The sequence below is a fragment of the Priestia sp. J2 genome (assembly GCF_020790095.1).
Taxonomy (GTDB): domain Bacteria; phylum Bacillota; class Bacilli; order Bacillales; family Bacillaceae_H; genus Priestia; species Priestia zanthoxyli.
Genome location: NZ_CP086208.1, coordinates 2,008,032 through 2,123,374, shown reverse-complemented (window position 1 = coordinate 2,123,374; position 115,343 = coordinate 2,008,032). Strand labels below are relative to the sequence as shown.

The window sequence follows — 115,343 nt, the reverse complement described above, 5'->3', positions numbered from 1 at the left end:
GTTCTCTAACACTTGTAACTGTGCCCTTCCGACTCCTGCGAGAATATTACTCATTCGATAATTATACCCAAGCTGACTATGCTGATAGTGAGGAGCAGAGTCACGTGCTTGCGTTGCTAAAAAGCGCGCTTTTTGTAACGCGTCTATATCATTAGAAACAAGCATTCCTCCGCCAGATGTCGTAATAATTTTATTTCCGTTAAAAGAGTATACGCCGAACTTACCAAAACTACCGCTTGCTTTTCCTTTATAAGTAGACCCTAGTGATTCAGCCGCGTCTTCGATGACAGGAACGTTATATTGATTACACAGTGAAAGAATTTGATCCATTTTTGCGCTTTGACCATATAAATTTACAACAATCACTGCTTTGGGAAGCTTTCCTTGTATAAAAGCATCTTGTAACGCTCTTTTTAATGCCTCAGGTGACATATTCCATGTCTCTGGCTCTGAATCAATGAATACAGGCTCCGCTCCTTGATAAATAATGGGATTTGCACTTGCTACAAAAGTAAGAGTCGAACAAAACACGATATCTCCTTTTGTCACTTCCAATAAAGAAAGAGCCAAATGAATCGCTGCAGTTCCTGAACTTACTGCAACCGCTTCACTGACCCCTACACAAGAAGCAAGTTCTTTCTCAAAAGCATCTACATTTGGCCCTAGCGGCGCAATCCAATTAGTTTCGAATGCTTCATCTATATATCTTTTCTCATCTCCGCTCATATGAGGAGGAGAAAGATATATTTTGGAGTTAGTCATTAAAAGTCATCACCTTTTCTACTTATTCTGTTTAATCACTATAAATAACTCTGGCTGGAGATCCTACCGCTTTGCAACTAGAAGAAATATGATGAATGACAGTCGAGCCGGCTCCAATCACCGACCACTGACCAATTTCTATTCCTGGAATAATAGTAGCGGACGCTCCTATATGTACACCTTCACCTAGTGAAACATTTCCTGTTAAGGTAGCGTTAGGCGAGATGTGGACATAATTTGCAAGTTTATTTTCATGTTCAACGATGGCTCCGGTGTTAATAATAGAATGCTCTCCAATTTCTGCATCTGCATTAATCACCGCATTCGGCATCACAACAGTTCCATTTCCAATCATAGCTGTTGAACTTACAACTGCCGTTGGATGGATAACCGATAAATACTGGTCTGTTCGTAAATTTAATGTTTCCACTAGCTTTTTTCTTACTGCATTGCTGCCGATTGCAATCACAACTTTTACATCTATATCAAGTAGCTTATTTAGAAACGAAAAAGGCGCATACGTAATTCCATTTCTTTCTTTTTTTTCTTTATATTTATCATCTAAGATAGCGATAATTTCGTAATTGCGTAAAGAAGAGATCACTTCTTGAATGACCTTACTATGTCCGCCGTTACCTATTACGATAACTTTCAAGTTATATCACGTCTTTCGTTCCTTTGAATTTTTCTATTGTTACATGCCCTTGCTGAGTAATACCTTCTTTTTTCACTACTTTAAGAACCGTTAGAATTAAGATCTCAAAATCGAGAAAGATGCTTTGGTTCCTTACGTACCAAGTATCCATATTGAATTTTTCTTCCCAAGTAATCGCATTTCTGCCATTTACTTGAGCCCAACCGGTAATTCCTGGTCTCACATTATGTCTAAGCATTTGTTCTTCTGTATAAAGAGGCAAATATTCCATCAACAATGGTCTTGGCCCGACTAAACTCATGTCTCCTTTTACTACATTAATAAGCTGTGGAAGTTCGTCTAAGCTATACTTTCTCAGAAACTGTCCTGCTGCTGTTAAACGTGCTTGATCAGATAGCAGGTTTCCTTTCTTGTCTTTTAAATTAGCCATTGTACGAAATTTATAAAGGTGAAATGGATTACTATCTTTTCCAGGACGCTGTTGTTTAAACAAAACAGGCGCACCCATCTTTAATCTGACCAATATGGCAGTGAACAATACAACAGGAGACAATAACATTAATAGAGTCAATGAAATGACTAAATCCATTATTCGTTTCATCATGCATACCCTCTATTTCTTTTTTTACTTTTTATTTCTTGCTTTGGTTATTTAGCTAATCAGAAGAATCAGCAGTTAAAATCGTTTGTTTAATCTCATTTACAATATCGGTTGGTTTAATATCAAGAGATTGATTGCCTTTTTCATAAAAACTAACTAGAATTTCCTGCAACTTTTTTTCAGTAAGGATATTTGATATATTCATCGGGATTTCTCCTTAATTAGACACTAAAAAACCCGCTGCGGAAGTACGCACCGGAAAATTATGTTCAATTAAGTTGTCATGATCTTCAACATATCCACCTAGATTATTTTTCTGCCATCTCCAGGTATCCTGGCACATTTCATTAATTCCTTTAGCGGCAACCCAGCCAAGCTCATTTTTTGCTTTTGAAACATCTGCAAAACAAATGGCTGCATCTCCTGAGCGTCGGTCCGTAAAGGTATAAGAAACTTTCTTCCCAGAAGCCGCTTCAAATGCTTTAACCATTTCTAATACACTATAGCCTTTACCTGTTCCAAGGTTGTAAGTATTCACACCTTTTGATGATCGCACTTTCTCTAAAGCTTTTAAGTGCCCTTTTGCTAAATCAACCACGTGAATGTAGTCTCTAACTCCTGTCCCATCTTTTGTTGAATAATCACTTCCAAATATATTAAGGCTCTGTAGTTTACCGACTGCCACTTGCGAAATATATGGCATTAAGTTATTTGGAATGCCATTTGGATCTTCTCCAATCAACCCGCTTTCATGAGCCCCAATGGGATTAAAATATCGTAAAAGAGTAATACTCCATGCTTCATCGGATATATATAAATCTCTTAATATCTCTTCTATTATCTGCTTCGTTTTTCCGTATGGATTCATAGCTCCTATTGGAGCGTCTTCAGATATAGGAACTTGATCCGTTGATCCGTATACGGTTGCTGAAGAACTAAATACTAGTTTTTTCACTCCGTATTTTTTCATCAGTTCACACAGTACAAACGTACCCGTAAGGTTATTATGATAGTACCAAAGAGGAAAAGATACAGATTCACCTACAGCCTTAAGCCCTGCAAAGTGAATAACTGACTCAATCTTATTTTCAGAAAATACTCTTTCAAGCTCTTCTTGATTGAGTAAATCCACGTTATACGTTTTAAATGTTTTTCCCGTTATATCAGATACACGTTTTAATGATTCAAGTTTGCTGTTGAAAAAGTTATCTACAACCACGACTTCATGACCTGCATTTAATAGCTCTACGCACGTATGACTTCCAATATAACCTGCTCCTCCTGTAACAAGAACCGCCATTCATTCATTCCTCCAATTTTTAGGGAATTAAATTCAAATAATCACTTTTATAAAATATTCCTAAGCTAATTACATTTTCGTAATAGTAATAGATAAAGTAAAGAACCAAGATGGCATAGTAGATAAGTTTTTCATCTTTTTCTCGAAATAGCTTTACAATCCATGAAATCACAATTAATTGATATAAATTAAAATAAATCCAAAACCTTGCGAAAATCCAATTTTGAGTAGAAATTAACATAAACACGCAGCCAATCAAAGCCATATTTATAATAGGATCGCTGTTAGGAAATATCCTTCTTAATTTATCTCGTCCTAAAAAAGCAATGAGTAAGGGCCCAGCGTTCACTGCTACTCTCAGAATATTAGCTCCACCTTCGTTAACATTTTGATAATCACTGTACTGCGTATCTTGAATAGCCGAAAACAAAAGTGTTGAAAATTGATTAAATCCTAAAACAATTATAATGGCTAAAGCTATGAGAGCAGCTGTAGCTTTAGACCATGCCTTACTTCTAACAATAAAGTAAATTGGAATTAATATAAGGGCACTTTGATGAAAAAAGGATGCTAAAATAACAAGTAAGAAATACCTTTTCCAACTTCCTTCTATCAAAAATTTTGTTGCTGTAAATATAATCGCCGCCGCTAAAGTTTGTCTAATTCCGTTCATTGTAACTAAAAACAATCCACCAGTTATATAAACATAAACACTTAACTCAAACATCCTTGAATACTTATACAAAACCAAAATAATAAATATGTTTGTAATCAAAGCAGTAGTAAATATCAGTATCTGAGGATCTTCTGATACTTTTTTTAATTGCCTTTGAAGAATTCCAAAGCCAATATCTTTGTTGTTTAGAATATACTCCCACGTAAAATCATTGGAAGTATAGATGTTTATATAGTTAAATGTATCACCTATATTGGATCTAAGACCTGCAACAGCTATCAACGTAGATGCTGCCCCAAACATCAAAATTTTATTAGGCCTTATTAAAATCGTAAAATCATGGCTAATGGAAGTAGTTGCAAAATATCTAGCAAAAAATGCAAAAATAAATGCTAAAAAAAGATTAATCCAAAGAAAAGTCATACGATAAATCCTTTCAAATCAAAAACAGGGATCATCATAGTATTTTAACTTTAAACAATCCTTGTTTTTGTTATAATGTAAAAATATAAAGCTATTCCTAGAGGCATTGCCAATAAGGTTAAACCTTTACTAGGTGTATCTTGTAAAAAACTCCTGTTTTTACCTATCAAACTACTTGATACATAGTGGATAGCTTGTCTGAACTTAAATGAACGACTGGCAAAAGGAAGTTTCATCATTTCTTTACGATAAAAAGCAAAACCTCTTGGATTTTTACGATACTGTTTTAACATGTTTCGCGACGATCCGTCTTCTAGGTATTCTACACAACATATTATTTCGTTCATTAGTAACATTTTGTATTGTTTATCAATCATATGATATTTATAAGCTAACCCAACATACCTTTCATTTTCAAATAACGGATATGGATACTTTTTTGTTAATGACGTTCGATAAACCAGCTTTTTATCCCCTGTTACACTGTACTTGTTATATAAATCGAACAATGTGGAACATGTAATATGTTCTGGCAATCGTGTACCAATAATGTCATTGTTATGGTTAGCATCAAGACCGATGATTCCACCAATTTCATTACTTCCATACTTCTTCCACACGTCTATAATTTTTCCCACTGCATCATCTGGCATATAGTCATCAGAATCGATGCACACGTTTAGCTCTGTATCAATAAGTTCATAAGCCGTGTTATGTGCACCATGCATTCCTTTGTTATTTTGCCAATGGTATTTTATTTTAATGATATTTTCATTAATCCAGCCATCAACAATCTCTTTTGTATTATCTGTTGAGCCGTCATCAATGATTAGCCATATAAAATCGTTGCAAGTTTGTCTTTTTAAGCTCTCGTAACATTGATGAATGCAGTATGCTCGATTATAGGTTGGAGTAAAAACTGTTAATGTTTTCAACTAACCGTTCCTCCCATCTCCATATACGATTTTTGAATAAATTCCGCTGTTTTACGTACGTTGTATCCTTTCTGACTTAAACGTTCCTCTGATACTTTCCTGGATGAACTGCTACTCGTTACCTTTAACATAGTTTTAACCCACTCATTTTTATCATTTAAAGGCAGATATTGAACTAGACCAACCCCCATATCTACTTCTTTTGTTATTACGTCAGAAATAATGCAAGGCAGCCCTGCTCCTTGAGCCTCTATCAAAGTTACCGGAAGCCCTTCATGGAAAGATGGGAAAACAAATGCATCAAAAGCTTGAAGCAGTAAATGAATGTCTTCTCTTACCCCTAAAATCTTTACTTTTTCTTCCAAATGCAACTCCTTTATTTTTTCTTCAATATTAGACTGTAATATACCGCCACCTGCTAGCAAAAGCTTAGCATCTGGAATAGTTTTCGTTAGTTGAGAAAATACCTCTAGTAAAAACAAATGATTTTTTTGATGGTTGAATCTTCCTACGTGGCCAATAATCAATGAATTTTTATCAAGTTTCAATTCTTCACGAATTTGGTTTCGAACATTTGATGAAAATTTAAATTTATTACATTCAATTCCATTTTTAAGAATGAATGTTTCATTAGATTGCTCTTTAAATAACCACTGGGCAGCAGCTTTTGAACAAGCAAACAGGTGAGTAGCAGAGCTTTTAATATTGGTACCTACATACCATTTATAAACTTTCGATGCCAATCCTCCTTCACTTTGAGTATTATGACTATGGGCAATTCTTACTGAAATGTTTGCTTTTTCTGCTGCACGAAGAACTAACCCACTCATTTTATCCATGTGAGAATGAACAATCGTATAGCCGGCATTTTCTTCAAAAAATTGATTCAGCTGTTTCAAGTAAGCAACGTGGCCTACTTCTGTTATATAAGGAATTCTATGAATTTGCCCTCCCATTTCCATTATTTCTGAGTCAAAAACTCCTTCTTTACATGTCAAAAAGTCAAATTGAATTTTAGAGCGATCCATATTCCGATATAGATTCATAATTAGTGTTTCAGCGCCGCCTCGATTCATATTGACTACAACATGTAATACCCTTAATGGACCTTCCACTTAATATCCTCCGTTTCTTGCATATAAGATCTATATATCTTCTTTTTTTCTATTAGCACTTTATTAATACTATATTTCTTCAAAATAATATCCCTTCCATTTTTGCCAAGTTTGCACTTTAAGTTTTTAATTCTAGCAAGCATCTCTATTTTATCTGCAAATACAGTAGTGTGATCACTATCGTCAATAATCCAACCATTTTTATTGTTCTGAATAAGCTCTCTATGACCTCTATTATCGAGAGCTACTATCGGTAGTTCACAAGCCATAGCTTCCATAATATTCACAGGTAGTCCTTCACGAAAGCTTGATGCCACTGCCACGTCACACATTGGAACAATTTGATGAAGATCGTTTCGATAACCTAAAAAGTCAACCATATGAGAAATTTCTAAGTCTGCAGCTAGTTTTCGGCATTTTTCAAGCAACGGTCCTTTACCTGCTAAAAGAAGTTTTGCCTGCGGAATTTTATCTTTTATAAGTGCTAGCGACTGAATAAGAAGCTGCTGGTTTTTATTTTTATTAAACTCCGCTGCGTAAAATAGTAAAAAGTCATTTGGCTGATACCCAAATGACTTTTTAAGCTGAATTTTTTCTTTTTCGTTTGCAGGCTTAAAATTGTCTGTGTTGATTCCCACTCCGTGCACATGCTCAATATGTTTAGTTTTAAAACGCTTAGTTGCCAATTGGTAATCTTCTTTATTGATTGTAATTAAGCAGTCTGTATAACGGGCGAGTATTTTTTCTATCGGATAATAAAGAAGCCAATTCACAAAAGATGCCCCTTTACAAAAGTGAAAACCGTGAGCAGTGTAAATAACGGCCGTTCCTTTTTTTCTTGCTTTCCGTGCTGCTAAACGCGCTATCACTCCCCCCATTGGAGTATGACAGTGAATAAGATTGTATTTATTATGATCTATAACTGCTTTTAATTCCTTATAAGCTTTCATATTTGCCGTGTGAAAGGGTGATCTTTGAATTGGAAGGTTATATTTTTTATCAACATAAGGAAGCTCCATATTCCCGCTTGCAGCTACATGAACCTCCCATCCTTGTTCTTTAAACCATTCCATATAAGGCAAATGAAACGCTTTAAAATGAAAGTCTACGGTTGCACAAAACAATACTTTTTTAGTCACCTATATCACCTATCTGCATAGTGTTTCAACTTCTTTAACTTGAAACAGAGACAATTTGTTTAGAAGTCGAAGTTAGATTATTATTTGCCAAGTTTAATAACGTTTCCCTTAAAGATTCTTTATCCATCGTCTCATATGTTGCAATGATTTCAGTAATTTCTTCTACATACAGTTTTGCTGTTTTTCCAACATAGATTTTTGGATATACTTGCTGTTCATGAATTTCCTCTTCTTTCAACAATTCTTCAAAAAGCTTTTCACCTGGCCTCATACCGGTAAACTTCAAGCCAATTTCGTCGATGGAATTTCCAGATAGCTTTATTAAATTTTTAGCAAGATCTACTATTTTTACTGGTTCTCCCATATCTAAAACAAAAATTTCTCCTCCGCCAGCTAACGCTCCAGCTTGAATAACAAGTCTTGATGCTTCTGGAATTGTCATAAAGTAGCGAACCATATCCGGGTGAGTTACGGTTACCGGTCCTCCTTTTTCAATTTGTTTTTTAAATAACGGAATGACACTTCCTCGACTTCCCAACACATTACCAAATCGGACTGCAACAAATTTTGTAGCGCTATGTGCATCCATTCCTTGAATAATCATTTCTGCCAGTCTTTTCGTTGCCCCCATCACACTTGTGGGATTCACTGCTTTATCACTAGAAATCATGACAAAAGTTCCTACACCGTGCCAGCTCGCTGCCTTTGCAACATTCATGGTTCCAATTATATTATTTTTAACAGCTTCTTCTGGATTACGCTCCATTAGCGGCACGTGCTTATGAGCTGCAGCGTGATATACAACGTCTGGACTATGTATATTCATTACCGACATCATTCTCTTAGCATCTTGTAGATCAGCAATCTCTGTTGTAAATTCAATACTTGTCTCTTTAAATATATTTTTTAGTTCCATTTCAATTGAATAAATACTGTTTTCACCGTGACCAAGTAGAATAAGCTTTTTGGGACTGAACTTTGAGATTTGTCTAGAAATTTCAGAGCCAATTGATCCGCCGGCACCCGTCACCAAAACTACTTTATTCGTAACATAACCAGAGATACTTTCAACATCCATTTCAACAGGGTCTCTTCCTAAAAGATCCTCTACTTGCACATCTCGAAACTGATTTACTGAAATTTTTCCTGTAACAAGATGCTCAAGCATGGGCAGTGTTTGCGTTCTCGCTTTTGTCTTCGCACATTCTTGAAAAATAGTATTTAATTCCTTTTTACTAAGAGAAGGAATTGCAATAATAATATTTTCAATGGTGAATCTTTTAACAGTCTCTTCTATTTTATTTGCTCCACCTAGTACAGGAAGACCTAAGATATCAAGATGATGCTTTTTTACGTTGTCATCGATAAAACCGATAGGAAGAAGATTGCTTTCATTTTTCTTTAAAAGTTGTCTGGCCACCATAGTGCCCGCAGATCCAGCGCCAATAATTAACGTTCTTTGTTTATTGCTTGATTTATTTATAATAGAATCCCGATACATTCTCCACATAAATCTTGACCCGCCCATTAGTAACATATGAAGCAACCATGTCACAGTTAGCAGTCTGAAAAATGTTTCTTTAAAAACCAGTTGCTGAATGATGGCAGCACAGAGAATAGAATAAGAAACAACTTTAAAAATAATGACTAGTTCTCCAATACTTGCATATTCCCAAGATTTTTTATAAAGTTTAAATCTAATGGAGAAAAAATGATGACTAAGCAAAAATGTAAGTGAACTTACAACAACAGGAAAAGTAATTACATAAATACTTGCGTCTACAAGAAAACGGCTCATAAAAATAGCCAGCATCACAATACAAGAATCGACTACAATAAATAAAGACAACCTTTGGCGATAAGTCATACACGTTCTCCTTTCTTTAACTGATAATTTTTTGGTTGTCTAATTCAAGAGCCTTTATCCTTTTTTGAATCGTATTATTCAACAACTTTCTAATTTCCATCAGCTGCTCTTTAGATGCGTCTTGTTTGATGTATCTAACAGCTTTTTTAATAGATTTTGGATGATTATCAAAACTCCCCATTTCATTTTACATCTCCTTCACTATAAAAATAATAAAGCTTTTATGTATACGTTTTTTTGTAAAACCGTATACATAAAAGCTTTATAAACATTAAAATGGGCATCTAACCCATCCTCACACCATACTTTCGACGACTTGCGTCTAAGGTTTCTTTCAACCCACAGCATGATCGAGTGCCTGCATTGATAACGGCAAGTAGGCATCACCAAACTATTTCATCAAATAACTTTTTAAAGAACAATTATGTTCTTAATTGAGAACTATTGTCCAAAAAAATTATATCTTTATTTTTCATGCATAACCACACCTACTAATTTAGCTTCTGCAATATCCAACACTCTTTTTGTTTCCTCTATCTTCTCTACCTTTGTTTTCTCTCTCTTCAAAATTAATATTACTCCGTCACAGTATGTTGATAATACTCGTGTTTCAGGAGATGTTAATAGAGAGGAAGAATCGATTAGTATAGTATCATAACAAGCAGACAATTTAGTCAGTAAATTTTGCATCGTGTTAGTACCTAATAATTCTACAAAATGAGACAAAGAAGAACCACTCGTTAAGACGTCTAAATTCTCTATCCTCGTTTGATGTACAACTTCTTCGAAAGATTCTTCAGTTTTTAGTATATCTATTAACCCTCTATTATTTGGAACGTTAAAAATATCTTGAATTGCTGGATTTCTTAAATTTGCATCAATTAATATAATTTTTCCTTCTTGCTGAGCCATGGAAACAGCTAGGTTAGCTGCCGTAGTTGATTTCCCTTCTCCCTTTTCAGGAGAAGTAATAAGAATAAGCTTGCACGTTTTTTCCTTTGTTAAAAAGTGAAGGTTTGCTTTAATCGCACGAAATTGATCAGAAATAATAGAATTAGGATGAAAGTGGGTAAAAAGGATTGGTGTTTTCAACATTTTTACTTGAGAATTTTTATTTGCTGCCAACGGTCTCACTCCTTAATTCTACGTCTGTTCCTGTTTTAGCAGATGATTTAAATTTTTGTTTGTTCATGTTTGAAATCGTTCCTATTACCGGTACACCTAATAATTGTTCCACTTCACTGTCTTTTTTTACTCTTCCATCTAAAGAATCTAGCAAAAAAGTAAGCCCAAGTCCTATTACAATACCTGCAATCAAAGCCAGCATGATGGTGCGGTTTTGATTTCCATCAATAGGAGAAGAATTCTTTGCTGGAGATAACAATTGGACTCCTTTAATACCTAGAATACTCCCTACTTCTTCTTTGAATACTTTGGCTGTTGTATTAGCGATTTTAACAGCAGTTGCGGGATCCGTACTTGTTGCAGAAAGGCTAATGATTTGTGATTCATTAAGGCTCGCCGCCTGAACTTGACCTGCTGTGGCTTCTGCAGGCTGCTCTAAATTCAACTGTTTTGTTACCTTTCCCATCACGATTGGATCTTTAACCATTACTAGAAGCGTACTCATTTTCTGGGTATCTACATCTACATCTACAACCACTCTGGTGGAGGCTTGATAATATACTGTAGTATTATTCTGATGACTATAAAAAAAGCCAGCCAGTGTAGTAAAGACAGTAACGATAATGATAATCCAAATACGTTTTTTAATGACTTCATAGTATTCTTTTAAATTAATGTCTTTACTTTTTTGTTGGTGGAGAAAATTCTTTTCTTGCAGTGTACTCATTAGAACCACCTTTGCCCCAATTATTTTTTAACGTTCTCAATATCAAAAATAAAATTCTTTATAACGAACAAAAAAACACCTTTACTTAACGCCTTATTTTCGTATGCGCTCCAAACTCTAGTTATTAGGTTCTACCTCATTTTAATTCTTTATAAAGAACAAGTCAATATTAATTTAAACTTCAAAGTTTAAATATGTACCCATAGTCCTTTTAAGTTTCTGATATAAAATATAAATCCTTAGTATTATCTCAAAAAAAATAGAATTACAGGATTTTATTGTTTTTTATAAAGAACAAATTCTGTTGAATTAATAACTAAGTCAACTCATAGAGTAATACCGTTAAAGAAGTTGAATTATCTCTTATCCCACCTCCTTTATAAGTTCCGAGTTCAGATAAGTGACTAGAAGTATTAATTATAGATATGAATAGCTTTATAGTAGGTAATTATGTATTTCAGATGTTTGATCTAGAAAGTCTCTTCCCTCTAATATTTTATAGCACTTTAAATACTTTTCTATAAATGCAATAAAAAAGTGAAGTTTATACAGCTACTGAAATAAAAGGAGAAGTTTGTAGCATACAGTTAGACTGAAAAGGAAGGAAAATCAATGAAGTTAAAAGGAGTTGTCTCTTATTATATTCGGCTAAACGAAGGAATTAATTTAAAATTTCTTACTTATAAATTTCTTTACTGACCATGCCGGAACCTTTAGGGGCAGTTGCAAGTAATCAGTTTCTACTGCCCTTTAAACCAAATGCTTTTGAATTTACTGATTTGAACGCTGCCACTTTTGGAATTCAAGAAACTGTTTGAACTGCTCTTTGCTGATACCAGATTCAGCCGCTTCTTTTGCTAAATCTAACCATTCACTGTCTATTGAGATTGAGCTATCACTCTCGGAAGAATCATGAATTAACTTATCTACACTAACATGTAAAGAAGTTGAAATCTTATTTAAAAATTGAATAGAGGGGTTTAATTGAATATCTCTTTCCACAGAGGAGATGTAAGACTTAGCTACTCCAGCACGGTTAGCAAGCTCAGTTAATGATATTCCTTGTTTCTTTCGAAGTTCTCGGATACGTTGACCAATTGTCATATTTATCACCCTTAATAAATGCTTATAAGGATAATTGTACCACAGTTCCATGCTAAATCCTATAACAAATTAAATTATCGTCGAGCTATGAAAAACTGCTTAAACGGATTGAAATAACCTTATGATGCATTCGAAATAAGATATTACTTACCTGTTTTGCACAATCAATCCGTTAAAGCTATTGTAATTATATAGTAGATTTTTTCACTCATTGTACTTTTCAGAAAAAAATAATCATTCATTACCTACGCTCAAATACCAAAAAAGGGAGCTGTATTGAATTACCTTTCTTATACCAGCTTTTTTATTCTTTCACAAAAGTTTCTCATTTATTATATTCTTTTTTATTAAATTGGTTTGGATTAGAGATAAATTCCTTAACGTCTTGTATGCTGATTCCTTGATCTTGGGCTTTTAGCATTAAATGAACCCACTCTAAATCAATAGTACTTTTATCATTCGCGCTCATCATTCCAGTCCCCTTCATCGTAAATTTGATAACGCTTTCTAAAAATGTGATTAAATAAAAATACCTATTTTTCCCTGTTTTTTTACAGTATAATGGATATTACAAGATCATTAGACATTTTTCATTACTAAAAGCACCAATTTTTTTGAAATTTTTGTCTATTCCTATCATAATGATTTTACCGTTACACAAACGCTACAGTTAGACACTAGGAGGATTGCTTTTATGCCTTTTCTGCATACGGCGACAGAAAAAATTTACTATGAAGTTCATTCGCCCGTGTTCACTGACAAGACAGAAACCGTTGTTATGGTTCATTCTTGTGTCACTGATCATACGCTTTTTGATTATATTACTGCGGAATTAACCCAACATTACCGTGTTATTCATTACGATTTGAGAGAGACAGGAAAGAGCGCCTCTGCTACAGGAGAATTATCGTTTGAGGCTCATATTGAAGATCTTTTTCTCTTATTACATACGTTACATATAAAGAAGTGTTACTTAGTTGGAGTGGGATTTGGAGGACAAATCGCTGTTAAATTTACCGCCCGCTATGAATTTCTTATTGAAGGACTGATACTACTGTCTCTTCCTTTTTATTCAGATAGCACCATTCAAAAGATTAAGAGATGTTACAACGAAGAAAGCAAAAATCAAATACCGGTAGATAAAATCCTTGAATTAGGCAAACTGGAAAGCCTGGAATGTACAAACATACAAGAGGTAATTGAAAGACTTAAACAAATGGATCCTAATGTATATTTCCGCTTCGTTAAACTTTCTATTAGAGCCAGTCTACTTCAAGATCTGAGCAGCATTTCACTTCCTGTACTCACTTTATCTGGCCAACATGATTTGCTGTTTTCATCTCAGTATCTGATTTCAAAAACGATGTTTTTAAAAAACTACAGTCATATGACCATACCTAACGCACATTCTCTATTTCTAGTAAAAGAAAAAACAGCTTTATTCAGAGAAATTGTCATAGATTTTATTAAAAGTAATACAGGCCAGCTGCCTTCTTTAAAGAATGATTCTATGAAAATACTTAAAAACTGGGAAAGTGATACGGCTATAGACATACAAAAAGATTTTCATGCCCATACACCCTCCCTTAAAGTAGATTTCTTATACTCTTTTTCCGTCTATGTAAATGGTCAGCTTATTACAGAAGGCTGGAATAAGCGCTTTGCTCAAGAAATTTTACTATATCTTATTTTTCATCATTCTATCAGCAGAGAACAGCTATGCGAAGCACTGTGGCCTGACATACCTTTAAGCAATGCTAAAAAGAATTTACGCGTCTACTTGTCTCATTTAAAAAAGTTATTGAACGCAGAAAATTCAGAGCCGGTTTTACTTGTTAACAGGCAGCTCATTTCTTTAAATGCCGATGTGTCAAGCGATGGATTAGATTTACTAACTGACCTTCAGTGGATAACCGAACAGTCTGACCCGTCGCTGAAATTCAAGGAAGCTGAACAGCGCCTACATCAATTAGTTCCTCATTATTTAACAACGATTTATGACGACTGGTTCCTTGATATCCGAGTGAAAATAGAGATTATTCTTCTTGATCTATTAATCTGGATGAAAGAATGGCTTTGTGAGAATGGAAAAGTTTCGAAAGCCGTATTTTTACTCGTTAAATTTATTGATTTAGTAGAAGAAAAAGAATTCATTTATGATGAAATTATCGATTGCTATATCAAGCTCGATAACAATGAAAAATCAGAGTACTGGCTGAATCAAAAAATGCAGTATTTAGTTGAATAAAAAGGATGTGAATACATGAATTCGTACTGTGAGATGGTGTTTAATCAAATACACGTCAACGTCCAGTCTCTCACCGCGATCATTGATGAGGTTACAGAAGAAGAGCTTGCTTATCGTCCCCTCCCTCACAAGCGGTCTATTCAAGAGCTGCTGCAGCATTTATGTCTCATTTGTAGTGCAGACTATTCTATTTCCTCAGGCTACTCTGCAGATAAAATGAACGACTTTTATCTGCAGCATCCAGCTTATACAAAGCTTGAACTCAAAACAGCTTTAATAGATGGCTTCAATCAGCTAAAAGCGGCCTACTCTTCTTTTGACGAACGAAAGCTTTTTTCATTGCAAACGTCCTATTGGGGATGCACGTATACATGTTTTGAGTGGCTGCTTGAAATTCAGTCTCATTTATACCATCACCGTGCAGAACTGTATACGCTTCTAACCTGTTACCGCAGAAAGGGATTGGATATAGTGCTTTTTGAGTGATATAGTTTTTCACTCTCTATATTTTCGTAGATTTTTAGAGGCTTAAAGGAAGCTTTTTTTATTTATTTACCATTTTCCATACATTATGAAATATAATAGGAGAAATAGTAATAGCTTTTGTATATAGAAAGCATTAAAAGAAAATGAGGTTGGGTTATGAGAGAAACAATTGTTGCAGCTTTAAAGAAAATTGAAGAAGATTACGACGTAAAGGTATTATACGCTTGTGAATCTGGAAGTAGAGCGTGGGACTTTCCATCTAAAGATAGCGATTATGATGTTAGATTTATTTATATTCATAAGAAAAATAAATATTTAAGCATTGACCCAATCGGTGTAGGTAAAAAGCGAGATGTAATAGAGCTACCTATTAATGACCTATTAGATGTTAGCGGCTGGGACTTAACCAAGACATTAAAACTTTTTAGAAAATCAAACCCACCTTTACTAGAATGGATGCAATCAAACATTGTATATTACAAGGCGTATTCAACATTTGATAAAATGAAAAAACTACATTCTAACATCTTTACTCCTACTTCTTGTATATACCACTATTTAAATATGGCTAGAAATAACTTTAGAGAGTATTTACAAGGTGACGAAGTAAAAATCAAAAAATATTTTTACGTTTTAAGACCCGTGTTAGCTGCTAAGTGGGTTGAACAATATAATGAATTTCCTCCACTAGAATTCCCTATTCTCTTAGAGAAACTGTTACCAGAAGGAGAATTAAAAGAAGAGGTTAGTAAGCTGTTAAAGCGTAAAATTAGTGGTGATGAGTTAGATTTAGAACCACGCATCAATGTTATTAATGAATTTTTAAACTTAGAAATTGGCCGTTTAGACAAATACGTCAGAACTTTATCTGTAGAATTAGATGACCCTACATATGAATTAGATCAATTGTTTAGAGATACTTTAGACGAAGTTTGGAACTAAGTATAAAACAAAAAGGCTTATCCCTAATGCAAGTAGCAGCGGATAAGCCTTTTATTTATAATTTCTATTAAAGCGGTATATTATTATTCGTATTTTTTGTTTCATTCAAATAGCTCTCCACATATATTTGTTCTGCATCTGTAGCATTTTTAATTCCATCCTCCGGACTAAATTCAATGTTTCTCCTTATTGCTACACGATCTGCAATGTAACCCATTGCTAACAAAAACACTATACATCCGCCTGCCCATAGCCACATTGTCATTTCAATATCCCCTCTTTCTTCTTTAGTTCACCTAGCGTCGCGTAATACAGCATATATCCTCCGCAGGATAAAAGCCCTCCAACAAGTAAAATGGCAAGTTTTTTAATAACTATCCCCTCCACATTCTTTTAAACAAAACAGAACTAACAGATGATTCGACTTTATGTTAAACGTTTTTCCGCAAAAAGGAATTTAAATTAACATTCCCTATACTTACTATACGTTATAGCACTAATAAAAGTTTCAGAAAATTACATCAATAATTCCCAAGTTGATTTTCAACAAATCTTATTATAATTTTTTATGTTTCATCCTAAATAATTTCAAAACCGCTGCCAATCTATCTATAAAGCATTCGAGGCTTTACGCCGCTTCAATCAGATTTACTATTATTGCCAGGTGTATTAATTATGATGCCGATTGTGACTGAATGCATCAACCAATTACCTCAACATTTAATTTCTCACGGTACAGCTTTAAATAATACAATTCGTCAAGTTGCAGGTTCAATTGGTACTGCTATACTTGTTACAATTATGACGCAACAAACTACGGAACACCTCGCTAAAGCAATAACAACTTCGACTATAGCTATGGCAGTAACGATGTATTCTTATTTGCGACGCTATTGACTCTAATTGCGTTATTACTCTCTCTCTTCTTACGTACACCAAAGATCAATAGAGAGAAATAATAAAAAGCCGTTTCTTTGGTTAAGAAACGGCTTTTTATTTTAATAAACAATTGTATTTAAAGCATATATTTTACATTTGGATATCATATTTAGATTCAAATGCAGACACTTTTTCTTTAGCATCTAAAAATTGTGTTTCAGCAGCTTTTGTGTTTTCTTCTAAAGTTGATTTATCCTTACCACTTTCTTTTTGTAGAACTTCTAGCATTTCAACTTGTTTATTTAATGACGAAGTTACGCTAGTGACTGCGGAATTCAATTGATTATATTCTTCAGTACTAAAGCTAGCTTTATATTTCTCCAACTCTTCCTTAATAAGCTTTATTCTTTTCATAGGCATTCCTTGTATAGACTTAATAGCCTCAGTTGCGTCTGCATCAATTTTTTCATAATCGTAGCTATCTGCATTAAAATCTTTGTCTAACTCAATAGTGTTCACCGCATTAAAGTGCTGAGTAATATCCGCTTTATTTAACACAATATGCATATGAGTACCAATTGCAGCCTCGTACACATCTACTGCCGAACCATAACGCTTCTGAGCTTTTATTGCTTGATCATTACTTAAATGGTCTATCTCAGTTTTTAAGTCTTTTACATGTTTGTCTAGTTCACCATCATCGCCCTGAAGAATATTCTTGCTTTCAATTGACTTTGCTAGTATGTTAAAGTCTGCTTCAAAAACAAGATAATCATCAGATTCCATATATCCTTTTTCTTTTGTATATTCTTCATACTCACTCTCTAATTTAGAGAGTTTTTGTTCGAGTTTTTTCTGCTCTTTCCCCATTTGTTTCTGCTCTTGCTTAGCAGATCCTTGTTTTTGTTCTTCTTTTGTTGATCCACAAGCTACTAAACTAATAGATAGCAAAGATGCTACAAGTCCTAGGCCGATTTTTCTTAAATTCTTCATTTTTTCTCCTTTTTTTGGTATGTAGTTTTTTCACCAAACAATGATAGCATATATTATGTACTCCAAAAGAACGATTTTAGAAAAATTATCAAGTTTTCTATAGATAAACCATTAAAAGCAACAGTATTTTATCTGTTAGTAGCAGCTTTAAAAAATCTCTTATCCTCAGTTTTACGAACAATTGCTTAATTATTAGACCTTTTATCTGACGCGCAACGAAACTAATTAGAAAAAAAGTAAAAACCGTTTCACTGTTTAGAAAACGGTTATTTACTTTAACATATAATTCTATACTTAGAGTTAATTTGATATTTCACCCCCTATTTCTGATTTAAAATAATAAATTTGTAATCTTTTTAGCGGGTTTACTTGTTTTTTAAAATATAAATTAACCATTTTCTTCATAAAAATAGTACTATTTTCAAAAGGAATCTTTTATTTCTCCTGAGAATAGTACTACACTATATTAAATAACCTTTATTTTTGTTTTAATTGTATAATATGTATCTGCTATGAGTCCTACTGCAAGTCCACTAATCATCCCGTACGGTAATACACCTGGTACATTTTGATAAAAAGTGCCGATTAACATTGCAGCTAGGATGCCGAAAAGTACGCCTATCACAATATGCGAACCAAACTTCACCTGTTTTGCGGTATACATTCTTCCTCCTCCTCACTTTTTTTCCATTATATCACAACAGTATCGTTTATTTAATGATAACTGAGCGAGGAATGCGAATGTAATAAAACTGTAACCTTATATAACTATTTTAGTATTACTCTTTTGGCGAATAAAATGTCATATGAGGCTTTTCTTCTTGGTAATACGCTAAACGGTCTTGGAGCGTACCAGTATGAAATTCAAATTTATGACCGTCAGGATCCGTAAAATAAATAGATTTTTTGTCTCTCTCGTCACGATTTCTTCCAGGTAAGATATTTACATTATGCTGTTTTAACAGCTCTTTTGCTTGGTCAAAGCTTTCAATGGAAATAGAAAATGCTAAATGAGTATACGAATACTGAATTTCTGATCTAGGAATATCTTTTTCTTCATTTAACGCGAGCCACAATCCATTTAGACTAAAGTAAGCGGTGGACTTTCCTTCTACTAAAAGTTCCGCCCCTAACACTTTTTGATAAAATGTGATGGACCGTTCTAAATTTGACACAGAAAAGCATATATGATTAATTCCTTGAATCATCTTTACCCCTCGCTTTCTAGAAAAAAGTACTTCTTTCTATTATATAACTTTTCTTTTAGCGTCTATTTTACTGAAAAAACATACTTTTTGCCATGTAAAGAGCTACTCCCCAAATCATACATGCAGAAAACTTATTGACCCAAATCATTATTTTCCCATTCGAATCCATTTTCCCTACCGCTTTTCCGGCAAAAGCTAAGGATAAAAACCATATCCATGAAACGCATATCGTAACGAGCGTAAAAATCCATTTTTCTTTTCCACTGTATAGCAGAGAATTTGTTCCGATTACGCCCATAATATCCATCAGCGCGTGAGGATTTAGCAGAGATACAGAAGCAGCAAATAAAATTTGTGCTTTCACCGTCATCCCTTCCTTTACTGACGTTTTTGAAGGTTCGCTCTTCCACGTCACAAAGCCCATATACGCTAAAAAAAGAAAACCTATTCCAAAAATAAGCGCTTGAAAAAATGAAAAAGCAGCGGCTACTGCTGAAACTCCCAGCACTGCTACTAGAATTAAAATCGTATCACAGACAGAAGCCGTTACGACTACGGGAAGCGCCTGTTTGATCGTTCGTTGATTTGCTCCTTGGTTAAAAACAAACACATTTTGTACTCCTAAAGGTAAAATCAAACCGAATGCTAACAATAAAGCATGCATAACCACTGTAAACATATTACTCTCTCCTTCCTCTTTCATCTTACAATTGACGTACCCTGTTGTCTCCATCCAAGTTTTGATTTATAATACCAACCAAATTACAAAAAGGTGGTATCACATGAATTGGATTCCAGATCCGGCTGATAAAAAGCCAATGCACAAACAAATTCAAGAGTATATGAAAGAGAAAATTACAAATGGAGAGTGGCCTATTGGAACGAAAATTCCTTCGCAGCGCCATTTAGCTGCTAGCTTTTCTGTAAATAGAAGCACGGTGGTGACGGCAACCGAAAACTTAATTGCTGAAGGACTTCTCAGTGGAAACAAAGGTGGTGGCACCAAGGTCATCAATAATACGTGGAGCTTACTCGCATCAGCTTCTCAGATGAACTGGAATTCGTATGTAGAAGCAGGAATCTACCAACCAAATTCTCCGATTATCCGCCGTATTAATGAAGCTGAATTTCAACCGGGCATTATTCGTTTAGGTACTGGAGAGTTAGCACCTGACCTGCTTCCTTCCCATCAGCTTTCGGAGCTATTTGGCGGAATGAAACATAGAAGCGTACACTTGGGCTACGAGCCTCCAAAAGGCAACTATGAACTGCGACAAGAGTTAGCCAAGAATTTAAAAGAACGGGGAATTGAAACGTCTCCGTCGTCCATTTTAATTGTATCTGGTTCACTTCAAGCGCTTCAATTAATTTCAATAGGCCTTCTGCCTCCAGGTGCCAATATTTTAGCTGAAAAGCCTTCTTATCTGTATTCTCTACCATTGTTTCAGTCCGCAAAAATGAAACTAATGGGCATTTCGTTAGACAAAGAAGGAATTCATTTATCTTCATTAAAAGACCAGCACGAAAAAGAAAAAGGCACAGTTTTATATACGATACCAAACTTTCATAACCCCACCAATGTGACGATGAGCGAACAAAGGCGTCAAGAGCTGCTTCACCAGTGTGAAAGAATGCATTTACCTATTATTGAAGATGATGCGTACGGAGAGCTTTGGTTTCATTCACCGCCTCCGCTTTCATTAAAAGCTCGAGATAAAAATGGAATGGTTCTTTATTTAGGAACGTTCTCTAAAACATTCAGTCCAGGATTTCGAATTGGATGGATCGTTGGGCCTGAACATGTAATTGAGCGATTGGCCGACCTTAAAATGCAAGTTGATTACGGAGCCAGTTCCTTATCTCAATGGGCAGCTGCTGAAGCTCTAAAAACCGGAATTTATGACAAGCACGTTGCCAGCGTACGCTATAAATTAAAAGAAAAATCTCAGCAAACGCAGGCTATTTTAGAGAAGCATTTAAAAAGGCTTGCTACGTGGAATACTCCGAGCGGAGGTTTTTATTTTTGGCTGACGCTGCATAAGCCTGTTTCGATGCGGAAATTATTTAAGCACTGTCTCCACGAAGGAGTTCTGTTAAATCCAGGCGCATTGTATGATCATGAAACGTCACAGCATATCAGAATATCCTTTTCTTATGCAACTCTTGCAGAATTTGAATACGGCATCAAAACAGTCGCAAAAAGCCTTAAGAATCTTTACAAGTGATTCTTAAGGCTTTCTTGTGTTAACGGCAGCTTTATCAAAAAAGTGAGCTTATTATGCTGACGCTCTGCTCGTATCTTCCCTTGATGCAGCTGAATGATTTGTTTTGCAATAGCCAGTCCTAAACCTGAACCATTTGCGTCCGTTCTTGATTCATCACCTCGATAAAATCGATCAAATAACTTTTCCACCTCAATTTTTTCACTGATGTTAATGCTGTTCCTAAAGGAAATTACCAACGAATCCTCATCAATTTCCTGATTCACCTCTAATATGGAAGGCTTTTTGCTGTACTTCTTGGCATTTTCGAGCAAGTTTTGAAAGACTCTTACCATTTTTTCTACATCAATAAATGCATGCCATTCACAAGAAAAGTTAGTCTGAACGTCAATGCCTTCTCTTTTTAACATCGGCTCGTACTCTCCTATTACCTGCTGAAGCAAACGTTTCATATCCACTTCATTTCGCTGAAGCTGAAAATCCGGACTCGTTAATTTTGTATAGTCAAACAACTCGTCTATTAAATCCGTTAAATAATTTGCTTTTGAATCAACAATATATAAATAGCTATCTAATGTTTCATCGTCCATATTTTCTCTTTTTTTGATTAAATCGAGGTATCCCACAATGGACGTTAAGGGCGTACGCAAATCGTGAGACACGCTGGATATTAGCTCATTTTTTGCTTGTTCGATTTCTCGTTCCCGATCAAACTTTGTACGAAGCTGTGCAGACATTTTGTTAATATTTTGACTCAATTCAGCCAGTTCATCTTTTCCTCGCACATGGATGGTTGCGCCTAAATCTCCATTTGATATTTTTTGAACCTGCTCGGAAATTTCTTTCAGGTAACGAATATGGGAACGAATAAGTACTAAAAAAACAAAAATAAAGACCACAACCGCCATAGAAATAAGCCCAAACGCCAATAGATTATATGCAGAAACATTCATTTTCTCTTCTTGTATATACCTGCTTAAAACAAGCCTAGCAATTAAAATAAAAGTTAAATTGGTGACCAAAAAGCTTATAATCACAGCGAAAAGAAGCTTTACACTTAATTTTCTCATATCCTGTATCCTACGCCCCATATGGTTTTAATATAAATAGGCTTTTTCGGATCATCCTCAATTTTTTCACGAATCTTTGTGATATGAACCATTACGGTACTATCCGATTTAAACGCGTCTGCTTGCCACACGGCTTCATATATTTTCCCCATGCTCATTACCGTTCCTTTGTTGCGTGCCAGCAGCTCTAAAATATCAAACTCTTTTGGTGTTAAACGAATCTCTTGACCGCGCACAAAGACAAGGCGAGTACTGCGGTTAATTTCCAAATCGCCAATTTGAATAACGTCACGCTCAGCGCGTTCATTGTATTTTTTATAGCGTCTAATTTGTGATTTCACTCGTGCGATGAGTTCGAGTGGGTTAAATGGTTTTGTTAAGTAATCATCTGCTCCTGCTGTTAGACCAGAAATTTTGTCCATATCTTCTGACTTAGCCGAAAGCATAATAATGGGCATATTTTTTTCTTCACGTATTTTAAAAGCAGCGTCGATTCCATTCATCTGCGGCATCATAATATCTAATATAATTAAATCTACTTCTTGTTCCTCTAAAAGCGCTAAGCCAGATACAGCATTAGAAACTTTCAGCGCTTCAAATCCTTCATTTTCTAAGTAAATAGCAATTAAATTACGAATTTGCTCATCATCATCTATAATTAAAATTCTGTCTTTCATTTACAAACTCCTTATATCCCATTCTTTTCGCATGTAAAAATGTATGCGGGAGGAACGTTTCTCCACTCTTTTTCGACTTTAATATGCGGAAAAAACGTGCGAATTAACTCTTTTTTTAAATTTGTATACTGAAACGTAATAAATTTCCCTTCATTAGCTAACACACTTCGCGTGTTTTGTAAAATACCGTCTGACACTTCAGACGCTAAAGAAGCAAAAGGAAGACCTGATAGTACGTAATCCACTTTTGAAATATCATACTGGATCAAGTACTTTTGAACATTTTCAGCCGAGCCGTGTATCACATACACATTTTTTTCATCTCTTACTTGTTCTTTTACTTTTTCGTAAAAATGCCGATTGTATTCGATAAGAAGCAAAGTTGTACAAGCGCTTCGTCTTCTTATCAATTCACGGGTAAAAATTCCGGTTCCTGGCCCGTACTCTACTATACAGGCTGCATGTTCAAAATCAATCCCTTTCACCATTTTTTTCGCTAAGTGCGTAGAGCTTGGCAAAAGCGCTCCTACCGTTCGCGGCTGGTGAAAATATTGATACATAAAAGCTAAATTCATTTTCTATTCCTTCTTTCTACTCTTTCTTTCTAGAATAGAAAAAAAATCTAAAGAAACGTTAAGTAAATTTCTTAAGAATTCTTAAGAAAACAAAAAGGAGGATGGGACATAACGGAATTAACCCAATCTAAAGACGAGCAAATTGGATTAATAAACTCATATGGATTGCTCTTGACACCTCTGTTGATTTCCGTGCAAGACTTCGCTTTCCGCGGCCGGCCGATGAGCCTCCTCGTCGCTTACGCGCCTGTGGGGTCTCATCTGTTCCACTTTTCCCGCAGGAGTCTTCTACCTTGCCCTCCAATCAACAGCTAGAAGCGGTGAAACCAACGTTTATAATAACAGTAAAAAATCCGAATGGTCAGTCAATAATACCGATTGATTATTCGAATTTATCCTTAACTAAAATATTTTTGTCCAGCCTCGATTACTCGTTTAAAAGATAATTTATCGTAAATAACATCCGCTATTTAAATCAAAGGTAGCTCCTGTATAATGTTTTGCTTGAGGACTCAGTAAAAAAAGAACGGTATCTGCCACGTCTTGAGTCGTAACAAAGCTTGGAATCAGCTGATGATCGATGTATTCATTTTTGCGCCACTCTGGAATATTTTTCATCATATCGGTATTTACCATTGTAGGTGCTACGGCATTCACACGGATATAAGGAGAAAAATTCATTGCACAGCTTTTGGTTAATCCTAATATCGCTGCTTTAGACATTCCATATATAGCATCGGAGCTTCCTTCCATTCCTGATACGGACGATATATTAATAATTGCTCCTTCTGTTTCCTTTTCCATTAATAATTCGCCAAAGTATTTGGAGAAATAAATATATCCTTTAATATTAATGTCCATCACAAAATCTATTTCCTTTTCTTCATAATCCAATAAATTTTTCCCTAAATACACGCCTGCATTATTAACTAATCCATATAAATTTTTATCTTTTATTTGATAGAAAAGATTTCTTACGCCCTTCCCTTCTTTAACATCTATTACATACGTTTCAATATGACCTTTCGTATCTTCAGCTAGCTGTTTCAAAGCTCCTTCATTACTATCACAAGCAATAACTGAATAGCACTTCAACACACACTCTTTTACAATTTCTTTGCCAATTCCAGCACCTGCACCCGTGACGATTACCCATTTTTCTTTCATCTCTACACCTCTTATCTACTTTCTGTTACACATACTTGTTATGTAAATATTCAAACATTCATTATACCATTATTTTCTATATAGACGTCCCTTTCTTACGCTCTTTTTTAGCTTACCTGACAAAGCGCGTATAGTTTTTTATGGGAGTGATAACGATAAGACAGTACATTATTTTAAACAAGAAAGAGATGATAAAACGTGGCAAAAGTACTTTATATTACAGCTCATCCTCACGATGAGTCTCAATCATTCAGTATGGCAACTGGAAAAGCATTTATCGATGCTTACAAAGAGCACAATTCAAGTGACGAAGTTGTACATATTGACCTTTATAAAGAAAATATCCCTCATATTGATGCAGATGTATTTAGCGGCTGGGGCAAACTTCAGTCTGGCTCGGAACTCTCTTCTCATGAACAGGAAAAGGTCAATCGCCTTGCAGAATTGAGCGAACAGTTTGTAGGAGCGGACAAATATGTTTTTGTAACGCCTATGTGGAACTTTTCGTTTCCACCGGTTATGAAAGCTTATTTAGACTCTGTAGCCGTAGCGGGTAAGTCATTTAAATACACGGCCGAAGGTCCGGTTGGACTATTAACAGATAAAAAAGCGCTTCATATTCAAGCACGCGGAGGCATTTATTCTGAAGGTCCTGCAGCTGATATGGAAATGGGGCATCGCTATATTGGAATTATGATGAATTTCTTCGGAGTACCTTCGTTAGACGGCATTTTTGTGGAAGGGCATAATGCAATGCCAGATAAAGCCCAAGAAATTAAAGAAAAAGGAATAGCTGAAGCAAAAAAACTTGCCCAAACTTTTTAATATAAAGAGGCTGTAACAAAAATATTTTGATTGAAGGAAGATCCGAACGAGGACTTGAGACTCTTAATGGAGCATCAACTTTGTTCGGATTTTTCTGTTGGTAAAGTGAACGTAGCTTTCATGCATGGTGGCTGCTTCCAGCAGTTAATTGGAGGGCAAGGCGAAGACTCCTGCGGGAAAAGCGGAACAGATGAGAACCCACAGGCGCGTAAGCGACGAGGAGGCTCATCGTCCGCCCGCGGAAAGCGAAGCCTTGCACGGAAATTAACTGCGATGTAACAAGCCATTCATACTAGATCATTTATCCCGTTTGTTCGTCTTTCGATGGAAGTGATTTCGTTATGTCTAAGTCTCTTTTCTACGCAAAAAAGCTTTCTCTTTCCCTTTCGATCCACCTGTCCATTTCTCGATCACTTTTTTCTACAAGTCTGTTAACGAGGATATCATGCCAAATATAGTTTTCAAGTAAATTAATGTTAACTCCGTTATTGGTATAGTAAGCCATTTCTTTATGACCATAAATCATTTCACTGCTGTCAACAGATATAATAAACCAGTTTTGATTCCCAATATTTTCGGTATAGCTTGTATGGCGGTGCCGGTCAAATTCCTCCATCGCTTCATCTTGTTCAAACACAATTCCTTTTAGTGTGACACTCTCCCTTAGCTGTAATAAAAGAGGCTTCAACTCATTATAAATATCAGGCCAAAGCGAGATGACAATTTTATTTTTTGCTTTTAACAATAGCGACTCACAAAAAGCAAGAATGGCTGTTTCTCCTCTCATCGTCATAACCCGGCTTTCTTCTATAGACTCTGCAGCTTCAAGACGTTTAAGCGTTTCGCTAACGTCTTCATACGTTTCGTTCCATTTTTTCTGCAGCGAATGCAAAAAAGCATCGACGGGCAGCGACGTGTACTGGGTGCCATCATTACTCTCTTCTTTTAACACCATGCCTTTTTCCTCTAGTGTTTGTAAAATATCGTATACACGCGCTCTTGGCACACCTGAATGTTTACTAATGCTATAAGCAGTGGAAGATCCTTTTTTGACAAGCGTCACGTATACTTTTGATTCATACTGATTAAATCCAAGCGACTGCAGCTGCTGAATAATATTTTCCATAAAGGAAACCTCCCTGTTTTTTAAGTTATTTGAAATTTTCATCATTTACATATTTACAACTGCTTTTTATATAGTTACTATTTAAGTAGTCACTATATATATATTATGACATGAGGAAGGTGCTTTATGGAAGAATTAAGTTTACAGATTGTTCTTTTGCTTTTACTCTTTGGTTTTTTAGCTGCATTCATTGACTCCGTAGTGGGCGGAGGCGGTTTAATTTCTACACCCGCTCTTTTATTTTTAGGCCTGCCGCCCGCTGCTGCCTTAGCTACAAATAAATTAGCTGGAACGATGGGCGTATTAACGAGTACCATTCGATTTGTCAAATCCGGAAAAGTCGATTTTCGCGTTGTGGGTAAATGGTTTCCTTTTGTATTTATTGGCTCTTTGGGAGGTTCAATCACCGTTCATTTTCTATCCTCTGCTTTTTTGAAACCTGTTATTTTGATTCTCCTTGTTTTAGTTGCTATTTATACAATCTTCAAAAAAAACTGGGGCACCACGTCCACGTATAAGCCGCTGTCTATTAAGAAACTTATTTTCTTTACTGCACTTATTTTTATTATTGGCTTTTACGATGGATTTTTAGGAGCAGGCACAGGTTCATTTATTTTATTTGCTTTTTTATTTATGGGATTTGATTTCCTGCAGTCAGCAGGCAGCGCAAAATTTTTAAATTTCGGCAGTAATTTAGGTGCTTTGCTTGTATTTCTGTATTTTGATTCTGTTGTATTTTCTTACGGATTAATTATGGGGTTTGCGATGATCGTGGGTTCTTTCGTTGGATCAAACGTCGCTTTATCAAAAGGCGTGACGTACGTCCGAACGCTTTTTATTCTTGTCACTTTAAGCCTTATTAGCAAAAACATATTCGACTATGTAAATCAGTACAAATAGATCAATGGTTTCTTTAGAACTATAACAATAAACCTATATATCTATTAGATTAATAAAACCACCTCTTACTATTTTCTTATTTTTGGGTAAATGTGTAAAAAGACACTAAAATTGTTGTATACTGATCGATGTTGTTTTACATAATTAGAAATATTATACAGAGGTGAACGTTTTGTTTAAGAAATTTAGGTTTTTATGGTTTATTTTGCTGATCTTTGCACTTATTTTTGTCAAAAATACGTTCTTTTCTTCTTCAGAGAACGCCGCTGAGACGCTAGCAACGTCAGATGTTCCACAAGCCGCAGCTACTTTCAAAGAGGGAAACAATCAGCAGGACGGAGTCATTATTCAAAAATATCGCAAACAGCTAGATGCAGCACAGAAAAAAAATGACGAAAAAGCTACTAAAGAAATACAAGAAAAAATTTATGAAGACGGAAGACAGACGGCACTAAACTTTTTACCGCGCAATAAATTTCAAAGAGCTTTTTCTCAGCCTTCGAAAAAATCGGCCGATGACATTTATAACTTTCTAATTGCCCAAGTAGGGTTTGGAGGATATGATTCTCTTTATCAAGAAGCAATAGCCGCAAAAAAAGAAGCAGCTTCTTCTACTGATGAATTAAATATGAGTGGCATTCAAGCTAAAACTGCTGCACTTACATACGGCACACTCGCACAAAGAGAGCAGCTGCTTGTTACAAGTCTTGCCTATGACTTAAGCAGCGTAGGCGTCATTTCTTCCGATACAGCTAAAGGTATTGATAAAAAAGCTACTCATATGCTAGAAGTTAGAAAAGAAGGAATAAATGCCGCGATGCAAGAATAAGCGAAACAGCTCTTTTCTTCTTCCTAATAAAAACGTGTCCGCCTGTTTGGCGAACACGTTTTTTTGTTTAATAAATAATAGCCTGTACGCTCATTATTGTAACGGTTAAAATAAGAATCACGTTTCCTATAATTAACCACGGCTTTGCGCTTCCTCTTCTACCTTTAATAGCCGTGATTAGTCCAGCAATGGGCAATAAAGCCATAATGATGACCCAAATTTTACGAAGAATGCTGGAATCCAAATAAAAACCAAACTGCATCATCGCAAATAACACGACTGTAATAAGGAAGAAAAGTGTAGGCACAGCTAAATGAATGCCTCTTGGTCTCATTGAGTAGTACACAACATCACTTTCTTTCTATGTAAAATCTTACGTAAAATAACGTTATCATTTACACAGAGTTTTGACAACTTTTTGAAGGATTTTGTCAACAAATTTTAATAATCCAGAAGAAATCACTTCTCATTCAGCTGCCCGAAGACTGCCGGAAGTGCAGAAATAACGTCACTTGCTAACATATCTATCATTGTATGCCCCTGATCGAGCAGCACATCCGCTGCTTTTCCATGAACATATACCGCATTGCTGATTGCTTCTTGAAGAGAATCATGCTGCATAATAAAAGCGAGGATGATTCCGGTTAACGTGTCACCCGTTCCACCTTTTGCAAGTCCTGCGTTTCCAGTGGTATTTACGTATTGTTTTCCATCCGGCGTTGTAACGATCGTGTTTGGGCCTTTTAATACAAGATACACACCATTTTCCACTGCGTATTGGCTAGATATCGAAAATCGATTTGCTTCTACTTCTGCGATTGTTGTATCCACGAGTCTAGCCATTTCTCCGGGATGAGGTGTTAAAATCGTTGCGTGTTCTCTTTCTTTTACTTCTTTCATCAAATCCGGCAGATGAAAAAGAGCATCTGCGTCGATTACAACAGAAACGGGCTGTTGAAGTACTTGTTCGACAACTTTCTTTGTTTCTTCCGTTCTCCCAAGCCCTGGTCCAACTGCAATTGCATCGTACTTTGCTTCTTCTAAAGGAATCTCGCCTGCAAAAAAGCCATCTTTGCTTGGGCATGGCTTATACATCACTTCTAACATGTGAGCAGCTGCAATCGCATGAATATCATTCGGAAGCGCAAGCGTTAAGAGCCCTGCTCCGCTTGTGAGTGCTGCTTTTGACGTTAGCATCGGCGCTCCGGGTGTTTGAAGTGAACCTCCTATTACGATTCCTTTTCCATGTGTACCTTTATTGGACGAAGCATTCCGAACGGGAAAAGATTTCTTAATATGCTGAGTTGACCATACCTCTTTAAGAGATGAGCTTTTTTCAATTGCTAGCGGTGGGATACCGATATCTACTACAATCAATTCACCATAGCTTTCTTTGCTCGGGTATGTAAATGCCGTGATCTTTGGCTGCTGAAGCGTAATCGTAGCATCTGCACGTACCGTAAGCTCTTGCTTCTGTTCCATTACTCCACTTGGGACATCGATGCTGTATATGTAAGCCTTAGAGTCGTTTATTTTTTTTATAATGTTATCATAAGGAGATTTGATGCTGCCTTTTACGCCTATACCTAATAAACAATCAATAAGGACCGTATACTTTTTCACAGAGAAGTTGTCTCCCGCCGATTGCCACGCGAATCCAGCATTTTCATAGATGATCATGGCTTTTTTAGCTGCGCCTTTTATTTTCTCCCGTGCAGGAACTACCCAGACGTCAACTTCATAGCCTTTTGACTTCAAAGCACGGGCAATAACAAAGCCGTCTCCTCCGTTGTTTCCCGTTCCTATAAGCAGCCCTATTTTTTCATATTTTTCGATTCGCTCACTCAGCGCGTTTGCAGCAGCCTGTCCGGCATTTTCCATAAGGGACTCTTCACTCATCCCAATTGTATTCGTCATATAATCATCTACTTGATACATCTCTTGATTCGTTACAATTCTCATTATGCTGCTCCTTACTGAAACGGAAATGGTTCGTCTGTATTTACCGTTCCTTTTATTTTCGTTATAGTTAATTGTTCTCCTTTCACCCAATCCTCAAACGAGAAAGTAAGAGGTTTTGCTTTTCGTCCAATCCCCACAATGACTTGCAGCGTCTCCGGTACATATGCCACTGTATGAAGCGTTCCAGCATAATTCCGGTAATCTTTTTTAAAAATACCGTATTCATCTTCATTAAATAAAGAAAAAGCTTCAAGAGGCGATAGCTTTTTTTCAATATGATCTCGAATATGATCGAGCCTTTCCTTTGACTCTACCAAATGATGACGATTTTCTTCGACCAGCTGATTAAAATGGTTCGTACACCCCATCATCGTTCCTCTTTGTACATGAACGCCTCGTCCAGATGCTTCGACTACTGCTCCCTGTCCGCTGCGGTCGTAAATGGAATAATTAAACGCATGACGGTGCGGTGCCCTTTCTAAAATAGCAACAGCCTCTTCTGTCGTTTCACATGTTTCTAAAATAAACCGAGCAAGCGTACAGCAAATAAATCCGTTCGTTTGACGGCGGCGATTAACAAAATGATAGCCAATTGCTAATCCTTTTTCGTTCATTCCATCCATTCGCCCAATCATTCTTGTTCCAAACCCGACGCTTGCATATCCTTCATTTGGCTGAAAAAGCAAAAATCGACCTTCGTACGTTTTCGGATGATAATCGTAGTTCCGCACATACACACCGTGCTGCATAAGAGCAGAACATCCCGTTTTCTTCCACTCTTGCTGATATCCGCTGTACTCATGTATAACGTCTTCAAGAGGCCAATCTAAGCCTTCTGCTAAGCCCAATAGCTCATCCCACAGTCCGGGAGCAAATAAGTCGTAATAATGACGAGCTTCTTTTGCTATCGTTTGATAGCTTCGTAATGAACGTTTTCTTCTTTTTTGATGATTTTCAAACAGCTTTGTTCCTTTATGTAATTCCCCTTGCATTTTACCAAGCTCTCGGTAAGAGCCTCGCCCTTGAATAAGTTCTACCTGTATTTCTTTCACTTCTATCACTCCAATTTTCCAGTACCTTTATTGTGCAGCAAGCGCTCTATTCTTTGCAACTTTCTCCTCTCATAGAACGCTCTTCCTTTGAATACAGTTATAAAGAAACAGGTCGAAAGATTGAAAAGCATTATCATAAGAGGTGATCATATTGCTAAAGGAAGTTCAGCTAGAGATTCAGCGAAGAATCGCCTATCTGCGCCCAACACAAAAAAATGACGGGTCATTTCGCTACTGTTTTGAAACAGGCGTTATGCCTGATGCGTTTTTAATTATGCTTCTTCGCACCTTTGATTTAGATAAAGAAGTGTTGATTAAACAATTAACCGAACGGATCGTTTCCCTTCAAAATGAAGATGGTCTTTGGACGTTGTTTGATGATGAAGAACATAACTTATCCGCTACTATTCAAGCATATACAGCTCTTTTATATTCAGGCTATTACCAAAAAAATGACCGGATTTTGCGAAAAGCAGAAAGATATATTATAGATTCAGGAGGCATTTCTCGCGCTCATTTTCTCACAAGATGGATGCTTTGTGTTAACGGCTTATACGAGTGGCCAAAGCTATTTTACCTCCCGCTTTCTCTTTTGCTCGTGCCTACCTATGTACCGCTTAACTTTTATGAACTAAGCACCTATGCCAGAATTCACTTCGTCCCGATGATGGTAGCTGGAAACAAAAAATTTTCACTTACTTCTAGGCATACACCTTCTCTTTCTCATTTAGATGTAAGAGAGCAGAATCAGGAAGCGGATGAAGTTGCTCAAGAATCACGCGCTTCTATTTTTTTAGTCGACCATTTAAAACAGCTGGCTTCTTTACCTTCTTACATCCACAAACTTGGTTATCAAGCAGCCGAGCGTTACATGCTAGAAAGACTTGAAAAAGATGGAACACTCTACAGCTACGCAACCTCTACTTTTTTTATGATTTACGGTCTTTTGGCTCTTGGCTATAAAAAAGATTCGTTTGTGGTTCAAAAAGCAATTGACGGTATTTGTTCACTACTTAGTACATGCAGCGGCCACGTGCACGTAGAAAACTCCACGTCAACCGTTTGGGATACCGCCCTGCTATCTTACGCTCTACAAGAAGCAGGTGTACCGCAGCAAGATCCCATGATTAAAGGCACAACTCGTTACTTAAAGAAAAGACAGCATACAAAGCTTGGAGACTGGCAGTTTCATAACCCCAATACAGCGCCTGGAGGCTGGGGATTTTCCGATATTAATACGAATAACCCTGACTTAGACGATACGTCTGCTGCTATTAGAGCTCTTTCTAGAAGAGCGCAAACCGATACAGATTATTTGGAGTCTTGGCAAAGGGGCATTAACTGGCTGTTGTCCATGCAAAACAAAGACGGGGGTTTTGCTGCATTTGAAAAAAATACCGATTCTATTTTATTTACTTATCTGCCGCTTGAAAACGCAAAAGACGCAGCAACGGATCCGGCTACTGCCGATTTAACCGGTCGAGTGCTTGAGTGCCTCGGAAACTTTGCCGGTATGAATAAATCCCACCCTTCGATTAAAGCTGCAGTAAAATGGCTGTTTGATCATCAATTGGATAACGGAAGCTGGTACGGCCGGTGGGGTGTTTGCTACATTTACGGAACGTGGGCCGCTATTACTGGACTCCGTGCTGTAGGAATTTCCGCTTCTGATCCGCGTATCATCAAAGCCATCAATTGGCTCAAAAGCATTCAACAAGAAGACGGCGGATTCGGAGAATCATGCTATAGCGCTTCTTTAAAAAAATATGTGCCACTATCGTTTAGCACTCCTTCTCAAACGGCTTGGGCTCTCGATGCTTTAATGACAATATGTCCATTAAAAGATCGAGCAGTTGAAAAAGGAATTAAATTTTTACTGAATCCAAATCTTACAGAACAGCAAATTCATTATCCCACGGGAATTGGTCTTCCTGGACAATTTTATATTCAGTACCACAGCTACAATGATATTTTTCCTCTTCTTGCACTTGCCCACTACGCAAAAAAACATTCTTCATAAAGGGGTTGAGACATGACGAAATGAATCCAATCTAAAGACGAACATATAGGATACATGAGCTCCTATGGATCGCTTGTGACACGGCAGTTGATTTCCGTGCAAGGCTTCGCTTTCCGCGGGAGTCTTCGCCTTGCCCTCCAATCAACTGCTAGAAAGACTTACACACATGAAACCTATGTTTACCCTAACAAAAAAAACGAACCACGAATCAAACATCTTGATCAATGGTTCGTTTTTCACTTTGTCTAAAATCCTTTTATTCCAGCCTCTTTTTGTACATAAAAGCAGGTTTTTTTAGGAGACAAGTGGAATACCTTTTTAATGTTGGGAAAGAAAGGATGCATCAAATGAATAATGTTTCACCACTTTTAAAAGGAAAAAACGTGATACTAAGAAAACCAAAAGACAGCGATGTACATGACTATCTAGCGTGCAAGCAAACAAAAGAGCTTATTCGTATGTACGGAGGCGATACCCGAAACTTAAAACCTCTTACATTACAAGATGCCAAGCGGCACGTCGAGTACATAAAGTCTCAAAAGCTGAATTGGTGTGTTGAATATCAGCAGCAGTTTGTTGGAGAAGCCCGGCTGACCGTTAACGAGTACGACCGGCGCGCACGGTATGCTATTGGTTTATTCGATTCTTCCGTTTGGAATCAAGGGCTTGGCACTGAAGTTACAAAATTGGTGCTGGCATACGCATTTGAACACCTTCACTTGCACAGAGTCGATTTACGAGTGCTCGAATACAACCATAGAGCCATTGCTTGTTATGAAAAATGCGGTTTTGTAAAAGAAGGAATAGAGCGTGAAGGTGCTTTTATTGAAGAAGCATTTCAGACAGATATTATCATGAGTATACTCGAACAAGAGTATTATCAGCTTTAGAGGAGAGAATCAGCTGTCATCATCGTACTTCTTTAAAAGTTCGTATAGCCCAAGCCTTTTGTGAATAAAGTAACATAACGATATAACCAAAGGAGCCAACGATGACAGCTTATGATTCCTCTTCTTTTGTATTTGTAACCATTGATAAACATGACATTGCTGCTTTTTTACTCATTGATATTATTTGCAGCACCACTATTTATGTAGCATGTAAACATTATCTCCACAATGAGCTTGTTTCCATTGCAAGCAGCGCTCTTTTTCCCATGGTATGTAAGAAGGTTTCTCGACGCTAGCTCAGCTTTTTACCGGTTCTTTTAATGACAGCCAAGTGCGTTCCTTCTGCTGCTGAATCTCTACGGAGTGATTAAAAAATTTAGAAAGATGCGGCTCAGTGAGCTGGTCTTTCGTTTTTCCAGAAGAAAACACTTCTCCTTGGCGCATACAAAGCGTATGGGTAAAGCAAGGCAAAATTTCTTCTACATGGTGAGTAACATAAATAAGCGTAGGAGCATTTGGCTGCTCTGCCATTTTTGCAATCAGCTGAAGAAGCTGTTCTCGGGCCATTATATCTAGACCTGTACATGGCTCATCAAGTATTAAAAGCTTTGGTGAAGCCATAAGAGCTCGAGCAATTAGCACTCGCTGGCGCTCTCCTTGAGAAAGTGTTCCGTAGGCCTGATTTTGTAAATCTTCGCAATTTAGCAGCTTCATTAATTCTATGGCTTGGTTCATATCTTTTTGCTCCACTTGTTCATATAACCCAATAGATGCAAATTTTCCGCTTAAAATCATTTCTACAACCGTATCGTCATCTCGAAACCGCTGTTGAAGCGAAGAGCTTACCCATCCAATTTCTTTTCTGAGCTCAGACAGATTTGTTTCTCCAAATTTCCTTGAAAGAACTTCTACTTCCCCTTTTGTAGGCCAGATATATCCGTTGATGATATTTAAAAGCGTCGTTTTTCCGGAACCATTTAACCCAAGCAAACACCAATGTTCCCCTTTTTCCACTGACCACGACACGCTTTTTAAAATTTCTTTTTCTGCTCGTTTTACCGAAACGTTGTTAATGTTGATCATGCTAACACTCCTTTACTCTCATTTTTCATTATATATACTATAAAAGAATAATGATTTATCCCATTTGTTAACTTGCTTTTCTTTTTTCATGCCAATTCTTTCAGCCACTTTAATCGATGGATAATTGGCCGGATCAATTAATGATATAATCTTCTGAAATTTCAGCGTATGAAGGCCATAATCTAAACAAGCTTTTGCTGCTTCACTCGCATAGCCTTTTCCCCAGCGGCTGCGTAAAAATAAATAGCCAAGCTCCGGGTCTACCTTGCCGTCTACTTTTTGAAGAACCATGCCGCACTGCCCTAGAAACTCTCGATTCTGTTTATCCTCAGCGATCCACATGCTAATGCCATATGTTTGATAATGCTGCTTCATCCATTGAATCCAGCGATATGTGTCTTGTTCATTTTTAGTAGAAGAATAATACTTCATTGCTTCAGCATCTTCAAATATTTTCATTAAATTGCCTGCATCGCTTTCAGCCATAGCTCGCAGCGTCATTCGCTCTGTCTCAATAATCGTATAAATCCTCTCCTTTCTTCCATTCCAACATCTACTATCTTTATTATCCGCTACTATTTTCTTTTCGTAAAGTTTTCCTTTTTTTATTTAAATGAAACAGAAAAAAGGCACCAAAAAAGGCTGCTACACACAGCCCTTTAATCTGGATCACACGTTTTCCCGTACCGTAATACGTTATATATAGCACGTCCATCACTTGCAGATGTTTCTGTATATTGAATTGGCAGCAGTGAAAAAATAACATAATAGACTGAAAAATAAACAAATTGATAGCAAAATATATCTTCAGGCAGAATATTAGCCATAATTAATCCATTTATTATAAAAATAGTAAGTAAATTAAACAGTACACCGCCCGCATACACCACTGCATGGGAAAAGCGACTGTCGTTCTTAAGATTTTCATATTTACAAAACGAGTCTAGAAAATAGACTGACTTAATTTTAAACTTCCCCATTTTAAGAATCGTTTTCCCCCGCCCAATAGTAAAATCGACCTTCCCTCCGAAAATAATTGCCATGACGGAATGCCCCAGCTGATGAACAAATGATACAAGTGGCAATACAAGACAGAATGACCACACAAACTTTGGAAGATCATTTAACCCAAACACGTTTATCCCTCCTTTTTGTTTCTTCTCTCTACTTTTCCTCCCCGTTTTTACTTAAAACTACATTTAAATTCTTTTTTTAAAACTCATACGAAATAACTAGCATCCACATCATTTCTTATAACCTAGATAAAACCCAATGTATGTAACTTATGAAAAATACATTTTCCGAAAAACAGTTGGAGTCACGTTTTCTTGTTCTTTGAAGCGCTTGATAAAATAGCTTGGATGTTCATACCCTACTTGTCTTGCTATATCTTGTACAGAGATTTGGTTGTTTTTAAGCAGCAGTTTCTTTGCTTTTTGAATTCGGACGCGCGTTACGTATTCAAACGGCCGGATACCAAGAGATTGTTGAAAAAGCAAACACGTATACTGCTCTGTTACGTTGAGCTGCTTCGCCAGTACTTCTAGCGTTAACGGCTGATGATAATATTTCTCAATATAGCGAAGGACTGGGTTTAGCTGAGTAATTTGCTGCAGGCGACTTTTGCTTTCTATATATACGCTGTCTTGGCGAAGTTTCAAAATGACGCTATATAGTAGTTCAGAGCACTTCATGGTGCTAGAGGTATGATTTTCTTCTAACAAATTCATTATCTCTTGCAGCATCCTATAAAGGCTTTCAGCATGTGTAAGGACGATTTTTCCGGAATTAATAAATTGAAGAGAAAGCATGATATCATCAATTACACTTCCATTAAAAGAAACCCAGCATACTTGCCATTCGCTCGTAATGGGGTAGTATTCGTGCGGAACATGCGGCGTCAGAAACATCCCTTCATTTTCTTTTATAATATAAACCTCGTCATTTACACGAAGCTCGCCTCTTCCTTTTATACATTGAATCCATTGATAATCAGGAAACTCTCCCTGACGTTTAATATGCGTTTGATGTCTCCAACTTCCAGCGCTTGTAACATAGAATGGCAGTTTCATATCTTCATCTGAAAGAGCCGGAAAGTACATACGGTCCACATTACTTCCTCCTTTTTATGTGAATATAGTTATATTATCATGAAAATAATTAGATTGATAAGGTTTTCAGAAAACGTTATCATTTTCATATAAACTAATAACCTAGTAATCTAGAAATGAGGGATCGACATGTTAAAAACCGGCAAGAAATTTAATTATACAGCACCTGCAAACGGATACCCTGAATGGAATAACAACCCTGAAATTTTTCAATTGAACCGTTCGAAAGCACACGCTTTACTAATGCCTTATCAAACGGTCGAAGAGGCCTTAAAAAATGATAGAAAATCTTCTGTTTACTACCAAAGCTTAAATGGAAGCTGGTACTTTCATTTTGCTGAAAATGCGGATGGCCGCGTCAAAAACTTTTTCGCTCCTGAATTTTCATATAAGAAATGGGACTCTATTTCAGTTCCTTCACACTGGCAGCTGCAAGGATATGACTATCCTCAATATACAAACGTGACATACCCTTGGGTTGAAAACGAAAACCTCGAACCTCCTTTTGCACCGACTAAATATAACCCTGTCGGTCAGTACGTCCGTACTTTTACACCTAAATCAGAATGGGAAAATCAGCCGGTGTACGTCAGCTTCCAAGGCGTCGAATCTGCTTTTTACGTCTGGGTTAACGGTGAGTTTGTTGGATACAGCGAAGACAGCTTTACTCCAGCTGAATTTGATATAACTTCTTATCTTCAAGATGGTGAAAATACGATAGCAGTAGAAGTATATCGCTGGAGTGACGCAAGCTGGCTTGAAGACCAAGATTTTTGGCGAATGAGCGGCATCTTCCGAGATGTGTATCTGTACTCTACTCCACCGGTTCACATCTATGACTTTAGCGTTCGTTCGTCGCTTGATAACAACTACGAAGATGGTGAACTTAGCGTTTCAGCTGATATTTTAAATTACTTTCAGCACGATACTCAAGATCTAACATTTGAAGTCATGCTGTATGACGCGAATGGCCAAGAAGTACTACAAGCTCCGCTGCAAACAAATGTAAGTGTAAGCGATCAATATACAGCGTCCTTACGTACACACATTAAAAGCCCTGCAAAATGGAGCGCAGAAAGTCCTAATTTGTATACCCTTGTACTCAGCTTAAAGAATGCTGCTGGTTCTATTATCGAAACGGAAAGCTGTAAAGTCGGCTTCCGTACGTTTGAACTAAAGAATGGCCTTATGACAATCAACGGCAAGCGTATTGTACTTCGAGGAGTAAATCGCCACGAATTTGATTCAGTAAAAGGCCGTGCAGGCATCACACGCAAAGACATGATTCACGATATTTTGCTGATGAAACAGCATAATATTAACGCAGTGCGTACATCCCATTACCCTAACGATTCAGTATGGTATGAGCTGTGTGATGAATACGGACTGTACGTAATTGATGAAACCAATTTAGAAACGCACGGAACGTGGACTTATTTACAAGAAGGCGAGCAAAAAGCCGTTCCAGGAAGCAAGCCAGAATGGAAAGAAAACGTACTAGATCGCTGTCGTTCGATGTACGAACGTGACAAAAACCACCCTTCTATTATTATTTGGTCGCTTGGTAATGAATCATTTGGCGGAGAAAACTTTCAGCATATGTATACTTTTTTAAAAGAGAAAGATTCCACGAGACTTGTTCATTATGAAGGAATCTTCCATCACCGCGACTATGATGCTTCTGATATAGAAAGCACGATGTACATTAAGCCAGCAGATGTAGAGCGCTATGCTTTAATGAATCCGAAAAAACCTTATATTCTGTGTGAATACAGTCATGCGATGGGTAATTCTTGCGGAAATCTATACAAATACTGGGAGCTGTTCGATCAATATCCAATCTTGCAAGGCGGTTTTATATGGGACTGGAAAGATCAAGCTCTTCAAACAACAGCAGAAGACGGTACTTCTTACTTAGCTTACGGCGGAGATTTTGGTGATACGCCTAACGACGGCAACTTCTGCGGAAACGGCTTAATCTTTGCTGATGGGACAGCTAGCCCGAAAATTGCAGAAGTAAAAAAATGCTATCAGCCTGTAAAGTGGACAGCAGTCGACGCTGCAAAAGGAAAGTTTGCCGTTCAAAACAAACACCTGTTTACAAACTTGAACGCCTATGATTTTGTTTGGACTGTTGAAAAAAACGGTGAACTACTTGAAAAGCATGCGTCCCTTTTAAATGTAGATCCTGATGGTACAGACGAACTGACGCTTTCTTATCCTTTTTACGAGCAAGAAAACGAAACTGATGAATTTGTTTTAACTCTTTCTATCAGATTATCCAAAGATACAGCCTGGGCTTCAGCTGGATATGAAGTGGCGTACGAACAGTTTGTACTGCCTGCCAAAACCGCTGTACCTTCAGTAAAAGCTATTTATCCTGCTTTATCAGTTGACCAAAACGAACAAACGCTGACGGTTACAGGAACTAACTTCACGGCTATTTTTGACAAGCAAAAAGGGCAGTTTATCTCTTACAACTATGAGCATACCGAGCTGCTTGCATCGGGTTTCCGTCCGAACTTTTGGCGCGCAATCACCGATAATGACCTCGGCAATAAATTGCATGAAAGATGTCAAACGTGGCGTCAAGCAAGTTTAGAGCAGCACGTAAAAAAAGTAAGTGTTCAACCGCAAATTGACTTTGTTATCATTTCGGTTGAGCTAGCTTTAGACATCTCTCTTGCTTCTTGCTATGTAACGTATACGCTATATAACGATGGTGAAATGAAGATTGAACAATCTTTAGCACCTTCTGAGTCAATGCCTGAAATTCCTGAAATTGGGATGCTGTTTACGATGGATGCGGCTTTTGATTCTTTAACATGGTACGGCAGAGGCCCTCATGAAAATTATTGGGATCGTAAAACTGGCGCTAAGCTTGGCCTTCATAAAGGCAGTGTAAAAGAGCAAGTTACACCGTATTTACGCCCTCAAGAATGCGGAAACAAAACGGACGTTAGATGGGCAACTATTACAAACGATCAAGGACGCGGCTTTTTACTAAAAGGTTTGCCAACAGTCGAGCTGAATGCTTTACCTTACTCACCTTTTGAACTGGAGGCTTACGATCATTTTTACAAATTGCCGTTAAGCGATTCCGTAACCGTGCGGGTTAACTACAAGCAAATGGGCGTTGGCGGAGACGACAGCTGGGGAGCTAAAACACATCCTGATTACACACTATACGCCAACCGCTCGTATACAAACACGTTTACGCTAAAACCTCTATAAAAATAAAAAGGACTTTCAAATGAAAGTCCTTTTTACTTATGATGTCACCTCTGGCTTTCGCTGAGAAAGCAAAAATACCGTAGCGATAATAAGAATTGTACCTAGCCACTCCGTCCACCCAAAAGTCACATGAAGCCATAGAACAGAGAGCGCCGCTGCTGACAAAGGCTCTGCTGACGCAAGAACAATGGCTTCAGAAGCGCCAATGTGCTTCAAACTTTCCAAGTAGCAATAAAAGGCAATGAGCGTTCCAAAGATAATCACAAATAGCACCGCACACAGCGACAATAGCGACCACTCACCGGCTATATGCCACGGCGGATGAATAAATGAAAAACTTACGCCGCCTATTACCATTCCCCAGCCTACTACTTCAACTGAGCTCCATTTTGCAAGAAGACGTTTAGGCTGAAGCGTATAAAAAGCAGACGTCACAGCTGCTCCAATCCCCCAAAACAACCCCCATCCTGTAATAGACAGCTCGTTAAAATTTCCGCTTGTTGCAAGAAAAAATGTCCCCGTTATGACGAGCGCAACAGAAATCATTTCTACTTTCACCGGCCACTTTCTTGCTTGCACGGCTAAATAGCCAATAATAAATATTGGCGACGTATATTGAAGCACTGTAGCTGTAGCAGCGTTTCCTGCTTCAATAGCTGCAAAATATGTATACTGCACGCCGAGCATACCGATTACACCAAACAAAAGCAGCGAAGTCCTCTCTTCTTTTGTTTTCCAAATTGCAAAAATATTGCGCTGCTTAGAGGCTATTGCCAAAAGCAGCAATCCAGATACTAACATACGAACGACGACCAGCCACTCTGCGTTAAAACTCTTATGCTGAAATAAATATTGAGCTACCGTGCCAGACACTCCCCACATCGTGGCACCAATGATTACAAGCAGCAGCCCCCACGCTCTTTTAGATGAAGTTTGAACTCCTTCCACTTACCATTTCTTCTCTCTTTTTCATATATATTTAACTTACCTCCCTCCGCATTAACGGTCAATAGCAAAAAAAGTCGAAGCAATATGCTTCGACTTTTTTTAAATGCTTTTATGAAGTAATTTCTTGAGTAAAGGAAATAGCACATCGGGAAGTTCTTCGATGTTTGGTACTAGAATACTATATTTGCCGTACATATTTTGAATGGTTTTCTTTTGTCCTTCATCAATTTCCCCGTTGGATAAAAAGACGTTGATGACTTCAATTCCGTGCTTGCGTGCTTCTAATACCGCTTCGTGCGTATCTACAATACCATTTTGTTCATATCCCATAGCGGCTGGTTCACCGTCTGAAAACACAAGTAAAAACTTTTGCTGTTCAGAACGCTGAAGCAAGCGGCGTGTCATATGGCGAATGGCAAATCCATCACGGTTGTCTTCTTCAGGCTCAAGCTGCATAATTTCAGGACCGCTTTTACGCTTTAATGATGCTTGAAAGTCCATCACCGTCTGCAGGTAGTTAGGCTGGCTTGTTTCAGTAGCATCATTTGTATCTTCCCAAAATCCAACAATTTGATGAGGCACCATAACAGACTTTAACGCTTCATGAAATAGCGTAATCCCGAGCTTCGTTTCATCCATTTTGTCGTACATCGATGCCGAACAGTCAACTAGAAGAGAAAACACAGCATCAATTTGGGCAGAATCTTCATCTTTTTTATAAAACAAACGAGGATTATCATCCGTCCATAGTTTTAGAAGTTTTTTATTTAATCGGCCAAAGTGCAGCTCGCTTCTAGGTAGCGTTTTTTTATGTTCAAGCGTTTTTTCAATCATTTGCTTTAATTTTTTTTGATACGATGCAATGATTTTTTTATTCTCATCATACTGAACAACGTGATCGTCGCTTGGAAGTTTAGAATCTACAAAAACAGCATAGGCATGCTTATTTTCTTTCCCATACTCATAATCCGCTTCCCCGTCTTTTTCCGGATGCGTTTGCTCCATGGCTTCTATTTGAGAATAATCGTTCCGTGATGTTTTTTGAGAAGATCCTTGCACCATTCCCATTGCTTGATCTCCATCGTCGCCTTCACGAACACCATCGCCTAGCATGTCTGTTTTTGAACCTTGATCCATATCAAACTGTAGAAAACTTTGCGTCGCTTCGCTTGTCTCTCGATGCCACATTTCCATTTTCTCTTCGTGAATGTCTTCATCTCCGTCTTTTTCATGTTCTAAAATATCATCGTTCACTAATGAATCTTTGCGTTTTAAATCTTCAAATGTTAACCCTTCTTCTAACTGATCATACTGAAGTTCAGCCAAGAAGAAATAAGTATTAAGCATATCTTTTTCGATAATATCATCAAAAACATCTACGAGTTCAAGGCAGATGCGCGATACGTCTTTTGTTGTTTTCGCTTCATATACATTTGTTAGCTGTCTGCGAATAAAAGGCATCGCTAAGTTAATCGATTCACTCATTGAAGGAATTTCTTCAAACGGATTTTCAGCCGTTAATAGCAAGTAAATGCCGTTAAAAAGTGCATCCGTGTACACACTTTTTGTTAAATTTGCGCTCATTTGTGTAGCAAAATATTTTCTATAGAGCTGCCTTCTGACGGCGAAGGCTTTTTTCGTTCCAGGACGTTCGCGTTTGCATACTTCTTCTAAACGAATATCTTCAAACAGCATAAACAGCTGCTTAGCTAAGCTAGGTACCGACGTTTTATTTATTTTCTTTAAATATGCATTAATTTCTTTGAAGTTTGAATGCTTATAGCTTCCAATACTTCTTAAAAATACATCACTTTTTAAGCCATACACTTTGTCTTCTTCTGGACGGTTATCCCAAAAGTGACTGAGATAAATAATGCAGTGTACAGGATCATAATAAGATGAAACGCGATACTCTACTTCAATTTCATCATTTTTTGTTAATGTTTTCGTTAAATCTGCCAGCTCCATATAGAGAAAGGAATCTACATTTTTGTCGTTAAATTTAATAAATCGCATAGCGCCACTCCTTACTCAAATAATGTTTCAGCAATATTTTGAATGGCGGCTTTTTCCCTTTCATCTTCTAGCTTTTCAATAATACCGCGTTTAATCGCGCGAAGAGGCGGCATATAAAGAGCTAAATCACACGTATCAATAAGCGCACGAATAGACGCAGCTTCTTCTGATACATGGCCGCTTTGAACTTGAGTAATTAAATCTGCAGAGAGCGTGACAAATTTATCAATTAATTTTTCGTCTTTTAACTGAGACTGAGACATTAGAACTTGCTTTAAGCTGCTCCCTTGAATATATGGCACTTCAATGACAACAAAACGATTTTTTAACGCTTCGTTTAATGGAACAGTCCCAACATACCCTTCGTTAATAGCCGCTACTACGCCGAATGTTTGCTGACCGCGCACTACATCTCCAGTGAATGGGTTTGTAATCATTTTCCGGTAGTCAAGTACCCCGTTTAAAATAGGAAGCGTTTCAGGTTTCGCCATGTTAATTTCATCAATATATAATAAATGGCCTTTTTTCATTGCCTGAATAACAGGTCCTTCTACAAACTCGATACCTGTTTTCCCTTCTTGTTCAGAAATTGTTTTAAAGCCAAGCAGCGCTTCTGCATCTAAATCAACCGAGCAGTTAACGCTATGCATCGGCTGAGAAAATAAATGCGACAGCGTTTCAGCAAGCTTTGTTTTACCTGAACCTGTTGGCCCTTTTAAAAGTACGTTTTTCCCTAGTGATAAGGCAATAATGGCATCTTCTAAAATATCTGCTTCTTCTGCTGTATAGCCGCCTTTTCCGATTAATAGCTGATCAGCATGAGACAGATTTTCATATTTACGATTCGCTAAAAGCGAAAGAACCTCTTTTGGTAATGATAATTGTGATAATTGAATTGACATAACAAAAAATCCTTTCTTTCTACATACTTTCTATAGTTTACTAAAAAACATTCTTCTTCTCAAAGAATTGCTTTACCTATGCGTTTCTCTAAAGTTTCCGGTAGAAAAATCGCCGTCTTTAAACATATATTCAGTAAAAAAAAGTAGGTTATTCACCTACTTTTTTACGATTTTATAGTTTTTATGATTAACGACTGTTTTCATGGATTCGCCCGTTTCAGCATCTTTTCCAAAATCTACGATAACCGAATTGTCTCGCACTACCATAACAATTCCTTTAAATCCTTTATAGTCGCCTTTTTTAGGCTGAATCGTATCGCCAACTTTAGCTGCCTTGACTTTAGGTGCTTGTTCTTCTGTACCTTGTGTATTTTCTACGTCCATCATGACCCCACCTTTTCCAATTTACCGTGTTTTTTATAAGTGAAAACACAATTTAATTTACTTTTTGTTGAAAATACTTAGTTTATTTTCCCACAAACATCGATGGTTAAACACCATGTGTTTGTCCATTTTCATTCTGCAAACAAACGCTGTATTTTTTATTATGTATGTAGCTGTTTTTTGTAAGAGCACATCCTTGTTCTATCATAACATTTTCTGTTTCCTTCGAACACCAATTACCCTTTAGTTTTTTAAAAAAATGACAAATTACACGGAATTATGTCGAATTTCATATGATTTTCTTTTTAGTATGATAAGCTATATATCGTATTTTAAGCATCTTTTATCTATTACATACGATTTTTGATAAAAAAACCGAAACTTTTATCCACAAATTGCGTTGATTAAATGAAAGGGGGAGAAAATGGCACAACAGCATAACTTTGAACACATTTATAAACAGCACATGCATGATTTGCTGCGCTATCTTCTCTCTCTTACTCGCAGAAAAGAATCAGCGGAAGATTTAATGCAGGAGACCTTTTACCGGGCACTTTTACACTTAGAAACGTATAAAGGCGAGGAAGTAAAGCCTTGGCTGTTCAAAATTGCTTATCACGCCTTTATTGACTGGTATCGAAAAGAAAAAAAACGCCCTACTGTCGAAATAGAAGAATGGCACTTTACTCCTCAGCCAAGTGCTGAAGAACAAGTGATGATTCAAAGTGAAATCGACGGCTGGCTTTCTGATGTATCTGCTTTGCCTCCGGCTAAGCAGAATATTGTACTGTTACGAGATTATCATGGCTTCACATATGAAGAGATTGCAGAAATGACTGGCTTTACTCTGTCAAAAGTGAAAATGGACTTGTATCGTGGTCGTCAACAATTGAAAAAAAGAAAGGAAGAGGACGGATGAGCTGTCAAGATATGAAGCATCAATGGGAAAAATATAAAAACGGCACTTTGACAGACAAAGAAGCAGAAACACTTGAACAACATACGGAAAATTGTGAAGCATGCTCAGCTCATTTAGAGCACTTGCTAACTGAAGATGAACCGTTATCGCCAACTCCATCAACTACTTCACTAAATGACGATACGATGTTGGATAATAAAAAAGTGAAAAAGTCCATTTATATGGCCAAATGGAAGCAGCGCCTTTCAAATGTGACAACTGTCATTAGCTCTGTCGTTCTGCTATGGATGATTGGCAGCTTTTTATCCATTGTATATTATCATCAATCAAAAACCGAATACATAAACAGCGTCAATCAAGCAGCTATCGAATCTGCTTTTCCGAACGTTCATATACGTGAAACCACTTCTGATACACAGTCCTTTTTCCGAATGCAGTCGCAAATGGAAGCTTATAAGCAAATTGGACGTGAAGAGCAGGCCATTGGGACGTTTACATTTCATCAGCTGTTTGATAAAACGAGCGGTGTAGAAAAAGAATTTTCTGGTGGTAAATACGACCTTAACCTTTCCTTTGTCTATCCTGATCCAAAAAAACTAAAGCTGCATGCAAAAGAGTATAAGGAATGGACGAATGAAACATGGAATGCATTAGAAAACCTACCAAAAGGAACGGTAAGCGAAGTGGCTATTTCTTTTGATAATACGTATTCGCTAAAAGAAGTTCAGCAAAAAATGAATGCCATCGACAGCCGTGATTTTTCTACCTCTTGGTACGCGCTTAATACAGGGAACGAACAAAAAACAAGCACAAAAGATGAGCCATTAATTGACTTAACATCAACATTTGGCTTTCCAGAGTTTTTAGACTTGCCTTACGAGCACAAAGGAAATCAAACGCACTCTACTAGCAAGTCGAACGTTTTAGATATGATGAAACTATTAGCCGATAATGAAGAAACAGTCCAAAAAGTTCGTCAGCTAGACCATTCCGATTTGTTGCTAAAGCAGCGATATTCTTATGTAAAGAAACATGGAGTCGGTGTGTACGGCGTTGTGATTACAGGACCTACCAAAAAGCTGCTGAAATTAAAAAACGATCCGTCTATCACCTACGCGTCACTTGGAGATGTAGAGCTATGGAATTGGTTCAACCGCCCTTCATCCGGCACGTTAATGAATCAGTAACAAGCACTTGAAAACAAGTGCTTGTTTTTATTTCTTGGTTAATTCTTCAAACCTTTCTACAGCTTCGCTTTTATCAAATGAACTAAACCATCGATAGTCTTGGTCATCTAAAATACGATAGTGCTGACTAATCATATTTTGCTGCAGACGAAAAGAACCTTCTTTTTGAATCTCTTTCCACCATACTCTTCCTCCGAGCGTTTTATCTTTTGGAGAAGATACGCCGTTATGAGCAATGATTTCTACTACTTCTAAGGGGACGTCTCCTAAAACCGATTGAAGGATTTCACTGTCACGAAACAAACCGCATACTGCAACAGTGGTCGTCCACCCTGCTTCCGTGCGCCCTTTTTCAATTTGAACCAATGTTTTTTTTGAAATACCAATAACTTCAGCCATTCTGTCTTGTGAATAGTTTCTTTCTAAACGAATTAATCGTATTTTATCCGATACGGATTTAATCACTTCTTGTTTATCCATTTTTACAGCCCTTTCTTTCTATACACGCACATGTCTTTAGTGTAATATTACACCTAATTAAAGAAGAGTTTCAAGCGTTTCCCTTCATCACAAAACGGGGAAATATACTGAAATGGTTTTTGTATACTAAAACAATTAAAAGGAGTTGAGAATATGTACATCATTGTATGGACTATGCTTGTACTATACGCCTTTCTGCTAGCTCCGGGAGCAAGCGCCGCTGATGATATGCTGTTTAAAAACCTTGTCACAGGAAATTTTCAACAGGTAGATCCGCTCGTAGTTATGGTATTCTCTTTTTTAGGACTTTTCCCAGTATTGTTCATGGTAATGATTTGTAAAAAAGATACGTACAAACTGCCTGGATGGCCATTTTCTCTCCTATCATTTGCGCTTGGAGCTTTTTCTCTTTTGTTCTATTATCATTGGAAAGGACAAAAAGTTCGAACACGTTCGCGTATTCCTTCACGTTTCATTGCCATCATTTCTTCTCGTCTATGGATTGGACTATGCTTAGCACTCACGATTGCTGGTTACGTATACGGACTATCCATAGGTTCAATAAGAGCTTATGAAGATGCTTTTATGCAGTCACAGCTTGTTAGGGTGATGACCGCTGATTTTTTTGTTTTAACGTGGCTTTCTTATTCCGTTATGACAAAAGAAAAGATAGCATCCCGGCCTTACCTTCTCTCATGTTTCATTCCAGTTGCGGGCCCTTTTTTTATTTTGTTACGGCATAACCGCCAAGATGTTAGAGAAGAAAAACTTTAAATAAAAGTCTTGCGTTCCATTCATTATTCCGTTATAATCATTTCTTGTACGATGAAAGTTGATTAATTAGAAAACATTTATATATCGGCATTTTATTTACATTTGTTATACATACCTGCGCTGTGCGTATACTCATGTTGTCTTAAACCTTTGAGTGTTAAAAGGGAGCTCAAAATTTAGCTGCAGATAGCACGCCCTTCTTGGGACGCTAAACCCGGCTATGAGGGCACCCACCTAGTAGATCTGGGTATTTAAGACACTTAGGGTTACGGCAGTGCGGGCTTATTTTTTAGTTAGCTGTAGCTAGCTTTTTTTATTTTTTTATTTATTAGTTTACATAATTATTTTATTGTTAACTTATATTTTTTTTAGACATGTATGTTTTATTTATCTTCGATTGAGGAACATAAAAAGTAATAAAGGAGATGGATAAAATGAATGAACAAAAAATTGCTAAAAAAGTAAATGAAGTATTAGAAGGAAATCGTGTAGGAACATTAGCCACAGTTGTAAACAACAAACCCCACTCTCGCTATATGACATTTTTCAGCGATGAAGATGGTATCGCTCTTTACACACCAACAAATATCAATACACATAAGGCAGAAGAAATCGAAGCCAATCCGAACGTGCACGTACTATTGGGCTACAGCGGCGAAGGATATGGCGATCAATACTTAGAATTATCCGGGACAGCTGTTCTTCGTACCGGTGATCAATTAAAAGGACGTATATGGAACGATCACATGAAAGAATGGTTTGACGGTCCAAATGACCCTGAGTATGTTGTTCTGGAAATTACACCAAACGAAATTCGCTTTATGAATGAAGGCGAAGAAACTCCTCAAACCGTTCAGCTATAATAAAAAAGCGCACACTGTGCGCTTTTTTTATTTTCCTACCGCTTCTTTCAATTGAGCTGCTTTTTCTTTTGGAGACGCTGCTAAGCTAATCGCGGTAATAATAGAAACACCATCTGCACCTGCTTCTACTACTTGTTTGGCATTTTCAGGCGTGATGCCACCGATTCCTACAATTGGAAAGTCAATATTCTGGTTTCGCACTTCTTCAATTAATTTTGTACCTTGCACTGCTTTTGCGTCTTTTTTTGTAGAAGTAGGAAAAACAGGTCCCATTCCTACATAATCCGCCCCGTCTTTTATGGCTTGCTGCAGCTCTTGTACATTATGAACAGAGACGCCCACAATTCCTTTTCCTATTTTTTCTCGAACAATATGAGCTTTTTCATCTTCTTGTCCAATATGAACGCCATCTGCTTGTAAACGGATCGCTAAGTCAAGATCATCATTCACAACAAAAGGAACGTTGTGCTGCTGACAAATTTGCTGAAGTTCTTTCGCCAGCTGATATTTCGCTTCTCCTTTTAGTGCACCTTCGCCTTTTTCACGAAATTGAAACACGGTAACGCCGCCTTCAATTGCTTCTTTTAATACTTCTTTCGGATTTTTTGTACAGTTATTGCTGCCCATTATAAAATAAACTTTCAGCAGCTTTTTAATTTCTTCGTTTGTCATTTTCCCGCTCCTTTTAACGTTGATGTACTCTTGCATATGATTCAATATCCTGTCCAGATAAAAGATGAAGCTGATTTAACAGCTCAATTTGAAAGCTCCCCGGCCCTTCTTCACCTTTTTTCGCTGCGGCGATTTCACCTGCCACTCCGTAAAAACTTAAAGCAGCAACGCTTGCCTCGACATATTCTTTTTCTACAGCCGCGAAAGCTCCTATAATTGATGTCAGCAGACATCCAGTACCCGTCACCTTCGTAAATAACGGGTGACCGTTGTCTACTGTATACGTTGTGTTTCCATCGGTGATCACATCTTGTTTCCCCGTAATAACAATCACTGTATCTAATTTGTTCGCTGCTTTCTCAGCAAGTTCAATGACGTCTCCTTGCCCTTCTAATGAATCAACGCCTTTAATGAGCCATGACTCGCCTACTACATTCGCAACTTCAGCAGCGTTACCGCGAATAACGGCAATATTTAATTCTTCTACAAGCTGACATGCCACTTCTGTACGAAACGGTGTTGCTCCGGCTCCTACAGGATCGAAAATAACCGGCACGCCGTTTTCATTTGCTGATTTTCCTGCTATTCTCATCGCTTCTACTTCTTGAGCCGTCAGTGTACCCATATTTAAGACAAGCGCTCCGGCGATTCGAGCCATATCAGCCACTTCTTCCTTCGCATAAGCCATAACAGGTGACGCTCCTAGGGCAAGCAGTCCATTTGCTGTAAAATTGGTTACCACAACATTCGTAATATTATGAACAAGCGGACTTGTATCTCTTACTTTTTCTAATTGAGCTGAAATTTTACTAATATCCATGTTCTCTCACTCTTTTCATTTAGTTTTAACACTGCAAAAAAAAGACAAAAAAGCACCTTGCATGCGCAAAGTGCTTTGGTATGTACTCACATTCCCTGCGCTGGCATTATCCAACAGGTTCAAATGGTCAACAGGCGCCCCTGTACTCTCAGCCTGCCCCGCGCAAGCTCCCATACTATTCTTGTTACGTTTAAAGTTTACTATTAACCTTTTTTATTTGCAACCATTTCACTGTTTTGCCCATAAAATAAAGCTTCGCTATAGGCTGAGTGGTGTTGTAAATCTTACAGCTTTACTAAAAGCATCATTAAAAGACCTCCAGTAAACTACTGGAGGTCTTCTATCCCCTAAAAATTCTATCATTTTTCTTGAATCGCTTGATTTCTCACAGCTGTTTTTCGGTCCTTTCCTGCTCTTAAAGATAAAAGAAAACAAAGCAGCAGTACAAGTGCAGCTGATACGTACGGGTAATTAATGTTTATATCAAAAAGAAAGCCTGCTACAACAGGTCCAATAATATTACCAAGACTTGTATAAGCAGAATTTAGTCCGGCTACATACCCTTGGTCGTCTTGTGCCATCATCGACATTTGCGTGCTGATTGCCGGACGTAAAATATCTGTTGCTAAAAAGACGATAAATGTCACAACAATAATAAGCCAGTACGTGTGCACAAATAGTGTAAGTAAAATAAAAAGTCCCGTCATCATCAAGCAAAACGAAATCACTCTTTTTTCACCGAATTTATTTAAAATCCAGCCAAAAATCGTAACCTGCACAACAGCCCCTGCAATAGAGCCAAACGTAATAACAAACGCAATATCTTTTGGCGTAAAGCTAAATTTATGATCAACAAATAGTGAAAAGATCGTTTCATAATTGGATAATCCAAACGATGTCACAAAAACGATAATTAAACTTAAAAAATAAGGTTCTTTGTAGGAATTCATAAGCTGCAGTAGCAGCCGATCTTCTTTTGGATTCTCATTGTTTGAAACAGCATGACCTTGTACAGGACGAGACTCCGGCAAAACAAAAAGCGTAATCACTGCAGCCAAGCCTCCTGCTACTGCGGCCATGTAAAATGGCACGCGCATGCCGTATTCAGCTAAAAAGCCTCCAATACCGGGCCCGATAATAAATCCTGTTGTAATCGCTGCCGTCACATAGCCCATTCCTTTAGCGCGTTCTTTAGCAGACGTCACGTCCGCTGTATAGGCCATAACAGCAGGCATAATAAGCGCGGCCCCGACCCCACCTAGCATTCTGGATACAAATAATAAAAGAGGTGTACTCACTGAACCAAAGAACCATTCAGACAGGGCAAAAACAATCATTCCCGCTACAATAATTTTCTTTCTCCCTAACGAATCTGATAATCGCCCCGCTAAAGGCGAAAACAGGAATTGAGTTAGTGAAAACACCGCTACTAAAAGCCCCATCACGCTGCCGTTGATATGAAGCTCCGTCATATAGGTTGGCATAATTGGAATAACGAGACCGATTCCCGTAAAGATAATAAAAATATTTAGCATGAGCAGCAAAATCGCCGCTCGATTTCTTAACAATAATGACATATAAACCTCCTGATTACAAAAATACTGAACGTTCGGTCTATAAAAATACAAAATAATGAGGGATTACTCATTGCCGCAATAAGCATCCCCGCTTATTTAAGAAGACCTTGCTATAATTCCGTTTAAAAATACATCGATTGCTGAATGGTAAAGCTGCAGGGCATTTTCCGTACTCGTTTTTCGAGACATGCGGCTCATTCCAACAAACAACCCTTCTAAAATTACTGCAAGCTGCTCTGCATTTTTATGAGAAAACTCGCCTTCATCGATGCCCTGTTGCAAAAGTTCCCGGTTAAACTCCACGTGTCGTTTCACCATCTCATCAATTCGCTCTTCGATGTCGCTGCCCTTCTCCTCGTTGTTAAAAAACTCATCCGCAGCTTTCGTAAGAGGATGATTCAAATCATCTAAAATGATTTGCTCCGCTATTCCAAAAAGCTTATCTCTTGTTGTTTTGTAAAGAGACTCTCTTTCTTTCCAGTTTCGTTCCCACTCAAGATCCCATTCGTCTATTAAATAAAGAAAAAGCCCTTCTTTACTTTTAAAGTGATAATAAATATTCCCTTTACTGCTTCCCGTAGCTTCTACAATTTCCTCAATAGATGTAGCTTTATAGCCTTTTTGAGAAAACAATGCTTTAGCGGCATCTGCCACTTTTCTTTTGGTTTGTTCACTTTGAAGCTTTTTTTTATTCAAGCTATTTCCACCGCCCCGTACATTTATTATTTATACTGAACATTCGTTTTGTATTATCTGACACCTATACTACATAGGAAAAACCTTTTTGTCTAGTGAGAAAACCTAGTTTATACCTTTTTATATGAATCATGACCAAAACAAAGCCTCCTAAAAAGGCTTTGCCTAAAAAGCTTACTTGCTAACAGGATAAATGACAGCTGCTTGCGCGCACAGTTTGCATACAAATAAACAAATCATCTGCGCCTTCTTTCCTGTCTTTTACTCATTCAATTTCTTTGTCATAAACACACTGTATGGATCTTCTTTGTAGGTAGAAAACGGTTCGCACTCGTAAAATCCAAAACTGGCGTATAGCTTTCTAGCCGGTTCAAAAGCAGGTGCGGATCCTGTTTCTAAGCTTAAGCGTCGGTACCCTCGTTTTTGCGCTTCATTTATTATGTACTGCAGCAGCTCTCTAGCAATTCCTTTCCGCAAATGAGCGGTAGCTGTTCGCATCGATTTAATTTCTCCGTGGTGCTCATCTAACTCTTTTACAGCTCCGCACCCTGCTAGCTGACTTCCTTCCCACACGCTCCAAAACGTAATATGACGTTGTTTTAAACTTTCAATATCTAGAGCATGAATACTTTCAGGGGGGGAATGTAAGTTCATTCCTTGAAGGTGAGAACTTACTAGCTCAATAACTTCATTGTTCGTTAAGTGGTCTCTTTTTATTTTAATCATCTTCTCTTCCTTCCTGCTACTAAAGGGTGGTCAACTACAAACCAACTTATGAATACATTCACTGTCGACCTTTAAAAATCCTTTTATACACTCCCTTCTTTTTCTCCAGTTATTAAAACAGACTTTGCCAAGCAGATGTTTCATACATTGTTAAACGGAGGTGAAATTCGTTGAAGAAAGTTTTATTTTGTCTTGTCCCTCTTTTGTTTTTATTATCCGCCTGCTTTAGTGATCCTGTTCAAGATGATTTAATCGATTATAACAATCAAGATTTAAAGAAAGCGGCTCAGCTTGAAAAAGAGGCGATTGACGCATACGATTCCGTTACAGGCGCTAACTACACAAGTGACGCTGTTATGTACGATACGATGACGAGTGAAGTCATTCCTACCTATCGTAAATTTGTTGACGAACTGGAAAACATCGATGTAGAAACCGACGATCTTCGAAAGGTTCATGAAGGCTATATAAAGGCTGCCAATACCCAGTATAATGCTTTTATTAAAATTGTCAGTGCTTTGGAAAAGCAGGACCGCAACCTTATTGCTGAGGCAAACGCTATGCTTGATGAAGCACGAAAAGGTATACGCGATTACAATGCAGCTATTAAAAAGCTGGCTAAAGAACATGATGTAAAAATTGAAGAACCAAAAACACAGCGCGAAAACAGCCTATAGTTTTGATGCAAAAAGAAGGTCTCTAAAAACAGTAAGAGACCTTCTTTCGTATGATGTTTCAATTTCTCCACGTTCGTTCAATAAATGAAGAAGAATATCAGGAAATATTGCTTAACGATGCATAATAAGAGGCAATAATTTCTTCATCTGAATGCGGAATTTCATTTCCTTTTACAAGCTGAGCGCCGTTAATACAGCCGCTTGTAAGTAAAATAATATCATTCGCCTTTCCTAAAGAAAGCGACTTTAATACTCCTTCTGTTCGAGTAGGGGCGCGGTGAATATTGCTTGCGCTCGGATTCGAAAAACCTGTCATCACTTGATCTACAATTACGTTAGGATCATGATAACCTGGGTGATCAACCGTTACGATAATTTCATCTGCTTTTCCTTCAATGGTACGCGCCATTTTAGGCATTTTATTAAAATCTCGAATGCCGATCCCTGCAATCATGACAATCAGCTGGTTATACTCCATCTTTTTTACTTCTTCTACCAAACGCGTAAGGGCAACAGGCGTATGGGCATAGTCTAAAATCACTTTTTGGTTATTAGGACCTTCTATCACCTGAAATCGCCCTTCTGGACTTTCCAATTGAGGAAGTACGCTAATAATATCTTCAATGTGGTATTCAAAGTGAAGAGCTGTACCAATGGCCGCTAGCACGTTAGCAATGTTGTAATCACCATATACAGGCACTGCTACTTTGTATGACTGTCCTTTATAAAGTAAATCAAAGAAAGAGCCTCCTTCTTTGACGGTGATGTTTGTTGCTTGCAGAGTTGCCTCCTTGTTATTTAATAAACTATACGTGACTTTAGGTCCTTCAAATACCCTGCTTAAGTCTTTGCCCATGTCCTGATCATCTATATTAATAACGGCATGTTTGGCCTGTTGAAATAATTTCATCTTGCATTTTTTATAGTGCTCAAACGTTTTATGATACTCTAAATGTTCTTCCGATAAGTTTGTATGAATGGCTACATCAAAATAAATATTTTCTACTCGTTGCTGATCAATCGCAATCGAAGATACTTCCATCACTGCCGCTTCATCACCTCTTGTATACAAATCATAAAAAATTTTATGCAAGTCTACCGACTCAGGTGTTGTAGGCGTACTTTTTTTATAAACTAACTTCTGCTTTGATGACCAAATGCCGGTCGTTCCAATCGATCCTGTTGGCAATTTTAAAAGAGTTAAAAGCGACCTTACGTAAGCTGCTACGGTTGTTTTGCCATTTGTACCTGTAACGCCAATTGTCTCAATTTTTTCATCCGTATAATCAAAATACATTTTAGAAAAAGACGCCATTACTTTGCGAACGTCGTCAACAGCTAAAAACGTACAGTGAGAATACTGAGTGCTCAAAAGACGAAGCTCCTCGATGCTTGTCCCAAAGACTGCTACGGCTCCTCTAGCTATAGCTTCTTTAATATATTGATGTCCATCTTCATTTTCACCTTTTATACTAAAAAATACGGATCCGTCGTGAACTTGTTTTGAATGATATGTGAGATGGGTGATTGTTTGAGATGCAGGCCCAAAAATATGTTTAATTGATAAATTCGTTAATGTATCAAAGTAGATGTTCATAGCTATTCCTCACAGTGTATAAATTTTATTTTTAATATGTTCTAAAATCCCTTAAATACTCTTTGAAGGATATTTTTTCTTTATTTCCATTTATAAAGAACTTTCTACAATTCAATCTTTTTATTTTGCTTTCATGTGTAGAACGAAAATAAAGAAAAGACGGATCACTATTTTTTAAAACTAAAAGCATGTAAAATATGGATGAACTGTGTATATCATACCAGCAGCAAAAGCGAAGTATTGTAGTAAAATATTCCCCCTACACGTGCAAAACGAAACCCTTCTTTAAAATAATTTCATAGAGTAAGTTGAATCATGATAAATACTTGAACGTGGGTAAGAAAGATTACTGTATGAATCAATCCCTCCCTTTGCAAAATAACAAAGAAAACATCATAATAAAAGATGCGCAATAACAGCGTGAATGACTTTGCTTTGAAAGGATGGACTACAGCAAATGACGCGTTCTCTTTTAGCGATTGAACCACTTCCTCTTTCGTTTTATCAACAGCCTACGCTTGAACTAGCTCAGTCGCTGTTAGGATGTCTTCTTGTTCACGAAACGGCAGAAGGAGCTGCATCTGGTTTTATTGTGGAAACAGAGGCTTATAAAGGGCCTTTCGACCGAGCAGCTCATAGCTTTAATAACCGGCGCACAAAAAGAACAGAGGTAATGTTCGGTCCTCCTGGTCATGCCTATACGCATACAATGCATACACATTGTTTACTCAATGTTGTAAGCAGCGACATCGATTGTCCAGAAGGCGTCCTCATTCGAGCTATTGAGCCATTTAGCGGAAAAGATTTGATGAAAACTAGACGTCGAGGTATGGAAAATGAAATAAATTGGACAAACGGTCCTGGGAAACTAACAAAAGCACTAGGGGTTTCAATGGATTTGTACGGTCATGATTTAACCACCCCTCCTCTTTATATTGCTCGTGGCTTCACTCCTTCAGCGATTTCCGCCGGACCTCGCGTTGGCATTGATAATTCTGGTGAAGCGAAGGATTACCCTTGGCGCTTTTGGGTTACCAATCACCCGTTTGTATCGAAATTCAGGTGAACAAAAGGCAAATAATTTATCAACGAAAATAAAAGAAGCACCTCTTTTTAAGAGATGCTTCTTTTTGCTTACGCCCACCACATTTGTGACGGAGTTTCTTCAATTAATACACTTTGTAAGTTTGTAACCGCGCGTTTAAATCCTTCTTCAATCGACATGATTGGATCTTCATGCTCAATGCTGACTACATAATCGTATCCGTATGTGCGAAGGGCACTCATCATATCAGACCACTCTTTTACATCATGTCCGCATCCTACGGATCTAAACGTCCATGCACGCGTTTGGACTTCTCCGTATGGCTGCATATCCGTCAGTCCATACATGTTAATATTATCCTGGTCCAAGTACGTATCCTTTGCATGGAAATGATGAATCGCATTTTCTTTTGCTAAAATTTTAATAGCTCCTACCGGATCAATTCCTTGCCACCATAAATGACTTGGATCAAGGTTAGCGCCAATCGCTGGACTTGTTTTTTCGCGAAGCTTTAGGAGCGTATACGGAGTATGAACTAAAAATCCACCGTGAAGTTCTAAACCAATTTTTACGTTATGCTCCTCCGCTAGTTCTCCAATTTCTTTCCAATAAGGAACAAGCTTATTTTCCCACTGCCAATTCAATACGTCTCCATACTCGTTAGGCCAAGGAGTAACAGGCCAGTTTGGGTACTTCGCTTCTTCGTGATCTCCTGCTGTTCCAGAAAAGCAGTTAACCACTGGAACATCTACTAATGATGCTAGTTGGATGGTCTTGCGAAGCGTTTCGTCAGATTCTTTTGCAAAACTTGCCTCAGGTGAAATAGGATTGCCGTGGCAGCTAAATGCGCTGATTGTAAGTCCGCGGTCTTTTATCTGCTTCATATATGCTTCTCTTTTTCCCTCATCTTCAAGCAGCTCATCTAGCGGACAATGGCTGTTTCCCGGATAGCCTCCCGTTCCGATTTCAACAGCATGAAGACCTGCTGATTTTACTTTATCTAACATCTCTTCAAAAGAAAGATCCGCAAATAAGACCGTGAATACTCCAAGTTTCATTTTAATTTCCCCCTGTGCGATATATTTCATCAATAATAGCTGAGACTTGAAGCGCTTCTTGTGGCTTTACTACTAATTCAGCATTTCCTTTACACGCTTCAACGAAATTTTTAGCCTGACTTAAGCTGTAATCATCTTCTCCATCTATCCAAGGTGACGTACTGTTCATGAGCATACCGTTTTTGGACGTGTATAGTTCAAACGGAAACACGCTTAAACCGCCCTCTACCCCTGATATGCTTACGTGCTCTTCATCATCTTCGATATTAGCAGCCCAAGAAGTTTCTAAAAGAAGCGACGCTCCATTTTCAAATTTAATATAGGCCGTTACATGATCATCCACACCGAATGTTTCATGATCAAATGCTCCCCATTGATTTAATTGGTTAGGCGTTTTACTCAGGTCATTATATGTACTTCCCAGTACTTCAGTATGCTTTGGGTTTCCCATTAGCCAAAGCGTTAAATCAAGCAAATGGCAACCGTAATCAATTAAGCTGCCTCCTCCTTGAAGATCTTTGTTCGTAAATACGCCCCAACCGGGAACCTTACGGCGACGCATTGCTCTGACACGTGCAACTAATGGACGCCCTACCTCTGTCATCATTTTTTTCGCAGCCTGCGCTTCTTTCATGAATCGGTAGTGATACGCAATCGCTAACTGCTTACCTGATTCTCTAGCAGCAGCAAGCATTTCTTCACCTTGCTCTTTAGACATCGCCATCGGCTTTTCACATAGAACGTGAACGCCTGCTTTTAGCGCTTCTACTGCAAACTCGGCGTGAAATTTATTAGGTGTACAAATACATACAGCATCCACTTCTTTAAACATATCTTTGTAATCAACAAATACGTGAGGGATATTATGTTCATTGGCTACCTCTGTGGCTCTTTCACTATTAATATCGCTAAGCCCCCAAATCACACATTCATCACCCAGTTGTTTGAATGCCGGGATATGCCTGCTTACAGCAATCCCTCCTGCTCCGATTATGCCAATTCTCACGTTTTTCACCTCTTACACGCGCGTAATTTGTTTCGTTTGACTTGATTTTAAAGCTGCTAAAATAACAGCAAGTGATTTTAATCCTTCTTCACCAGGAACCGGAGATTCTTTATCTTCTGCAACTGCATCTACAAATTGTTCAATGACGTGAGAATTACTTTGTCCGCCTTCATCGTTCGACTGGATTTTTCCTAATTCATAGTTCACCACTTCACCCGTTGCATATTGTGCAACTAATGAATACGTCGGATCGTCCTCTAAACGAAGAATCCCTTTCTCGCCGTAAACAATCGTGGAGTTATCTTCTTTTCCATTGTAAGCCCAGCTTGCCGCAAGCGTCCCGATAATCCCGCTTTCCGTTTTTAATACGCACACAGCATTGTCGTCTACATTTGCAAAGTCTTTTGCATTGCTTTCAACGAATGCACCGACTTCTACAATTTCTTCATTTAATATGTAGCGGAGCATATCGGTTTTATGAACGCCTAAATCCCCCATAGCACCAATAAACGCTTCGTCTTTTTTGAAGAACCAGCTTTCTTTTCCGTCCACGCTCCAGCCTTCAGGACCACCGTGGCCAAAAGCCGTACGGAAACTATAAATTTTACCGATTTCCCCTTTTTCAATAAGTTCACGAGCTTTTTGATGAGAAGCTACAAAGCGCTGATTATGTCCGATCATTAGTTTTTTACCGTTTGTTTTTGCTGCTTCAATCATCGCTTTTGCTTCTTCTTCTGATGTTGCCATCGGCTTTTCACACAGAACATGAACTCCGCTGTTTAACGCTGCAACCGAAATAGGCGCATGAAGATAATTGGGCGTACATACGCTCACTGCTTCCACTGTACCGCTTGCTAAAAGTTCTTCATAGTTTGCGTACGCTTTTACACCGTACTGCTGTGCTACGCTGTTTGCACGTTCTGTGTTTATATCGCAAACGGCTACTAATTCTACTTGTTCATTCATCTTATATTCTGGTAAGTGACGGTGTTGCGCAATGCTTCCGCACCCAATAACGCCAATTTTTACTTTTGCCATCTTTCCTATCCCCTTTGCTTAAGCATTATTAATTAGTTTTTAACTGCGATTGATTCAAGCGGTTGCGCATTGCCGTAAACAGGACGTTTTCTCTCTGCCGGTTTCGCCCATTTAATAGCATTCATAATGACACGCTGAATGTCTTTGTTATGGTATGTTGGATATGTTTCATGTCCAGGTCTGAAATAAAATACTTTTCCGTTTCCGCGTTTGTACGTGCAGCCGCTTCTGAAAATTTCTCCGCCTTCAAACCAGCTCGTGAAAATCAGTTCATCAGGTGCTGGAATATCAAAGTGCTCTCCGTACATTTCTTCACGCTCAAGCTCGATAAATTCACCAATACCTTCCACAATCGGATGGCTCGGTTCTACTACCCACAAGCGCTCTTTTTCATCTGCTTCACGCCATTTTAAGTCGCAGCTTGTGCCCATTAACGTTTTAAAGATCTTGGAAAAGTGACCTGAGTGTAAGACAATAAGCCCCATACCGTCTAGCACGCGCTGCTTTACTTTCTCAACGATGTCATCTTTTACTTCGTCATGCGCTAAGTGACCCCACCATACTAAAACATCCGTTTGATTTAATACTTCTTCAGTCAACCCGTGTTCTACTTCGTCTAATGTTGCTGTGTGCGTACGAAATCCTCCTTCTTCTAAGAAAGAAGCGATGGCACCGTGAATGCCTTCAGAGTAAATTTCTCTTACAACCGGATTTTTCTGTTCATGACGATTTTCGTTCCATACTGTAACATTAATCATTTTCATATCCCCTTTTTTTGTGAATGCTAACTTATATCCCCTTTTTTTATCAATGCTAAACTTTGGTTAACCGGTTAACTTACTGTGGTTCACTCGCGCTTAGCAGTCGAATCTCGAATAACAAGTTCAACCGATAATTTTACATGCTGCAGCGTGCTGAAACGGTGTTCGATTGCTTGAATAACAGACGTCGCGGCGACGACTCCTTTGTTAAATACATCTTGACGAATGGTTGTTAGACTTGGAGATGCATAGCTGCTAAACGTGATGTCGTCAAACCCTACGATTGAATAGTCCTGCGGAATTCTTTTCCCCTTTTCTTGCAGTGCTTTCATAATTCCAAGCGCCAGCGTATCAGAGGATGCAAAAACCGCCCGAATATCCTTATGATCTTGCAGCAGCTTGTTTCCTAAATTGTAACCGTTATCAAATGAGCTTTCGTTCACTTCAAAAACAAACGTCTTTGATGGTGTAATGCCCGCTTCTTTTAATGCTTTCTCGTAGCCTATATACCTCTTTTTATCCACTGGACTATTGACGAGGTGATGAGCAACAAAGGCAATTTCTTTATGCCCCAAACTCACTAAATGTGTTGTAGCGAGATATCCTCCATACTCATCGTCTACCGAAATATGATGATAATCACGTTCGCACTTTTCATATGTATCTACTAACACAATCGGATTCGATAACGCTTTCATTTTTTCATATAATCGATGCGGGAAGGCTCCTAAAAACAGAAGACCATCAATATTTCTCGTTCGAATCCATTTTAAGCAATCAGCTGGGCTACTCACTCCAGATATGACTAGATCGTAACCATGCTTACGGATTACATATTCAATTCCACTAATCATTTCACTGTAATAATGGTTATCTTTAAATATAGTAGAAAGTGAATCATCTGTAAGCGGGAACATCACGCCAATCATATTTGACTTTTGTTTCGAAAGACTAACGGCGGTTAAATTTGGTTCGTAGTTTAATTCTTTTACCGCTGTTAAAATTCGCTCTTTTGTTTCATCGGATACTTTGTTAATTCCGTTTAAGACGTAAGATACTGAAGCTGCAGACACCCCTGCATGCTTTGCTACATCACGAATCGTTATCTTTTCTCCCATAAAATCTCTCCAGTTAAACGGTTAACTATTTACTCGTTCATTATAATTCACTCCTTTATTATCAGTCAACGTATTTTTCAAATTATCTGTTAACTATTATAATATCTTCCTAGATTGGTATGTTTTAAGCAGTGACAAGATGTATTGACACCTGTTAATCTTTGAAACGTACATATAAAGTTCGGTGCACAGCACGCACCGATCCGTGATAAAAGGGGCGTTCAAAAGGATTTCAGGAGGTACTTACTTTATGTTTAAGAAACTAGCAATTATTGGAGCACTAGCCGTTCCTATGTTCGGCATGAGTCACGGGGCAAATGCCGCTGAAACAACCCATCGCGTAAAAGCCGGAGAGACTCTTTACAAGATTGGCGCTGAATACGGCGTTACGGTTAAACAGTTAAAAGAAGCGAATCACAAATCTACCGACTCTATTAATGCAAATGAAACATTAACAATCCCTAACTCTATTAGCGAAAGCGATAAAGAATTGTTAGCTCGCCTTGTACAAGCTGAAGCAAAAGGTGAACCTTACGCTGGCAAAGTGGCTGTAGCAACAGTCGTTTTAAACCGCGTGGATAGCGATTCTTTCCCAAACTCTATTCATGATGTCATTTATCAAGGTACACAGTTTACACCTGTACAAAACGGTGAAATTAATAAAGCAGCGGATGCTGAAGCAAAAAAAGCTGTAAATGAAGCACTAGCGTTTAGAGGTCAAGGAAAAGGCTCGTTATTCTTCTTTAACCCAGATAAAACAAGCGATCAATGGCTTCGTCAAAAACAGGTTACGATTACAATCGGAAATCACGTTTTTGCAAAATAAACAAAAAAAAGCACTCAGATGAGTGCTTTTTTTAATATGCAACAAGTAAGCTTAACAGAACAGCTATAATAATAATAGGTAATACGTATTTAACTAGAAAGAACCATGCGTTGAATAATTTAGCGCCTTTTGTACTTCCTGAAATAAACTCTTCATACACGGCTTCTTTTTTCATTTTAAATGTCACAAAAATCGCAATGGCTAAACTTCCAAGAGGCAGCATTAAATTGCTCACAAAAAAGTCAGCTACGTCAAATATACTTCTGCCAAAAAGTGAGACATGTTTTAGTACACCAAACGAAAGCGCTGATGGGATACCTACTACAAACACAAGAATCCCTGCTAAAGAAGCATAGCGAGTTCGTTTTGTCTGATCGTCTTTGGTTAAAGCAGCTACGATAATTTCCAGCAGTGAAAAAGCAGACGTAAGCGTAGCAAATAGAAATAAAATTAAAAACAGTGCTAAAAAGACGGTGCCAAACGGCATTTTCTCAAATACTGTTGGCAAGACCACAAACAAAAGTCCAGGTCCTTCGGTTGGCTTTAATCCGAATGAAAAAACAGCTGGAAAAATAGCCAAGCCTGCAAGCAGCGAAACAAACAAGTTCAAAATAGCAATGGTGCCCGCTGAACGCGTCAAGCTTACTTTTTTCCCTAAATAAGAGCTATATGTCACCATGCAGGATAATCCTACGCAAAGCGAGAAAAACGACTGACCGAGCGCATAGAGAACAGATGACCCTGTAATGGCTGAAAAATCCGGTTTTAAAAAGAACTTTACTCCGTCCATAGCTCCGTCTAATGTTAAAGAGCGAACCACAATGATAATAAAACAGATAAATAACAGCGGCATCATGTATTTATTAGCACGCTCTATGCCTTTTTGTACGCCTTTTGAAATAACAAACACTGTAATTAATAAAAACAGCGCCTGTGCACCTAATACCACATAAGGTTGGCTAATGACGGCATTGAACAACGGACCGTACTCTTTTCCGCTTAGCATACCGGTTACGCTCATAATCGTATATAAAATCACCCAGCCGCCAACGACGCTGTAAAAGGAAAGCAAAACGACACAGCTGAGTACTCCCAGCCTGCCAATCCATACCCAAGCGGACTTTGGAGCAATTGCTTTATAAGCACTAATCGCTTCTTTTCCCGTATGTCTTCCAATGATAAATTCTGCCAACAGAAGCGGCAATCCAATAAAAATTGTAAATAAAATAAACAACGCAAAAAATGCTCCACCGCCACTGGTTCCGGTTACGTATGGAAATTTCCATATCGCTCCTAGACCAATTGCTGCCCCAGCAGATGCTAAAATAAAACCGAGGCGTGAAGACCACTGATTTCCTTTACTCATATAATGTTACTCTCTCCTCTTCTAAACTCAAAACTCATCTGATTAGTACTGTACCATAAATGCAGAAGAAAATCATTCCCGTTTTACTTTTTTCTATAAAACGATATCTATATAGAATAGAAAAAATGAAGAAGCAGCTGCCTCTTCATTTTGAGTTTGATGTTTCTATTCAAAAATTATTCTCTGTACGATGATTCGTCTCCACGGTAGGCTTCTTGATTTGATATTTCTTCAATATGCATATGCCCTTCTCTCTCTAAACGAAGAACTGTACGCTCTGCATCTTCATAACTCTCGCACGTCACTTGTTTATATTCCATATCGTCTTTATCTGTGTAAGCCACTAAATATGTTTCCATTTTAACTCCTCCTATATAAACTATATGTAACGTATGTTGCCTTTTTCGTTTATTTCTAAACATATAGGCTCCAAACATAAAGCCTAGCATACTATAATAGCGGAACTTCAATTTAAAAAGTTGAATTTTTCATTATGCACCGATGCAACATGGAGGTTACGCTTATGACATTTATTTTATCATTCGTACCAATTGTTGTTCCTTTTGGTATTTTAATTAGCTTAATTGCTTTTACAGCTGCTTTTTTACAATCAAAAGAGCATCATAAAAAGCTCTAGCTTACAAAAGCTAGAGCTTCTTTTTAAAAACGTCTATAGCGTTTAATCAGTCCCACAATAATAGCAATTGCTAATAAAACAATCGAGATGATAACAGTAATGACAATTGGCTGATTTCCACTTTGTTTCACCGCAATGGCAATATAAGCCCAAATAAAAACAAGCGGATAAACAGCGTCTCGGTTTTTTAATGTAAACATAATGCCCAGCGCAGCCCCTACCAGCAGCATAATAATCGTCCATGCTAACTCATTTAGGCCAAGTAAGTGCTGTATTCCATTTGCTTGAAATACGACAAATACATTAACAATAGTCGCAACAGAAATCCATCCAAGATAAAGCGAAATCGGCAGACGCATAAACCATGTCGTCATCCGAGAATGCTGAATAATGGAATATACAATCATTAATGTGCCTAAAATAAAGAGCATAACTAAAAGGGATAACTTATAGTAATCGTTTTGGAAAATAAAGATCCACGCACTATTTAACAAACAGTTTAGAAAAAACCAAATGCCGATACGTGCATATATTTCCTTTTGATCTTCTCTTGCAAAAAATTGGCGTATAACCCAAATGGTTAATAACAAATAAATAACGCCCCAGATAGCAAAGGCATAACCGGCTGGTGTAAACAACGTAGGAACTTGCGCAGAAGCCTCTGCCGTTGTTTTGCCTCCTATTGGAATCGCATTTGCTAAATAATTCACAAGAAGTGTAATAGCCAAGCCTACTGTATTTAATACAGCATACAAACGAAATTTTGCCATTTTGTTCTCTCCTTTCTTCTATTTATATGGGAATGTTTCGGAGACGAAAACGGCTCTTCCCTTCATTAATACCTCTTCTTCCCTAAAAATATGCATTTTTAAACAAAAATGATTAAAAATAGCTTCAAGAAGCTACCTCTTTAAGAGATAAAAACCGTTAGGGAACAATTTTCCGTAACGCTTTCTATTTTTCAGAATATATGGTAAGTTAAACATAGACTAATAGGAAGTCCACTAGGGGTGCCGACCGGCTGAGACAAGTTTTCTTGATCCCTTTGAACCTGATCTGGCTCATACCAGCGTAGGAAAGTGGCAATGTTCAGTTTTGTACTGTCCTTTGCCACTCCGTTTATAAACGGAGTGTTTTTTATTTCCTTTATGTGCTTGTTTGTGACTTCCTCATAATTAAAGGAGGATTTTGATGTCATTTTCATCTCAATTAAGACAAGAAGCAAACTATATTTACGAAGCCATTTTTAACCACCCTTTTATTAAAGGAATTGCTGAAGGAGACGTGCCAAAAGAAGCGCTTATTCACTACGTTTCTCAAGACTACGAATACTTAACAGCATTTGTCCGCATTTACGGCGCTGCTTTAACAAAATGCCGTACGCGTACCGAAATGGAAGCCTTTAATGCCGGCATTTCTACGGTATTACATAGTGAAGTACACCCTCATAATAATTTTTGTGAAGTAGCAGGCGTACGCTATGAAGACCTCCACACTGAGGCTCTTTCACCAACGGCCAGCCACTACATTAACCATATGACAAGCGTTGCGCATACAGGCAGCTTAGCGGAAATCATTGCCGTGCTTCTTCCATGTCCGTGGACGTACGTTGAAATTGGCCAGCGCATTACAGAACAAGTAAATCCATCTCCTTCTCATCCTTTTTATGAATGGATTCAGTTTTATAATAATGAAGAAATGAATGGCACAACACAATGGTTTTGTAACAAACTTGATGAACTCACCGAGCAAGCGACTGAAGAAGAACGTAATCGTATGAAAGATCACTTTATCAAAAGCTGTGAGCTGGAGTATTTATTTTGGGAAATGGCGTATACACAAGAAAAATGGCCGCTTTCTCAGCTTTCACTTTCAAAATAACGAAAAAGCCTCCTATCAGGAGGCTTTTTATTTCAATAATTTTTTAATCATTTTCAAGTTTTGTTTCTCTGAAGGATAGCGGAATGACAAATCAAACTTGGTTGTTTGAGACAGCATGCTTTTAAAATGAGAAAATGTCTGAAAGCTGTCTTTTCCATGATATTGGCCCGTACCGCTTTCTCCAACTCCGCCAAAGGGTAAATATGGCGTAGCGATATGCATAAGCGTATCATTTATACAGCCTCCTCCAAATGAAAGACGCTCCGTTATGACGTTTTGTACATTTGCACTTTCCGTAAACAAGTAAAGAGCTAACGGCTTAGCTTTTTCTTGAACTTTATGAATAACTTCGTCTAACGTTTCGTATTCAATCATAGGAAGAATAGGCCCAAAAATTTCTTCTTGCATAACGTCTGATGTCCAGCTTACTTCACTTAACACCGTAGGTTCTATTGTGAGCGTACTTTTATTATACCCGCCTCCAACTATAGCGTTTCCGTCTTTTAAAAACTCAACTAGCCGAATAAAATGGCGCTCACTGACAATACGGCCGTAGCGCTCACTTTCAAGCGGATTACTACCGTAAAATTGATAAATCGCTTCGCGAAGTTTCTCCACTAGCTGCGCTTTTACCTTTTTATGCACGAGCAAATAATCGGGAGCAACGCACGTTTGGCCTGCATTCATTCCTTTGCCAAACATAATTCGCTTCGCTGCAAGATCTAGGTTTGCATCTTCATGTACAATGCACGGACTTTTTCCTCCTAGCTCCAGCGTGACGGGAATAAGCTGCTTCCCTGCTTCTTGCATAATAATTTTCCCTACATTTACACTTCCCGTAAAGAAAATATAATCGAGGGGCTGTTTTAAAAGCAGGCTCGTCGTGTCTACAGCGCCTTCAATCACGGTCACAAATGCTGGATCAAAAGCCTCAGCTAGTAATTCTTGTATAACCCGAGATACGCTAGGCGTTAATTCAGAAGGCTTTATAATCGCCGTGTTTCCAGCGGCAATCGCTCCTACTAAAGGAGACAGCGCTAATTGAAACGGATAGTTCCACGGAGCAATAATTAACGCGACTCCATACGGTTCAGGAACAATTTTCCCTTTAGAGCCCACGTGTGTTAAAGCGGTTTTTACTTTTTTAGGCTTCATCCATTTTGCTAAATGCTTAAGCGTAAACCGAATTTCCTCTAGTAAAATCCCAATTTCCGACGTGTACGCCTCTACTTCGGATTTATTCAAGTCTTGTTTTAAAGCATCCATAATTCTCTGCTCGTTTTGTTTGACTGCGTCTCTGAGCTTATTCAGCGCTTGAATGCGGCTGCTGATGCTCTTTGTCTTTTGTGCATAGAAATACTGCTTTTGTGTAGAGACAATATGTTCAATGACCGTTTCATCTGTGATATAGAATTGCTCGTGGTTCATCTCTTTCATCTCCCTATAAACATTCAGCTTCAACTGTAGCAAGCAAGCTTTTTAATAGCTCAACTGCCTCGTTTAAAGCTAATGAATAATATCTCTGCGTTCCTTTTTGCTCAATTTGCACAAGCTTTTGATCACGTAAAATTTTTAAATGATGAGAAATTGCCGGTCGTGATAAAGTAGACTCGTTTGCAATTTCATTAACGGTTAAAGGCTCTTTTTCCGCGAGCAGCAAAATAATATCTTGTCTTGCTGAATCACTTAGAGCCTGAAAAATAGGAATGCTGGCACGAAATAACTCCACTGCTTTTTCACTCATAAATATTCTCCTTTATTTAATTTCTTGTGTTCTGCGGACAACGGATGAAAGCCACTTTCTTGGTACAAAGCGCGGGATGAAGGTGGCGAGACGAAACTGTACTCCTGGTACGATAACCGTCTGACCTTTCATAAATTTTTTATAGCCCGCTTTAGCAACTGCTTCTACATCCATTGCACCGCTTTGAAAAAGCTTGGAATTGCTCAGCTGGGCCCGATCGCTAAAACCCGTTTTAGTTGGACCCGGGCATAGAGCACTTACCGTTACATTGGTACCTCTTAATTCATTTTCAAGGGCCTCTGTGAAAGATAATACGTACGCTTTCGTTGCGTAATACACTGTCATAAGCGGACCCGGCATAAATGCAGCAACGGACGCAATGTTTAAAATTTTCCCGTGATTTCTTTTGACCATATCGGGTAAAAATAATTTTGTTAAATGAGTTAATGCTCGGATATTTAAGTCAATCATGTTTAACTCTTCATCTAAAGCTGTTTCAATAAATTTACCGTATAGTCCAAAACCTGCATTGTTCACTAAATAATCAACGTGCATTTCTTTATTTTTAAGTTCTTCATACAGTGACTGTATCTCTTCTTCTCTTGATAAATCCTTTACAACCGTTATCACGTCAATATTATAAGTAGATTTTAAATTCTCTCTAATCGCTGTTAGTTTATCAGCACTTCTGGCAACTAAAATTAAAGAATGGCCATCCTTTGCGAATTGATAAGCTAACTCTTTACCTATTCCTCCGGACGCACCGGTGATGAGCGCATAATGCTGTGACATAGTGTTCACTCCTTATGTTTATATGTTCAAGAACTTAAACATTTAAACTTATCTTATAGGATTCATTTTTTCCCGTCAACTGTTTTCTATACTCTCCTTTTCTTTTATGTTTTCCATTTTTGCCATTTGCGCATTTCTGTACATTTTTTTACAAAATATGCGTTTTCTTTACATAGAAGGCTAATGTCGTCTAGTTTTGACAACCTTTGTCACCTAGCAGGAAAACAAGTGAAGATATGGTGAATACAACATACAACAAATAATCCATTACATAGTTGGATGAAAATAGATAAGGGAGGAAATAAAAAATGATGGAGACGTATACAATTAAAAAAGTAAGTGATCAATTAGAGGTAGAAAAGAAAACGTTAAAACAATGGGAAAAATTATTGGGCAGCTATTTAACAATTGAACGAGTAGATGGGGCCCGTGTCTATACAGAGGAACAAATTGAATTATTTAATGATATTAAACAGCTGTTTGATGAACAATGTACGTTAGATGAAGTCAAAGAATATGTTCAGCTGCTGATAAAGGAACAAGAAGAGCAGGAGCATTTAGTGATGGAATCAGAGGCAGCGGTTTCAAAAGAAGAAGAACCAGCAAAGTTGAAAACTGCTAAAAAAGAAAACGTCATCGATTTTCAAGAACACTCCAATAAACAGATGAAGCAAGAAAAGAAAAAAGCTGCTGAAAAGCAGGAAAGCATTTCAGAGAATAAGCAAGAGAAGACCCCTCCTATACCTGAAGCACGATTAGCTACTGAAGAAGAAAAGCAGGCTATTTCTGCTTCTATTGAAGAACCAAAACCAAACGACCTTGTCGTGAATGAAAAAGAGCTGCTTCAAGGGGAACTAGTAGAAGCTGTTCGCCGCTATGAAGATGTGTTTGAAGTACTTGATACGTTTAAAGCTGATTTGTTAAAAGAAATGCGAGAAGGAATGCGAAATGAAGTTCGGGAAGAAATTGTCGGAGAAGTAAAAAAAGAGCTTGAAAAAAGTGCTACTCAAACTGTAGAAATGGTGGAGTCGGTCGGGGCATATATCTCTGAGTCTTCAGAACGCAGCGCAAGAGATGTAGAAAATATGTCTAAAAAAATTATCCGTTCTAACGAAAAATCGTTTGATGAAGTCACTTCTTTGATTGAAGATTATTCAACAATTGCGGAAGAAAAAACAGAGGATATGCGTCTGTTCATGAAAGATGTCATGGAGAATGCGGATGAATCCTCTAAAGAAATGCAGTATTTATTAGACCGATTCTCAAGCAATTCTACCGTTGCGATGAATCAAGTGAAATTTATGGTTGAAAAACTAAACAATTCTTCAACTAATACGACAGAAGAGCTTCGTGATTTAATTGATTCGATGAATGAAGAACGAGTCTATTATTTGAAAGAAATGGAGAAAGAGCGTAAGCTTCATCGTCAAAGCGTAGCTGAACGCGAAGAAATGTTTAGTGATTTTGTCCAAACCTTCAGACAAACCGCCGCTGCTGATATGAAGCGAAAACGGAAGTGGTGGAAGCTGTTTCTCTCCTGAAAACACCGGCCCTATGATAATAGGGCCGGTGTTTTTTGATGGTATAAGCACTAGTAGTTTGTCTGTACGAAACGTTAAGGTAACCTATGCTGATGAGACGTTATACTTTGAAAAGCATGATAGCCGCTTACCGATACGCCTATAGTCCCCGCTCCCGGAAACACTGTATCTCCGCATAACCACAGCCCTTGTAAGCCAGATCGATGCGAAATGCTGTTGAACAAGGCATGATCTAACGTTTGCGGAAAGCCTCCCACTCCGCCGTTTGGGCGAGAAGTGAACCTTTCCCATGCTTTAGGAGCTCCTGAAATTTGATGCTCTGCTTCTTCAATGTTAGGAATGATAGTTTTAATTCCTGCTATCATTTTTTTCTCAAGAACTTGTTTTTGAACATCATAGGTTTCCTTGTTACTCCACTTGCTAAGCTCAATGTGAGTAGATGCTGTAATTGTACGCTTGCCTTGAGGCGCACGAAAACGATCGTCAGGATGAGACACGGAAATAAATAAATGATTTCCTTCCGTCATCTCGCCTTGTTCGGATTGAAGCACTTGCTGAAACAACTCTACCTTCTGCGGAAGATCTCTTTCATCAATCGCAACATACATCGAAAACGTTCCCCACTGCGGAAGCTTGCTTTTTTCTTTGGCCCTCTTATGGATATGTTGGTAATCTTCATCATGCAGTAAAGACTTTAAGCTTTGAATTGGCGCGTTGCATACAACGTCTGAAGCGCGGTAGCGGTTACCTCTATGATCATGCACGATCCACTCGTCGTTATCACGCTCTATCTTTACTACTTTCCTTCCTAGAGTCGTTTTTCCTCCGTTGGCTTTAATAGATTTTTGCAGGGCTTCTGCGACTTTGTATAAGCCACCGTTCACATAGAAAGCTCCTTCGTGATAAATATCCAACGCTAGACATCCGATAAGCATTGAACAGTTCTCACTCGTTGTCTGCATGCTGTCTATTAATTGACCATCAATAAAATGAATAAAGTCCGTTTCGTCTAGCAACCTGTGTTTTTTTAGTAAATGACTAAACGATCGATGAAAATAAGGTAATAACTTCACAGACCCAAGATTTAACGAACTTACCAGCCTACTCCACTCACCGATTGTGAGAGGAGGAAGAACCGGCAGCGGCCGCATGAGCTTGCGAATTTCTTTTGCAACTCTAAAAACACTTTCATAGAAGCTCCTAATATTCTTCGCTTTATGAGGAAATTGTTTTTGAATATACGAAATATGCTGATACCGGTCTTGATAATAAATTAGTGTACGATGTGGAAGATGAACTTTCATGATTTTCTCAAGAGAAATCTTTTCAATTTCTAGGCCCAGGTATGTGCTGATTCGCTCATGTATCCCTCCGCGCTCAAATCCCATTCCAAGCGTCGCTCCGACAGGAAATGTATAGAGATGGCGCTGGAATTTCCCGGCACAGCCTCCCCACTCTCGAGAAGCTTCTAAAACCGTCACTTCATAGCCATGTTTAGCTAAAAGCGCTCCCGCTGTTAACCCACCTATTCCTCCACCTATTACAACAACTTGCTTATGCATGTTTTCACCTTCTTTAACTCTTTCTTCTATTGTGCAAAAAAAAGAAGCTCACCGCAATTTAGAAGCGGCTCGTTACAGCAATAAAAAAGCTGTGAATGATCTCACAGCTTTTTGGCTTATTTCGTAATCACTCCACAAACAATTCGATCTCCTGAGTTTCCTGAAGGATCTGTTGTGTAATCGTCTACTTTATCATGTATCACTAATGCCGACCCATCCATATCTATAAGAGAATTCGGCTTTCCTTCTTGCAACGTCACAAGAGAAGCAAAAATTTCGGTATCTACTTTTCCATTTGGCGCAACTTCTAAGTTGGGCAAGTCACCCGCATGCGGGCCTTTTGTATTTTTAAAGCCGTGTTCACGTTTAAAAGGATTAAAATGGGCCCCTGCTGTTTTGAAATCCGGCACCTCACATTTTCCTATTTCATGAATATGAAATCCATGTCTCCCGGGTGAAAGACCTTGAGCAGTTAATTTAATTTGCACGCCGTTCTTTGCTTCTGTCAGCGTAGCCTCTCCTACTTTTTTGCCTGAGGTATTCGTTAAATCTACTTTAACAGGTCCTACCGATACCTCGCTCGTTTCTTTCGCTTCCTCGGTTTTCAGGTGGTTTTCATGAGCGTTATTTTGCTCTTTTACCATGCTGCATGCTCCTAACAACAACAGAACAAAGACTACGCATCCGTTCATTATCAACTTTTGCATCCGTGATTCCTCCTTTTGCTTATTTATCACCATCCTTTCACTATTTTCCTTTTTTTAGACATCAAAACTAAGATTGAGACATACGTTCACCTTACCAAAGAAAAAATCCGAACGAGTTGGATTCTTAATAAAGAACCTCAATTCATCGTTCGGATTTTCCTTCAACTAAAATACTTTGTTTTAACGTCTTACTTTTGTTTAAAGTTGTATTCTTTTTCCGTTCCGTTTGAAAAACGAACTTCTAATTCAAACGACTGAAAATCTTTTTTCAGGCCAAACGCATCGATTACTTCCTTTTTTACACCTTCATCGGGGGTGCGCTGATCAAAATTTAACTTTTTAAATGTTGAAGATAATTTATTAAACGCTTTGTCTCCGTTCAAGTGCTCATCGTTAATATTATCATCCACTTTGGCTTCTATCTCATCGTTTTCATTTTCATAGTCGGCTTCATAATCATTATTAAGCCCCTTGTAGTCTACTTCTAAATCAAATTTTGAAAAGTTAAAAGATGTGTTTTCACTTTGATTATCATAGCTCATCGGCGTTCCGCCATTTGTCACGCCTTGTTTATTTTGAGCTTCTCTCGCGGGTGCTGCATCATCATTGTGACATGCTGAAAGTACGCTCATACCTATAAGGGAAAAGAATATGAAAAAGGGTCTTTTCTTCACTGTATTTCCTCCTTTGACTTCACTCTTCCTTCCCTTTATGTCCACAAATTCAATTTATATACGCCTTCACTAGAAAACCCCGCTCTCTAAAAAGAAAGCGGGGTTTTTCGTCTTGTTTATTTTACATTAGAATAAGAAATACTGTACATGCTGTTAAAATAGGTATTATAAAGAGCTTGAACAGCACGGTCTAAAGCGTCTGCTTTCACACCAAACATCATGCTTACCTCAGAAGAACCTTGGTTAATCATTTCAAGATTCACTTCAGCACGAGCAAAAGCTTCTGTAGCTTTCGCAGCAATTCCTACTGTGCTATTCATTCCCTCTCCTACTACCATAACCATAGCAAGATCACGTTCAATAAAGATTTCATCTACTTCAAGTTCTTTTTCAATTCGAGCAAATACGCGTTTTTCCACATCTGGCGTAAGCTGATGCTCGCGCATGATGACAGAGATATTATCAATTCCTGAAGGAGTATGTTCGTATGAAATACCTTCATCTTCTAAAATTTCAAGCAATCTTCTGCCAAAACCAATTTCACGGTTTAATAAGTATTTGCTCACATGAATATTGCAAAAACCTTTGTCCCCAGCGATTCCAACTACTGGCGTATCGCCGTGAGAGCGCTCAGCTACAATGAATGTACCTTTTGCTTCAGGATTATTTGTATTCTTAACACATACAGGAATGCCTAGTTTATAAACCGGCTCTAGCGCTTCATCATGGAAGACAGAAAAACCTGCATAGGATAGTTCACGCATTTCTCTGTATGTGACTTCTTTCATTTCATGAGGCTTTTCCACAAGTCTTGGATCTACGCTGTAAATAGCATCTACGTCAGTAAAGTTTTCATACAAGTCAGCTTTTACTCCTGCTGCTACAATTGAACCTGTAATATCTGACCCACCGCGCGAGAACGTAACCATGTTCCCTTCTTCAGAGTAGCCAAAAAATCCTGGAATCACCAAAATGCCCGAACGCTCTCTTAGCTGCGGCAGTTTTTCATAAGACAGTGGAAGCACTCTTGCTCTTCCTGGTTCATCAGAAACAAAAATACCTGCTTCTTTTGGATTTACATAATGAGCTTCAAACCCTAAATGGTTTAAATAAGCAGCCATTACCTTTGCGTTATTATCTTCTCCACTTGCTTTGAGACAATCTAATAAGCGAAACGGATCGTTTTTATGTAAATCAATAAGTGATTGTAAATTCGCAATAATATCAGTAATAATCGTTTCTGGCATAGACAAGTCAACCACGATTTCACGATAGCGATCGATTACTTGCCCAAACTCATCGACGTAATCTTCTCCAAGCTGTATTTTGGCAGAAAGTGCGATTAACAAATCTGTCATTTTTGTATCTTCTCCGTATCGCTTGCCCGGAGCTGATACAACTACCAGCTTTCTCTCTTTATCAGACGTTACAATATGCGCAACCTGTTTAAATTTCTCTGCGCTTGCAACTGAACTCCCGCCAAACTTCGCAACCTTCATGTTTGAGACACTTCCTTACTTTGTTTTTAATATTCGATTATTGTACCATATTTTATCAAGTAGAAAAGCTTATCTATCTAACTTTTCTAAAAATTAAAGGAATACTACCGTAATTGTACTCTCATAAAGAACAAATGTCTACCACAAAAACACAAAAAGACTGATTTTACATCATGTAAAATCAGTCTTTTTGTGTTATTCTGCTTTTGGTTTTTTTAATATACCTACAAGGACCGCTGTCACAATGGCACCAATTAAAATTGCTAGTGCATATAAAAGAGGATTTCCTTGTACAATTCCGATAACGAATACACCGCCGTGTGGTGCTGGTAAACCGATGTGGAACATCATTGTTAAAGCACCTGCTACTGCAGCACCGATAACCGATGCGGGAATAACACGGCCTGGGTCAGCTGCTGCGAATGGAATCGCACCTTCTGTGATAAATGAAAGACCCATTACATAACACGTTTTACCTGTTTCACGCTCTTGGCGAGTAAATTTGTTTTTGAACAAAGTTGTCGCAATAGCCATACCTAGTGGCGGAACCATACCGCCTGCCATAATCGCTGCGTGTGGAGCATAGTTTCCAGCATCAATCATTGCGATACCAAATGTAAAGGCTGCCTTATTAATAGGACCACCCATATCAATAGCCATCATACCGCCTAAGATAATACCTAATAATACTAAGTTACCCGTGCCAAATCCACTTAACCAGTGCGTTAACCCTTTGTTAATTGCACTAACTGGCTCATTTACAACATAAAGCATAATCAATCCTGAGATAAAAATCCCAAATAGCGGATAAAGAAGAACTGGCTTAATTCCATCAAGAGCTTGCGGCAGGACGCTGAACAATTTCTTTAATCCCACTACTACATAACCCGCTAAGAAACCAGCGATTAAACCACCTAAGAAACCGCCTCCGCCAGAAGCTGCTAAAAGACCTGCAACCATACCAGGAGCTAAACCAGGACGATCAGCAATACTCATTGCAATGAACCCTGCTAGTACCGGTACTAGTAAAAAGAATGCATTATCTCCGCCAATTGTTTTTAGCGCCGCTGCAAACGCATTGTACGTTGGATCTTTCGGTTCTGCTGAGTGAATACCAAACATAAATGAAATGGCGATTAAGATCCCGCCCCCTACAACAAACGGAAGCATTGCTGATACACCGCTCATTAGGTGTTTGTAAAACCCTGTACGCTCTGATCCTTTACTTTCTCCGCCTTCTTTGCTGCCACCGCCGCCGCTGTATACAGGAGCGTCTCCTTTTAACGCGCGGTTAATTAATTCTTCGGGCTTACGAATTCCTTCAGCTACTGGAACTTGAATAACTTTTTTACCTGCAAAACGTTCCATTTCTACTTGCTTGTCCGCTGCAACAATAATAGCGGTAGCGTTTTCAATTTCTTCCTTCGTCAACGCGTTTTTAACACCGCTGGAACCATTTGTTTCAACTTTGAGCGTCACGTTCATGTCTTTCGCTTTTGCTTTTAGGCTATCCGCTGCCATATACGTGTGGGCAATTCCCGTTGGACAAGCCGTTACAGCAAGCACTAATTGATCTGAAGCTGTATCCACTTCTTCTTCCGGCGCTTCATTTTCAGTTTCTTTATCATCAATTGCTTTAATGACTTCATCAATTGATGATGCTGTTAGCAACGTTTTTCGGAACGATTCGTCCATTAATAACGTAGACAAACGAGATAATGTTTCTAAGTGAGCATTATTCGCGCCTTCACTCGCTGCAATCATGAAGAATAAATGTGCAGGCTGTCCGTCTAATGATTCATAATCAATACCTTCTGTTGAGCGTCCAAATGCAATAGCCGGTGTTTTTACCGAGCTTGTTTTTGCATGCGGAATGGCAATGCCTTCCCCAATTCCCGTTGTACTTTGAGATTCACGATTTAAAATTGCTTCTTTATAGCCAGCTCGGTCGCTTAAGCGACCAGCTTCGTCTAATTTTCCAACTAACTCATCAATAACATCAGCTTTTGACGTGCTTTTTAAATCAAGAATGATTGTATCTTTTTTTAATAGTTCTGTAATTCTCATTCTCGGTTCCCCCTACTCTACCTTTGTGATTGACACTTGTTCACGAAGCGTCTTTACATCTTCTGCTGTACATAATTCAAGTGAGAATGCTGTGGCACTTCCTGAAGCAACTCCTGTTTGAAAGGCTTCTAATAAATCCCCTTGCTTTACATAAGAAGCAATAAATCCAGCTACAAGTGAATCGCCAGCTCCAACAGAATTTTTCACTGTTCCTTTAGGGACTGTGGCACTGTAGACACCGCTTTCGTTAATAAGAAGTGCTCCATCGCCTGCCATGGATACAACGACGTTTTGCGCTCCTTGTTCCACAAGCTTTTTACCGTATACTAGCGCATCTTCTGCACTGTTTACTTCTACATCAAACAATTCTGCAAGTTCATGATGATTTGGTTTGATAAAAAACGGCTTGTGAGACACGACGTCTAGCAAGGTTTTTCCACTTGCATCTACTACTACTTTTACTCCGTTCGCTGCTGCTAGTTCCGTTAACGTTTCATACACAGAACTTGGAAGCGTTTTCGGTATACTTCCTGCTAATACGAAGATATCGCCTTCAGTCATTTGCTTTACTTGACTCAATAAAGACTGAAGCGCTTCGTCTGTAATAGCAGGCCCTTGACCGTTAATTTCTGTTTCTTTTTCCGTTTTTAACTTTACGTTAATGCGGGTATCTCCATCAACTCTTGTAAAAGCTGTTTCAATATTCTCCGCTTTTAAGTAGTCTTCGATATAGGTTCCTGTAAAGCCGGCTACAAAACCGAGAGCTTTATTATCAACATCTAATCGCTTTAAAACGCGAGAGACGTTAATGCCTTTCCCTCCTGGAAACTTGGCTTCATTCGTTGTGCGGTTAAGTCCGCCTTCTTCGAATGCTGAAACATGTACTACGTAATCAACGGATGGGTTCAACGTACATGTATAAATCATGATTTCACAACCTTTATGTCTGTTTTGTTTGCATACTGTATAAGTACATCACTAGGTACGTCATTTGTTATAATTTTTGCTTCATGTAAATCGGCTATTTTCGCAAAACTTGTTTCAAAAAACTTAGTAGAATCTGATAAAATATAAGATTCTCTAGAAAGCTTCATTGCCGTTTGCTTGATCAATGCTTCTTCTGGATCAGGAGTTGTATATCCATATTGATGATGAATCCCATTCGCTCCCATAAAGCACTTATCAAAACGATACTGCTCAAGACTTAAAAGAGCTCCATTGCCAATTAAAGCGCCCGTTTTATGTTTAACAGATCCTCCAATTAAATAGAGGGTGATACCTTGTTCTAGCATCGGGTTTAAATGCATTAAACCATTTGTCACGACAACTACATCTTTTTGCTTCAAAAAAGGAATCATTTCATACGTTGTAGTTCCTGCATCTAAAAAAATACAGTCACCTTCATTTATAATGGAAGCCGCATACTCTGCAATGTTTCGTTTATCTTGAATATTTTTAGCAGATTTTTCGATAACGCTCAGTTCGATTCGTTTACTGCGAATAAGCGAAGCGCCACCGTGAACACGTTTGAGCATTTGCTCTTCTTCTAGTTGACTTAAGTCTCTTCTAATTGTGGATTCCGAAGCGCCTGTAACTTCGATAAACTCTTGCACTTTTACAAGTTCTTTCTCTTTTAAAAGTTTTAAGATTAGTTGATGTCTCTCCGGCGTTAACATGTTCTAGCTCCTTTTTCAAAAAAGCGTTTTCATTTATTTCATGTACTTACTTTATCACGATTTACATTCAAAATCAATCATAAAAAATCAAAAACATTCATTTTTTTAATTACAAAATAAAGTTTTTTGAACGAACAATTAGATTTGCATTTGTTTTGATAATAGTTTATACAAAAGGAAATAAGCTGGTAATTCAAGAATTTGTCTACTTTTCTCATTATATGTAAAGGTTTTCTTGCAACTAATTAGCTATGACTGTTTTTGACTATTTCTTGACCGATTTAATTTCTCTTGACTGAATTATGTTTAGCTTGTCCTGTTTTAATGAGAGCCTATACATCAAAAAAGTTGTCCACCTTTTTGGACAACTCAAAGTGACCCATCATTTAAATAAAAACAGAAGCATATATAATATAGAAGCAAGGGCAGAAGAAATAGCCAAACTTGAGATAAAACGAACGAGTCTTTTCTTAATGAACTGCGTTAATTCAATTTCTCTTACTTGAGTTTTTTCATTTTGCATACAATATCCCTTCTTTAATCAAAATTTCCTAGTAGCTAAAAGTGACTACTCGCAGAATATGCTTTTATGTATTGTATGCAAGCGTTAAAAAAAAGATACAAATTCAACAAAAAAGCTACTCTTAGCTAGAGTAGCTTTCATCTTTCCATACATCTGCTTCAATTACTGCATCCGCTCGAATCGAATATGTATAACAAGGCCCTGTCACCATCAGCGTATTCGACTGCAGAGAAACTTTATCGATTGTCACTCGTTCATATCTTTGAATATGTCCTGCTTCATAGACGTGAAGGGTTACTGGATGATGCTCCGAGTAACTGTTCATAATGACCTTTTCAATATGCTCAATCTTTTCTTTTTTCAACCCTAAAGACTGCTTATGCGCCTCGGGACTGTACATTTTCTTCATTTTCTCTAAATGCTCAGGCATTACTAACTTCGCATACTGTTTTAATTCATCTTGATACACGTTCATTCTCCCCCTTGACTCTTGCTTCTATTTTACCGAACGAACATTCTCATTGCAAAACTTTTTAATCAAAATAAAAGCAAACAATTTATTTTTTCATACTCCATAAAAACTGTCAAAAGATTTTATGTTGATAGCAGAAATTGATTTTTTAAAAAATAATAATATCCCATCTTTAATTCAGCCTCTAGAGTTGGTATAATACATTGTCATGACTGTGTTTTCGGAGTTTTTGATGATTGGAGGTAACGTTCATGATCAATAAAATAAAAGAAATTATCCTCATTATTCTAGGAAGCCTCATTTTCGCACTGGCCATTAATTATTTTGCTATTCCAAATGAATTAGCAGAAGGCGGCGTAACCGGTGTAACAATGATTACCTATTATGTACTAGGCTGGTCTCCTGGTATCACAAACTTTATATTAAACGGTTTGCTGGTACTGATCGGATACAAATTGCTTCACAAACGTGTGATTGCTTACACAATTATATGTATTATTTTCACATCTCTATTCCTACATATAACTGAAGGACTGGGAAATCCTCTTGACGATACGCTACTTGGGGCTATTTTTGCTGGTATTTTAGCCGGTGTAGGACTCGGGCTTGTGTTTAGAGGTGGCGGAACTTCCGGAGGCTCGGCAGTTATCGCCCGCTTAGCTAATCAATATCTAGACTGGAATATTAGCAAAACGATGCTAGCAATTGATTTATTAGTTGTAGCAAGCGCCTATTTTGTCATCGGTGGAGAAAAGACGATGTACACGGTTATTTCTCTTTATATCGGAACAAAGGTGCTTGATTATATTATTGAAGGACTTAACCCCCGCAAAGCAATCACTATTATTTCACACCGTTCAGCTGAAGTAGCCGAACAAGTTAACAAAAAGATGCAGCGAGGCGTCACTGTCTTTTCTGCTCATGGAAGCTATACAAAAGAAGCAAAAGACGTATTGTACGTAGTTGTGAACAAACAAGAACTATTAGAGTTAAAGCGCATTATTCATAAAGTCGATGAACAGGCTTTTGTGGTTGTCCACGATGTGCGAGACGTCTTTGGAGTAGGTTTTACTATTCCAAAAGCCAGCTAAAAACCCGCTGTAAAAAAGCGGGTTTTTTCTATTATATATGTTTGCGCTGAAAATACAGTAAACCTGCTACTCCAAAAAGCAGAAAGCTGCTTATAACAACCACTAAGAAATTCTGTGTAGTCAGCATCAACCCCCATGATGCTTTTCCGGTTACACCTAACATTCCATACATTGGCTGAGTCCATGGGTACCAGGGGCCAAATCGTTCAGAATTAGCAACGAATAAATTCGGTAGTGTTAAAATGACGTTGACTGTCAAAGATGCTCCAAAGCTAGAACATGCCATTGACACAGCTAGCATAAACGCAAGAATGGGCAACACCGCAACCCATCCGCCTAGCATATTTCCAGCTATCATCTTTAATGGCACAGCGCTCGGATAGTCTTTTAACATGCTAACTCCTAATAAAACAACAAATACAAGCACTTGAAGAATTCCCATGAAAGCTGCTGCTGTAATCAATTTTGCTCCGTATACCGATGTCCTTGTCACAGGAAGAGATAATAATTGCTTCCATCCTCCCGCTTCGTGTTCATACCGACAGATGAAGGATGTTACTAACCCGCCAATTAACGGATAAAACACCAATCCGTGAACATTGGCAATCAAGGCATCTGCCATTGCCCATTTCGTTCTCCCGCTTGGCATTGCCTGATCACCTACAAAAAGGATAATAGCGATTAGAATAGGACTCACAAAAAGGTACGTCCAGGCTTTTGTTTTAAACAATTTAAACGATTCTATCCTACATAATTGCAAAAACATTTAGGCCACATCCTTTTTGATAAAGTGCAAGGCGCCTGCAGCATATAGGAAAATACCGATAATTACACCTGCTATTATGTACATATTCCGATAGTCAGAAAACGCTAGCATTGGCCATTGCCAGAAAAACCAGCTCGGCAATTCTCTCATACCACTCATCGTCACACTCATCACAATACCTAGTGCAAGAGAGCGGCCTTGATTTTTAAAAAGCATAGATAACCATATTTGAATAGCTACAAATGGAATGGCAGAAAAAAACGGATAAAAGGTATACACGAAAAGATTTTTCCAAGAAGACGGAAAACCAAATCCTAACCACCAGCCTAACCCAATTATACCGATTAATAGAACAGCAGAAGCGATAAGTAGCATAAACATAACTACTAAAAATTTTGCTGTATAAACACTCAGTCTGCTCACAGGTAAGCTCAGCAGCTGCTTCCATGAGCTTCTATGATATTCAATATGCGCTACATTTGAAGCAAGAATCGTTCCTCCCAGTAAAAAAGCTATTGGAAGCGTGATGTTTAGTTCATGCAAAAGACCTTCCCACACATTCGGATTTTGCTGAATTAAATATTCATATCGAACGCTATAATCAACTAGAGTTAAGCCAATTACACCCGCTGGACCTAAAAATAGTAAAAACCAGAGCCATTTTCTTTTTAACTTTATACACTCAGCCTGCAGTATTTTTGTGAACATATCTATTCTCCTCGCTTGTCAGCTTTAAAAAGATATCTTCTAATGATTTCGATTTTTCTTCAACTCGGTAGATTGAGACATTTTCTTGCACAAGCTGATAAACAAGATGTGCCACTTGCTCATGATCAATATAATCTAAAAGAAGACTATGTTTATCGATAGTAGGTACAAACCCGTTTGCTAATAGTATTGTTTTAGCCTTTTCTATCTCTCCTGTTGTAAATGCCACTTGATGCTTAGCTTTTTTGCGAAGCGATTCAATCGAGCCATTAAATAGCATCTTTCCTTTTGTAATAATACCTACTTGAGTCGCTAAATGGTCGATTTCATAGAGTAAATGACTTGAAATCAATACGGTAACTCCGTTTTCCCCTGGCATTTCTTTAATTAATGAACGAATTTCTTGAATTCCTGCAGGATCCAGTCCGTTGGTTGGTTCGTCTAAGATTAATAAACGAGGATTTCCGAGGAGTGCAGAAGCAATACCAAGCCGCTGTTTCATTCCAAGAGAAAAGCCTTTGACTGGGCGATTTGCTTCTTTTGTTAATTTTACAATATTTAGTACTTCATCCACTCTGTTTTTAGATACACCTAGTATTTTACGAAGTACCTCTAAATTTTCTCTTGCAGTTAAATGCGCATAATAGGAAGGGCTCTCTACAAGTGAACCTATCTTTTTTAAGGCGTGAATATGCTGCCTGTGATTTTTTATTCTTTCTCCAAACAGCTCAATTTCCCCGCTCGTTGGCTTCATTAGCCCGAGCAACATTCGGATTGTTGTCGTCTTCCCTGCTCCATTAGGCCCTAGAAACCCGTAGATTTCTCCTTCTTTAATGGATAAATTCACTTCATTTACAGCTTCTGCTCCTTTAAATACTTTTATCAGCTGAGTCGTTTTAACAATTTCCACTTTTATCACCTCTCCTTTACTATAAACAGCCAAAGTTAAGAGGACGGAAAAGAAAGGTTAAAATTCGTTTAAAAAAGCGAGTGAATTAATCACTCGCTTTGTACACAATTTGAATATCCGTTCCATGTTTTGTAGAATGAATTGACCACGTTAACTCCATTTCTTTAATCATCGCATCCACAATCGCTAGACCTACACCGTTTTGCTTCGTATGGCTATTCTTTTTAAAGCCTGACCCTTTATCAGAAATGGTGAGAGAAGATAAATCATGCTCTTGAACAAGACGAAAGCTAATAAAGTTACCTTCTTTGGCATGACGGATGACATTTTGACATAAATTATCTATTATTCTTTCTAACCACTGAACATCTCCGCGCCAATATATGGACTGAGAAGGCAGTTGAATATCCACTTCCATATTCTCTTCTTCAAATAATGGATACCATTGCGCAATGCTTTTTCTAAGAAATCGAGCCATATCAACTTCCTCTTCCCGATATGGATATTTTCCATTTAACAGCAGCGTATAGGAAAATAAATTATCTATTAAATCACTAACAAATTCTACTTTTGTATCAATTACCTCAAGAGATTGTTGAATGTTCAAGGCCATTTCTTCGTTTTTTAGCTGATAAATATGCGTTCGAACAGTCGTGAGCGGTGTTCGTAAGTCATGCGATAGACTCATAATTAAGTCTTGCCGCAGCTGTTCTTCTTGCTTCTCTCGATACCGGCTTTCATGAAGCTGTTTAACCATTTGATTAAAGGATTGTTCTAGCTGACCAATTTCATCCGTGGACTCAGATACAACAGGTAAAGGAATTCCTCGCTCGCCTTTGTTGTTCATAGCAGCTTGTAACACTCGCAGCCTTTTTCGAATTCGAAGAAAAAAGAACAGAGAAAGTACAATAAAAGAAAGCACGATAATAAAAACAAATCCTAAATAAATATTATAGTAGGCTGGGTCTAGCCTTTGAATAGGAGGCTCAACGGCTTTTTCTGGCACTTCAATGACCATAAAACCTTGCTTTTTATCTGTTCCAATAAAGGTAATAACCGTATACGGATTGTTTCCGTATCGTTTTTTTATAAATTCAGCCGTATAAGACGATGACCATTGCTTCGGAAGGGCTGCATGATAAGGAAGCGGAAGCTGTGTTTGTCCATCTTCGTTTACCCAGAACATTGAAGCTTCAGGGTATTTTTCTTTTAATAATTTTAGCTTTTGATTAATTGTTTTCTCATTTGCTCCTTCTAGCTTTCGGGCTTCTTCATTCCACATTTGTTCGTAGTAGCTTTTTCCTTTATACTCTTCATTTAATAATCCTTGAATATGCATAAAAGGGACGGTGATCAGCCATGAGCCTGCAAAGAATGATACCGGTATAATTAGTACAGCTGAAAGCATAATTAAGATATACTTCGTGATAAGAGACTGTGTAACGTTCATTGCTTCACCCTGTACCCAATCCCTCGTATTGTTTCAATAATTTCAGGCTTAGCTGCATTTTTCTCCAATTTTTCTCGTAAATAGCGAATATGTACCATTAATGTTTTATCTCCTTCTATATAACGCTCTTTCCATACTCCTTCATAAATTTGTTCTTTTGTTAAAATTTGATTTAAATGCTGAAGGAAATAAGTAAAAATATGAAATTGCTTACCTGTTAAACTAATTTCTTCACTTGTCTCTCTGTTCATCACGCGATAGTCTATCATCGAAATATGCAAATGTTTTACAATAAGCTCTTCTTTCTTTCTTGAAAATCTTCTTAACAATACTTCGAGCCTTGCAAGCAGCTCTTCTGGATGAAACGGCTTTGTGACATAGTCATCGGCAAACTCTAGCCCCATGATCTTATCTTCTAGGGCTGTACGAGCTGAAAGCATTAAAATCGGGACATCAGGTGCTAGTTTTTTAAGCTTTTTTCCCACTGTAAATCCATCTAACCCAGGCAGCATTACATCTAGAATGACAATATCCGTTTGTTTAATAAACTGACTGGCGATATCTCCTGATTGTAACCAAGTAACTTCATAGTTTTGCTTTTTAAGCTCATTTTGAATCATTAATCCAATTTCTTCATTGTCTTCAATGTATAAAACGTGATTCATGCGCACACCCCCTTTACTTCTTTTTCCATTTTACCGAATTCTTGTTAACGATAAAAGCCTAAAAAACTAAAAGGCGATGCCTTTTAGCTTTTTTCTTTACACATCCATTTAATTAACAAACCGCAATGCGTTAATCCTCCTCCAAACCCATAGAGAATAAGAAGGTCATTATCCCGTACTTTTCCTGTCATTATTCCTTCGTTCAAGGCAAGTGGAATAGAAGCTGAAGATGTATTTCCGCAGTATTGTACACTCGTTAACGTTTTATCCATTGAAACACCTGTTTTAGCACAAATAGCTTCAATCATCCGAAGGTTTGCACTGTGCGGAATAAACCAATTTACATCAGAAAGAGAAATGGAAGTACCCTTTAACAATGCTTCTACTCCTTTTGGAATCGTTCGGACAGCAAAGCGGTATACTTCACGCCCATTTTGAACTAAATTTCCGCTCGCGTTAATTTCTTTTCCTGAAAGAGTATCAGATAAATTAGAACGATATAAATTCACCCCTCCGCTTCCGTCCGTTCCGTAGTGACATCCTAAGAAACTTGGATTATGCTCATCGTATTCTACAAGCATAGCTCCCGCTCCGTCACCGAACAGCACGCAGGTGGCCCGGTCCGTATAATCTGTAATTTTCGACATGACTTCAGCACCAATAACTAAAATCTTTTTATGCAATCCGGACGTCACTAAGCCGTTCGCCACGTGAAGTCCATATGTAAAACCGGCGCATGCGGCACTTAAATCAAATGCAGCAGCTTGATCAATATGAAAGTAATCTTGAACCTGACATGCTACGCTAGGAAAAAAGTGATCCGGTGTTGTTGTCGAAACAATAATTGCATCTACATCTTCTATTTCTACAGCATATCGGTTGAGCAAATTTTCAACTGCTCGAATGGCAAGCGTAGACGTGTATTCGCCTTCACCAGCAATTCGCCGTTCTTTCATTCCCGTGCGCTGTACAATCCATTCGTCACTTGTATCAACCATTTCTTTTAAATGGTCGTTCGTTAATTTTTGCTTTGGTGTATATATCCCCATTCCTGTGATTCTAGCTTTTGATTGCATCATTTCTCCACCTCAAATCAGTTTATACTTAATTATAACACCTACTTTTAATATCTGGTACTAATTTATTAATAGATAAAAAGCGCAAAGGTATACCCTTCACGCTTTTTATCAAATAGAATAATCTTCTGGAATAAATACTTTTAGCTGCTTAGGCTTTACATACACCTGCTCTCCTACTTGAAGGCTGAGTGTTTTATAATGCTCTTTGCTTAATTCAGCTTCTAAAAATTCTTCTGCATCTTCTCTTTTTAATTCAATTTGCACGATAGGTCCTATCACATGAATATGGCTAACGGTTGCAGAAACGGCATCTGCGCTTGTTTTTACTTTTTCAAGGTGAATATCATGAGGTCGCACATATCCAACAGCTGCTTCTTCATTTCTTCCGCTAAATTCTGGAACATCCATTTCAAAGCTTCCTTGTTTTAGCCTGCCTTTATGAATGCGACCCTTAAATAAATTGACGTTTCCTAAAAAATCGTACACAAATGGACTGTTAGGATGATCATATACTTCCTCAGGACTTCCAATCTGCTCAATTTTCCCGTTGTTCATTACAACAATACGATCAGCTACATCTAAAGCTTCTTCTTGATCATGCGTAACGAATATACTCGTAATATGAAAGTCATTATGCAATTTACGCAGCCATCTGCGTAAATCTTTACGAACTTTCGCATCCAAAGCGCCAAAAGGTTCATCTAATAGCAGTACTTTCGGTTCCACTGCTAACGCTCGAGCAAGCGCTACTCGCTGGCGCTGCCCTCCCGATAATTGAGAAGGATAGCGATTTGCAAGCGGCTCTAGTTTCACAAGCTGCAGCAGCTCGGTTACTTTCTTGTTAATGTCCATTTTAGAAGGTCTTGTTTTTTTAGGTCGTACTTTTAAACCATACGCAACGTTATCAAACACAGTCATATGCCTGAACAAAGCATAGTGTTGAAAAACAAACCCTACATTCCGCTCTTTTGGATTTACGTGCGTAATTTCCTTTCCATCAAATAAAATAGCTCCTTGGTCAAGATGTTCAAGACCGGCAATGATGCGAAGCAAAGATGTTTTTCCAGAACCGGACGGACCGAGTAAAGCTACTAATTCACCCGTTTGAATATCAATGTTAATAGAATCCAGCGCTTTAAAATCACCAAAGTTCTTTGATACGTGCTTAATATGGATACTCATCTCATAAGCTCCTTCCTTTTTAAATATGTTTGGCTTTCCACTCAATAATGTTTTTTATAATTAATGTAAATATAGCTAAAACTGACATTAAAGATGCTACCGCAAACGCTGCTGCAAATTGATATTCATTGTAGAGAATTTCAATATGAAGAGGCATCGTATTTGTCATTCCTCGAATGTGCCCCGACACAACGGAAACAGCTCCAAACTCTCCAATCGCCCTCGCATTACATAAAATGATTCCATATAATAAGCCCCATTTAATATTAGGTAATGTCACTAGAAAAAAAGTTTTGAAACCGCTGGCTCCTAACGTTAACGATGCCTCTTCTTCGGCTGACCCTTGAGCTTGCATGAGTGGAATCAATTCTTTGGCAACAAACGGAAGCGTTACAAAAAGGGTAGCTAATATAATACCGGGAATAGCAAAGACAATTTTGATGTCGTGATTAAACAGCCATTCTCCGAACAACCCTTGTGCACCAAATAATAAAATAAAAATCAATCCAGCAATAACAGGCGAAACGGCAAATGGTAAATCAATAAGCGTAATTAAAATATTCTTTCCTTTAAAATCAAACTTCGTAATTAACCATGCAGCTACCACGCCAAAAACGGCATTTAACGGAACGGTAATCAGCACGACGATTAACGTTAGTTTAATAGCAGCCAGGGCATCTGGATTTGTAATCGCAGCGAGATATGTTTCCCACCCTTTTTGAAAGGCTGTTATAAAAATCGTGATAAGCGGAAGCACTAAGAATAGAGCTAAAAAAGCCAGTGCAATAAATGTAAGCAGCCATCGGACGACTTTGGGCTCTTTTAAACTAGAATGAGTGATTTCAACAGTCGTTTTTGCGTGCTGCATTGGAACATGTCCTGCCAATGTCATCCCTCCTTAACTATGTATAAATTTACGATTTGTCCACCATTGAATAATATTAATAAGTAATAACAGAAAAAATGATACAACGAGCATGACTGATGCAATAGCAGTAGCTCCCGCATAATCGTACTGCTCAAGTTTTGTCATAATAATAAGCGGCGTAATTTCAGTTTTCATCGGCATATTTCCAGCAATAAAAACAACGGACCCGTATTCTCCAAGCGCTCTTGCGAACGAAAGAGAAAAACCTGTTAAAATAGCGGGCACCAGCTCTGGAAAAATAACTTTTCTGAACGTTTGCATTCGGCTGGCTCCTAAACTAGCAGATGCTTCTTCAATCTCTGCATTAAAGTTTTGCAATACTGGCTGCACCATTCGGACAACAAACGGCAGACCAATAAACGTAAGAGCGATAATAATTCCGATAGGCGTAAATGCGATTTTAAACGTAAATAATTGACCAATCCATCCTTTCGGAACGTAAAGAGTGGTCAAGGCAATGCCGGCAACAGCCGTTGGCAAGGCAAACGGCAAATCCACAAGTCCGTCAATAAACCTCTTTCCAGGAAAATGATACCTCACTAATACCCACGCAATAATGGTTCCAAAAATAACATTAATGATGCCGGCTGCAAATGCTGCTCCAAAACTTAATTTATACGACGCTACTACTCTAGGTTCTGTAACAGTTTTAATAAAGTCGCTCCATCCCATAGATGCCGTATTTAAAAAAATCATAGCTAACGGAAAAAGCACAAGGATACTTGCATAAAACATCGTAAAACCTAAAGAAAGCCCAAATCCAGGTAAGATGCTTTTCTTTTTTTTCTGTCGTTGTAACACGCTCACGTCTTACACCTCTCTCTGCTTTCAAGATACATGTACACAGAAGATACGAATCACCATTCGTATCTTCCTCGTTCTACTTTTTTAATGAATCATATTACTTTGGCTGATAAATCTGATCGAATGTTCCCCCATCATTAAAATGCGTTTCTTGAGCTTTTTTCCAGCCGCCAAAATCTTTAATAGTGACTAGGTTAAGCGAAGGGAATTGATCTTTGTGTTTCTCTAATACTTTTTTATTTCGAGGACGATAGTAGTTTTCCGCTGCGATTTCCTGACCTTTTTCTGTATATAGGTATTTTAAGTATGCTTTTGCTACCTTTGTCGTGCCTTTCTTTTTAGCTACTTTATCTACTACAGCAACAGGTGGCTCTGCTAAAATACTTAATGACGGTGTTACAATTTCAAATTTATCTTTTCCTAGCTCATTTAACGATAAGTAAGCTTCGTTTTCCCATGCAATTAACACGTCTCCAATGCCTCGCTCTACAAAGGTAGTGGTAGCTCCGCGTGCGCCTGAGTCTAACACTTCGACATTTCCATAAAGCTTACTCATGAAGTCTTCAATCTTTTTGTTATCGCCGTTATATTTATCCTTCGCATATGCCCATGCAGCTAAATAATTCCAGCGCGCGCCTCCAGAAGTTTTTGGATTTGGCGTAATAACAGATGTACCTTTTTTCGTTAAATCATCCCAATCTTTAATTCCTTTTGGATTTCCTTTACGAACTAAAAAAACAATCGTTGATGTGTATGGTGTAGAATTATGAGCCAATTCTTTCTCCCAGTCTTTGTTTAATAATTGACGAGTTTGAGCGATTTCATCAATATCGTAAGCAAGCGCCAGCGTTACTACATCCGCTTCTAAACCGTCAATAACTGCTCGGCCTTGCTTACCAGAGCCACCGTGTGATTGCTGAATAGTGACGTCTTGCCCTGTTTTATCTTTCCAATAAGACGCAAAGCTCTTATTGAACTCCTGATAAAGCTCACGTGTAGGATCATATGAAACGTTTAAAAGTTCTACTGGTTTTTTTGAATCGTTTTTACTCGCAGAACTATCTTTCCCTGCTGTTTCAGTAGATTTTCCATTGCCGCAACCTGCTAGCACCACGAGCAGTGCTGTCAGCACCATTAAAAACTGAACTGCTTTTTTCTTCATGTTTTACTCCCCTTTTTATAAAAAAATACAAAAAGGCCGCTATCTCTTAAAAAAGAGAAGCAGCCTTCAGTTAGTCTGATCAGCGTATATGCTCTTAAATTATTCTTATTAAATTTATTCGTAAGAATAAAAAGAAGATACTTTCTGAAAAGACAATTTATTCTTGTTTTTATAATAAACACACTTTACCCATTAGTCAACTAGGTTTTGAATCTTTTTTACACTTATTTTAGTTCTTTTTACGTATTTTCCTTACTTACTGCGTGCCTGATACTCTTTTTCTAAGTCAGAGAGTGTGAGTTCAAAAAGATGATGATTTTCTTTTTTATAAATCCCTTTTTTCAGTAACTCTTCAATGAGGTATTGTTTTCTTTGGCGCACCGCTGCTCGTAATAAATTTTCCATCTTTTCTCCTCCTATTATATTAATTTAAGAATAAAAAAAAGACTCCTAACACAGGTCAGAAGCCTTCGGTAATCCGATCAGCACAGGAATGAAACTGTCAGATCTTCATAATTTTAAAACGTATAAAGCTGCTGCTTTAGCAGCTTTACACTTTTCATCGTCATACTCATACAACCTATAACTCAATTTTAATTCGAAAAATTCTAAATCTTCAACCGAAAAGAAAGTCAATTCTTCTTCGAATGCGCACGTTTTCTATATTTAATACAGTACTTGCTTGCCCCGCCGTCAAGCGTTCGCTATCTAGACAGGCCCTTCAGTTTCTCTAAATACGTATTGAAATAGGCTTATTTGTGGCTTGCTACTTTGCTTTTAGCTAAAAAGCGGTTTTTTTCCGTGCTGTCCACTTGAGTAATTTGTCCGTCGTGAAGAGTAATTAGTACAGACCCATAGTTGATTTCAGTTAGTAATTTAACAATATAATCTAATTTTTCTTGTGTAATTGAAGCCATTTTATCATTCTCCTATCCATAGATAAATTTATATTTTAGTTGCAGTTGAATAAACAAAGCGAACAACATCTATAAGTACTTGTATAATGTGCAGAAGATAAATACATCGTAATCCTCCCCATATGTTCAGTTGAAGATTGAGATTTTAATGACCACAACCAATGTACAGAAAAGGCCCACACCAGTAGCGAACAAGTATGAGCCTTCGGTTGACCGATCAGCTTCTTTAGCATCCCAATTTTTTCAAAAGATTTATACTATCTATATTATTTACACTTTACCTATATGTCAAGTAGGGATTAAAAAAATAAATAGATATTATTAATTTTTTTTATATCTTTGACCTAATAAAAAAGACTCATCTGCATGAACTTACACAGACGAGTCTTTTTTATTCCTATTTTTTTGGATAGGCAAAGTTACCGTAAAGATGCTTCCTTGTTCTTTTTTGCTTTCAACACGTATTGCGCCCTCATGGAGTCGCACAATTTTTTTTGTAATAGCTAGACCGAGGCCGCTTCCTTTTAACGTTCTGGATTTATCTACTTTATAAAAGCTTTCAAAAATATATTTTTGATCTTCTTCGATAATACCAATTCCATTATCCTTTATTTTCACGTCTATTTCTTCGTTTTTTTGATGAATGGATATTTTCACAAATCCATTTTCAGGCGTATATTTAACAGCATTTGTTACTAAATTTAGCCAAACTTGCTCTAACAAATCTTTATCTGCTTCTATTTGAACATTGGATAAATCAAGGTCAATTTCTATATTCTTTTTTATCCACTGAGGTTCTAAAGCCATGACCACATGCCTGATTTGTTCATCTAACCGGTATTGCTGCAGCATTAGCGTTTGATGTTCAGAGTCAAGAGAAGCAAGCTTTAACAAATTGGAACTAAGCTGAGATAGTCTTGTACTTTCTTTTTCGATAATCGTTAAATATTGTATCTTTTTATCTTCACTGACGATATCATCTTTAAGTGCCGCTGAAAAACCGCGAATAGAGGTCAGCGGTGATTGAATTTCATGGGAAACGCTAGCAATAAACTCTTGCCTCATCGTTTCTATTTTGTTTAATTCTTTAGTCATTTGATTAAAGTTTTTAGTTAACAGACCAATTTCATCATTCGCTGCGTGCTCGACTTGCACATTGTATTCGCCTTGTCCGACAACTTTCATCGCTGTACTGAGACGCTTAATCGGTTTAATAATAATCGTTGAAACATATGCAAACAATACAATACCTACTAATAAAATCGTAATAAGCTGGATATTTTGAACATCTTGAATAACTGAAAATTGCCGCTGTGGATGAGACTGAATAAATAGAGCATACGACCGTCCATTTTCTTTAAAAGGGAGACCCACTACGTTTGGCTGTGGACGATCACCTTTTTCCTCGTTTAAATTAGAATAACGCTTCCCACCTAATACTTGATCTACTTCTTTCGGTGTAATTGGAATAGGCGGCCCCGGCTGTCCTAATACTTTCTCTTTATGCTGATCATCAATAATAATAAACGAAAAATGAATGAATGATGAATTAGATAAAAACCTTGCAGCTTTATCGGAGTCTTCTGCTCCGTACAAATCGATAAAATCTTCTCCCATCTTCACCATATCCTGACCTAATCGCATTTCGAGCTTCTGCTTGCTAAGAAATGTCGTGACAACAACGGTAATCACAACGCTCAATAAAATTGTAATGATGAACGATAGAACCAGCTTTACATAAATTGATTTCACGTTAACACCCTTCTGCTCTATAGCCTAGTCCGCGAATTGTTTTGATTTCCATACCGACGTTTTTCATATGATTAAGCCTCTCTCGCAGACGTTTTATGTGAACGTCTACCGTGCGCTCATCACCTTCATAATCATATCCCCAAATTAATTGAATAAGCTGATCACGAGTAAAAATCTTTCCTGGAGAACTAACTAATGTGAACAGTAATTCAAACTCTTTTAACGGCAGCTGTTCGCTTGTTTCTCCTGCACTCATCTCTAATTTGGTACGGTCCAATTTTATATTCCCCATATAAATTACATTGTTAGCTTCTACTCGGTACCTGCGTAAAAGGGCCTTTACACGAGCAACCATTTCCTGAGGATCAAAAGGCTTCACGACATAGTCGTCTGTTCCGATATCAAATCCTTTTAGTTTATCATGCGATTCGCCTCTAGCTGTTACCATCAAAACCGGTATATCAAAATACTCCTTAATTTCCTTTGTTAGTTCCCATCCGTCTTTAAATGGCATCATGATATCAACGACCGCTAGATCAATTCGAAACTCTTCCATTTTCGCCCACGCTTCTTCACCATCTGCTGCTTTTATAATTTTAAATCCTTGATTTTCTAAATATAATGATATCAGCTCTCGAATGTGTTGATCATCATCTGCAACTAATATTTGAATCATACATGTCTCTCCCTATTCCTAAGTTTGTCCAGCTTTTACGCACAGTAAGCTCTCTGTTTATACCAAACAGAGAGCCACATAAGATCATACAATGATTTTATACTTCAAATATGAACTGAATATGAACAAACTGATTAACTCTTATTAGCTGAAGTTGTTTGCTCGTTCTTTTTCTACAATTCCTTCCAAATACGATAAAAACGTTTGACGTAAATCTTTACGCTTTAACCCCACTTCTACCATTGCTTTCATATAGCCTACCTTATCTCCAATGTCAAAGCGCTGCCCTTCAAGTTCAAGAGCAAACAATCGCTCTTTTTCACATACGACGCGCAGTGCATCTGTTAATTGTAATTCATTTCCTACCCCTCTTTCAATCGTTTTTAGATAAGAAAAAATAGAAGGGTTTAAAATGTAGCGGCCCATAACGGCAATCGTTGACGGAGCTTGTTCTATTGATGGTTTTTCAATCAAGTCATTCACTTCATGAATGCTGCCAGATTTATTTCTCGGCTGAATAATGCCGTATTTTGATACTTCTTCCACATCCACTTTTTGAACTCCAATAACTGATTGATTAGTCGTTTCATACGCTTGAATCATCTGTTTGAGCGCAGGTTCTTCAGAAGTCATAATATCGTCTCCAAGAAGAACGGCAAACGGCTCATCTCCAATAAATTGCTCAGCACAAAGAATAGCATGACCAAGTCCTAACGGCTCTTTTTGACGAATATAGTGAATACTGGCCATTGATGAAATCGTTTGTACTTCTTTTAACATTTCGAACTTGTGCTTTTCTTCAAGCATTTGCTCTAGTTCAATTGATTTATCAAAATGGTCTTCAATTGATTTTTTATTTCGACCTGTAATAAAAATAATACTTTCAATACCTGATTTCACAGCTTCTTCTACAATGTATTGTACAGCAGGCTTATCGACAATTGGCAGCATTTCTTTGGGCTGCGCTTTTGTCGCTGGCAAAAATCGAGTTCCTAAACCGCCTACTGGAATAACTGCTTTTTTTATCGTCATATATGAATCCCTCTTTCTTTTTTAGTAGTAAATACAAATAATTTGGTGCCAATAAAATTGATACCGACACTTACGATTGTAATTAAAAGTTTACTGATTAGCAGTGGTATACCCCATTTATTATATAGAACAGTCAACAGAAAAGATGTTAGGGATAAAGTGATTAAATTCACGATCACGAATGAAATCACTTCACGCTTACTGCTTTTTTCTTTTTTCTCAAACGTCCATTTACGATTCATGACATAACTGTTTAAAATGCCCGCACTGTATGAAATCCACTGCGCTAGTATGTAGTTCACACCGATTGTTGTTAAAAGTGCGTATACTGCAAAATCAATCAGTGTATTTACCACTCCTACTAACGCAAATTTAATCAAGGGTATCCATTTGTTAGTCACGAAGTGATACTTCCTTGCGTGTTTCAAGCTGATACTTTTCACGGACGATATAGAGTGGACGATTTTTTGTTTCATCGTAGATGCGGCCAATATATTCTCCGATCATACCAAGAATGATTAAAATGATGCCGCTAAAGAATAGCTGAATGACAATTAATGACGACCACCCTGTGATGGTGCTGTCTGTAAATAACTTCAAATACAGCACCACTAAAAGATAAATAAAACCAACACCTGATAGCGTTACACCAGCATAGCTAGCTAGCTTCAGCGGTTTATAGGAGAAAGACGTAATGCCATCCATTGAAAGCTTCAGCATCTTTTTCAAAGGATATTTTGACTCCCCGGCCAAACGCTCGTCTCGCTCATATTCTACTGCTATTTGCTTAAAGCCAACCCAGCTTACTAATCCGCGAACAAAGCGATTTTTTTCTTGAATGCTATTCATTTGATTGCACACTTTACGATCTAGCAAACGAAAATCCCCTGTATCGAGCGGAATATCAATATCGGTCATCGCACGTAAGAAACGATAAAACATAGCCGCTGTTTGCTTTTTAAAATATGTTTCTCCTTTTCGCTTTGTACGCTTAGCGTATACAACGTCAAATCCTTGCTTCCATTTTTCAATCATCTCTAAAATTAATTCGGGCGGGTCTTGCAAATCAGCATCAATCACAACGACCGCCTCTCCTCGTGCATAATCCATACCAGCTGTAATAGCAATTTGATGACCAAAGTTACGGGCAAAATCTAATAAAACAACCGCTGGGTCTTGCTCACTGTACTCTTTAATAATTTCTGCCGTTCGGTCTCTACTGCCGTCGTTCACGAAAAGAAGCTCGTAAGCTTCTTTCGTTGAACGCATCACTTCTGTTAGACGGCGATAAGTTTCATGAATCACTTCTTCTTCGTTGTAGACAGGAACAACAATAGAATATTTAATAATTGAACTCATGTTCATGTCCTCCTTATTTAAGCGTTATTTCGTATAATGTTCCGTTTCCAGATGGTCCTTGCTGAGAACTTGATGAAGTAGACTGCCATTTGGAAGAAGGGATCTCCTTACTATTTTCTTTAATCCACGTGATAACGTCAGATTGGCCTCCCTTACCCATTCCAGACAGGTAGAAATATTTCACTTCACCTTTTTTAATCATAGATTTTAATTTACTCACCGTTAGAATTGGATCTGAACCGCTAAATCCTCCCATTGCCATGACTGGCTTGCCCGTTTTGATAATGTAAGGCGCAGCTGAAGTTGAATCCGTTGTGGCAAATAAATATTTTTCGCCTGTATTATTTTTTGTTAAATAGTTTAGTAGCTTTGTGTTTACTTCTGCGTTCATCCCTCCACTTTTTCGTTTTGAAGATGATAATTTGCTTGAAGAGCTACTTGGCATTTGCATTTGACCATTATTTTTGGACGAGCCTCCTGGCATTTGACCGCTGTTTGACGATCCGCTTGGCGGCTGCATTTGACCATTATTGGACGAACCGCCCGGCATTTGCATTTGACCGCCGTTCGATGAACCGCTTGGCGGCTGCATTTGATTGTTTGAAGATGAATTGCTGCCAGAGCTTCCTGGAGGCTGCATGCCGTTAAAGCCAGACTGTTTGCTATTTGTAGCTGTGCTTGGAGGTCCTCCCATACCGCTTGAAGAATCAGGACCTGCTGCTGGAAGCATGCTATTTCCACCATAAATAATTGGTGTCATCGCCCAGTACGCCGGCATTGCAAGCAAGACAACCATTGCTGCTACTCCTAAATAATTCGTTACAGAATTTTTACGCTCTTTACGAATAGCTAAAACAAGAGCTAAAATGACGCCCAGTGCCCCTACACCTGCAATTGGCGCTACGCCGATTGAGCTGACATAAGGAGACATGATATATACTTGAAGCGCTGCTGTTGTTAAAATACCACTCGGCAGCAGCCATGATTTCCAGCCATTATGCTGTTTGTACATACTCCATAAAGCTACTGCTCCCACTCCTGCAAATGCTGCGATTGGAGGTGCCAGCATAATTAAATAATACTGATGGAAAAATCCTGCGATACTAAAGAAAACAGCTACCGGCAGCAGCCAAGCTAACCAAAATAAACTTTCTTTTTGTTTTGCCGTGTAAGGCCCTTTAAATTTCACTCCAGCAAATAGACCCACGATTGAAAAGATTACAAATGGTAATAACCAGCTGATTTGATCTGATAACCCTTTTTGGAACAGTCGGAATGGACCAGGGTTCCCCGTGTTGAACATTCCGTTTTGATTTCCTCCATCTGGAGCCTGCATCTTTTGAGAAGAGCTGCTCTTGCTTTGATTTGAGCTTTGTGAAGACTCAGCATTTGAATTACTCGTTTGTTTTGTTTCACTGCTTGCTGTTTGCTGCTGAGCTTGAGCAGGCTGTTTATGACTGCTTCCCGTCACGCTTGTATTTCCAGTTAAACGATTGATACCGTTATATCCAAAAGCAAGCTCTAGAACTGAATTTGTTTGACTGCTTCCCATATAAGGACGCTTATCAGCCGAAGTTGAATCTACTACGACTGCCCATGAGACAGAAACAGCGAGCATCAGTGCAGTTGCTGTTGTTAAAAAAGCAATTTTCTTTTTCCACGTAATTTTGGTTGCCACTACATAGAAAACATAGAATGCTGGTAAAACCATGTATGCTTGAAGCATTTTCATGTTAAATGCAACACCAATCATCGCAAAAGCCGCTAACACCCAGCCAAATTTAGCTGTACGCACAGCACGAAACAACATCCACGTTGCTACTAATAATGTAAACACAAGCATACTATCAATATTATTTGTTCGGCTTACCGCGGGCACAATCGGCGTCAGAGCCATCGCAAGAGCAGCAAACCTCCCAGCCCATACGCCAAACGTACGTTTCACGAGTACGTATAGTAAAAGAACTGAACCGATGCCTGCTAATGCTTGCGGTAAAATGACGCTCCACCCGTGAAATCCAAATATTTTGGCGCTAATTGTCTGAATCCAAAACACAACCGGCGGCTTATCAATGGTTACATAGCCTCCTGGATCAAAAGATGCGTAAAAGAAATTATGAAAACTTTGAAGCATACTTTTGACAGCTGCCGTGTAATAAGCGTTGGCGTATTCATCTGTCCAAATTTTAAATAAGTTCAAAAACGCTGCAATTAAAACAATTGGAACTAAAAATAAGTCTATTCTTTTTTTGTTTGAAGTCCGTTCTTCTTTCACTTCACTGTTCATGTGTTTCATTTCACTCCTTCGTAATTTCTGACTTTAGTCTAACAAGCTTATGTGAACTGATTATGAACAGTGAAAATAATGTTTTTATTTTTTAAAAAGCTATTTGACCTCTTACGCTCAGCAATGAAATATTTTACAATTAAAGAATCAAGTACATGAAATGAAAAGGATCTTTCTTGGATGCTGCAGCTTCTATGAAACATTCTTATCAACACTTCATCCACTTCTTGCTGAGAAAGGAGACAACTTTATGATTCAAGTAAAAGATATATACGGAAATTTACCCACACTAGAAACAGAAAGACTCCGCTTGCGGAAAGTTACCAAAAAAGATGTGCGTGACATGTTTGAATATGCCTCAAATGAAAAGGTAAGCAGATATGTAAATTGGGAAAAGCACCGAAAGCTTCAAGATACAAAAGAGTTTGTTTCCTTCGTTTTAAAGCAGTACAGCAACCAATCCATTTCTCCTTGGGCTATGGAAATCAAAGCCCTGAAAAAATGTATTGGCACCATTGACTTTGTCACTTGGAACCCTACTCATCGCATTGCGGAAATTGGCTATGCGATTTCTGAAGCATATTGGAATAAGGGATTTGTTACGGAAGCAGCTGAAAAAGTAATTGCGTTTGGATTTGAAGAAATGGATTTAGTGCGCATTCAGGCGAGGTGCTTTGTTGAAAATGCCGCTTCTGAGAAAGTGATGAAAAAAATCGGTATGTCTTATGAAGGAACAATTCGAAAAGCCATGTTTATTAAAGGAGCTCATCAAGACTTAAAGTTATATTCAATCTTGCGAGAAGAATACACGCGCAACGCGTAGAAAATGTATAGAATACTTTCCATAACACAGGCTAACTTCAACACTAACTCTTCCTTTTGAGGTGAACAATGTTGGAGCAAGCAATTCAGCATTTAGACTTATCTGCACACGGTTTGTGGTTTCCGATTACCGTTAGTTTATGCTTATTTATTCTTGCCCTTGTTTTATTTAAACGGCTGGTTTTTTATCTATTCAATAGCGGTATACTTCCTCGTTTATGCTTTTGTGCTGCCATGGCATATCGCATTTATTAAGTAAAAAAGCGGATGTTGATTAACATCCGCTTTTTTACTATGCACTTACTTTCTACATGCTGAAATCCATATTTATGGCCGGTCATTTTATGCGCCGCGATGACACATGCGTGCGGCTATGCTCTTCAGGACGTGTAAACCCAATTTTTAAAAGCGCCGCTTCTAAATTTGCTTCTGTTTTAATTTGATTAAAATCAATTCCTAGTTTCACTACCGTTTGGGCAATTTCCGGTCGTATCCCCGTTATAATAGCTTCCACTCCCACCAATTTAAGCGATCGATGAATTTTAAAAAGATTGTCTGCTACCATTGTATCAATAATCACGACACCTGAAATATCTAAAATAAGATAAGATAATTGAAGGCTTGTCCCTTTTTTCAAGCAGGTTTCCATAATAACTTGCGAGCGGTGGGTATCAATTTCTCCAATAATCGGCATAATAGCAATCCCTTTTGTGACAGGTACGAGCGGAACTGAAAGTTCTTCTAGTGACGTATAAGCTAAATTCATCATATATCGATTATGCTCGTCATAAATTTGACCAAAAACACATGTTACCGTATCTAAAAGTGGATCAATTCGTTCACTGACATGCAGCATGGTAATTGCAGCAAACTGATGCTCCTCTAGTTCTCTTGTAAATACATCCCAAATAACGCTGCGATAGATTGGAAGGATACCTAGTGCTTTTTCTAAAGGAATATTTTTTTCCACTGCATATTTACCCGTATCAAGTGCCCATTCTTTAACAAGTTTAAGTACAGCCTCCTGTTCTTCAAATAGAGCTCTCCCAAAGTATTCCATAATTGACACTCGCCACTTCAGAATTTTCTTTTCTTTCAATTCCTCTAGACTTAGCGTATGTGTAGCATCTAAACGTTCGGCTAATTTTTCTGACAAGCTATATTTATGTTCAAGAATCTTTTTTCCTATATACACGAGCTCCTCTTTCATAAAATACGTTCAGCTCCTCTTTTCTGCTATTTTTACTGCGTATATAACCTTGACTAAGCCTACTTATCCATCCGAAAATTGACTAGCCTTCCTAAAAATAACAAAAAAGCGGTTATTTTATGAATTTTCTTTCTTTTTATTATAGTACCAGAGTAAGAGCCGCACAACTTAAAATTTGCTTCGGAAAAAATTTATGCTTTTATATAAAAAGCGAGATGGGGGCATAACGAAATCAACAGTTAGAAGCCAGTACATACATTAAATCTACGTTTACGATGAGCATAAAAAAACACGAACTATCCATCACCTTTCAATAGATCGTTCGTGTTCAACTTTAACTAACATACTTTTGTCTCAGCCTCGTTTTTTATATTCACTTTCTTTTATCTCGCCTTACACTTGGAATAGCCAGACAACAATTGGCCCAAAAACGGATCCTAATACAGCGCTTAACGTCATTGATACTGAACTCATCGATACCGTTAGCTCACCGTATTCAAATGCTTTAGAAGTTCCTAGCGCATGAGAAGCACTGCCTAATGCAATTCCTTTTCCTAAAGAACTCTTGATCCGAATCCATTTTAAAAGTAGCGGTCCAAGGATTACTCCAGAAAAACCTGCAATCATAACAAATACCACGGTCATCGATGGAACGCCCCCTAGTCCTGTGGCGATCTGAATCGCTACCGGAGTAGTAATAGACTTAGGAATAATGGATAAAATCAGGCTTCGATCAACGCCAAATACTTCAGCAAACACAAGTCCGCTGATCATGCCTGCGAATAACCCTACAAATACCCCTCCAATAATAGGAACGCTGTATTTTACTAGCATCTCACGCTGTTTATAGAGTGGATACGCTAATGCAACAACCGCTGGTCCTAGAAGTGAATTAATCCATTTGCCTCCAATCATATACTCATCATAGGAAACATGAAAAGCAAGCAAAAGAAGAATAACGAATATGGTTGTTGTTAAAACAGGAATAAGAATCGGATAGGAGAACCGCACGTATACTTTTGCCATGACTAGATACAAAGCAACTGTAGCTACGATTATAAAGACCGCGATAAAGAATTCTTGCACTGTTGTTTCTCCTTTCGTTTGTTCGCTTTCTTTTCCAAAAGTTGGCTAGCAGTCCCTGCGGCGGCCATCGTAACAATCGTACTAAGCACAATAATTAAAAATAAAACCGCTCCGCTGCTTGAAAGAAGCGAAGGATAATTCATCACACCTGCCATAGCTGGTATGAATAATAGCGGTAAAAAAGATAACAAGAAACTTGCTCCGTCTTCAATTATTTTGATGGGAACAACTTTGCACGTTAAGCAAATGAGCATTAAAATTAAGCCTATAATACTGCCTGGAATAGGTAGATGAAGCATATGGTGAACAGCTTCGCCAATCATAGAAAAAGCATAAAGAATCGCAATTTGTAAAATGATTCGTATCACTTTCATTATAGGTCACTGTCCTATAAATAAAGAACAGCTGCCCTCCTCTCTTTATTTTGTCATGTTGTCTAACATTTAACTATATAAACACCTTTACTTTACCTACTTTTACTTGTACTATACAACTATATATACATTTGTATTATACAAGTATATATTTCTTTGTCAATGAATGATTTTGTAAGGGGCGATTATAATGCAAGAAAAGAATTCAATTGAATTGATTGAATATGAACTTACTACCTTTATTAGACGAGCGGTCTATCTTGATAATTCCGAAAATAAAATAGGAAACCTAGAAAGATCAGCTTATTTATTGCTGCGGCAATTAGATGAATTTGGACCAGCTCGTGTAAAAGAACTGGCAGAAGCATTTAAACTCGACATTTCAACTCTTTCTAGACAGGCTGCTGCTTTAGAAAATAAAAAGCTTATTTCTCGCTCCTCTGATCCTTCGGATGGACGAGTCAGCCTATTTGACATCACAACACGCGGGAAACAAATGCTGCAAACTGATAAGCAAATGCGCCTTGAACGCTATCATAGTATGTTAAAAAAATGGTCAAGTGAAGAAAAGGAGCTATTTGGCAAACTATTAATGCGGATGAATGACGCATTTATCGATTAAATAGAAATTCATGAAAATTAGGCTACTGCTGCAAGGTGTTTGTCCCTTTCTCTTTTCTCTTTTTTGCATTTAATGTAAAGAGACTATTGAAAAGGATGTATGATTATGTCTGTTCCGAATAAACGGAAAGCCACGCCCTGCCTCTTCCCCGGATATAAATGGTGTGGCCCCGGATGCAGTGGTCCGGGATGTCCTGTAAATGATGTAGACTGCTGCTGTAAATACCATGATTTATGCTATGAAGATTACGGATCATGCCGCTCATGTGATGAGCAATTTCTTGAGTGTCTTTGCTCCAAAGCAAATCCGTACAGTTTAAAAGGAAGACAGGCATACGCTATGTATACCTATATGCGGCTGAAGTTAGCTTTAAAACAATATGACTAAGCAGAAAAGAGGTGAATTAAAAAATTCATCTCTTTTTTATGCCATTTTATCCGTATGAATCCAAAAGCGTTGAACAATAGCCCCGTCCTCTTCTATATAATCCTCGTCTTGTATACCACCGTTTGCCAGAATAGTTCGACGAGAAGCAGTGTTCCAATCATCACACACAACTAATGCCCGTTGGACTCCCAGCTTTTTAATTTCTTGAAGAGATAACCTCAGTAGCAGCTTGGCATATCCTTTTTGTCTTTCACTTGGCCGAATACCATACCCTATATGTCCTCCGCTGTTTCGAAGTATTTCACTTAGCTCATGGCGGATATTAACTACGCCTATTACTCTTTCGTGATGCATTAGCCAGTAGGTGGAATCGGGTACAAATCCTTTTTTTAATCCGATCCCTTTTTCTGCATCTAATAACTCTTGAACCATTTTTTCAAAGTAAGCAGGATCTTTAGCAATGACCCACGGAATCATTTTTTCTCCGCTTGCTTTCCATTCATGATAAAAGCTCATATAAGCCTTTTTATAAGCTGCATCTGGTTTAATTAAAACAGCGGTTTCCACGTACCTTCCTCCTTTTTGTTTATTATGTTTATACTACCGATTTTTCCCAATAAATAAAAGAGGATAATTTACGTGATGTGATCGTTGTATGAGCTTATTTATAAGGTATGTAACAAAAAGCGCTCAATGAATGTTCATTGAGTGCTTTTTGTTCTACTGCCGGTTATTTAAATAAACTCCTTAAAAAACCTCGTTACTTTTGCAAGGGTATACAGTAAGGTACGCTTCATAACAGGCTCTTCTTTCTTTTGGATTTCAGGAGGTTTAACCCAGCGCTTGTGATTGGCAATAAGAATACTTTTATCCATTTTGTTTTCCATCGCCATCGTCAACTCTTTTGCAAATTTTTGACTATCGATAATGACCATTGATTCGTTATTCAAAAATGTAGAACGGGAATCTAAATTAAAAGAGCCTACGGCGCTAAGTCTTTGATCATAAATTACAGACTTTGCATGGATCGAATAAGGTCCTTGGTATTCGTAAAGCTTTACACCTGTCTTCATAATCGTATCACGCATACTAATATATCCGGAAAAAGCCAACACATTGGGCGTAGATGTAACTGAATTTGTGAGTAGCGTCCATTGAACGTCTGGCTTCTTTTTCATGGCTGTATACTTTCTCATCGCATTGGTGGGCACCACATAAGGACTTTGAATAAGAACAGAGCGGTTAGCTTCTTCTGCTAGGTTAATAAACGTTTTCCACATAAAAGGTCGTTTATTAAAGCGTTCAATTGGATTATGAATAAAAGAAACACGCTTTGTAGAAACGGTGGAAGCATTCCAATTAATCTTGGGGATCGCAAACGTTTCTCCTACTTGCTTAGCTTTATCATATTGCTGCAGCAGCAAAGCTTTCATCCTCTTCCCCTGATCAACCTGGTACTGTGTGAGATGATGAAAAGCTTTTTTAGTGTAGGGATGAGCCCATAATTCATTTATATAATTTTGCATTTGAGTGATGACGCTATCTTGTTTATGTTTACTGTTTGTAATAAAGACATCACGATCATAGACGAAGTGTGGAGGAGGCTTTTTAGCCAAATATTTGTCCCCTATATTCCGTCCCCCTATTATGCCTAGCTGTCCGTCTACAACCATTATTTTGTCATGCATACGATTTTGCCACGCCCAAGGTTTAAACAATTGAAACGGTTCGTAATACTTCACTTCAATATTAGGATGTGAAGCTAATGCATAGAGCACGCCCCTTCGGTTTCCCCGTAAGCCGTTAGCTATCCCATCCAAAAGAACGCGAGTATGGACGCCTCGATCAGCTGCTTTAAAAAGAGCGGCCATAATTAAATCAGTTGACTCTCCTTTTCCTATTGAGTAATAAGCAATATCAATCGATTTCTCAGCTTGTTGAATCATTTGAATACGAACTCTTCCTGCCTCATAACCATCTTCAAGAAGTCTCACTCGGTCCGTAGACTCACTGTGACCAAAAAAGCTAGCCGGTTTAATTGAGGTCGTTTCCTCTCCTATTTTTAAAGGTACATAAAAGAGAACCACCGCCGTTATAACCACATACAGAATATATAAAGATAAAATAATAAGTAATCCTTTGAATGCTATTTTTATCATCGCAACTCCAGCTTTTTGTCTTTTTCTGTTATCGTTCACAAATAATGATCATTACATGCAAGAAACTGCTTCCTTGATTACTTTGCGCTTTGTTCTTTTGACACATTTATTTTTTCTGATTCACTATTTGTATAGTATGCTAGTACATATCATAGAAAAAAGGATGATGGTGATGGAGGAATATTCTTTTCGTTTTCATATTACAGATTCTTACCCTTTGCAAAATGAAAACGATAAAATAGAAGCTGTTGTACGCACCAAAATCAAGCATGCGGAGCGAGGATGCTTGTACGAGGGTTATCTTCGCGTTCATATCACTAAAATCGGGGTGTTTCCTGTAGCAAAAGATATTGCTGAAGCGATTGGCGTTCGTTCGCTTCGTCAGCAGTTAGCGGCCGAATTAAAAAGATACGTACGGCCGCACCGCAATTTTTTATAACTTTATCCAAACATTTGTCCAAGTGGACTTTCATCTGCAATAATATCTTGAATAGCATAGATAGAAATTGGAAAGTAAGGAATTCCATATGCGTAAGGAGCCAGGTCATACAGCTGATAAAATAGTACAAGTGATTTATCGGCGATATAAAAATCCTGATCTGGTTTAATTCCTTTATATTCTCCAAGAACCATAATATCGCGCTCTTTTATTTGCGCTCCTACTATTTTAGAAAGAACACTTACGTAATTACTGTCTTTTTTAAACAAATCTTTTAGTTGATACGTTTTTCCAGTCAGCACATTAAACGTTAACGGAACTACCACGGTCAATCCGTGCGCTCCCCCGGAATAAGCAAAATTGACAAGCGTTAAGCTGAGCACATTTCGCTCGTTTGTTTTCAACTCATAATAACCCGTTTCTTCTGTATCCGGATTTTCTTCATATCCCTGCTGACGAATTAATTCATTCGTACGCTGCAAGATCTTACTGTTAATGCTGTGCTGAACAGCTGGATTAGTCAAATGAACAGCTGGATAGTAAACATTTAACTTTTTCTTCACTATTTGTTGAGAATATACCGTTGCAGGTAACGTAACCATCGCTTCCTCCTCTTTCTATACAGAATGTTACATTCTATTCTTTTAGCTTTCATTCCATTACTGAAGCAAAAAAATCCCGTGCATATACGCACGGGATTTTTAACTTTCTATTATTTTACGTTGTTAATTGTTTTAGCAGCGTCTACCGTATTTTTTAATAGCATTGTGATGGTCATCGGACCAACGCCTCCTGGTACTGGTGTGATATAACCTGCAACTTCTAAAGCCGCTTCGTAATCAACATCACCAACGAGTTTACCATTTTCCATTGTGTTACCTACATCAATTACAATGGCACCCGGCTTAATATCATCTGCTTTGATAAGTCTAGGTTGTCCTACAGCTGACACAAGAATATCAGCTTGTTTTGTTAAAGCAGATAAATCTTTTGTGCGAGAGTGAGCAATTGTTACCGTTGCACTTTCTTGAAGTAACAGCATGGATACTGGTTTACCAACAATATTGCTTCGTCCAATTACTACCGCATGTTTACCTGAAATTTCTTCACCTGAACGTTTAATTAACTCAACGATACCGTGTGGTGTACATGGTAAATAGCACTCATCGCCAATGACCATATTCCCTACGCTTACTGGGTGGAAGCCATCTACATCTTTTTTAGGAGATACAGCATTTAATACTGCTTTTTCATCAATATGTTTTGGTAATGGAAGTTGAATAAGAATACCATGAACAGATGGATTTCCATTCAAGTGATGGATTTCGTTTAAAAGCTCTTCTTCCGTAATCGTTACGTCACGTTTGATAATTTCAGACGCAACACCGATTTCTTCACAAGCCTTTGCTTTTGCTTTTACATATGATTGGGAAGCAGGATTTTCTCCTACTAAAATTACGGTTAAACCAGGAACGATACCTTTTGTTTTTAATTGAGCTACCTCTTCTTTTAATGCGGCGCGCAGTTCTTGCGCTACTTCTTTTCCTTTAATTACTTTCGCTGTCATGATGTTTTTTGCTCCTTTCAACTGTAGCCATTTAATAAATGTACGAATTATAGTTATTAATCTAACACAAAAGTTCGGTTTTGTTCAATGTTTTTATTATTTTTATTTTAAATAGATAAAAATAAATAACAAATAACGTATATTCCGTTCTTATCGCACTATAATATTTTGTATTCATAGAAGCTGTTTTTATTCAAATGTTGCTTTTCTAAATTAAAAACCGCGCCTTCGGCACGGTTTTCGACGATTTATTTTTTTGTTGATATGCTTTTCTTTGTAGTCAACGGCAGCACGTCTTCCTCTGTTTTTAGATCCTTTACATGCATTTCCTTGAGAGGCACACTTATTTTCTTATTTTTCGGAGGTTCTTCAAAATTCTCCACCCAATCACATAGCAGTTCAAATCCTTGATACACATAAGGAAGGAGAGGCTGAAGCTTTCGATCTGGATCAATTTGATGATTCCATACTAAGCTATCAATATGGTTTCCATTTTCAATTACGTAGTGACGATGAAGGTGCTGCTTACCAGAATCTTTTACCAGTTGTTCATAAGGATAAGCATGAATATCCGGAAAAATAAGAGCATCTAACGACCCTGTAATGCTTATCAACGGAACGGAAATATCACCTGTATTTTCAATTTCACGAACTTTTTGCTTAACATCTTGTGGTCTTTCTTGATAATCATACTTTTTAAAAATAGAATCTAACGAACGATCTCTAACTCCGTTTTCAAAAAGCGTCAAGTATTTTTGCCACGGAATGCTTCCAGGTGCTTGACTGTCAAACTCATCTCTATATATATTAAGCGTTAAAAACCAATAATACTGGTCATGATATGGCCATAAAAACTCAGATCCTTTTGGCAACCCTGCTTGATACAACCGGTGCAAAGCTTCTTTTTGCGATTCACCTACCGTATACAGTGCTTCTTCGGCATGATTTACAACAGGTGTTAGGGAAGTGATCAAGTTATCGTGATCAGCTCGCCACATAACCCCTTCCCATTCAACCCCTCCATTAAAAAGCTGAGGCTCTCCATTTTTCCCATCGTTTTCTAAAGCATAGCGAACAACATAACCCCCATTAGAAATACCTAAAGCATACGTTTTTATATCAAAATATTCTGTCACTTCTTTCTGGAGTTTGTGACGATAATTTTCAAACAAAAATCTCTGAGCAATTTTTGTCACTTCTCGGTATTGAATATGCCATTTTCTAATGGAGTCTTCTTCTTTGACTAGAGCGTTTTTTGCTTTAGCAAATGGATCATCTCTCACTTCTTCTCCCTGTGTCCCTTTATCAGAAGCAGCAAACGCAAACCCTTTTGCCAACACATAGTCGCTGAACAGTAAATCCGTTGATTTCTCATCTCTGGTAGCTGGAACTCCCGACATAACTAACTTTCCATTCCAGTCATCAGGAATTCGAATGAGAAATTTACCACCATCAACTTCACTTTCTACTTGAACGCCCGTTATTTCTTCAGGCTGATACATGTAATACCATCCATTTTTTTCTTCTTTTGTTCCCCAATAGATAGGAGCCAGCCCAATGTTCCCATAGGCAGTCGCTGCTTGAAATTGAAGAGGGTTTTTAGTCGTTAACCAGTTTCCATACTTACCGTCAAACGTTGTGATATTCAAGTGATAACCTCCATTCACATTTGCTTTTGAAGACAATCTTCGGGGACTGTACACGCATAATTTTAGTTAAATATTACCATTCATTTCTCAAAAAGTACATCAAAACGCCTTTGTTGCAGAAAGAAAGTAGACATTTATCACATCTGAGCCCATAGCGCCGTATAATATTGAAATTTATTCAAAAAAAGGAGTGTAAATGACTATGAGTTCGTTTAATTCTTCAAAACTCTCTACGACTCTCATTCCCCCTGCTACTTCCTCCTATCCGGTTTCTGGAAGAAAATATACTCTTACTCATTCTGATACAACCGGTCAGCTTTTTTTAAGCATCGGATGCTCATATAACAACAAGGCGATAGATAAAAATATGCGTGATGAAGTACTAGCTGCTCTTCACGTAACAGATCGACAAGCAGTTATTCAAGGCGAAGTTTTTGTTAGCGGAGGTGAGTTCAGCCGCGAGCAAGCACAGCTTCGTTATCACATTTTCCGCCGGGAGCTTCCGCTTGCTTTAGAAGCAATATTTTACGGAGACCAAGCGTTTTTTCAACATTATCCAGACTTGCTAAATACACCGATTTACATTTATTTTGTATCGACTTATCAAGAATTTAGAGGGTGGTCCTATTATCAAACCCCTAAATTTTATTTAAAACAAACATGCAGCAGCTAGCACGCTAGTGCATAAACTAATGGAAAATGAACGAGGAAGGTGTGAATGTCTCATGTACAGTCAATGGGTTTACCCCTATATGCCGCGCTACTACCATCCAGTGGTTCCTACTACGAATGAAAATTATTTAGAACCTTATAGATACAATGAAGACTTATTTTCTTATATCCTGCATGAAGAAGAAGAAGTTAGATCTACACGCGATGTAGACAGAGTGATGAAAATTTTAAAACGCCAGTATCAGTCCATCTACAGAGATGCTCAACGAGGTGGGATGGATAGCAAACTAACAGAATACTTATTTCGTTCCATTGTAAGATTTGTTGATGATAACTATAACAATTACAGCGGATCTATTAACGAACGCGTCGAAAAAGCCGCGCGACAGCTGAAAAAACGTGATCCCTGGACATTTGAACTTTTTAACTTATACAGCGTTTCCCCTGTTTCACAAGTTCGAATTACTAACACGATTTTAACCGTTTCATTTGAAAATTTACGTAGAGGAAATGAAGTGCCAAATCCTAGATAAACAAAAAACCGCCACAATTGTGACGGTTTTTTGTTATGGTAATACAGTTGCTCCCATTAGATGGCTATCAACTTGTTTAGCTACTTCACGACCTTCATGAATAGCCCATACGATTAAACTTTGCCCACGACGAGCATCACCAGCAGCAAAAACACCTTCAACATTTGTTTTGTAATTTCCATACGCTGCATCTACGCGACGATTTTTCGTTTCAACACCAAACGCTGATAGAACCGGATGCTCTGGACCTTCAAACCCAATCGCAATAAAGACAAGCTGAGCTGGCCATACTTTTTCTGTTCCTGGAATTTCGGTAAAGATGTACTGTCCATTTTCACCTTTTACTTTTTCCATTTGAACCGTATGAAGTTCTTTTAGATTACCTTGCTCATCTGCCACGATTTTTTTCGTTTGAATTGAATATTCACGTGGATCGTCCCCAAATTTCGCCTGTGCTTCTTCATAAGCATATTCAAGATTAAATACATGTGGATATTCAGGCCACATATTATCTGCCGTACGCTCAGCAGGAAGCTGAGGATGTTTACCAAACTGAACAACGCTGCGGCATTTTTGACGAAGAGCAGTAGCTACACAGTCAGCTCCCGTGTCTCCGCCTCCAATAACAATAACGTCTTTTCCTTCAGCATCAATAAATTGACCATCTTTGAAGTTAGAATCTAAAAGGCTTTTTGTTGAAGTTGTTAAGTAGTCCATTGCAAAGTGAACTCCTTTTGCTTCACGACCTTCTAATACTAGATCTCTTTGCTTCTGAGCTCCTGTACACAAAATGACAGCATCATATTGTTCTTTTAACTCTTCAGCAGTAATGTCTTTTCCAACTTCGGTATTCGTTACAAAATCAATACCTTCTTGTGTCAATAAGCGAACACGTCTTTCCACTACTTCTTTATCTAGCTTCATATTTGGAATTCCATATGTTAATAAACCACCGGCACGATCTGCTCTTTCATATACCGTTACTGAATGACCCGCTTGATTCAGCTGATCTGCGCTCGCTAAGCCTGCTGGCCCAGAGCCAATAACAGCAATTTTTTTGCCTGTTCTTTTCTCCGGAATACGCGGAGTAATCCACCCATTCTCAAAGCCTTTATCAATAATAGCGCGTTCGATATTCTTGATCGAAACCGCTGGATCTGAAATAGCAAGCGTACAGGAACCTTCACACGGAGCAGGACAAACGCGTCCTGTAAACTCCGGGAAGTTGTTCGTTTTCATTAAACGCTCTAAAGCTTCTTTCCAGCGTCCTTTATAAACTAAATCATTCCACTCTGGAATTAAGTTATAGATTGGACATCCAGAAGTAAAAGCATTAATATCCATTCCCATGTGGCAAAAAGGTGTGCCACAATCCATACATCGTGCTCCTTGACGGCTTAGCGCTTCATCAGATAAAGGAGCAGCATACTCTTTCCAATCACCTAAACGTTTTAACGGGTCACGTTCCTTCCCTTTTTCACGTTTGATTTCCATAAATCCTGTTGGTTTTCCCATCGTACTCTCCCCTTTCTTACTGAGCTACCGCTTCTTGTTGTTTTGCCGATGCTTTCTTTTCTTGTTTTGCATTTTCCTCAAACGCACTCATAGCTGCTTCTTCTTCCGTTAACCCAGCTGCTTTTTGCTCTTCAATGCGATTCATCATGCGTTTATAATCATTCGGAATCACTTTTACAAATTTCGAAAGCGATTCTTCCCAATTTTCTAATACAAATGCTGCTTTATGACTGTCAGTATATTTTAGGTGATTTGCAATCATCTCTTTTACTTCTTCTGCTTCTTCTCCTTTTAAGCTCTCAAACCCAATCATGTCTTTATTACAAAGGTTTTTGAATGCTTCTTGATCATCAGCAAATACGTAAGCAATACCGCCAGACATTCCCGCACCGAAGTTTTTACCTACATCACCTAATACGACAACGCGTCCGCCAGTCATATATTCACAGCCATGATCGCCAATTCCTTCAACCACTACGTTCACACCGCTGTTACGAACCGCAAAACGTTCTCCTGCTAGCCCGCTAACATAAGCTTCACCGCTTGTTGCACCGTAAAATGCCACGTTCCCGACGATAACATTTTCACCTGACACAGCTGTTGTTTCCTTAGGTGGAGCAACGATGATTTTACCTCCTGATAACCCTTTTCCGATATAATCATTTGCATCTCCAGTTAGATACATAGACATTCCTTTTGGAACAAATGCACCAAAACTTTGTCCTGCAGAGCCAGTGAATCGAAGAGTAATCGTATCTTCTGGCAGACCTTTCTCACCGTAACGTTTTGTAACTTCACTTCCTACAATTGTTCCAGCTACACGGTTAATATTAGAAATTGGCAGTTCTAACTCGACTTGATACTTATGCTCGATTGCTTGCTGTACCGCTGGCAAGATTTTTTGCATATCAAGAGATTCGTCAATTTTATGGTTTTGAGGTGTTTTAAAAGTACGTACACCTTCAGCTTGATATAAAAGAGTTGTTAAGTCTAAGTGCTGCGCCTTCCAGTGATTTTTTGCACGTTCGCTAACGCTTAATACGTCTGTACGTCCAACCATTTCATCTACTGTTTTAAATCCAAGTTCAGCCATAATTTCGCGTACTTCTTGTGCAACAAATTTCATATAGTTAACGATGTGATCCGCTTCTCCTAGGAACTTTTTACGAAGCTCTGGGTTTTGCGTCGCCACTCCAACTGGACATGTATCTAAGTGACACGCACGCATCATGATACAGCCTAAAACAATTAAAGGCGCCGTAGCAAAACCAAACTCTTCTGCTCCTAAAAGTGCTGCCATGACTACATCTTTACCCGTCATTAATTTCCCGTCTGTTTCAAGCACTACCTTTTCGCGAAGACCGTTTAACATAAGCGTTTGATGAGCTTCCGCTAAGCCCAGTTCCCACGGTAGTCCCGTATGTTTAATACTTGTTTTTGGAGATGCTCCCGTACCTCCGTCGTAGCCGCTAATAACGATAACGTCCGCTACTCCTTTTGCTACTCCGGCAGCAATCGTTCCTACTCCTGCTTTTGAAACGAGTTTGACGCTGATTCGTGCATCACGGTTTATATTTTTTAAGTCATGAATAAGCTGTGCTAAATCTTCAATCGAGTAAATATCGTGGTGTGGAGGAGGTGAAATTAAGCCTACTCCTGGCGTTGATCCACGCACATCTGCTACCCATGGATATACTTTGTTTCCTGGAAGCTGACCGCCTTCTCCGGGTTTTGCACCTTGTGCCATTTTAATTTGAAGCTCATCCGCATTCACAAGGTAATGACTTTTCACTCCAAAACGGCCAGAAGCAATCTGTTTAATCGCACTGCGGCGATTATCTCCATTTTCATCCACAGTGTAGCGGCTAGGGTGCTCGCCACCTTCTCCACTGTTACTGCGTGCGCCTAAACGGTTCATCGCAATCGCTAATGTTTCATGAGCTTCTTGACTTAAAGATCCAAACGACATAGCACCTGATTTAAAACGTTTTACAATCGAATCAACTGATTCCACTTCATCAATGGAGATAGATGAACGCGTTCCATTAAACGAGAATAGGTTGCGCAAGAAACCGATGCGTTCTTCATTAGCCGATTCAGAGAATTTTTTAAATAAGCTGTAATCTCCCTTACGGCAAGCCCACTGCAGCGTGTGAATTGTTTTTGGATTAAACGCATGATGCTCGCCCGTGTGTCTCCACTGGAAGTCGCTTCCTGACTCTAACGTTTGCTCAATTGTTTCAACATAAGCATTGTCGTGACGCGTTTTCGCTTCTTTTGCAATAACATCTAAACCGATACCGCCAAGTTGCGAGGCAGTACCTGTAAAATATTGCTCGATAACCTCTGCACTGATTCCAACTGCTTCAAAAATTTGTGCGCCCCGATAACTTTGCACCGTTGAAATGCCCATTTTAGACATTACTTTTACAACACCTTCAGTAACGGCTTTTACATATTTCTCAACAGCATAGTCATACGATACGTTCAACGTACCTGCGTTAATTTCATTTTGATATGTTGCAAAAGTAAGATATGGATTAATTGCGTCTGCTCCGTAACCAATCAGTGCTGCAAAATGGTGCACTTCGCGCGCTTCTCCTGTTTCCACTACAATGCTCGCCTTTGTACGGTTTCCTTTTCGCACTAGGTGCTGGTGCAGCCCACTGACCGCTAATAAAGCTGGAATGGCTACAGAGTGAGCTCCCGCTTCACGGTCTGTCAGAACAAGAATGCTAGCGCCTGCGTTAATTGCCGCTTCAGCTTCAGCAAATACGCGATCAAGATCTGCTTTTAAATCATTTGTGAACACCGCAGAAATAACAGCACTTTTGAAATCTGGATGAATGGCAGACTTCAGCTGATGAGTTTGATTGTTTGTTAAAACCGGCGTCTCAAGCTGAATTCGATGAATGTTTTCTTTGGTTGGATGCAGTAAATTCCCTTCTGCACCAAGCAACGTCATTGTTGATGTAACCAACTGTTCACGAATAGCGTCAATCGGTGGGTTCGTTACTTGAGCAAACAGCTGCTTAAAGTAATTGAACAGCGATTGAGGACGATCAGACAACACGGCTAATGGAGTATCATTACCCATTGAACCAAGCGGATCTTTTCCTTCTGTAATAACTGGAACTAAATATTTATGAATATCTTCATACGTGTAGCCAAATGACTTCTGGCGAATGACCAAATCATCGAAGTATTCAGATTTTTCTTCCTGCACTTCTGGCAACGTTACCAGCTGTTCATCTAACCATTCTTGATAAGGCTCAGCCTGTGCCATTTCAGATTTAATTTCTTCATCTGAAATAATTCGGCCTTCTTCTAAATCGATTAGAAGCATTTTACCTGGGCTTAAACGATCTTTATATAACACAT

General features: G+C 38.1%; 120 protein-coding genes, 1 other RNA gene, 1 pseudogene and 2 riboswitches (2 of these 124 cut by a window edge). Of the genes and pseudogenes, 30 read left to right on the top strand and 92 right to left on the bottom strand.

Translation table 11 applies throughout. The features are described 5' to 3' along the window. The 15 genes from LJY09_RS10700 to LJY09_RS10630 all read right to left on the bottom strand — a co-directional run. Positions 1-762: the 5' portion of a DegT/DnrJ/EryC1/StrS family aminotransferase gene (locus tag LJY09_RS10700; protein ID WP_228307718.1), read on the bottom strand. It extends 411 nt beyond the left edge of the window; the window shows 762 of its 1,173 coding nt (coding positions 1-762); it begins with the start codon at positions 760-762; its stop codon lies off the left edge, out of view. 31 nt (positions 763-793) lie between these two features. Further along, on the bottom strand, positions 794-1,417 hold the full coding sequence (locus LJY09_RS10695; RefSeq protein ID WP_228307717.1) for an acetyltransferase: 624 nt from the start codon (positions 1,415-1,417) through the stop codon (positions 794-796). A 1-nt stretch (position 1,418) separates the two neighbouring features. Continuing rightward, the gene (locus LJY09_RS10690; protein WP_323134975.1) at positions 1,419-2,018 is read right to left on the bottom strand and encodes a sugar transferase; all 600 of its coding nucleotides are present in this window, start codon (positions 2,016-2,018) and stop codon (positions 1,419-1,421) included. 55 nt (positions 2,019-2,073) lie between these two features. Then, the gene (locus LJY09_RS10685; protein WP_155404480.1) at positions 2,074-2,223 is read right to left on the bottom strand and encodes a YwzD family small protein; all 150 of its coding nucleotides are present in this window, start codon (positions 2,221-2,223) and stop codon (positions 2,074-2,076) included. A 12-nt stretch (positions 2,224-2,235) separates the two neighbouring features. Then, positions 2,236-3,318, bottom strand: a complete 1,083-nt coding sequence (gene galE / locus LJY09_RS10680) for a UDP-glucose 4-epimerase GalE (RefSeq protein ID WP_228307715.1) — start codon at positions 3,316-3,318, stop codon at positions 2,236-2,238. A 19-nt stretch (positions 3,319-3,337) separates the two neighbouring features. Further along, on the bottom strand, positions 3,338-4,417 hold the full coding sequence (locus tag LJY09_RS10675) for an EpsG family protein (protein ID WP_228307714.1): 1,080 nt from the start codon (positions 4,415-4,417) through the stop codon (positions 3,338-3,340). Positions 4,418-4,467: 50 nt separating this feature from the next. Further along, positions 4,468-5,352, bottom strand: coding sequence for a glycosyltransferase family 2 protein (locus LJY09_RS10670; protein ID WP_228307713.1), 885 nt, complete (start codon positions 5,350-5,352; stop codon positions 4,468-4,470). Then, complete coding sequence (locus LJY09_RS10665) at positions 5,349-6,428, bottom strand: glycosyltransferase family 1 protein (RefSeq protein WP_416339300.1); 1,080 nt, start codon at positions 6,426-6,428, stop codon at positions 5,349-5,351. The genes LJY09_RS10670 and LJY09_RS10665 overlap by 4 nt, the downstream gene beginning before the upstream one ends. Positions 6,429-6,451: 23 nt before the next feature. After that, positions 6,452-7,606, bottom strand: a complete 1,155-nt coding sequence (locus tag LJY09_RS10660) for a glycosyltransferase family 4 protein (protein ID WP_228307711.1) — start codon at positions 7,604-7,606, stop codon at positions 6,452-6,454. 34 nt (positions 7,607-7,640) lie between these two features. Then, positions 7,641-9,473 (bottom strand): polysaccharide biosynthesis protein, encoded by a 1,833-nt coding sequence (locus LJY09_RS10655; protein ID WP_228307710.1) that lies wholly within the window; start codon positions 9,471-9,473, stop codon positions 7,641-7,643. A gap of 16 nt (positions 9,474-9,489) precedes the next feature. Continuing rightward, the gene (locus LJY09_RS10650) at positions 9,490-9,654 is read right to left on the bottom strand and encodes a hypothetical protein (protein WP_228307709.1); all 165 of its coding nucleotides are present in this window, start codon (positions 9,652-9,654) and stop codon (positions 9,490-9,492) included. A gap of 284 nt (positions 9,655-9,938) precedes the next feature. Then, entirely contained in the window at positions 9,939-10,598 is a 660-nt protein-coding gene (locus LJY09_RS10645) for a CpsD/CapB family tyrosine-protein kinase (protein WP_228307708.1), read from the bottom strand. Next, entirely contained in the window at positions 10,585-11,325 is a 741-nt protein-coding gene (locus LJY09_RS10640; RefSeq protein ID WP_228307707.1) for a YveK family protein, read from the bottom strand. The genes LJY09_RS10645 and LJY09_RS10640 overlap by 14 nt, the downstream gene beginning before the upstream one ends. Positions 11,326-12,096: 771 nt before the next feature. Further along, positions 12,097-12,429 carry a helix-turn-helix domain-containing protein gene (locus tag LJY09_RS10635; protein ID WP_098626821.1) on the bottom strand — a complete coding sequence of 111 codons (333 nt, stop codon included), beginning with the start codon at positions 12,427-12,429 and terminating at the stop codon, positions 12,097-12,099. Positions 12,430-12,754: 325 nt separating this feature from the next. Further along, positions 12,755-12,901, bottom strand: coding sequence for an anti-repressor SinI family protein (locus LJY09_RS10630; protein ID WP_228307706.1), 147 nt, complete (start codon positions 12,899-12,901; stop codon positions 12,755-12,757). 222 nt (positions 12,902-13,123) lie between these two features. Here LJY09_RS10630 and LJY09_RS10625 point away from each other — a divergent pair, with 222 nt between their 5' ends. The 3 genes from LJY09_RS10625 to LJY09_RS10615 all read left to right on the top strand — a co-directional run bounded on the left by LJY09_RS10625 (position 13,124) and on the right by LJY09_RS10615 (position 16,105). Next, positions 13,124-14,677, top strand: coding sequence for an alpha/beta hydrolase (locus LJY09_RS10625; RefSeq protein WP_155010172.1), 1,554 nt, complete (start codon positions 13,124-13,126; stop codon positions 14,675-14,677). Between the two features lie 15 nt (positions 14,678-14,692). Further along, positions 14,693-15,163 carry a DinB family protein gene (locus tag LJY09_RS10620; RefSeq protein ID WP_034265804.1) on the top strand — a complete coding sequence of 157 codons (471 nt, stop codon included), beginning with the start codon at positions 14,693-14,695 and terminating at the stop codon, positions 15,161-15,163. Positions 15,164-15,319: 156 nt separating this feature from the next. Continuing rightward, positions 15,320-16,105 carry a nucleotidyltransferase domain-containing protein gene (locus LJY09_RS10615; protein WP_154991391.1) on the top strand — a complete coding sequence of 262 codons (786 nt, stop codon included), beginning with the start codon at positions 15,320-15,322 and terminating at the stop codon, positions 16,103-16,105. Positions 16,106-16,172: 67 nt separating this feature from the next. Here the strand turns inward: LJY09_RS10615 and LJY09_RS10610 are convergent, their stop codons facing one another. Then, positions 16,173-16,370: a hypothetical protein gene (locus tag LJY09_RS10610; RefSeq protein WP_045290429.1), complete on the bottom strand. Its 198-nt coding sequence runs from the start codon at positions 16,368-16,370 to the stop codon at positions 16,173-16,175. A 332-nt stretch (positions 16,371-16,702) separates the two neighbouring features. On the opposite strand from LJY09_RS10610, the pseudogene LJY09_RS27830 reads away from it, so the two are divergent. After that, positions 16,703-16,936: pseudogene (locus LJY09_RS27830) on the top strand (hypothetical protein); the annotation flags it as partial. 198 nt (positions 16,937-17,134) lie between these two features. On the opposite strand, the gene LJY09_RS10600 reads toward LJY09_RS27830, so the two are convergent. The 4 genes from LJY09_RS10600 to LJY09_RS10585 form a co-directional block, all read right to left on the bottom strand. Then, positions 17,135-17,977 (bottom strand): hypothetical protein, encoded by an 843-nt coding sequence (locus LJY09_RS10600; RefSeq protein WP_228307705.1) that lies wholly within the window; start codon positions 17,975-17,977, stop codon positions 17,135-17,137. 466 nt (positions 17,978-18,443) lie between these two features. Then, complete coding sequence (locus tag LJY09_RS10595) at positions 18,444-18,641, bottom strand: hypothetical protein (RefSeq protein WP_016763981.1); 198 nt, start codon at positions 18,639-18,641, stop codon at positions 18,444-18,446. A 115-nt stretch (positions 18,642-18,756) separates the two neighbouring features. Beyond that, positions 18,757-19,185, bottom strand: coding sequence for a FosB/FosD family fosfomycin resistance bacillithiol transferase (gene fosB, locus LJY09_RS10590; RefSeq protein WP_098112560.1), 429 nt, complete (start codon positions 19,183-19,185; stop codon positions 18,757-18,759). Between the two features lie 67 nt (positions 19,186-19,252). After that, the gene (locus tag LJY09_RS10585) at positions 19,253-19,864 is read right to left on the bottom strand and encodes a LysE/ArgO family amino acid transporter (protein WP_098112559.1); all 612 of its coding nucleotides are present in this window, start codon (positions 19,862-19,864) and stop codon (positions 19,253-19,255) included. A gap of 103 nt (positions 19,865-19,967) precedes the next feature. On the opposite strand from LJY09_RS10585, the gene LJY09_RS10580 reads away from it, so the two are divergent. Then, positions 19,968-21,410: an aminotransferase-like domain-containing protein gene (locus LJY09_RS10580; RefSeq protein WP_221816749.1), complete on the top strand. Its 1,443-nt coding sequence runs from the start codon at positions 19,968-19,970 to the stop codon at positions 21,408-21,410. Here the strand turns inward: LJY09_RS10580 and LJY09_RS10575 are convergent. From LJY09_RS10575 to LJY09_RS10555, 5 genes are all read right to left on the bottom strand, one after another. Then, positions 21,401-22,477, bottom strand: coding sequence for a HAMP domain-containing sensor histidine kinase (locus tag LJY09_RS10575; RefSeq protein ID WP_228307704.1), 1,077 nt, complete (start codon positions 22,475-22,477; stop codon positions 21,401-21,403). The genes LJY09_RS10580 and LJY09_RS10575 overlap by 10 nt on opposite strands. Further along, on the bottom strand, positions 22,474-23,154 hold the full coding sequence (locus LJY09_RS10570; protein ID WP_028413486.1) for a response regulator transcription factor: 681 nt from the start codon (positions 23,152-23,154) through the stop codon (positions 22,474-22,476). Before LJY09_RS10570 ends, LJY09_RS10575 begins: the two co-directional genes overlap by 4 nt. 11 nt (positions 23,155-23,165) lie before the next feature. Beyond that, positions 23,166-23,729, bottom strand: a complete 564-nt coding sequence (locus LJY09_RS10565; protein WP_028413487.1) for a class I SAM-dependent methyltransferase — start codon at positions 23,727-23,729, stop codon at positions 23,166-23,168. A 127-nt stretch (positions 23,730-23,856) separates the two neighbouring features. Continuing rightward, on the bottom strand, positions 23,857-24,033 hold the full coding sequence (locus tag LJY09_RS10560; protein ID WP_223546567.1) for a hypothetical protein: 177 nt from the start codon (positions 24,031-24,033) through the stop codon (positions 23,857-23,859). A gap of 143 nt (positions 24,034-24,176) precedes the next feature. Then, on the bottom strand, positions 24,177-24,896 hold the full coding sequence (locus LJY09_RS10555) for an SDR family NAD(P)-dependent oxidoreductase (protein ID WP_028413488.1): 720 nt from the start codon (positions 24,894-24,896) through the stop codon (positions 24,177-24,179). A gap of 198 nt (positions 24,897-25,094) precedes the next feature. On the opposite strand from LJY09_RS10555, the gene LJY09_RS10550 reads away from it, so the two are divergent. Next, positions 25,095-25,721: an FMN-dependent NADH-azoreductase gene (locus LJY09_RS10550; RefSeq protein ID WP_028413489.1), complete on the top strand. Its 627-nt coding sequence runs from the start codon at positions 25,095-25,097 to the stop codon at positions 25,719-25,721. A 66-nt stretch (positions 25,722-25,787) separates the two neighbouring features. Then, positions 25,788-26,000: a hypothetical protein gene (locus LJY09_RS10545; RefSeq protein WP_033578872.1), complete on the top strand. Its 213-nt coding sequence runs from the start codon at positions 25,788-25,790 to the stop codon at positions 25,998-26,000. Between the two features lie 79 nt (positions 26,001-26,079). Here the strand turns inward: LJY09_RS10545 and LJY09_RS10540 are convergent, their stop codons facing one another. Continuing rightward, positions 26,080-26,847, bottom strand: coding sequence for a TrmB family transcriptional regulator (locus LJY09_RS10540; protein ID WP_047751054.1), 768 nt, complete (start codon positions 26,845-26,847; stop codon positions 26,080-26,082). A 126-nt stretch (positions 26,848-26,973) separates the two neighbouring features. On the opposite strand from LJY09_RS10540, the gene LJY09_RS10535 reads away from it, so the two are divergent. Further along, complete coding sequence (locus LJY09_RS10535; protein WP_013056888.1) at positions 26,974-27,747, top strand: sulfite exporter TauE/SafE family protein; 774 nt, start codon at positions 26,974-26,976, stop codon at positions 27,745-27,747. A gap of 163 nt (positions 27,748-27,910) precedes the next feature. Next, positions 27,911-28,576, top strand: coding sequence for a hypothetical protein (locus LJY09_RS10530; RefSeq protein ID WP_228307703.1), 666 nt, complete (start codon positions 27,911-27,913; stop codon positions 28,574-28,576). 67 nt (positions 28,577-28,643) lie between these two features. Here LJY09_RS10530 and LJY09_RS10525 read toward each other — a convergent pair whose 3' ends face one another. The 3 genes from LJY09_RS10525 to LJY09_RS10515 all read right to left on the bottom strand — a co-directional run bounded on the left by LJY09_RS10525 (position 28,644) and on the right by LJY09_RS10515 (position 31,590). Further along, positions 28,644-28,922, bottom strand: a complete 279-nt coding sequence (locus tag LJY09_RS10525; protein ID WP_223260155.1) for a hypothetical protein — start codon at positions 28,920-28,922, stop codon at positions 28,644-28,646. Between the two features lie 113 nt (positions 28,923-29,035). After that, entirely contained in the window at positions 29,036-30,538 is a 1,503-nt protein-coding gene (locus LJY09_RS10520) for an NAD(P)H-hydrate dehydratase (protein ID WP_221816751.1), read from the bottom strand. An 11-nt stretch (positions 30,539-30,549) separates the two neighbouring features. Next, positions 30,550-31,590, bottom strand: a complete 1,041-nt coding sequence (locus tag LJY09_RS10515) for a C45 family autoproteolytic acyltransferase/hydrolase (RefSeq protein ID WP_228307702.1) — start codon at positions 31,588-31,590, stop codon at positions 30,550-30,552. Positions 31,591-31,732: 142 nt separating this feature from the next. Here LJY09_RS10515 and LJY09_RS10510 point away from each other — a divergent pair, with 142 nt between their 5' ends. From LJY09_RS10510 to LJY09_RS10500, 3 genes are all read left to right on the top strand, one after another. Continuing rightward, positions 31,733-33,610 carry a terpene cyclase/mutase family protein gene (locus LJY09_RS10510; RefSeq protein WP_228307701.1) on the top strand — a complete coding sequence of 626 codons (1,878 nt, stop codon included), beginning with the start codon at positions 31,733-31,735 and terminating at the stop codon, positions 33,608-33,610. Between the two features lie 347 nt (positions 33,611-33,957). Beyond that, on the top strand, positions 33,958-34,500 hold the full coding sequence (locus tag LJY09_RS10505) for a GNAT family N-acetyltransferase (protein WP_028413495.1): 543 nt from the start codon (positions 33,958-33,960) through the stop codon (positions 34,498-34,500). Positions 34,501-34,601: 101 nt separating this feature from the next. Next, the gene (locus LJY09_RS10500) at positions 34,602-34,796 is read left to right on the top strand and encodes a hypothetical protein (RefSeq protein ID WP_013056879.1); all 195 of its coding nucleotides are present in this window, start codon (positions 34,602-34,604) and stop codon (positions 34,794-34,796) included. A gap of 1 nt (position 34,797) precedes the next feature. Here the strand turns inward: LJY09_RS10500 and LJY09_RS10495 are convergent, their stop codons facing one another. From LJY09_RS10495 to LJY09_RS10480, 4 genes are all read right to left on the bottom strand, one after another. Further along, positions 34,798-35,583: an ABC transporter ATP-binding protein gene (locus LJY09_RS10495; protein WP_028413496.1), complete on the bottom strand. Its 786-nt coding sequence runs from the start codon at positions 35,581-35,583 to the stop codon at positions 34,798-34,800. A gap of 18 nt (positions 35,584-35,601) precedes the next feature. Beyond that, positions 35,602-36,084, bottom strand: a complete 483-nt coding sequence (locus LJY09_RS10490; protein ID WP_098112555.1) for a GNAT family N-acetyltransferase — start codon at positions 36,082-36,084, stop codon at positions 35,602-35,604. Between the two features lie 158 nt (positions 36,085-36,242). Next, positions 36,243-36,719: a site-2 protease family protein gene (locus LJY09_RS10485; RefSeq protein ID WP_028413498.1), complete on the bottom strand. Its 477-nt coding sequence runs from the start codon at positions 36,717-36,719 to the stop codon at positions 36,243-36,245. A gap of 147 nt (positions 36,720-36,866) precedes the next feature. Further along, positions 36,867-37,685, bottom strand: a complete 819-nt coding sequence (locus tag LJY09_RS10480; protein ID WP_228307778.1) for an AraC family transcriptional regulator — start codon at positions 37,683-37,685, stop codon at positions 36,867-36,869. A 138-nt stretch (positions 37,686-37,823) separates the two neighbouring features. Between LJY09_RS10480 and LJY09_RS10475 the strand changes: the two genes are divergently transcribed. Next, positions 37,824-40,928: a beta-galactosidase, LacZ type gene (locus tag LJY09_RS10475; protein ID WP_108674653.1), complete on the top strand. Its 3,105-nt coding sequence runs from the start codon at positions 37,824-37,826 to the stop codon at positions 40,926-40,928. 36 nt (positions 40,929-40,964) lie between these two features. Here the strand turns inward: LJY09_RS10475 and LJY09_RS10470 are convergent, their stop codons facing one another. From LJY09_RS10470 to LJY09_RS10455, 4 genes are all read right to left on the bottom strand, one after another. After that, on the bottom strand, positions 40,965-41,876 hold the full coding sequence (locus LJY09_RS10470; protein WP_028413501.1) for an EamA family transporter: 912 nt from the start codon (positions 41,874-41,876) through the stop codon (positions 40,965-40,967). A 99-nt stretch (positions 41,877-41,975) separates the two neighbouring features. Beyond that, a complete protein-coding gene (locus LJY09_RS10465; RefSeq protein WP_155010181.1) occupies positions 41,976-43,892 on the bottom strand; it encodes a vWA domain-containing protein in 1,917 nt (638 codons plus the stop codon). An 11-nt stretch (positions 43,893-43,903) separates the two neighbouring features. Next, positions 43,904-44,794: an ATP-binding protein gene (locus tag LJY09_RS10460; RefSeq protein ID WP_014460283.1), complete on the bottom strand. Its 891-nt coding sequence runs from the start codon at positions 44,792-44,794 to the stop codon at positions 43,904-43,906. A gap of 156 nt (positions 44,795-44,950) precedes the next feature. Continuing rightward, on the bottom strand, positions 44,951-45,181 hold the full coding sequence (locus tag LJY09_RS10455) for a YkvS family protein (protein WP_013056869.1): 231 nt from the start codon (positions 45,179-45,181) through the stop codon (positions 44,951-44,953). Between the two features lie 421 nt (positions 45,182-45,602). On the opposite strand from LJY09_RS10455, the gene LJY09_RS10450 reads away from it, so the two are divergent. Together LJY09_RS10450 and LJY09_RS10445 are read left to right on the top strand one after the other, a co-directional pair. After that, positions 45,603-46,097 carry an RNA polymerase sigma factor gene (locus LJY09_RS10450; RefSeq protein WP_013056868.1) on the top strand — a complete coding sequence of 165 codons (495 nt, stop codon included), beginning with the start codon at positions 45,603-45,605 and terminating at the stop codon, positions 46,095-46,097. Continuing rightward, positions 46,094-47,284 (top strand): anti-sigma factor, encoded by a 1,191-nt coding sequence (locus LJY09_RS10445; protein WP_155010182.1) that lies wholly within the window; start codon positions 46,094-46,096, stop codon positions 47,282-47,284. Before LJY09_RS10450 ends, LJY09_RS10445 begins: the two co-directional genes overlap by 4 nt. A 27-nt stretch (positions 47,285-47,311) precedes the next feature. Here the strand turns inward: LJY09_RS10445 and LJY09_RS10440 are convergent, their stop codons facing one another. Beyond that, positions 47,312-47,764 carry a helix-turn-helix transcriptional regulator gene (locus tag LJY09_RS10440; RefSeq protein WP_033578859.1) on the bottom strand — a complete coding sequence of 151 codons (453 nt, stop codon included), beginning with the start codon at positions 47,762-47,764 and terminating at the stop codon, positions 47,312-47,314. Between the two features lie 153 nt (positions 47,765-47,917). Between LJY09_RS10440 and LJY09_RS10435 the strand changes: the two genes are divergently transcribed. From LJY09_RS10435 to LJY09_RS10425, 3 genes are all read left to right on the top strand, one after another. After that, positions 47,918-48,538: a hypothetical protein gene (locus tag LJY09_RS10435; RefSeq protein WP_098112553.1), complete on the top strand. Its 621-nt coding sequence runs from the start codon at positions 47,918-47,920 to the stop codon at positions 48,536-48,538. 109 nt (positions 48,539-48,647) lie between these two features. Continuing rightward, a non-coding RNA gene (ssrS, locus tag LJY09_RS10430) (6S RNA) lies at positions 48,648-48,825 on the top strand. A gap of 147 nt (positions 48,826-48,972) precedes the next feature. Continuing rightward, positions 48,973-49,401 carry a pyridoxamine 5'-phosphate oxidase family protein gene (locus LJY09_RS10425; RefSeq protein WP_013082985.1) on the top strand — a complete coding sequence of 143 codons (429 nt, stop codon included), beginning with the start codon at positions 48,973-48,975 and terminating at the stop codon, positions 49,399-49,401. A 27-nt stretch (positions 49,402-49,428) separates the two neighbouring features. On the opposite strand, the gene thiE is transcribed toward LJY09_RS10425, so the two are convergent. The 5 genes from thiE to LJY09_RS10400 all read right to left on the bottom strand — a co-directional run bounded on the left by thiE (position 49,429) and on the right by LJY09_RS10400 (position 53,889). After that, complete coding sequence (gene thiE, locus LJY09_RS10420) at positions 49,429-50,073, bottom strand: thiamine phosphate synthase (protein ID WP_098112552.1); 645 nt, start codon at positions 50,071-50,073, stop codon at positions 49,429-49,431. A 13-nt stretch (positions 50,074-50,086) separates the two neighbouring features. After that, complete coding sequence (gene thiM, locus LJY09_RS10415) at positions 50,087-50,893, bottom strand: hydroxyethylthiazole kinase (RefSeq protein ID WP_028413508.1); 807 nt, start codon at positions 50,891-50,893, stop codon at positions 50,087-50,089. 75 nt (positions 50,894-50,968) lie between these two features. After that, a riboswitch (TPP riboswitch) is annotated at positions 50,969-51,077 on the bottom strand. 175 nt (positions 51,078-51,252) lie between these two features. Beyond that, positions 51,253-52,470, bottom strand: coding sequence for an MFS transporter (locus tag LJY09_RS10410; protein ID WP_028413509.1), 1,218 nt, complete (start codon positions 52,468-52,470; stop codon positions 51,253-51,255). A gap of 96 nt (positions 52,471-52,566) precedes the next feature. Next, complete coding sequence (locus LJY09_RS10405; protein ID WP_028413510.1) at positions 52,567-53,166, bottom strand: TetR/AcrR family transcriptional regulator; 600 nt, start codon at positions 53,164-53,166, stop codon at positions 52,567-52,569. A gap of 261 nt (positions 53,167-53,427) precedes the next feature. Continuing rightward, entirely contained in the window at positions 53,428-53,889 is a 462-nt protein-coding gene (locus LJY09_RS10400) for a GNAT family N-acetyltransferase (protein WP_223546665.1), read from the bottom strand. A 173-nt stretch (positions 53,890-54,062) separates the two neighbouring features. Between LJY09_RS10400 and LJY09_RS10395 the strand changes: the two genes are divergently transcribed. Continuing rightward, positions 54,063-54,569: a hypothetical protein gene (locus LJY09_RS10395; protein WP_013082979.1), complete on the top strand. Its 507-nt coding sequence runs from the start codon at positions 54,063-54,065 to the stop codon at positions 54,567-54,569. 97 nt (positions 54,570-54,666) lie between these two features. On the opposite strand, the gene LJY09_RS10390 is transcribed toward LJY09_RS10395, so the two are convergent. Beyond that, positions 54,667-56,166: a UDP-N-acetylmuramoyl-L-alanyl-D-glutamate--2,6-diaminopimelate ligase gene (locus LJY09_RS10390; protein ID WP_028413512.1), complete on the bottom strand. Its 1,500-nt coding sequence runs from the start codon at positions 56,164-56,166 to the stop codon at positions 54,667-54,669. Between the two features lie 457 nt (positions 56,167-56,623). Here LJY09_RS10390 and LJY09_RS10385 point away from each other — a divergent pair, with 457 nt between their 5' ends. Further along, positions 56,624-57,232: a DNA-3-methyladenine glycosylase gene (locus LJY09_RS10385; protein WP_028413513.1), complete on the top strand. Its 609-nt coding sequence runs from the start codon at positions 56,624-56,626 to the stop codon at positions 57,230-57,232. A 68-nt stretch (positions 57,233-57,300) separates the two neighbouring features. On the opposite strand, the gene LJY09_RS10380 is transcribed toward LJY09_RS10385, so the two are convergent. The 5 genes from LJY09_RS10380 to LJY09_RS10360 all read right to left on the bottom strand — a co-directional run bounded on the left by LJY09_RS10380 (position 57,301) and on the right by LJY09_RS10360 (position 62,192). After that, positions 57,301-58,269 carry a sugar phosphate isomerase/epimerase family protein gene (locus LJY09_RS10380; RefSeq protein ID WP_028413514.1) on the bottom strand — a complete coding sequence of 323 codons (969 nt, stop codon included), beginning with the start codon at positions 58,267-58,269 and terminating at the stop codon, positions 57,301-57,303. A 1-nt stretch (position 58,270) separates the two neighbouring features. Beyond that, the gene (locus LJY09_RS10375; RefSeq protein WP_033578852.1) at positions 58,271-59,275 is read right to left on the bottom strand and encodes a Gfo/Idh/MocA family protein; all 1,005 of its coding nucleotides are present in this window, start codon (positions 59,273-59,275) and stop codon (positions 58,271-58,273) included. 12 nt (positions 59,276-59,287) lie between these two features. Further along, positions 59,288-60,313: a Gfo/Idh/MocA family protein gene (locus LJY09_RS10370; RefSeq protein WP_028413516.1), complete on the bottom strand. Its 1,026-nt coding sequence runs from the start codon at positions 60,311-60,313 to the stop codon at positions 59,288-59,290. Between the two features lie 32 nt (positions 60,314-60,345). Continuing rightward, positions 60,346-61,071: a ThuA domain-containing protein gene (locus LJY09_RS10365; protein ID WP_028413517.1), complete on the bottom strand. Its 726-nt coding sequence runs from the start codon at positions 61,069-61,071 to the stop codon at positions 60,346-60,348. An 89-nt stretch (positions 61,072-61,160) separates the two neighbouring features. After that, positions 61,161-62,192 carry a LacI family DNA-binding transcriptional regulator gene (locus tag LJY09_RS10360; RefSeq protein ID WP_028413518.1) on the bottom strand — a complete coding sequence of 344 codons (1,032 nt, stop codon included), beginning with the start codon at positions 62,190-62,192 and terminating at the stop codon, positions 61,161-61,163. A 250-nt stretch (positions 62,193-62,442) separates the two neighbouring features. On the opposite strand from LJY09_RS10360, the gene LJY09_RS10355 reads away from it, so the two are divergent. After that, on the top strand, positions 62,443-63,018 hold the full coding sequence (locus LJY09_RS10355; RefSeq protein ID WP_028408694.1) for a cell wall hydrolase: 576 nt from the start codon (positions 62,443-62,445) through the stop codon (positions 63,016-63,018). A gap of 31 nt (positions 63,019-63,049) precedes the next feature. Here LJY09_RS10355 and LJY09_RS10350 read toward each other — a convergent pair whose 3' ends face one another. The 3 genes from LJY09_RS10350 to LJY09_RS10340 all read right to left on the bottom strand — a co-directional run bounded on the left by LJY09_RS10350 (position 63,050) and on the right by LJY09_RS10340 (position 65,791). Then, complete coding sequence (locus LJY09_RS10350; RefSeq protein WP_028413519.1) at positions 63,050-64,384, bottom strand: sodium-dependent transporter; 1,335 nt, start codon at positions 64,382-64,384, stop codon at positions 63,050-63,052. 176 nt (positions 64,385-64,560) lie between these two features. Continuing rightward, complete coding sequence (locus LJY09_RS10345) at positions 64,561-64,743, bottom strand: hypothetical protein (protein WP_013056847.1); 183 nt, start codon at positions 64,741-64,743, stop codon at positions 64,561-64,563. A gap of 301 nt (positions 64,744-65,044) precedes the next feature. Next, on the bottom strand, positions 65,045-65,791 hold the full coding sequence (locus LJY09_RS10340) for a TspO/MBR family protein (RefSeq protein ID WP_028413520.1): 747 nt from the start codon (positions 65,789-65,791) through the stop codon (positions 65,045-65,047). A 226-nt stretch (positions 65,792-66,017) separates the two neighbouring features. Further along, positions 66,018-66,116, top strand: a riboswitch (TPP riboswitch). A 96-nt stretch (positions 66,117-66,212) separates the two neighbouring features. Between LJY09_RS10340 and tenA the strand changes: the two genes are divergently transcribed. Next, positions 66,213-66,902 carry a thiaminase II gene (gene tenA / locus LJY09_RS10335; protein WP_108674648.1) on the top strand — a complete coding sequence of 230 codons (690 nt, stop codon included), beginning with the start codon at positions 66,213-66,215 and terminating at the stop codon, positions 66,900-66,902. Positions 66,903-66,929: 27 nt separating this feature from the next. Here the strand turns inward: tenA and LJY09_RS10330 are convergent, their stop codons facing one another. The 3 genes from LJY09_RS10330 to LJY09_RS10320 are packed head-to-tail and all read right to left on the bottom strand — an operon-like array spanning position 66,930 to position 69,438. Continuing rightward, complete coding sequence (locus tag LJY09_RS10330) at positions 66,930-68,330, bottom strand: aldehyde dehydrogenase (RefSeq protein ID WP_108674647.1); 1,401 nt, start codon at positions 68,328-68,330, stop codon at positions 66,930-66,932. A 13-nt stretch (positions 68,331-68,343) separates the two neighbouring features. Further along, positions 68,344-68,646 (bottom strand): ArsR/SmtB family transcription factor, encoded by a 303-nt coding sequence (locus LJY09_RS10325; RefSeq protein WP_033578848.1) that lies wholly within the window; start codon positions 68,644-68,646, stop codon positions 68,344-68,346. A 12-nt stretch (positions 68,647-68,658) separates the two neighbouring features. Next, positions 68,659-69,438 (bottom strand): SDR family NAD(P)-dependent oxidoreductase, encoded by a 780-nt coding sequence (locus LJY09_RS10320; RefSeq protein WP_028413524.1) that lies wholly within the window; start codon positions 69,436-69,438, stop codon positions 68,659-68,661. Between the two features lie 308 nt (positions 69,439-69,746). Here LJY09_RS10320 and LJY09_RS10315 point away from each other — a divergent pair, with 308 nt between their 5' ends. Then, on the top strand, positions 69,747-70,979 hold the full coding sequence (locus LJY09_RS10315; RefSeq protein WP_028413525.1) for a helix-turn-helix domain-containing protein: 1,233 nt from the start codon (positions 69,747-69,749) through the stop codon (positions 70,977-70,979). Positions 70,980-71,053: 74 nt separating this feature from the next. On the opposite strand, the gene LJY09_RS10310 is transcribed toward LJY09_RS10315, so the two are convergent. The 9 genes from LJY09_RS10310 to LJY09_RS10270 all read right to left on the bottom strand — a co-directional run bounded on the left by LJY09_RS10310 (position 71,054) and on the right by LJY09_RS10270 (position 80,162). Beyond that, a complete protein-coding gene (locus LJY09_RS10310; protein WP_108674646.1) occupies positions 71,054-72,541 on the bottom strand; it encodes a phytoene desaturase family protein in 1,488 nt (495 codons plus the stop codon). Between the two features lie 116 nt (positions 72,542-72,657). Further along, on the bottom strand, positions 72,658-73,248 hold the full coding sequence (locus LJY09_RS10305) for a superoxide dismutase family protein (RefSeq protein ID WP_028413527.1): 591 nt from the start codon (positions 73,246-73,248) through the stop codon (positions 72,658-72,660). Positions 73,249-73,436: 188 nt separating this feature from the next. Further along, positions 73,437-73,922 (bottom strand): YusW family protein, encoded by a 486-nt coding sequence (locus tag LJY09_RS10300; protein ID WP_228307700.1) that lies wholly within the window; start codon positions 73,920-73,922, stop codon positions 73,437-73,439. Positions 73,923-74,038: 116 nt separating this feature from the next. After that, complete coding sequence (locus tag LJY09_RS10295) at positions 74,039-75,421, bottom strand: aspartate kinase (protein ID WP_098999886.1); 1,383 nt, start codon at positions 75,419-75,421, stop codon at positions 74,039-74,041. Positions 75,422-75,616: 195 nt separating this feature from the next. Then, the gene (locus tag LJY09_RS10290; RefSeq protein WP_108674645.1) at positions 75,617-77,488 is read right to left on the bottom strand and encodes a PTS fructose transporter subunit IIABC; all 1,872 of its coding nucleotides are present in this window, start codon (positions 77,486-77,488) and stop codon (positions 75,617-75,619) included. A 12-nt stretch (positions 77,489-77,500) separates the two neighbouring features. Continuing rightward, positions 77,501-78,415 carry a 1-phosphofructokinase gene (gene pfkB / locus LJY09_RS10285; RefSeq protein ID WP_108674644.1) on the bottom strand — a complete coding sequence of 305 codons (915 nt, stop codon included), beginning with the start codon at positions 78,413-78,415 and terminating at the stop codon, positions 77,501-77,503. Continuing rightward, positions 78,412-79,164, bottom strand: coding sequence for a DeoR/GlpR family DNA-binding transcription regulator (locus LJY09_RS10280; protein WP_028413532.1), 753 nt, complete (start codon positions 79,162-79,164; stop codon positions 78,412-78,414). Before LJY09_RS10280 ends, pfkB begins: the two co-directional genes overlap by 4 nt. A gap of 382 nt (positions 79,165-79,546) precedes the next feature. Then, positions 79,547-79,687 carry a hypothetical protein gene (locus tag LJY09_RS10275; RefSeq protein ID WP_013056833.1) on the bottom strand — a complete coding sequence of 47 codons (141 nt, stop codon included), beginning with the start codon at positions 79,685-79,687 and terminating at the stop codon, positions 79,547-79,549. Between the two features lie 121 nt (positions 79,688-79,808). After that, on the bottom strand, positions 79,809-80,162 hold the full coding sequence (locus LJY09_RS10270; protein WP_028413533.1) for a YolD-like family protein: 354 nt from the start codon (positions 80,160-80,162) through the stop codon (positions 79,809-79,811). 248 nt (positions 80,163-80,410) lie between these two features. On the opposite strand from LJY09_RS10270, the gene LJY09_RS10265 reads away from it, so the two are divergent. Further along, positions 80,411-81,250, top strand: a complete 840-nt coding sequence (locus tag LJY09_RS10265) for a YitT family protein (protein WP_028413534.1) — start codon at positions 80,411-80,413, stop codon at positions 81,248-81,250. A gap of 31 nt (positions 81,251-81,281) precedes the next feature. Here LJY09_RS10265 and LJY09_RS10260 read toward each other — a convergent pair whose 3' ends face one another. The 18 genes from LJY09_RS10260 to LJY09_RS10175 form a co-directional block, all read right to left on the bottom strand. Then, a complete protein-coding gene (locus LJY09_RS10260) occupies positions 81,282-82,016 on the bottom strand; it encodes an ABC transporter permease (protein WP_028413535.1) in 735 nt (244 codons plus the stop codon). Further along, on the bottom strand, positions 82,017-82,724 hold the full coding sequence (locus LJY09_RS10255; protein ID WP_028413536.1) for an ABC transporter permease: 708 nt from the start codon (positions 82,722-82,724) through the stop codon (positions 82,017-82,019). Continuing rightward, positions 82,699-83,634 carry an ABC transporter ATP-binding protein gene (locus LJY09_RS10250; protein ID WP_028413537.1) on the bottom strand — a complete coding sequence of 312 codons (936 nt, stop codon included), beginning with the start codon at positions 83,632-83,634 and terminating at the stop codon, positions 82,699-82,701. Before LJY09_RS10250 ends, LJY09_RS10255 begins: the two co-directional genes overlap by 26 nt. Before the next feature lie 85 nt (positions 83,635-83,719). Continuing rightward, positions 83,720-85,084 (bottom strand): HAMP domain-containing sensor histidine kinase, encoded by a 1,365-nt coding sequence (locus tag LJY09_RS10245; RefSeq protein ID WP_028413538.1) that lies wholly within the window; start codon positions 85,082-85,084, stop codon positions 83,720-83,722. Beyond that, positions 85,081-85,749, bottom strand: coding sequence for a response regulator transcription factor (locus LJY09_RS10240; RefSeq protein WP_028413539.1), 669 nt, complete (start codon positions 85,747-85,749; stop codon positions 85,081-85,083). The genes LJY09_RS10245 and LJY09_RS10240 overlap by 4 nt, the downstream gene beginning before the upstream one ends. 83 nt (positions 85,750-85,832) lie before the next feature. Next, the gene (locus LJY09_RS10235; protein WP_034327787.1) at positions 85,833-86,828 is read right to left on the bottom strand and encodes a ketoacyl-ACP synthase III; all 996 of its coding nucleotides are present in this window, start codon (positions 86,826-86,828) and stop codon (positions 85,833-85,835) included. 108 nt (positions 86,829-86,936) lie between these two features. Further along, a complete protein-coding gene (locus LJY09_RS10230; RefSeq protein ID WP_028413541.1) occupies positions 86,937-88,010 on the bottom strand; it encodes a sulfate/molybdate ABC transporter ATP-binding protein in 1,074 nt (357 codons plus the stop codon). 19 nt (positions 88,011-88,029) lie between these two features. After that, positions 88,030-88,896: a sulfate ABC transporter permease subunit CysW gene (gene cysW, locus LJY09_RS10225; RefSeq protein ID WP_108674642.1), complete on the bottom strand. Its 867-nt coding sequence runs from the start codon at positions 88,894-88,896 to the stop codon at positions 88,030-88,032. A gap of 12 nt (positions 88,897-88,908) precedes the next feature. After that, on the bottom strand, positions 88,909-89,745 hold the full coding sequence (gene cysT, locus LJY09_RS10220) for a sulfate ABC transporter permease subunit CysT (RefSeq protein ID WP_098112548.1): 837 nt from the start codon (positions 89,743-89,745) through the stop codon (positions 88,909-88,911). Positions 89,746-89,839: 94 nt separating this feature from the next. Next, complete coding sequence (locus tag LJY09_RS10215; RefSeq protein ID WP_098112547.1) at positions 89,840-90,904, bottom strand: sulfate ABC transporter substrate-binding protein; 1,065 nt, start codon at positions 90,902-90,904, stop codon at positions 89,840-89,842. Positions 90,905-91,156: 252 nt separating this feature from the next. After that, the gene (locus tag LJY09_RS10210; protein WP_013056825.1) at positions 91,157-91,309 is read right to left on the bottom strand and encodes a Fur-regulated basic protein FbpA; all 153 of its coding nucleotides are present in this window, start codon (positions 91,307-91,309) and stop codon (positions 91,157-91,159) included. Positions 91,310-91,656: 347 nt separating this feature from the next. Next, entirely contained in the window at positions 91,657-91,821 is a 165-nt protein-coding gene (locus tag LJY09_RS10205; protein WP_013056824.1) for a YezD family protein, read from the bottom strand. A gap of 372 nt (positions 91,822-92,193) precedes the next feature. Continuing rightward, positions 92,194-93,573 carry a sensor histidine kinase gene (locus LJY09_RS10200; RefSeq protein ID WP_028413545.1) on the bottom strand — a complete coding sequence of 460 codons (1,380 nt, stop codon included), beginning with the start codon at positions 93,571-93,573 and terminating at the stop codon, positions 92,194-92,196. Position 93,574: 1 nt separating this feature from the next. After that, the gene (locus LJY09_RS10195; RefSeq protein WP_013056822.1) at positions 93,575-94,249 is read right to left on the bottom strand and encodes a response regulator transcription factor; all 675 of its coding nucleotides are present in this window, start codon (positions 94,247-94,249) and stop codon (positions 93,575-93,577) included. Positions 94,250-94,393: 144 nt separating this feature from the next. Continuing rightward, positions 94,394-95,281 carry a UTP--glucose-1-phosphate uridylyltransferase GalU gene (galU, locus tag LJY09_RS10190; RefSeq protein ID WP_028413546.1) on the bottom strand — a complete coding sequence of 296 codons (888 nt, stop codon included), beginning with the start codon at positions 95,279-95,281 and terminating at the stop codon, positions 94,394-94,396. Further along, complete coding sequence (locus LJY09_RS10185; protein WP_071275019.1) at positions 95,278-95,682, bottom strand: GtrA family protein; 405 nt, start codon at positions 95,680-95,682, stop codon at positions 95,278-95,280. Before LJY09_RS10185 ends, galU begins: the two co-directional genes overlap by 4 nt. Continuing rightward, positions 95,675-96,640, bottom strand: a complete 966-nt coding sequence (locus LJY09_RS10180; RefSeq protein WP_033578836.1) for a glycosyltransferase family 2 protein — start codon at positions 96,638-96,640, stop codon at positions 95,675-95,677. Before LJY09_RS10180 ends, LJY09_RS10185 begins: the two co-directional genes overlap by 8 nt. Before the next feature lie 13 nt (positions 96,641-96,653). Further along, positions 96,654-98,936, bottom strand: coding sequence for an ArnT family glycosyltransferase (locus LJY09_RS10175; protein WP_228307699.1), 2,283 nt, complete (start codon positions 98,934-98,936; stop codon positions 96,654-96,656). Positions 98,937-99,177: 241 nt separating this feature from the next. Between LJY09_RS10175 and LJY09_RS10170 the strand changes: the two genes are divergently transcribed. After that, positions 99,178-99,750, top strand: a complete 573-nt coding sequence (locus LJY09_RS10170) for a GNAT family N-acetyltransferase (RefSeq protein ID WP_014460341.1) — start codon at positions 99,178-99,180, stop codon at positions 99,748-99,750. Positions 99,751-100,086: 336 nt separating this feature from the next. Here the strand turns inward: LJY09_RS10170 and LJY09_RS10165 are convergent, their stop codons facing one another. From LJY09_RS10165 to LJY09_RS10155, 3 genes are all read right to left on the bottom strand, one after another. Continuing rightward, positions 100,087-100,959, bottom strand: a complete 873-nt coding sequence (locus LJY09_RS10165; RefSeq protein ID WP_033578835.1) for an STAS domain-containing protein — start codon at positions 100,957-100,959, stop codon at positions 100,087-100,089. 393 nt (positions 100,960-101,352) lie between these two features. After that, complete coding sequence (locus LJY09_RS10160; protein WP_240962161.1) at positions 101,353-101,985, bottom strand: LrgB family protein; 633 nt, start codon at positions 101,983-101,985, stop codon at positions 101,353-101,355. Positions 101,986-102,014: 29 nt separating this feature from the next. Next, the gene (locus LJY09_RS10155) at positions 102,015-102,419 is read right to left on the bottom strand and encodes a CidA/LrgA family holin-like protein (RefSeq protein WP_033578834.1); all 405 of its coding nucleotides are present in this window, start codon (positions 102,417-102,419) and stop codon (positions 102,015-102,017) included. Between the two features lie 190 nt (positions 102,420-102,609). On the opposite strand from LJY09_RS10155, the gene LJY09_RS10150 reads away from it, so the two are divergent. Together LJY09_RS10150 and LJY09_RS10145 are read left to right on the top strand one after the other, a co-directional pair. Then, positions 102,610-103,041, top strand: coding sequence for a MarR family winged helix-turn-helix transcriptional regulator (locus tag LJY09_RS10150; protein ID WP_028413554.1), 432 nt, complete (start codon positions 102,610-102,612; stop codon positions 103,039-103,041). 99 nt (positions 103,042-103,140) lie between these two features. Beyond that, positions 103,141-103,428, top strand: coding sequence for a phospholipase (locus LJY09_RS10145; protein WP_306460855.1), 288 nt, complete (start codon positions 103,141-103,143; stop codon positions 103,426-103,428). Positions 103,429-103,464: 36 nt separating this feature from the next. Here LJY09_RS10145 and LJY09_RS10140 read toward each other — a convergent pair whose 3' ends face one another. Continuing rightward, positions 103,465-103,944, bottom strand: a complete 480-nt coding sequence (locus tag LJY09_RS10140) for a GNAT family N-acetyltransferase (protein ID WP_048021498.1) — start codon at positions 103,942-103,944, stop codon at positions 103,465-103,467. Positions 103,945-104,162: 218 nt separating this feature from the next. Further along, positions 104,163-105,587, bottom strand: coding sequence for a phospholipase D-like domain-containing protein (locus LJY09_RS10135; RefSeq protein WP_228307698.1), 1,425 nt, complete (start codon positions 105,585-105,587; stop codon positions 104,163-104,165). Positions 105,588-105,759: 172 nt separating this feature from the next. Between LJY09_RS10135 and LJY09_RS10130 the strand changes: the two genes are divergently transcribed. Next, entirely contained in the window at positions 105,760-106,026 is a 267-nt protein-coding gene (locus LJY09_RS10130) for a hypothetical protein (protein ID WP_028413557.1), read from the top strand. Between the two features lie 2 nt (positions 106,027-106,028). Here the strand turns inward: LJY09_RS10130 and LJY09_RS10125 are convergent, their stop codons facing one another. From LJY09_RS10125 to LJY09_RS10115, 3 genes are all read right to left on the bottom strand, one after another. Beyond that, entirely contained in the window at positions 106,029-106,628 is a 600-nt protein-coding gene (locus LJY09_RS10125; RefSeq protein ID WP_028413558.1) for a DUF3298 and DUF4163 domain-containing protein, read from the bottom strand. 110 nt (positions 106,629-106,738) lie between these two features. After that, complete coding sequence (folD, locus tag LJY09_RS10120) at positions 106,739-107,593, bottom strand: bifunctional methylenetetrahydrofolate dehydrogenase/methenyltetrahydrofolate cyclohydrolase FolD (RefSeq protein WP_028408722.1); 855 nt, start codon at positions 107,591-107,593, stop codon at positions 106,739-106,741. 248 nt (positions 107,594-107,841) lie between these two features. After that, entirely contained in the window at positions 107,842-109,242 is a 1,401-nt protein-coding gene (locus LJY09_RS10115; protein WP_098112545.1) for a tannase/feruloyl esterase family alpha/beta hydrolase, read from the bottom strand. Positions 109,243-109,444: 202 nt separating this feature from the next. Here LJY09_RS10115 and LJY09_RS10110 point away from each other — a divergent pair, with 202 nt between their 5' ends. Beyond that, a complete protein-coding gene (locus LJY09_RS10110; protein WP_028413560.1) occupies positions 109,445-109,915 on the top strand; it encodes a staygreen family protein in 471 nt (156 codons plus the stop codon). Between the two features lie 52 nt (positions 109,916-109,967). Beyond that, positions 109,968-110,447, top strand: a complete 480-nt coding sequence (locus LJY09_RS10105) for a hypothetical protein (RefSeq protein ID WP_028413561.1) — start codon at positions 109,968-109,970, stop codon at positions 110,445-110,447. A gap of 33 nt (positions 110,448-110,480) precedes the next feature. Here LJY09_RS10105 and gltD read toward each other — a convergent pair whose 3' ends face one another. Together gltD and gltB are read right to left on the bottom strand one after the other, a co-directional pair. Then, positions 110,481-111,962: a glutamate synthase small subunit gene (gene gltD, locus LJY09_RS10100; protein ID WP_013082931.1), complete on the bottom strand. Its 1,482-nt coding sequence runs from the start codon at positions 111,960-111,962 to the stop codon at positions 110,481-110,483. A 16-nt stretch (positions 111,963-111,978) separates the two neighbouring features. Beyond that, positions 111,979-115,343 carry the 3' portion of a glutamate synthase large subunit gene (gltB, locus tag LJY09_RS10095; RefSeq protein WP_228307697.1) on the bottom strand. The gene runs 1,189 nt beyond the window's last position, so 3,365 of the gene's 4,554 nt are visible here — the last part of the coding sequence; the start codon falls outside the window, past its right edge; the stop codon is at positions 111,979-111,981.

Coding starts and splice junctions, on each gene's coding strand:
- LJY09_RS10690 (WP_323134975.1), bottom strand. CDS start 2,018: ATGAAACGAATAATGGATTTAGTCATTTCATTGACTCTATTAATGTTA.
- LJY09_RS10685 (WP_155404480.1), bottom strand. CDS start 2,223: ATGAATATATCAAATATCCTTACTGAAAAAAAGTTGCAGGAAATTCTA.
- galE (WP_228307715.1), bottom strand. CDS start 3,318: ATGGCGGTTCTTGTTACAGGAGGAGCAGGTTATATTGGAAGTCATACG.
- LJY09_RS10675 (WP_228307714.1), bottom strand. CDS start 4,417: ATGACTTTTCTTTGGATTAATCTTTTTTTAGCATTTATTTTTGCATTT.
- LJY09_RS10665 (WP_416339300.1), bottom strand. CDS start 6,428: ATGAATCGAGGCGGCGCTGAAACACTAATTATGAATCTATATCGGAAT.
- LJY09_RS10655 (WP_228307710.1), bottom strand. CDS start 9,473: ATGACTTATCGCCAAAGGTTGTCTTTATTTATTGTAGTCGATTCTTGT.
- LJY09_RS10650 (WP_228307709.1), bottom strand. CDS start 9,654: ATGGGGAGTTTTGATAATCATCCAAAATCTATTAAAAAAGCTGTTAGA.
- LJY09_RS10640 (WP_228307707.1), bottom strand. CDS start 11,325: ATGAGTACACTGCAAGAAAAGAATTTTCTCCACCAACAAAAAAGTAAA.
- LJY09_RS10635 (WP_098626821.1), bottom strand. CDS start 12,429: ATGACAATTGGTCAACGTATCCGAGAACTTCGAAAGAAACAAGGAATA.
- LJY09_RS10630 (WP_228307706.1), bottom strand. CDS start 12,901: ATGATGAGCGCGAATGATAAAAGTACTATTGATTTAGAGTGGGTTCAT.
- LJY09_RS10625 (WP_155010172.1), top strand. CDS start 13,124: ATGCCTTTTCTGCATACGGCGACAGAAAAAATTTACTATGAAGTTCAT.
- LJY09_RS10620 (WP_034265804.1), top strand. CDS start 14,693: ATGAATTCGTACTGTGAGATGGTGTTTAATCAAATACACGTCAACGTC.
- LJY09_RS10615 (WP_154991391.1), top strand. CDS start 15,320: ATGAGAGAAACAATTGTTGCAGCTTTAAAGAAAATTGAAGAAGATTAC.
- LJY09_RS10610 (WP_045290429.1), bottom strand. CDS start 16,370: ATGACAATGTGGCTATGGGCAGGCGGATGTATAGTGTTTTTGTTAGCA.
- LJY09_RS10600 (WP_228307705.1), bottom strand. CDS start 17,977: ATGAAGAATTTAAGAAAAATCGGCCTAGGACTTGTAGCATCTTTGCTA.
- LJY09_RS10595 (WP_016763981.1), bottom strand. CDS start 18,641: ATGTATACCGCAAAACAGGTGAAGTTTGGTTCGCATATTGTGATAGGC.
- fosB (WP_098112560.1), bottom strand. CDS start 19,185: ATGATTCAAGGAATTAATCATATATGCTTTTCTGTGTCAAATTTAGAA.
- LJY09_RS10585 (WP_098112559.1), bottom strand. CDS start 19,864: ATGTTTACAGTGGTTATGCATGCTTTATTGTTAGCATTCGGTTTGATT.
- LJY09_RS10580 (WP_221816749.1), top strand. CDS start 19,968: ATGAATTGGATTCCAGATCCGGCTGATAAAAAGCCAATGCACAAACAA.
- LJY09_RS10575 (WP_228307704.1), bottom strand. CDS start 22,477: ATGAGAAAATTAAGTGTAAAGCTTCTTTTCGCTGTGATTATAAGCTTT.
- LJY09_RS10570 (WP_028413486.1), bottom strand. CDS start 23,154: ATGAAAGACAGAATTTTAATTATAGATGATGATGAGCAAATTCGTAAT.
- LJY09_RS10565 (WP_028413487.1), bottom strand. CDS start 23,729: ATGAATTTAGCTTTTATGTATCAATATTTTCACCAGCCGCGAACGGTA.
- LJY09_RS10555 (WP_028413488.1), bottom strand. CDS start 24,896: ATGAAAGAAAAATGGGTAATCGTCACGGGTGCAGGTGCTGGAATTGGC.
- LJY09_RS10545 (WP_033578872.1), top strand. CDS start 25,788: ATGGAGCATCAACTTTGTTCGGATTTTTCTGTTGGTAAAGTGAACGTA.
- LJY09_RS10540 (WP_047751054.1), bottom strand. CDS start 26,847: ATGGAAAATATTATTCAGCAGCTGCAGTCGCTTGGATTTAATCAGTAT.
- LJY09_RS10535 (WP_013056888.1), top strand. CDS start 26,974: ATGGAAGAATTAAGTTTACAGATTGTTCTTTTGCTTTTACTCTTTGGT.
- LJY09_RS10520 (WP_221816751.1), bottom strand. CDS start 30,538: ATGAGAATTGTAACGAATCAAGAGATGTATCAAGTAGATGATTATATG.
- LJY09_RS10505 (WP_028413495.1), top strand. CDS start 33,958: ATGAATAATGTTTCACCACTTTTAAAAGGAAAAAACGTGATACTAAGA.
- LJY09_RS10500 (WP_013056879.1), top strand. CDS start 34,602: ATGACAGCTTATGATTCCTCTTCTTTTGTATTTGTAACCATTGATAAA.
- LJY09_RS10495 (WP_028413496.1), bottom strand. CDS start 35,583: ATGATCAACATTAACAACGTTTCGGTAAAACGAGCAGAAAAAGAAATT.
- LJY09_RS10490 (WP_098112555.1), bottom strand. CDS start 36,084: ATGACGCTGCGAGCTATGGCTGAAAGCGATGCAGGCAATTTAATGAAA.
- LJY09_RS10480 (WP_228307778.1), bottom strand. CDS start 37,685: ATGTACTTTCCGGCTCTTTCAGATGAAGATATGAAACTGCCATTCTAT.
- LJY09_RS10475 (WP_108674653.1), top strand. CDS start 37,824: ATGTTAAAAACCGGCAAGAAATTTAATTATACAGCACCTGCAAACGGA.
- LJY09_RS10465 (WP_155010181.1), bottom strand. CDS start 43,892: ATGCGATTTATTAAATTTAACGACAAAAATGTAGATTCCTTTCTCTAT.
- LJY09_RS10460 (WP_014460283.1), bottom strand. CDS start 44,794: ATGTCAATTCAATTATCACAATTATCATTACCAAAAGAGGTTCTTTCG.
- LJY09_RS10455 (WP_013056869.1), bottom strand. CDS start 45,181: ATGATGGACGTAGAAAATACACAAGGTACAGAAGAACAAGCACCTAAA.
- LJY09_RS10450 (WP_013056868.1), top strand. CDS start 45,603: ATGGCACAACAGCATAACTTTGAACACATTTATAAACAGCACATGCAT.
- LJY09_RS10445 (WP_155010182.1), top strand. CDS start 46,094: ATGAGCTGTCAAGATATGAAGCATCAATGGGAAAAATATAAAAACGGC.
- LJY09_RS10440 (WP_033578859.1), bottom strand. CDS start 47,764: ATGGATAAACAAGAAGTGATTAAATCCGTATCGGATAAAATACGATTA.
- LJY09_RS10435 (WP_098112553.1), top strand. CDS start 47,918: ATGTACATCATTGTATGGACTATGCTTGTACTATACGCCTTTCTGCTA.
- LJY09_RS10425 (WP_013082985.1), top strand. CDS start 48,973: ATGAATGAACAAAAAATTGCTAAAAAAGTAAATGAAGTATTAGAAGGA.
- thiE (WP_098112552.1), bottom strand. CDS start 50,073: ATGACAAACGAAGAAATTAAAAAGCTGCTGAAAGTTTATTTTATAATG.
- thiM (WP_028413508.1), bottom strand. CDS start 50,893: ATGGATATTAGTAAAATTTCAGCTCAATTAGAAAAAGTAAGAGATACA.
- LJY09_RS10410 (WP_028413509.1), bottom strand. CDS start 52,470: ATGTCATTATTGTTAAGAAATCGAGCGGCGATTTTGCTGCTCATGCTA.
- LJY09_RS10390 (WP_028413512.1), bottom strand. CDS start 56,166: ATGAACATCTACTTTGATACATTAACGAATTTATCAATTAAACATATT.
- LJY09_RS10385 (WP_028413513.1), top strand. CDS start 56,624: ATGACGCGTTCTCTTTTAGCGATTGAACCACTTCCTCTTTCGTTTTAT.
- LJY09_RS10380 (WP_028413514.1), bottom strand. CDS start 58,269: ATGAAACTTGGAGTATTCACGGTCTTATTTGCGGATCTTTCTTTTGAA.
- LJY09_RS10370 (WP_028413516.1), bottom strand. CDS start 60,313: ATGGCAAAAGTAAAAATTGGCGTTATTGGGTGCGGAAGCATTGCGCAA.
- LJY09_RS10365 (WP_028413517.1), bottom strand. CDS start 61,071: ATGATTAATGTTACAGTATGGAACGAAAATCGTCATGAACAGAAAAAT.
- LJY09_RS10360 (WP_028413518.1), bottom strand. CDS start 62,192: ATGGGAGAAAAGATAACGATTCGTGATGTAGCAAAGCATGCAGGGGTG.
- LJY09_RS10355 (WP_028408694.1), top strand. CDS start 62,443: ATGTTTAAGAAACTAGCAATTATTGGAGCACTAGCCGTTCCTATGTTC.
- LJY09_RS10350 (WP_028413519.1), bottom strand. CDS start 64,384: ATGAGTAAAGGAAATCAGTGGTCTTCACGCCTCGGTTTTATTTTAGCA.
- LJY09_RS10345 (WP_013056847.1), bottom strand. CDS start 64,743: ATGGAAACATATTTAGTGGCTTACACAGATAAAGACGATATGGAATAT.
- LJY09_RS10340 (WP_028413520.1), bottom strand. CDS start 65,791: ATGGCAAAATTTCGTTTGTATGCTGTATTAAATACAGTAGGCTTGGCT.
- tenA (WP_108674648.1), top strand. CDS start 66,213: ATGTCATTTTCATCTCAATTAAGACAAGAAGCAAACTATATTTACGAA.
- LJY09_RS10330 (WP_108674647.1), bottom strand. CDS start 68,330: ATGAACCACGAGCAATTCTATATCACAGATGAAACGGTCATTGAACAT.
- LJY09_RS10325 (WP_033578848.1), bottom strand. CDS start 68,646: ATGAGTGAAAAAGCAGTGGAGTTATTTCGTGCCAGCATTCCTATTTTT.
- LJY09_RS10320 (WP_028413524.1), bottom strand. CDS start 69,438: ATGTCACAGCATTATGCGCTCATCACCGGTGCGTCCGGAGGAATAGGT.
- LJY09_RS10315 (WP_028413525.1), top strand. CDS start 69,747: ATGATGGAGACGTATACAATTAAAAAAGTAAGTGATCAATTAGAGGTA.
- LJY09_RS10310 (WP_108674646.1), bottom strand. CDS start 72,541: ATGCATAAGCAAGTTGTTGTAATAGGTGGAGGAATAGGTGGGTTAACA.
- LJY09_RS10305 (WP_028413527.1), bottom strand. CDS start 73,248: ATGCAAAAGTTGATAATGAACGGATGCGTAGTCTTTGTTCTGTTGTTG.
- LJY09_RS10295 (WP_098999886.1), bottom strand. CDS start 75,421: ATGAAGGTTGCGAAGTTTGGCGGGAGTTCAGTTGCAAGCGCAGAGAAA.
- LJY09_RS10290 (WP_108674645.1), bottom strand. CDS start 77,488: ATGAGAATTACAGAACTATTAAAAAAAGATACAATCATTCTTGATTTA.
- pfkB (WP_108674644.1), bottom strand. CDS start 78,415: ATGATTTATACATGTACGTTGAACCCATCCGTTGATTACGTAGTACAT.
- LJY09_RS10280 (WP_028413532.1), bottom strand. CDS start 79,164: ATGTTAACGCCGGAGAGACATCAACTAATCTTAAAACTTTTAAAAGAG.
- LJY09_RS10275 (WP_013056833.1), bottom strand. CDS start 79,687: ATGCAAAATGAAAAAACTCAAGTAAGAGAAATTGAATTAACGCAGTTC.
- LJY09_RS10270 (WP_028413533.1), bottom strand. CDS start 80,162: ATGAACGTGTATCAAGATGAATTAAAACAGTATGCGAAGTTAGTAATG.
- LJY09_RS10265 (WP_028413534.1), top strand. CDS start 80,411: ATGATCAATAAAATAAAAGAAATTATCCTCATTATTCTAGGAAGCCTC.
- LJY09_RS10260 (WP_028413535.1), bottom strand. CDS start 82,016: ATGTTTTTGCAATTATGTAGGATAGAATCGTTTAAATTGTTTAAAACA.
- LJY09_RS10255 (WP_028413536.1), bottom strand. CDS start 82,724: ATGTTCACAAAAATACTGCAGGCTGAGTGTATAAAGTTAAAAAGAAAA.
- LJY09_RS10245 (WP_028413538.1), bottom strand. CDS start 85,084: ATGAACGTTACACAGTCTCTTATCACGAAGTATATCTTAATTATGCTT.
- LJY09_RS10240 (WP_028413539.1), bottom strand. CDS start 85,749: ATGAATCACGTTTTATACATTGAAGACAATGAAGAAATTGGATTAATG.
- LJY09_RS10235 (WP_034327787.1), bottom strand. CDS start 86,828: ATGATGCAATCAAAAGCTAGAATCACAGGAATGGGGATATATACACCA.
- LJY09_RS10230 (WP_028413541.1), bottom strand. CDS start 88,010: ATGAGTATCCATATTAAGCACGTATCAAAGAACTTTGGTGATTTTAAA.
- LJY09_RS10215 (WP_098112547.1), bottom strand. CDS start 90,904: ATGAAGAAAAAAGCAGTTCAGTTTTTAATGGTGCTGACAGCACTGCTC.
- LJY09_RS10210 (WP_013056825.1), bottom strand. CDS start 91,309: ATGGAAAATTTATTACGAGCAGCGGTGCGCCAAAGAAAACAATACCTC.
- LJY09_RS10205 (WP_013056824.1), bottom strand. CDS start 91,821: ATGGCTTCAATTACACAAGAAAAATTAGATTATATTGTTAAATTACTA.
- LJY09_RS10195 (WP_013056822.1), bottom strand. CDS start 94,249: ATGATTCAAATATTAGTTGCAGATGATGATCAACACATTCGAGAGCTG.
- galU (WP_028413546.1), bottom strand. CDS start 95,281: ATGACGATAAAAAAAGCAGTTATTCCAGTAGGCGGTTTAGGAACTCGA.
- LJY09_RS10180 (WP_033578836.1), bottom strand. CDS start 96,640: ATGAGTTCAATTATTAAATATTCTATTGTTGTTCCTGTCTACAACGAA.
- LJY09_RS10175 (WP_228307699.1), bottom strand. CDS start 98,936: ATGAAACACATGAACAGTGAAGTGAAAGAAGAACGGACTTCAAACAAA.
- LJY09_RS10170 (WP_014460341.1), top strand. CDS start 99,178: ATGATTCAAGTAAAAGATATATACGGAAATTTACCCACACTAGAAACA.
- LJY09_RS10165 (WP_033578835.1), bottom strand. CDS start 100,959: ATGAAAGAGGAGCTCGTGTATATAGGAAAAAAGATTCTTGAACATAAA.
- LJY09_RS10160 (WP_240962161.1), bottom strand. CDS start 101,985: ATGGCAAAAGTATACGTGCGGTTCTCCTATCCGATTCTTATTCCTGTT.
- LJY09_RS10155 (WP_033578834.1), bottom strand. CDS start 102,419: ATGAAAGTGATACGAATCATTTTACAAATTGCGATTCTTTATGCTTTT.
- LJY09_RS10150 (WP_028413554.1), top strand. CDS start 102,610: ATGCAAGAAAAGAATTCAATTGAATTGATTGAATATGAACTTACTACC.
- LJY09_RS10145 (WP_306460855.1), top strand. CDS start 103,141: ATGATTATGTCTGTTCCGAATAAACGGAAAGCCACGCCCTGCCTCTTC.
- LJY09_RS10140 (WP_048021498.1), bottom strand. CDS start 103,944: ATGAGCTTTTATCATGAATGGAAAGCAAGCGGAGAAAAAATGATTCCG.
- LJY09_RS10135 (WP_228307698.1), bottom strand. CDS start 105,587: ATGATAAAAATAGCATTCAAAGGATTACTTATTATTTTATCTTTATAT.
- LJY09_RS10130 (WP_028413557.1), top strand. CDS start 105,760: ATGGAGGAATATTCTTTTCGTTTTCATATTACAGATTCTTACCCTTTG.
- LJY09_RS10125 (WP_028413558.1), bottom strand. CDS start 106,628: ATGGTTACGTTACCTGCAACGGTATATTCTCAACAAATAGTGAAGAAA.
- folD (WP_028408722.1), bottom strand. CDS start 107,593: ATGACAGCGAAAGTAATTAAAGGAAAAGAAGTAGCGCAAGAACTGCGC.
- LJY09_RS10110 (WP_028413560.1), top strand. CDS start 109,445: ATGAGTTCGTTTAATTCTTCAAAACTCTCTACGACTCTCATTCCCCCT.
- LJY09_RS10105 (WP_028413561.1), top strand. CDS start 109,968: ATGTACAGTCAATGGGTTTACCCCTATATGCCGCGCTACTACCATCCA.
- gltD (WP_013082931.1), bottom strand. CDS start 111,962: ATGGGAAAACCAACAGGATTTATGGAAATCAAACGTGAAAAAGGGAAG.